Source organism: Actinophytocola sp. (assembly GCF_035634895.1).
GTDB lineage: Bacteria > Actinomycetota > Actinomycetes > Mycobacteriales > Pseudonocardiaceae > Actinophytocola.
In genome coordinates this window covers 1-88,979 of the sequence record NZ_DASQCC010000230.1, presented here as the reverse complement: position 1 = coordinate 88,979, position 88,979 = coordinate 1, and the positions used below count along the sequence as shown (strand labels likewise).

At 72.1% G+C, this 88,979-nt stretch carries 66 protein-coding genes and 2 pseudogenes; 47 read left to right on the top strand and 21 right to left on the bottom strand.

Annotation, left to right across the window (positions count from 1 at the left end):
• The 5 genes and pseudogenes from VET29_RS35950 to VET29_RS35930 all read left to right on the top strand — a co-directional run.
• On the top strand, positions 1 to 1,429 hold a 1,429-nt coding region (locus VET29_RS35950), incomplete at its 5' end, for a type I polyketide synthase (protein ID WP_324929255.1).
• Between the two features lie 13 nt (positions 1,430 to 1,442).
• Positions 1,443 to 5,711, top strand: a pseudogene (locus tag VET29_RS35945) (type I polyketide synthase); the annotation flags it as partial.
• The gene (locus VET29_RS35940) at positions 5,708 to 6,922 is read left to right on the top strand and encodes a cytochrome P450 (protein WP_324929251.1); all 1,215 of its coding nucleotides are present in this window, start codon (positions 5,708 to 5,710) and stop codon (positions 6,920 to 6,922) included. The pseudogene VET29_RS35945 and the gene VET29_RS35940, both read left to right, overlap by 4 nt.
• 35 nt (positions 6,923 to 6,957) lie before the next feature.
• Positions 6,958 to 7,320: a nuclear transport factor 2 family protein gene (locus VET29_RS35935; RefSeq protein WP_324929249.1), complete on the top strand. Its 363-nt coding sequence runs from the start codon at positions 6,958 to 6,960 to the stop codon at positions 7,318 to 7,320.
• A 98-nt stretch (positions 7,321 to 7,418) separates the two neighbouring features.
• Positions 7,419 to 7,928, top strand: a complete 510-nt coding sequence (locus tag VET29_RS35930; protein WP_324929247.1) for a pyridoxamine 5'-phosphate oxidase family protein — start codon at positions 7,419 to 7,421, stop codon at positions 7,926 to 7,928.
• Positions 7,929 to 8,092: 164 nt separating this feature from the next.
• On the opposite strand, the gene VET29_RS35925 is transcribed toward VET29_RS35930, so the two are convergent.
• A complete protein-coding gene (locus tag VET29_RS35925; protein WP_324929245.1) occupies positions 8,093 to 9,469 on the bottom strand; it encodes a cytochrome P450 in 1,377 nt (458 codons plus the stop codon).
• Positions 9,470 to 9,714: 245 nt separating this feature from the next.
• Between VET29_RS35925 and VET29_RS35920 the strand changes: the two genes are divergently transcribed.
• The 3 genes and pseudogenes from VET29_RS35920 to VET29_RS35915 all read left to right on the top strand — a co-directional run bounded on the left by VET29_RS35920 (position 9,715) and on the right by VET29_RS35915 (position 13,675).
• Entirely contained in the window at positions 9,715 to 10,920 is a 1,206-nt protein-coding gene (locus tag VET29_RS35920) for an acyltransferase (protein WP_324929243.1), read from the top strand.
• Positions 10,921 to 11,023: 103 nt separating this feature from the next.
• Positions 11,024 to 11,362: pseudogene (locus VET29_RS44235) on the top strand (AAA family ATPase); the annotation flags it as partial.
• Positions 11,363 to 11,389: 27 nt separating this feature from the next.
• The gene (locus VET29_RS35915; protein WP_324929240.1) at positions 11,390 to 13,675 is read left to right on the top strand and encodes a helix-turn-helix transcriptional regulator; all 2,286 of its coding nucleotides are present in this window, start codon (positions 11,390 to 11,392) and stop codon (positions 13,673 to 13,675) included.
• Between the two features lie 7 nt (positions 13,676 to 13,682).
• Here VET29_RS35915 and VET29_RS35910 read toward each other — a convergent pair whose 3' ends face one another.
• The 3 genes from VET29_RS35910 to VET29_RS35900 all read right to left on the bottom strand — a co-directional run bounded on the left by VET29_RS35910 (position 13,683) and on the right by VET29_RS35900 (position 18,575).
• Positions 13,683 to 15,992 carry an ATP-binding protein gene (locus tag VET29_RS35910; RefSeq protein WP_324929238.1) on the bottom strand — a complete coding sequence of 770 codons (2,310 nt, stop codon included), beginning with the start codon at positions 15,990 to 15,992 and terminating at the stop codon, positions 13,683 to 13,685.
• 192 nt (positions 15,993 to 16,184) lie between these two features.
• The gene (locus VET29_RS35905; protein ID WP_324929236.1) at positions 16,185 to 17,852 is read right to left on the bottom strand and encodes a LuxR C-terminal-related transcriptional regulator; all 1,668 of its coding nucleotides are present in this window, start codon (positions 17,850 to 17,852) and stop codon (positions 16,185 to 16,187) included.
• 102 nt (positions 17,853 to 17,954) lie between these two features.
• The gene (locus VET29_RS35900; protein WP_324929234.1) at positions 17,955 to 18,575 is read right to left on the bottom strand and encodes a helix-turn-helix domain-containing protein; all 621 of its coding nucleotides are present in this window, start codon (positions 18,573 to 18,575) and stop codon (positions 17,955 to 17,957) included.
• A gap of 180 nt (positions 18,576 to 18,755) precedes the next feature.
• Here VET29_RS35900 and VET29_RS35895 point away from each other — a divergent pair, with 180 nt between their 5' ends.
• Positions 18,756 to 20,222, top strand: coding sequence for an MFS transporter (locus tag VET29_RS35895; RefSeq protein ID WP_324929232.1), 1,467 nt, complete (start codon positions 18,756 to 18,758; stop codon positions 20,220 to 20,222).
• A gap of 33 nt (positions 20,223 to 20,255) precedes the next feature.
• Here VET29_RS35895 and VET29_RS35890 read toward each other — a convergent pair whose 3' ends face one another.
• The gene (locus VET29_RS35890; protein WP_324929230.1) at positions 20,256 to 20,723 is read right to left on the bottom strand and encodes a hypothetical protein; all 468 of its coding nucleotides are present in this window, start codon (positions 20,721 to 20,723) and stop codon (positions 20,256 to 20,258) included.
• A 1-nt stretch (position 20,724) separates the two neighbouring features.
• Complete coding sequence (locus VET29_RS35885) at positions 20,725 to 21,123, bottom strand: effector-associated constant component EACC1 (protein ID WP_324929228.1); 399 nt, start codon at positions 21,121 to 21,123, stop codon at positions 20,725 to 20,727.
• Between the two features lie 125 nt (positions 21,124 to 21,248).
• Here VET29_RS35885 and VET29_RS35880 point away from each other — a divergent pair, with 125 nt between their 5' ends.
• Together VET29_RS35880 and VET29_RS35875 are read left to right on the top strand one after the other, a co-directional pair.
• A complete protein-coding gene (locus VET29_RS35880; protein ID WP_324929227.1) occupies positions 21,249 to 21,968 on the top strand; it encodes a DinB family protein in 720 nt (239 codons plus the stop codon).
• A gap of 359 nt (positions 21,969 to 22,327) precedes the next feature.
• Positions 22,328 to 25,576, top strand: a complete 3,249-nt coding sequence (locus VET29_RS35875; RefSeq protein ID WP_324929225.1) for a tetratricopeptide repeat protein — start codon at positions 22,328 to 22,330, stop codon at positions 25,574 to 25,576.
• Between the two features lie 240 nt (positions 25,577 to 25,816).
• Here VET29_RS35875 and VET29_RS35870 read toward each other — a convergent pair whose 3' ends face one another.
• Genes VET29_RS35870 through VET29_RS35860 form a run of 3 tightly spaced genes read right to left on the bottom strand, consistent with a single transcriptional unit; the run spans position 25,817 to position 29,032 of the window.
• Positions 25,817 to 26,458, bottom strand: a complete 642-nt coding sequence (locus VET29_RS35870; protein ID WP_324929223.1) for a hypothetical protein — start codon at positions 26,456 to 26,458, stop codon at positions 25,817 to 25,819.
• On the bottom strand, positions 26,442 to 27,548 hold the full coding sequence (locus VET29_RS35865; RefSeq protein ID WP_324929221.1) for an LCP family protein: 1,107 nt from the start codon (positions 27,546 to 27,548) through the stop codon (positions 26,442 to 26,444). Before VET29_RS35865 ends, VET29_RS35870 begins: the two co-directional genes overlap by 17 nt.
• Entirely contained in the window at positions 27,545 to 29,032 is a 1,488-nt protein-coding gene (locus VET29_RS35860) for a polysaccharide biosynthesis tyrosine autokinase (RefSeq protein WP_324929219.1), read from the bottom strand. Before VET29_RS35860 ends, VET29_RS35865 begins: the two co-directional genes overlap by 4 nt.
• Positions 29,033 to 29,479: 447 nt before the next feature.
• Between VET29_RS35860 and VET29_RS35855 the strand changes: the two genes are divergently transcribed.
• From VET29_RS35855 to VET29_RS35815, 9 genes are all read left to right on the top strand, one after another.
• Positions 29,480 to 31,309 (top strand): nucleoside-diphosphate sugar epimerase/dehydratase, encoded by a 1,830-nt coding sequence (locus tag VET29_RS35855; protein ID WP_324929217.1) that lies wholly within the window; start codon positions 29,480 to 29,482, stop codon positions 31,307 to 31,309.
• Positions 31,306 to 32,262: an NAD-dependent epimerase/dehydratase family protein gene (locus tag VET29_RS35850; protein WP_324929215.1), complete on the top strand. Its 957-nt coding sequence runs from the start codon at positions 31,306 to 31,308 to the stop codon at positions 32,260 to 32,262. Before VET29_RS35855 ends, VET29_RS35850 begins: the two co-directional genes overlap by 4 nt.
• The gene (locus VET29_RS35845; RefSeq protein WP_324929213.1) at positions 32,259 to 33,527 is read left to right on the top strand and encodes a nucleotide sugar dehydrogenase; all 1,269 of its coding nucleotides are present in this window, start codon (positions 32,259 to 32,261) and stop codon (positions 33,525 to 33,527) included. The genes VET29_RS35850 and VET29_RS35845 overlap by 4 nt, the downstream gene beginning before the upstream one ends.
• A complete protein-coding gene (locus tag VET29_RS35840) occupies positions 33,524 to 35,866 on the top strand; it encodes a glycosyltransferase (protein ID WP_324929211.1) in 2,343 nt (780 codons plus the stop codon). The genes VET29_RS35845 and VET29_RS35840 overlap by 4 nt, the downstream gene beginning before the upstream one ends.
• A complete protein-coding gene (locus VET29_RS35835) occupies positions 35,833 to 37,095 on the top strand; it encodes a lipopolysaccharide biosynthesis protein (protein ID WP_324929209.1) in 1,263 nt (420 codons plus the stop codon). The genes VET29_RS35840 and VET29_RS35835 overlap by 34 nt, the downstream gene beginning before the upstream one ends.
• On the top strand, positions 37,092 to 38,294 hold the full coding sequence (locus tag VET29_RS35830; RefSeq protein ID WP_324929207.1) for a DegT/DnrJ/EryC1/StrS aminotransferase family protein: 1,203 nt from the start codon (positions 37,092 to 37,094) through the stop codon (positions 38,292 to 38,294). Before VET29_RS35835 ends, VET29_RS35830 begins: the two co-directional genes overlap by 4 nt.
• Entirely contained in the window at positions 38,291 to 38,917 is a 627-nt protein-coding gene (locus VET29_RS35825; RefSeq protein ID WP_324929205.1) for a sugar transferase, read from the top strand. The genes VET29_RS35830 and VET29_RS35825 overlap by 4 nt, the downstream gene beginning before the upstream one ends.
• Entirely contained in the window at positions 38,907 to 39,518 is a 612-nt protein-coding gene (locus VET29_RS35820) for a NeuD/PglB/VioB family sugar acetyltransferase (protein WP_324929203.1), read from the top strand. The genes VET29_RS35825 and VET29_RS35820 overlap by 11 nt, the downstream gene beginning before the upstream one ends.
• 271 nt (positions 39,519 to 39,789) lie before the next feature.
• The gene (locus tag VET29_RS35815; RefSeq protein ID WP_324929201.1) at positions 39,790 to 40,167 is read left to right on the top strand and encodes a response regulator; all 378 of its coding nucleotides are present in this window, start codon (positions 39,790 to 39,792) and stop codon (positions 40,165 to 40,167) included.
• Between the two features lie 229 nt (positions 40,168 to 40,396).
• Here VET29_RS35815 and VET29_RS35810 read toward each other — a convergent pair whose 3' ends face one another.
• Both VET29_RS35810 and VET29_RS35805 read right to left on the bottom strand, forming a co-directional pair.
• Positions 40,397 to 40,705, bottom strand: a complete 309-nt coding sequence (locus tag VET29_RS35810) for a hypothetical protein (RefSeq protein WP_324929199.1) — start codon at positions 40,703 to 40,705, stop codon at positions 40,397 to 40,399.
• Positions 40,706 to 40,870: 165 nt separating this feature from the next.
• Positions 40,871 to 43,462 carry a LuxR C-terminal-related transcriptional regulator gene (locus VET29_RS35805; RefSeq protein WP_324929197.1) on the bottom strand — a complete coding sequence of 864 codons (2,592 nt, stop codon included), beginning with the start codon at positions 43,460 to 43,462 and terminating at the stop codon, positions 40,871 to 40,873.
• Between the two features lie 514 nt (positions 43,463 to 43,976).
• Here VET29_RS35805 and VET29_RS35800 point away from each other — a divergent pair.
• From VET29_RS35800 to VET29_RS35765, 8 genes are all read left to right on the top strand, one after another.
• Complete coding sequence (locus tag VET29_RS35800; RefSeq protein ID WP_324929195.1) at positions 43,977 to 44,210, top strand: hypothetical protein; 234 nt, start codon at positions 43,977 to 43,979, stop codon at positions 44,208 to 44,210.
• Positions 44,211 to 44,390: 180 nt separating this feature from the next.
• Positions 44,391 to 45,029, top strand: a complete 639-nt coding sequence (locus VET29_RS35795) for a hypothetical protein (protein WP_324929193.1) — start codon at positions 44,391 to 44,393, stop codon at positions 45,027 to 45,029.
• A gap of 175 nt (positions 45,030 to 45,204) precedes the next feature.
• Positions 45,205 to 46,164: an NAD-dependent epimerase/dehydratase family protein gene (locus VET29_RS35790; RefSeq protein ID WP_324929191.1), complete on the top strand. Its 960-nt coding sequence runs from the start codon at positions 45,205 to 45,207 to the stop codon at positions 46,162 to 46,164.
• Positions 46,161 to 47,426, top strand: coding sequence for a nucleotide sugar dehydrogenase (locus VET29_RS35785; protein ID WP_324929189.1), 1,266 nt, complete (start codon positions 46,161 to 46,163; stop codon positions 47,424 to 47,426). Before VET29_RS35790 ends, VET29_RS35785 begins: the two co-directional genes overlap by 4 nt.
• 175 nt (positions 47,427 to 47,601) lie before the next feature.
• The gene (locus tag VET29_RS35780) at positions 47,602 to 48,279 is read left to right on the top strand and encodes a GAF and ANTAR domain-containing protein (protein WP_324929187.1); all 678 of its coding nucleotides are present in this window, start codon (positions 47,602 to 47,604) and stop codon (positions 48,277 to 48,279) included.
• Entirely contained in the window at positions 48,276 to 48,977 is a 702-nt protein-coding gene (locus VET29_RS35775; RefSeq protein WP_324929185.1) for a sigma-70 family RNA polymerase sigma factor, read from the top strand. Before VET29_RS35780 ends, VET29_RS35775 begins: the two co-directional genes overlap by 4 nt.
• A 16-nt stretch (positions 48,978 to 48,993) precedes the next feature.
• Complete coding sequence (locus tag VET29_RS35770) at positions 48,994 to 49,425, top strand: hypothetical protein (protein ID WP_324929183.1); 432 nt, start codon at positions 48,994 to 48,996, stop codon at positions 49,423 to 49,425.
• Positions 49,426 to 49,604: 179 nt separating this feature from the next.
• On the top strand, positions 49,605 to 52,133 hold the full coding sequence (locus VET29_RS35765) for a LuxR C-terminal-related transcriptional regulator (RefSeq protein ID WP_324929181.1): 2,529 nt from the start codon (positions 49,605 to 49,607) through the stop codon (positions 52,131 to 52,133).
• Between the two features lie 109 nt (positions 52,134 to 52,242).
• Here VET29_RS35765 and VET29_RS35760 read toward each other — a convergent pair whose 3' ends face one another.
• The gene (locus VET29_RS35760) at positions 52,243 to 53,349 is read right to left on the bottom strand and encodes a carbohydrate-binding protein (protein ID WP_324929179.1); all 1,107 of its coding nucleotides are present in this window, start codon (positions 53,347 to 53,349) and stop codon (positions 52,243 to 52,245) included.
• A gap of 488 nt (positions 53,350 to 53,837) precedes the next feature.
• On the opposite strand from VET29_RS35760, the gene VET29_RS35755 reads away from it, so the two are divergent.
• The 3 genes from VET29_RS35755 to cydD are packed head-to-tail and all read left to right on the top strand — an operon-like array spanning position 53,838 to position 59,727.
• Positions 53,838 to 55,226 (top strand): cytochrome ubiquinol oxidase subunit I, encoded by a 1,389-nt coding sequence (locus VET29_RS35755; protein ID WP_324929178.1) that lies wholly within the window; start codon positions 53,838 to 53,840, stop codon positions 55,224 to 55,226.
• A 14-nt stretch (positions 55,227 to 55,240) separates the two neighbouring features.
• A complete protein-coding gene (gene cydB / locus VET29_RS35750; RefSeq protein WP_324929176.1) occupies positions 55,241 to 56,263 on the top strand; it encodes a cytochrome d ubiquinol oxidase subunit II in 1,023 nt (340 codons plus the stop codon).
• A complete protein-coding gene (cydD, locus tag VET29_RS35745) occupies positions 56,260 to 59,727 on the top strand; it encodes a thiol reductant ABC exporter subunit CydD (RefSeq protein ID WP_324929175.1) in 3,468 nt (1,155 codons plus the stop codon). Before cydB ends, cydD begins: the two co-directional genes overlap by 4 nt.
• Positions 59,728 to 59,897: 170 nt before the next feature.
• Here cydD and VET29_RS35740 read toward each other — a convergent pair whose 3' ends face one another.
• From VET29_RS35740 to VET29_RS35725, 4 genes are all read right to left on the bottom strand, one after another.
• Positions 59,898 to 60,953, bottom strand: coding sequence for an acetate/propionate family kinase (locus tag VET29_RS35740; protein ID WP_324929173.1), 1,056 nt, complete (start codon positions 60,951 to 60,953; stop codon positions 59,898 to 59,900).
• Complete coding sequence (locus tag VET29_RS35735) at positions 60,953 to 63,304, bottom strand: phosphoketolase family protein (RefSeq protein WP_324929257.1); 2,352 nt, start codon at positions 63,302 to 63,304, stop codon at positions 60,953 to 60,955. Before VET29_RS35735 ends, VET29_RS35740 begins: the two co-directional genes overlap by 1 nt.
• Before the next feature lie 217 nt (positions 63,305 to 63,521).
• Positions 63,522 to 64,712, bottom strand: a complete 1,191-nt coding sequence (locus tag VET29_RS35730; RefSeq protein WP_324929171.1) for a PQQ-dependent sugar dehydrogenase — start codon at positions 64,710 to 64,712, stop codon at positions 63,522 to 63,524.
• A gap of 99 nt (positions 64,713 to 64,811) precedes the next feature.
• Entirely contained in the window at positions 64,812 to 65,180 is a 369-nt protein-coding gene (locus VET29_RS35725) for a Na-translocating system protein MpsC family protein (RefSeq protein ID WP_324929169.1), read from the bottom strand.
• 331 nt (positions 65,181 to 65,511) lie between these two features.
• On the opposite strand from VET29_RS35725, the gene VET29_RS35720 reads away from it, so the two are divergent.
• Positions 65,512 to 65,997 (top strand): cysteine dioxygenase family protein, encoded by a 486-nt coding sequence (locus tag VET29_RS35720; RefSeq protein WP_324929167.1) that lies wholly within the window; start codon positions 65,512 to 65,514, stop codon positions 65,995 to 65,997.
• Positions 65,994 to 66,398: a rhodanese-like domain-containing protein gene (locus tag VET29_RS35715; protein WP_324929165.1), complete on the top strand. Its 405-nt coding sequence runs from the start codon at positions 65,994 to 65,996 to the stop codon at positions 66,396 to 66,398. The genes VET29_RS35720 and VET29_RS35715 overlap by 4 nt, the downstream gene beginning before the upstream one ends.
• A gap of 31 nt (positions 66,399 to 66,429) precedes the next feature.
• Here the strand turns inward: VET29_RS35715 and VET29_RS35710 are convergent, their stop codons facing one another.
• The 5 genes from VET29_RS35710 to VET29_RS35690 form a co-directional block, all read right to left on the bottom strand.
• Entirely contained in the window at positions 66,430 to 67,635 is a 1,206-nt protein-coding gene (locus tag VET29_RS35710; protein ID WP_324929163.1) for an FAD-dependent monooxygenase, read from the bottom strand.
• Positions 67,632 to 67,799 carry a hypothetical protein gene (locus tag VET29_RS35705; protein ID WP_324929161.1) on the bottom strand — a complete coding sequence of 56 codons (168 nt, stop codon included), beginning with the start codon at positions 67,797 to 67,799 and terminating at the stop codon, positions 67,632 to 67,634. Before VET29_RS35705 ends, VET29_RS35710 begins: the two co-directional genes overlap by 4 nt.
• Before the next feature lie 67 nt (positions 67,800 to 67,866).
• Entirely contained in the window at positions 67,867 to 69,924 is a 2,058-nt protein-coding gene (locus VET29_RS35700) for an alpha-galactosidase (RefSeq protein ID WP_324929159.1), read from the bottom strand.
• A 4-nt stretch (positions 69,925 to 69,928) separates the two neighbouring features.
• Positions 69,929 to 71,911: a hypothetical protein gene (locus tag VET29_RS35695; protein WP_324929147.1), complete on the bottom strand. Its 1,983-nt coding sequence runs from the start codon at positions 71,909 to 71,911 to the stop codon at positions 69,929 to 69,931.
• Between the two features lie 64 nt (positions 71,912 to 71,975).
• A complete protein-coding gene (locus tag VET29_RS35690) occupies positions 71,976 to 73,325 on the bottom strand; it encodes an aspartate aminotransferase family protein (RefSeq protein ID WP_324929146.1) in 1,350 nt (449 codons plus the stop codon).
• 119 nt (positions 73,326 to 73,444) lie between these two features.
• On the opposite strand from VET29_RS35690, the gene VET29_RS35685 reads away from it, so the two are divergent.
• From VET29_RS35685 to VET29_RS35620, 14 genes are all read left to right on the top strand, one after another.
• Positions 73,445 to 74,461, top strand: coding sequence for a Gfo/Idh/MocA family oxidoreductase (locus tag VET29_RS35685; protein WP_324929144.1), 1,017 nt, complete (start codon positions 73,445 to 73,447; stop codon positions 74,459 to 74,461).
• On the top strand, positions 74,458 to 75,336 hold the full coding sequence (locus tag VET29_RS35680) for a Gfo/Idh/MocA family oxidoreductase (RefSeq protein WP_324929142.1): 879 nt from the start codon (positions 74,458 to 74,460) through the stop codon (positions 75,334 to 75,336). The genes VET29_RS35685 and VET29_RS35680 overlap by 4 nt, the downstream gene beginning before the upstream one ends.
• On the top strand, positions 75,336 to 76,199 hold the full coding sequence (locus VET29_RS35675; RefSeq protein ID WP_324929140.1) for a fumarylacetoacetate hydrolase family protein: 864 nt from the start codon (positions 75,336 to 75,338) through the stop codon (positions 76,197 to 76,199). The genes VET29_RS35680 and VET29_RS35675 overlap by 1 nt, the downstream gene beginning before the upstream one ends.
• A 29-nt stretch (positions 76,200 to 76,228) precedes the next feature.
• Positions 76,229 to 77,815: an ABC transporter substrate-binding protein gene (locus tag VET29_RS35670; protein WP_324929138.1), complete on the top strand. Its 1,587-nt coding sequence runs from the start codon at positions 76,229 to 76,231 to the stop codon at positions 77,813 to 77,815.
• A gap of 64 nt (positions 77,816 to 77,879) precedes the next feature.
• Positions 77,880 to 78,839 carry an ABC transporter permease gene (locus VET29_RS35665; protein ID WP_324929136.1) on the top strand — a complete coding sequence of 320 codons (960 nt, stop codon included), beginning with the start codon at positions 77,880 to 77,882 and terminating at the stop codon, positions 78,837 to 78,839.
• The gene (locus VET29_RS35660; protein ID WP_324929134.1) at positions 78,836 to 79,738 is read left to right on the top strand and encodes an ABC transporter permease; all 903 of its coding nucleotides are present in this window, start codon (positions 78,836 to 78,838) and stop codon (positions 79,736 to 79,738) included. The genes VET29_RS35665 and VET29_RS35660 overlap by 4 nt, the downstream gene beginning before the upstream one ends.
• Positions 79,735 to 80,718, top strand: coding sequence for an ABC transporter ATP-binding protein (locus VET29_RS35655; protein WP_324929132.1), 984 nt, complete (start codon positions 79,735 to 79,737; stop codon positions 80,716 to 80,718). The genes VET29_RS35660 and VET29_RS35655 overlap by 4 nt, the downstream gene beginning before the upstream one ends.
• Positions 80,715 to 81,704 (top strand): oligopeptide/dipeptide ABC transporter ATP-binding protein, encoded by a 990-nt coding sequence (locus VET29_RS35650; RefSeq protein ID WP_324929130.1) that lies wholly within the window; start codon positions 80,715 to 80,717, stop codon positions 81,702 to 81,704. The genes VET29_RS35655 and VET29_RS35650 overlap by 4 nt, the downstream gene beginning before the upstream one ends.
• A complete protein-coding gene (locus tag VET29_RS35645) occupies positions 81,704 to 82,555 on the top strand; it encodes an IclR family transcriptional regulator (protein ID WP_324929129.1) in 852 nt (283 codons plus the stop codon). The genes VET29_RS35650 and VET29_RS35645 overlap by 1 nt, the downstream gene beginning before the upstream one ends.
• A 19-nt stretch (positions 82,556 to 82,574) precedes the next feature.
• Complete coding sequence (locus VET29_RS35640) at positions 82,575 to 84,131, top strand: D-aminoacylase (RefSeq protein WP_324929127.1); 1,557 nt, start codon at positions 82,575 to 82,577, stop codon at positions 84,129 to 84,131.
• Entirely contained in the window at positions 84,125 to 84,961 is an 837-nt protein-coding gene (locus VET29_RS35635) for an amidohydrolase family protein (RefSeq protein ID WP_324929125.1), read from the top strand. Before VET29_RS35640 ends, VET29_RS35635 begins: the two co-directional genes overlap by 7 nt.
• Positions 84,961 to 86,040, top strand: coding sequence for an alanine racemase (locus VET29_RS35630; protein ID WP_324929123.1), 1,080 nt, complete (start codon positions 84,961 to 84,963; stop codon positions 86,038 to 86,040). Before VET29_RS35635 ends, VET29_RS35630 begins: the two co-directional genes overlap by 1 nt.
• A 126-nt stretch (positions 86,041 to 86,166) precedes the next feature.
• Positions 86,167 to 87,114 carry a metalloregulator ArsR/SmtB family transcription factor gene (locus VET29_RS35625; RefSeq protein WP_324929121.1) on the top strand — a complete coding sequence of 316 codons (948 nt, stop codon included), beginning with the start codon at positions 86,167 to 86,169 and terminating at the stop codon, positions 87,112 to 87,114.
• A gap of 88 nt (positions 87,115 to 87,202) precedes the next feature.
• The coding region (locus tag VET29_RS35620; RefSeq protein ID WP_324929119.1) for a carbohydrate binding domain-containing protein at positions 87,203 to 88,979 on the top strand (1,777 nt) is incomplete at its 3' end.

Genomic DNA, 88,979 nt, shown 5'->3' with positions numbered 1-88,979 from the left:
CCGCGAGGGCCAGGTGTTCGCCCGGCGCCTGCGTCCCGCGCCCGTCGAGGCGGCGGCCGGCGACTGGACGCCGGCCGGCACCGTGCTGATCACGGGTGGGTCGGGCGCGCTCGGCACGCGGATGGCGCGCTGGGTGGTCGGCCGCGGCGCCGGGCACGTGGTGCTGGCGAGCCGGACCGGCGCCGCCGCACCGGGAGCCGCCGCGCTGGTCGCGGAGCTCACCGGCGCGGGAGCGCGGGTCACGGTGGCGGCGTGCGACATCGCCGACCGCGAGGCGCTCGCCGCGCTCCTCGCCGAGCTGGCCGGCGCCGGGGACCCCGTGCGCGCGGTCGTGCACACCGCCGGGGTGGTCGACTTCGCCGCGCTGGCCGAGCTCACCGACGCATCCCTCGCCGCCACCGCCGCCGCGAAGGTCACCGGCGCCCGGAACCTGCACGAGCTGCTCGGCGACACCGTGGACGCCTTCGTGCTGTTCTCGTCGGTCGCCGGCACGTGGGGGAGTGGCGGCCAGGCCGCGTACTCCGCGGCCAACGCCTACCTCGACGCGCTCGCCGAGCACCGCCGCGGCACGGGCATGGCCGCCCTGTCGGTCGCGTGGGGCTCCTGGGACGGCGGCGGCATGGTCGACGAGGAACGAGGCCGCGTGCTGGCCAGGACCGGGTTGCCCGCCATGGCGCCCGATGTCGCCGTCGCCGCACTGGAACGGGCACTCGGCGGCGCGGACCCGACGCTGGTGGTGGCCGACGTCGACTGGGCGCGGTTCTTCCCGGCGTTCACCCTGCGCCGGCCGAGCCCGCTGCTGCGCGACCTCCCCGCCGTGCGGGCACTGGGCGAGAACGGGGAGGACACCACGGAGCGGGATGCGGACGACGCCGCCGGCTGGTCGCGCGAGCTGGCCGCGCTGCCGGGCCCGGCCCGGGCGGCCGAGGTCCTGCGGCGGGTGCGGACCGAGGTGGCCGTGGTGCTCGGCCACGCGTCCGCCGACGCCGTGGCACCCGACCGCGCGTTCCGCGAGACCGGCTTCGACTCGCTCACCGCGGTCGAGCTGCGCAACCGCCTTCGCCGGGCCACCGGGCTGCCGCTGCCGGCGACGATCGTGTTCGACGAGCCGACGCCTCGCGCGCTGGCCGCGTACCTGCTCGCCGCGCTGGACGGCGACGGCGCGGCGCCGGTCGAGGCCGCACTGTCCGAACTGGACCGGCTGGAGCCCGTCCTGCTGTCCGCGGGCGGCGGCGCCCCGGACCGGGAGCGGCTCGTGACCCGGATGCGGTCACTGCTGGCCAGGCTGTCGCCGGACACCGAGGACACCGACGACACCGACGACACCGACGACGCGGCGGAGCTGGACCACGCGTCCGACGACGAGCTGTTCGCCTTCATCAACACCGAACTCGGCAGGTCGAGCGAAGGGATGCCTGGTGGCCACTGACGAGACCGGCGCCGAGGCCGCCAGGCTGCGCGACTACCTCAAGTGGGTCACCACCGACCTGGTCGCGGCCCGCAGACAGGTGCGCGAGCTGGAGTCCCGGCAGGCGGAGCCGATCGCGATCGTCGGCATGGCCTGCCGCTACCCGGGTGGCGCCGACACCCCGGAGCGGCTGTGGGACCTCGTCGCGGCTGGCCGGGACGTGATCGGCGAGTTCCCCACCGACCGCGGCTGGAACCTCGCGGCCCTGCGGGGCGACCCCGACCGGTGGGGCACGGTCTCCACGCGGCAGGGCGGCTTCGTCGACGGCGTCGCCGAGTTCGACGCGGCCTTCTTCGGCATCTCGCCACGCGAGGCGCTGGCCCTCGACCCGCAGCAGCGGCTGCTGCTGGAGACGTCGTGGGAGGCGTTCGAGCGGGCCGGCATCGATCCGGAGTCGTTGCGTGGCAGCCGAACCGGCGTGTACGTCGGGTCGAGCATGCAGGACTACGGCACCCTGCTGACCGCGGGACCGGTCGGCCTGGAGGGCTACCTGCTCACCGCGAACGTCGGCAGCGTCGTGTCCGGCCGGCTCTCCTACACCTTCGGGTTCGCCGGGCCCACGCTCACCGTCGACACGGCGTGCTCCTCGTCGCTGGTGGCACTGCATCTCGCCGCGGCGGCGCTGCGGGCGGGCGAGTGCACGCTGGCGCTGGCCGGGGGCGCCACCGTGATGGCCACACCGGGGATGCTGCAGGTGTTCAGCCGCCAGCGCGGGCTGTCGCCGGACGGGCGCTGCCGGTCGTTCTCGGCCGACGCCGACGGCACCGGCTTCGCCGACGGGGTCGGCGTCCTGGTGCTGGAGCGCCTCGCCGACGCGCGGCGACAGGGACATCCGGTGCTGGCGGTCGTGCGTGGCTCCGCCGTCGGCTCCGACGGCGCCTCCAACGGGTTGACCGCACCCAGCGGCCCCGCCCAGCGCCGGGTCATCCGCGACGCCCTGGCCGCCGCTGGACTGGCCGCGAGCGACGTCGACGCCGTCGAGGCACATGGCACCGGCACCCGGCTCGGCGACCCGATCGAGGCGCAGGCACTGCTCGCGACCTACGGCCAGGACCGTGCCGAACCGCTGTGGCTCGGTTCGGTGAAGTCGAACATCGGGCACACCCAGGCCGCCGCGGGCGTCGCCGGAGTGATCAAGGTGGTGCAGGCGCTGCGGCACAGGCTGCTCCCGAGGACGCTCCACGCGGACGAGCCCACCCCGCAGGTCGACTGGTCGGCAGGCGACGTGCGGCTGCTGTCGAACGAGCGGCCCTGGCCGCCCGGGGACGTGCCGCGGCGGGCGGGCGTCTCGTCGTTCGGCGCCAGCGGGACGAACGCACACGTGATCCTGGAGGAGGCCCCCGCCGCCCCAGCGGAGCCCGCCGCGAACGGCGTGCCACCCACCGCCCAGGCCTGGGTGCTGTCGGCCAGGTCGTCCGCCGCACTGCGCGCGCAGGCCGTCCGGCTCGGCGAACGGGTCCGGGCGGACCCCACGCTGCGGGCGGGCGACGTCGGCTGGTCGCTCGCCAGGACCAGGTCGGCCCTGCCCCACCGCGCGGTGGTCCTCGGCGCCGACCGCGACGAGCTGTTGGCCGCGCTCGATGCCGTGGCCGAGGAGCGACCGACCCCGCACGTCGTCACCGGCGTGGTCGCACCCGGCGCGCTCGGCGCCCTGTTCAGCGGTCAGGGCGCGCAGCGACCCGGGATGGGCCGGGAGCTGCACGGTGCCCATCCCGTGTTCGCCGAGGCGTTCGACGAGGTCTGTGCCGCGTTCGACCCGCTGCTGCCGGCACCGCTGCGCGAGGTGGTGTTCGGCGGGTCCGCCGAGCGGCTGGACCGCACCGGCTGGGCGCAGCCGGCGCTGTTCGCCGTGGAGGTGGCGCTGTACCGGCTGCTGGCGCACTGGGGCGTGGCACCGGACTTCGTCGCGGGACACTCACTGGGCGAGCTGACCGCGGCGCATGTCGCGGGCGTGTGGTCGCTGCCGGACGCGGCGCGCGTGGTGGCCGCCAGGGCACTGCTGATGCAGGACCTCCCCGCGGGCGGCGCGATGGTGGCGATCCGCGCGACGGAGTCCGAAGTGGACGAGCTGCTGGCGGTGGCGGACGGGGCGGCCCTGGCCGCGATCAACGGACCCGAGTCCGTCGTGGTCTCCGGCGAGACCGGCGACGTGCTGGCGATCGCCGAGCACTTCCGGGACCGGGGCCGCAGGGTCAGGCGGCTCGCCGTGAGCCACGCCTTCCACTCCCCGCTGGTGGCCCCGGCCCTCGCCGGCTTCCGCGCTGTGCTCGCGGACGTTGCCGCGGCCGAGCCGTCGATCCCGTTGGTGTCCAACGTGACCGGCCGGCTGGTGACCGCGCGGGAGATGGCGGACCCGGACTACTGGGTCCGCCACGCCCGCCGGCCGGTCCGCTTCCACGACGGGATCCGCACCCTGGCGGAACTGGGCGTGACGACGTTCGTCGAACTGGGCCCGGACGGCGTGCTCACGCCGCTGGTGCGGGACTGCGTCGCCGGCGACACCGCGGTCTTCTCCGTGCTGCGCCGCGACCGGCCGGAGCACACGGCATTCCTGGCCGGCCTCGCCCGGCTGAACACCCGAGGCGCCACGGTGGACTGGCGCCCGGCGTTCGCCGGCGCACACCGTGTCGACCTGCCGACCTACCCCTTCCAGCGCCGCCGGTACTGGCTGGACGTCCCGGCGCCACCCGTGAGCACCACACGCGCCCGCACCGACTCCCGGCCCAGCCCCGGCGAGGAGGTGTTGGCCGGCCGTGGCGGGGAGGAGTTCGCAGGCCTCGGCGAGGGGGTGTTGGACGGGCTCGGCGAGGCGTCCGTGCCCGCACTGCGCAGGGCGCTGGCAGGCCGCCCGCCCGAGGATCGCGAGACGATCCTCCTCGACGGCGTGCGCGGCGAGGTCGCCGCTGTCCTTGGATACGAGGACATCGAGCCGGACCACGCCTTCACCGAGCTGGGTTTCGACTCGCTGACCCTGGTGGAACTGGCCGACCGCCTCGCCGCGGCCACCGGTCTGGCGCTGCCCGCCACGCTGGTGCTCGACCATCCGACCCCGCGCGTCCTGGCCAAGTTCCTCCTGACGGAACTACCCGACACGGAAACCGCAGCCGCATCCGCCAGCCTCACCGGCGTTCTCGCCGGACCCGCCGGCCCTGCCGCTGCTTCCACCGACCCGGGCGGCGCGTCCGCTGCGCCTACCGCCGTATCGGGTGCGCCTGCCGCCAGATCTGTTGGATCCGCCGGCCCTGCCGCCACATCCGCCGCACCTGCCACCGGAACGGTCAGATCCGGCGGCCGTGCCGGCGTGGCCGCCGGCCGTGCCGGCGTGGCGAACGGATCTGCCGCCGGCCCCGCGGCCTCCACCACGTCCGCATCGGATCCCAGTCCCGCGCCGGACAGCAGGCCCACGCCGGATGCCAGGCCAATATCACCCGTCCCTGGACGAACCACCCACCTGCTCCCCGTCTTCCGCGAAGCCTGTGCGAGCGGTCAGGTGCGTGAGGGCTTCGCCGTGCTGGCCGCGGCAGCGCGGCTACGCAGCGGCGCCGAACCCGCCCCGACAAACAAGATGGTGTTCGCCCGTGGCCCCCGGCAACCGGCGCTGCTCTGCCTTCCGTCGGTGGTGGCGCCGTCGAACGCCTTCCAGTTCGCCCGCTTCGCCGCCGCCTTCCGGGACGAGCGGTCGCTGTCGGTACTCCCGTACCCGGGCTTCGCCGCGGATGAGCGGTTGCCGGCCACGAGAGACGAGATCGTCGCCGAGCGGGTGGCCGCCGTGCGGCGGGCCGCGGCGGGTGCGCCGTTCGTCCTTGCCGGCTACTCCTCCGGTGGCTGGATCGCGAACGCGGTAGCCGCGGCGCTCGACACCGACGGCACGCCCGCCGCCGGTGTCGTCCTGCTCGACTCGCACCTGCCCGACAGCCCGGGGCTCGCCGGCATCCAGTCGACGCTGCTCGGCCGGATCTACGGCGCCCACGAGCTGGTCGCCGAGGTGACCGACGCCGAGCTGACCGCGATGGCCCGCTACCTGGAGCTGTTCGAGGACTGGCGGCCGGCGCCGGTCGGCGTGCCGACGCTGCTGGTCGCCGCGACGCGGTCGGTCACCGGTGACGGCGCCGCGCCGGCTGTCGACTGGCCGCACGACCACACCACCGGCGTGCTTGACGCCGACCACCTTTCCCTGATCGAGGACATGGCCAGACCGGCGGCCGAGCTGGTCCGGAACTGGCTGCGTGAGGAGATGCCGTGACCGGAACGACCACACCGGACCTGCTGAGCCCGGAGTTCACACAGGACCCCTATCCGGTGTACCGGGACCTGCGCGAAAGCGGCCCGGCACACCGGACGATCGTCAAGACGCTGACCGTCGAGCTGCACGCGTGGGTGATCACCGGCTATGACCAGGCCCGCGCGCTGCTGGCCGACCAGCGCCTGTCCAAGGACGCGAGCGGACTGCCCGGGATCGTAGAGCGGCACAAGGTCCGGCAGGAACCGGTGGCGCTGGCGAACTTCGCGAGCATGCTGTTCAGCGACCCGCCCGACCACACGCGGCTGCGCCGGATCATCGGCCGGGCGTTCACCATGCGCCGGGTCCAGCAGCTGCGGCCGTGGATCGAGCAGGCGACCGCACGCCTGCTCGACCGGATCGAGACCGGCGCGGTGACCGACGCGGTCGACGCCGTCGCCCTGCCGCTGCCGATCTCCGTGATCGGCGCGCTGCTCGGTGTCCCACCCGAACGGCACGACGACTTCCGCGGCTGGAACGCGACCTTCACCAGCGTCGACGCCACGATGGCCGACAAGCAGCGCGCGCACGTCGCGGCCACCGCCTACCTGAAGGGTCTCATCGAGCACAAGCGCGCCGAGCCGGCCGACGACATGGTGAGCGCGCTCGCCCACCCGTCCGGTGACGAGCCCGCGCTCGACGACACCGAGCTGCTGTCCACGATCTTCCTGGTCATGAACGCCGGGTACGAGACGACGGCCAGCATGATCGGCAACGCCATCCACGCGCTGGTCGACGACCCCGGGCTGCGCCACGAGCTCCGCGCGGCGCCGGAGCGGCTCCCGCGTGCCGTCGAGGAGTTCCTGCGGCACGAGAGCCCGCTCAACCTCGCGACGGTGCGGTACACGCTCGAACCGGTGCCGGTCGGCGACGTGGTGATCCCGGCCGGCGAGATCGTGTTCGTCTCCCTCGCCGCGGCCAACCGGGACGGCGGCCGGTTCGCCGAACCGGACCGGCTCGACGTCGGGCGCGCCGAGAACTCGCACCTCTCGTTCGGGCATGGCATCCACCACTGCGTCGGCGCGCCGCTCGCGCGGTTGGAAGGCGAGATCGCGTTGCGGGGCCTGCTCGAACGGTTCGCGCACTGGGAGCTGGCGGTGTCCAAATCGGACCTGCGGTGGCGGAACAGCCTGCAGTTCCGGTCACTGGAGCGCCTGCCGGTGCGGTTCACCTGAAGTTTGTCCGAATACCGGAGGAATGGAGACAGTAGATGGGCAAGAGCGTGGTGCACGACTTCTTCGAGCTGGGCGCCAAGGAGGACATCGACGGGGCGTGGGACTGCTTCGCCGACGACGGCGTCTGGATCGCGGCGGAGGGCACCGGCCCCGGTACGACCTACACCAAGCCGGAGATCCGCGACCTGTTGGTCAAGATGAACGACCTCGGCAAGGAGGTGCGTGCCCAGGGCATGGACGGCAGGTTCGAGGAGCCCGTGTTCCTCGTGAACGACACCCAGGCCGTGGTGGAGTGGTCGCTGCGCAAGGACGACGGCACCGTCATCGACCGCGGCATCGACCTCTTCACCTTGCGGGACGGCAAGATCACCTGCAAGGACGTCTTCCGCAAGGCGTGACCGGAGTTTCTTAGGGGTTGCCGCACACCGGGCAGCCGATAGCGTCCTCGGTGAGGGCAAGCGCAGAAATTGCCGACACAGCAAGGGAAAGCGAATTCATGACGACTTCTGAGGCGGTGCAGACGCCGACCGTCGAGCCCGCGTTCATCTTCGGCTTCACCGCGCCAGGGCCGCTTCTGGACTGGGCGTGGGCGAACGAGCGGCTGACCGCGGCCCGCAACTTCTGGCTGGCGACCCCCGGGGCCGGCGGCATGCCGCACTGCCGGCCGATGTGGGGCTTCTGGCGGGAGAACGGGCTCTGGTTCTCCACGGTGAACCGGATGGTCGACCATCTCAAGAACGACGGCCGGCTCGTGGTGCACACCGAGAGCGCGGACGAGACCGTCATCATCGAAGGGCGTGTCGAGCAGCTGTTCGGCAAGGAGAACCTGCAGGTCATCTCCGACGGGTACGCGGAGAAGTACGGCCACCAGACGAACGCGACCGACGAAGGGGTCTTCACCCCGGAGGGTTACGGCGGACCGGGGTTCCGGCTCCAGCCGGAACGGGTCCTCGGCTGGGTCGCACCGCAGTTCAACACCGCCACCCGGTGGGTCTTCTCCTCCTGAACCCGGCCTGGAAGAACCGCTGGCGCGGCAGGTTCACCGCCGCGCCAGCGGTTCTTTCGTGTGACGGCGCCCTGCTTGCCGCCACGTACAAGGGTCCCCACAAAAGGAAGGTCCTCGCCGGGTGGGGGAGGGCCCGGCGAGGACCTGACGTGGACGAGAGGGGATCAGCTCGTCACACGCGTTCGGGGTGCGGCGACCACGGTGACCGAGGCGGGTCCCAGGGTCATCAGGGTCAGTGGCCGCAACGGCGTGCTCTCCTCGGTGAGCGCCAACTCCCACCGCTGGGCGATCGTGCCGAGCGCGATGCACGCCTCCATGATCGCGAACCCGTCACCGATGCACTTGTGGACGCCGGCGCCGAAGGGGATGACCGCGGTGCGCGGGATGTTCGGCTGCCTCGTCCGGCGGTCCGGGTCGAACCGCGCCGGCTCGTCGAACACGCGGCTGTCCCGCTGCAGCGCGTACGGGCTCACCCCGAACTGCGTGCCGGCCGGGAAATCGTGACCGCCGATGCGCACCTGCTCGATGGCCTCCCGGGTCATCGTCCACAGTGGAGGATAGAGGCGCAGCGTCTCGTCCAGCACCGACCGGGTGTAGGTCAGCTCCCGCACGTCGACCTCGCAGGCGGGCCGGTCACCGACCACGGAGTCGATCTCCGCGTGGAATTTCTCACGGACCTCCGGGTGCGCGGCGAGCAGGCCGAGTGCCCAGGCGATGGTGTTGGCGGTGGTGTCGATCCCCGCCGCCAGGAACGTGATCACCTGGTCGTGCAGCTCCTCGTCGGTGAAGCTGGTCCCGGTCTCCGGGTCCTTCGCCGACATGAGCAGCCCCAGCACGTCGGAGCGCTCCTCGTTCCCGCGCTGGGCGGCGATGATCTTGTCGACGGCGCGGTGGAAACGTTCCACGTACTCGCGGTACCGGCGGTTGGCCTTCGTGGGGAGCTTCGCCATCGCGGCGATCGGCGCGGTCATCTGCCGGTACATGCCGCCGATCAGCCCGTCGAGCGCCGCCGCGGCCTCGGACACGATCTCGAGGGACTCGGTGTCCTCGGTGTCCGCGGAGAAGAAGCAGCGCAACGTGACCCGGGTGGTCAGGTCGTGCACGGCCTGGAGGATGTCGATCCGTTGCCCCGGCTGCCAACCGCCGACGAGGGCGTCCACCTCCGCCTGCATCGCCGCGCCGTAGGTGTGGATGTGGTTGTTGTGGAAGGCGGGTTGGGTCAACCTGCGCTGGCGCCGGTGCTCTGCCCCACGGGCCGTGGCGAGGCCGTTGCCCATGATCGTGCGGGACCGCTCGAAGAACGGACCGCCCCTGCGGAACTCCTTCGCGCGTTCCACGAGGAGATGATGCGCGTAGTCGTGCCGGGTGAGCATGTGGACCGGTGACGGTCCGAACTTCACCACGACGATGTCTCCGTGGTCGCTCAGGGAACCGAGGAAGCCGAGCGGGTCGCTCCGCAGCTGGCGGGAGTGACCCAGCAACGGGACGGCACCGGGTGCCACTGCAAGTCGCCAGGTGCTGTCCGCGGCGGTCGTCGTCATGTCGCTCGTCGTCTCCTCTGTTCGAAGGGGGACCAGGGGCCGGTCGCCGTCAGCTCGCACGATGTCCGCCGATGCGGGTTGCTGTCATGACACCAGCAGCCGCCGGAAAAGGAAATACCGGGAACTTAGGGGTGGAGTATCGGCGACGGCGTTCCGTGCAGGGGATTCTTAGGGGCGGTCCGCCGTGTTTGCGCACATTATCGTCGGGCCTCGACGTTTTTCACGCAAATCTCGGAGGAACGCCGATGACCGACACCAAACCCGACACCAAACCCGTCAACACCCCCGCGGCCGCTGCCACCGGTGGTACCAACCCGGGAGGGCACCTGCGCTCGCTGACGAGCCTCCGCTTCCTCGCGGCGTTCCTCGTCTTCGGCACCCACGCCGGCCTGGAGTCCCTGTTCTCCGACCAGGGCGTCGGCACCGCGGTCAACGAGTTCTTCGGCCCCGGCGGCCGGTACGGCGTCTCGTTCTTCTTCGTGCTGAGCGGTTTCGTGCTGACCTGGACGGCCCGTCCCGGCCAGACGGCGCGCCGGTTCTGGCGGGCCCGCGCGGCGAAGATCTATCCGGTGCACCTGGTCACCGCGCTCGTCGCGGCGGTGCTGCTGGTCACCGTGGCCAAGGCCGCGCTCGACCCGACGGTCGTCGCCACGAACCTGTTGCTGCTGCACGGCTGGGTGCCCCGGGTCGACATCATGGTCAGCCTGAACACGCCGTCCTGGTCGTTGTCCTGTGAGGCGTTCTTCTACCTGCTGTTCCCCGTGCTGCTGTTCGCGGCCCGGCGCATCCGGCCGAGCCTGCTGTGGTTGGCCGCCCTCGCGTCGATGGCGGTCGTGGCGGTCACCCCGCTGCTCAGCGAGATCCTCGTGCCGACGGAGCCGCGGCTGCCCGGCTACGGGGTGTCGCTCGAACAGACCTGGTTCCTCAAGTGGTTCCCGCCCTCGCACCTGTTCGAGTTCGTCACCGGCATCCTGGTCGCGCGGATCATCATGTCCGGCAAGTGGATCCGCTTCGGGTTCGCGCCCGCCGTCGTGCTCGCGGCCGTCGGCTACGCGCTCATCACGATGCTGCCGTTCAGCTACACCTTCGGCGCCGTCACGGTCCTGCCGACCGCGTTGCTGATCGGCGCCGCCGCGCACGCGGACATCACGGGCGCGTCCACCTGGGGCCTGCGTGCCCGGGTGCCGGTCTGGCTCGGGCAGATCTCGTTCGCGTTCTACATGGTGCACTGGCTCGTGCTCTCCTTCGGACACCGGTGGGTCGGCCCGGGACCGTGGGGCGTGCCCGGCGCGCTCGGCCTGATCGCGGCGGGGCTGGCCGTCTCCATCGTGCTGTCGTGGGCGCTGCACGCCGCGGTGGAGCGGCCCTTCGTCCGGGCGTTCGGCCGTTCCAAGCGCGCCGCGCCGCACCTGGAATCGGAGGCGAACTGGTCGCACAAGAACTGTGAGTGACCTTTCAGGTAATGGTCCAAAACAGACGATCGACGCGATACGCGGCATTTCCTGGCCGTAACTCTGCACGCGTTACGGCGCGAGACGTCTCAAAAGGGGGGTAGTGACTTACTGCCCGTTCGGGCAACGATGGCGTTACGGGTTGCCGTGCGACGCAGCCGGCTTCCGACCCGGAACCCGCGGCCGACCAGCTGTCCGCAGAACGGACGGCTACCACGTCGTGCGCGGGATATCCGTTCGCGATCGAACCCGAGGGCGAGGAACTGCTGTGGGGCTACTGGAGCGAGAAGCCGAACGCGCGTTGATGGATTCGTTGCTCGAGGAACTCGTGAACGGACGGGGCGGTGTCGTCGTCGTGTCCGGTCCAGCCGGATCGGGACGAACCGCCCTTTTGTCCGCATTTGCCGAAATGGCCTGTGTGGCCGGTGTTCTGGTTGTCGCGAGAGGATTCTCGCCGTTCGAGTCCGGGGTGGACATCGACTTACTCGGGCGGGTCGACGACAAACCGGTCCTGGTGTGCGTCGATGACGTGCACCAGGCCGACGACGAATCGACGACCCGCCTGATGAGGCTCGCCTCGACGGCCCGATCGATGCCGATCCTGCTGGTGCTGGGCATGCGGCCCGGGGTGCGGCAGACCGAGCTGGCGGCCATGTCCTACCTGCGTGACCGGGTCCAGGCACACCGGATCGAGCTGTGCGGCCTGTCCCTGGCGGCCGTGCGCGAGCTGGCCGCAGAGCAGGGCTTCGACGTCGACGAGCACACCGCCCGCCGGATGTCCGATGTGGCCGCGGGGAACCTCACCCTGCTGAAGGCGATCATCGCCGACTTCGGCCGCGGGGTGCGGGAGGTCTCCCCGTCCGACCGGCTCGCCCGCATGGTCGGCCCGGTCTACCGACGCACCGTGCTGGAGTGCCTGCACCGGCTCTCGCCACCGGGTCGCGCGGTCGCCAGGACGATCGCCGTTCTGCGCGAGTTCGCCACCCCGCGGGCGATCGCCGAGGTCGTCGAGCTGCCGGTGCCGGTCGTCGACGGCGCCGTCGGCGAGCTGTGGGCGGCTGGCGTACTGGCGAACGGCCGGTTCCGCCACCACGCGGTCGAGTCCGCCGTGCTCGACGCGCTGCCCATCCAGGAGTCCGCGGCGCTGCACCGGCGGGCCGCGGCGGCCATGCGGGAGATGGGCGTGTCCGCTGTGGAGGTGGCCAGGCGGCTGATCGTCGCCGACCAGGCCGACGAGTCGTGGACGGCGTACCTGGTGGACGAGGTGGTGGTCCAGGCGCTCGCGATGGACGACCGTGCACTCGCGACGGACGCGCTGCGGCTCGCGTTGCGGGCGGCCACCGACGACCGGGCCAGGGCCGACATCCTGGTGCGGTTCGCCGTCGGGTACGAGGCGACCGACTCGGACCTGTGCTGTCAGTACTTCCACGAGGCGACCGTGCTCGTGCCGGAGGCCCAGCTGTGGCCGCGGTTCTCGAGTGTGCTGAGTGGACAGATGGTCCGCCGGGGCCGCGGCCGCGAGGCGCTGAGCAGGCTGGCGGCGGCCGGTGCCGCCGCGCCGCCGGCCGACCAGCTCCGCATGGCTGCGGACCGCCTGCTCGTCTGCGGTGACTATCCCGCACTGCTCGACGCCGCGGGCCCGGCGCGGCTCGCGACCGTGCCGGACGGCGCGGGCGACCAGGCCGCCCGCTACGAGGCGGCCCGGTTCCTGGTCTCCGTTCTGTCCACACCGGAACCCGACGCGGACGACGTCCACGCGGCGGAGGACGCCTTCTACGGTTGCACGTTCGCCGAGCACACGGCGGCGACGTCGCTGGCCGCGCTCACCGGACTGCTGTACGCCCGCGAGTTCGAGCTGGTCCGCTCGCTGGCCACCGAGCTGGCCAGAGGGGCGCGGCGGCGGTGCGCACCGGTGTGGCAGGCCAGGTTCCTCGCGTTGCGTGCGGAGGCCATGGTCCGCGGCGGCGGCTACGCGGAGGCCGTCGCGGACGCCGAACAGGCCCTGTCGCTGCTGCCGCAGCCCGCCTGGGGCGTGTGGATCGGCGGACCGGTGTCCAGCCTGGTGCTGGCGGCGACGATGACGGACGACCAGGCGCCGTCGCACCACCACCTCGCCGGCACCGTGCCCGCCGCCATGTACGAGACCCGGTACGGCGCGCACTACCTGTACGGCCGAGGGCACCTGCATCTCCGCGAAGGCCGCGCGCACGCGGCCTTCGCGGACTTCGCCAGCTGCGGGCGGCTGCTCGCCGGCTGGAACATCGACCACGAGCACGTCCTGCCGTGGCGGCTGGCGGCGGCCGGCGCGTTGCTCGCCATCGGCGACCAGGACGAGGCCGTGGACCTGATCGACGAGCGCGTCCGGCGGGCGCGCCGCGTACCGTTGCCGGGCAGCCGGGGCGTCACCTGCGTCGACGAGCACCGGACGCCCCGCGAGCGGGTGTTCGACGCGCTCGCGGGCGCGGCGGGAGACGGCGGGCTGGTCGAGGCGATCCGCCGCGTGCTGGCCACCGACGGCGAACCGGCGCAGCAGAGCGCGGCGCGGTACCGGATCGAGGACCGGTACTCCCGCTACCTCGACAAGCTGACCGCCTCCGAGCAGCAGGTGGCCATCCTGGCCGCGAGGGGCCGCAGCAACCGCGTCATCGCGCGGACCCTGTCGGTCACCGTCAGCACCGTGGAGCAGCACCTGACCCGGACGTACCGCAAGCTGGACGTCACCGGCCGCCAGGAGCTGCGGGCACGGCTCGGCTGAGAGCCGGCTACCGCAGGGTGGTCCGGGCCCAGGCCGCCACCTGGGCCCGGCTCTGCAGGCGTAGCGCGGCCCGCAGCGCCGCCAGCTGCGCGGCCACCGTCCTGGCGGACACGCCGACCCGGTTCGCGATCTGGCTGTTCGTCAGGCCCTGGGCGACCAGCACGGCGATCACGCGCTGCCGCGTGGAAAGCTCGGCCGTGGCGAACTGGTGCTCCCCGAGCCCGGTGCCGGACACACCGAGCGCGTACGCGCGGGCCGCGGCGGGGGACAGGTTCTCGGCGGCCGCCCGCACGAGGCTGACCTCGCCGGCGTCCACCCACTCCGCGGGGAGGTCCGTCGTCCGGCCCGCGGCACCGAGACCCGCCAGCCCGCTGCGGCCCAGCAACGCGCGCGCGGCCTCGGTGAGCCGCACCGCGCGACCGCGGTCGCCACGCATCGTCTCGACCACCGCGAGCTTGTTCAACGGCTCCGGCAGCAGGGCGGGCTCGGCGGGACAGATGCGCAGGGCCTCCAGCGTGTGCCCGCGTGCCACCGCCGGCAGCCCGCGGGCGAGCGCGACGTCCGCCGCGGTGCACAACGCCCGTACCTGGGTCCACTCGTCCGCGCCGCGGGCGGCCCGCAGCGCCGCGTCGGCGGCCGCCTCCGCCAGGTCGAGCTCGGCCGCCGCGAGCCGGCTGGTGGCCAGGCGCTCCAGGCAGCGGCTGACCCCGGCGGACGGGTCCGCCCCCTCGGCGACGGCCAGCGCGGCCTCCACGTTCGCGGTCGCCCCCGCGTGGTCGCCCACCTCGCGGCGGCACGCGGCCAGCTCCAGCAACGCCCTCGGGAGGATGGCGGCCGTGCTGGCCCGGCGGGCCTCCGCGACGGCCAGCTCGGCCAGCTCGACGGCCTCGGCGCCGCGCCCGGCGGCCCGGCGGGCGACGGCGACCTCGGCCAGCAGCAACGCCCGGTCCACGCTCTCGGCCGGCGCCATCCGCAACGCGTGCCGCACCAGGTGCTCGGTCCGGTGGACCAGCGCCTTGCCGCGACGGCCACGCATGAGGCCCCAGACCAGCAGCACGATCCGCGGGTCGTCGTGCTTCGCCGTGCACTCGGCCGCCTGCTCCAGGTACGGATCCAGCTCCGGCAGCCGCAGCAGCAGCGCGCCGGGCGTGGCGACCGAGTGCCGCATCCGGCCCAGCTGCCCGTGGAGCCAGGCGATGAGGCGCCGCTGCGTGGCCTGCCGCTCGCTCGCCTCGTCCAGCCGTTGCGCGGCGTACCGGCGGACGCAGCGCAGCAGCCGGAACGCGCCCGCGCCCCGCTCGTCCTCCTCGGTGGCGACGAGCGACTTGGCGAGCAGGCCGGACAGCACGTCGGCCAGCCCGGACTCCGGGTGGTCCGCGTCGCAGCACACGGCGGCCGCGAGGTCGAGGCGGAACCTGCCGGACAGCACCGAAAGCCGCCGGAACACGACGCGCTCGTCCGTGCTGAGCGTGGCGTGGCTCGTGTCGAACGCCGCGAAGATGCTGCTGTGCCGTGCCGTCGCGGTCCTGTTGCCGACCGTGAGCACGTTCTCCTGGCGGCGCAGGCGGTCCAGCAGGTCGGTGACGGTGAACATGCCGATCCGCCGCGCCGCGAACTCCAACGCCAGTGGCAGCCCGTCCAGCTCGGCACACAGGCCGGCGACGGCGGGCGCGGTCACCTCGCCGAGGGTGAAGTCCGGGTTGGACGCCGAAGCCCGTTCCACGAAGAGCTGGACCGCGTCCGCGCGCAGGACCGTCGAGGGATCGGCCTCGGCGCCCGTCGCGTCGGGCAGCGGAAGCGGGCCGACGTCGATCACGACCTCGCTCGGGATGCGCAGGATCTCCCGGCTCGTCGTGAGGATGCGCAGGCGGGGGCACCCGGCGGCGAGTGTCTGTACCAGCAGCGCGCACCCGTCCAGCAGGCTCTCGGCGTTGTCGAGCACCAGCAGGCCGTCCCGGTCCCGCAGCTCGGCGGCGAGGTCCGCCGCCGAGGACGCCGGCACGCCGAGGAGCTCGGCGGTGGTGGCGGCGACCTCGTCGTCCGAGCGGACCCTGTCCAGGTCGAGCCAGCCCAGCACGGTGTCGTCGGCGAGCAGCAGCTCGGCGAACCGCGCGGCGAGCCGGCTCTTCCCGGTGCCGGGCGCCCCGGTGAGCGTGACCACCTGGGTCTCCCGGTGGGCACGGAGCCAGCCCAGCTCCTCACGCCGGCCGACGAACCGGTCGAGGTAGGCCGGGAAACCGGCCGGCGCCGCGGCCGGGTGCGCGGGTTGGAGGGCGGCGCCGCGCGGATCGCCGCGACCGCCCCCGCGTGCCGCCATCCGGCTTCGGTACGCCCGCTGGCGGCAGGCGTTCGAGCAGTACTGCTGCTTGGTTCCCGCGCGCTGGCGCCCAGCCCTGATCGGGATCCGGGAACCGCAGATCACACAGTTCAGCGGCGACATCGCCTCGTGCTACCCCTATCACCCTGACCCGCCGAGCCGTGCGCCCGGCCGCGGTCCGTAAGCCTCCGGCTAGTGCGGTCGTGACGTCGTGACGAGGTCGGTCTGCGGGGGGTCGCTCGTCCGGTCGTCCTGGTGTTCCGTGGCGGCCACCCACGCGGCCAGCTGGGTGCGGGAGCGGATCATCAGCTTGGTGTAGATGTGCTTGATGTGTGAGGAAACCGTGCTGCCCGCGATGCGCAGATGCTCGGCGACCTCACGGTTCGCCATGCCCGCGGCCACGAGCCGGGCGATCTCGAACTCCCGGCGCGTCAGCTCCGAGGACCCCGGCTCGGCCAGCATGTCGCTCTCGCCGAGCAGGTAGGACAGCAGCTGCGGGCGGGTGAGCGACTCCGCCGTCCTGCGTACCCGTTTGGCCTCACCGTCGGGTAACAGCTGTGCCGCGGCGCGCTCGGCGCCCACGAGCCGCCCATGCCACCAGCCGGGCGTCCGGGCCGACGCCGGCGCGGTGGCCCGCATCAGCGCGGCGGCGGTGAGCAGCGCGAGGCAGCGCCTGGCCTGGTCGGTGTGCAGCGCCACCAGCGCCAGTGCCTCGACGACGTAGGGCAGGCTCGGGTCGTTCTCCCGGAAGACGGCGACCGCGTCGCGCAGCCCCTGCTCGGCGGCGGCCACCTGCCCGGCGTTGAGCTCCGCGAGGCTGCGCACGAACAGGTAACTGCCGAGCTGGTGCGGGTTGGCCTGTTCCGGGAACGTCACCGGGGTGGCCGCGACCGCCGCCGCTGCCTCGTCCCCTCGGCCCTGGCCCATCAGGAACCACGCGTAGATGTGCAGGCACAGCGCCAGGCCGAACTCGTCGTCGAGCCTGCTCGTGGTGCTGATCGCCTCCTCGTAGTGCCGGTTCGCGGCCTCGGCGTCGCCCACGAGGGAGCACGCGGTGGCGAGCGTGTTGAGCGCCCGGGTCAGCGCCCACTGGTTGCCGCCGGCCCGCGCGCTCGCGACCGCCTCACCGAGCAGCCGGATGGCCTGCTCCGGCGCGAAGTCCAGTTCGGACAGCCAGACCGTCCACGTGAGCAGGTCGCTGCGGTAGGCGGACGCCGGGTCGCGGTCGAGCGCGCGCCGGATCAGGGCCTGGCCCTTCTCCGGCTCGCCGTTGTGCAGGTAGAAGTACGCCAGCAGCACGGCGAGCAGGTCATGCCGGTCGTCGTCGCCGGCCGACCAGGTCCGGTCGACGGCGACGGCGAGGTAGGAGACCCGCTCGTGCAGCCACTGGCTCTCCGCGTGCGAGAGCATGTACATCTGGGTGAGCACACGTACCCGCTGCCACAGCCAGTCCACGAGCCGGTCGTAGCAGGCCCGCACCTCGCCCGCGTCGGTCAGCAGCGCCATGGCGTAGCGCGACGCCGCGGTGCGCAGCCGGAAGCGGTGCTGCTCGGAGTCGCTGTCCGCGCGCTGCACCAGCGAGCTCGACTCGAGCCGCATGAGCACCTCGAAGACGATCTCCGGTGCGACACCGGCGCCGGTCACGACGGCCGCGGCCTCCGCGTCGAAGTCGGCGGGCAGCACCGCGAGCGCGCGGAACACGGCCCGCTCACGGGCCGCCAGCGCCTGGTAGGCCCGCGTCAGCGGCGCCCTGGCGTCGTCGGGCGCCTGCCGCCTGCCCGACGGACCGGGTGGCGTCTGCGCGGACGACTCCCGCGCGAAAACCCCTGGTGTTTGCGCATGCAATATGACTACCCCCAACTCACTCACTGTCTCGATCTCGCCCTTGACATGCCCGCCGCGGACGTCCCTTTCCGCGTGGGGCGCCTACTTCCCTGTGTGTTGCTGGATCCCCTTCGGCCCTCAACCGCCGGGTCGATCACCCGGCCCGGCCGGGCTTCGTCTGCGCAGTCCGGAGACGAGCAGGTCGAGCAGCCGTGCGGCGTGTGCCACGCCCTGCTCGGAGTGCCCGGCCACCAGAGCGATGGTGTGGGCGAAGGCCATCAGGTCGCTGACGGCGAGATCCTCTCGGAAGGAGCCCTCGTCCTGTGCCCGGCGCAGCAGCGGCGCGGCGGCCCGCTCCAGCGCCTCGCGGCAGGCGGCGAACAACGCCGACGCGTCGTCCTGCCTGCCGGCTGTCAGTGCCTGCGCCAGCCCCCGCTGCATCGTGAGCTCGATCAGCTTGCCCAGCCAGGTCGTGAGCGCCACGTCCGCCGACGGCCCGTTGAGGAGCCGTTCGGCCTCGGCGCACTGTTCCTCGACACGTCCCCAGAACACGGCCGTCATCAGTGCGTTCCGCGTGGGGAAGTGCCGGTACAGGGTGCCGGAGCCGACACCCGCGTTGCGGGCTATCTCGTCGAAGGACACGTCAGTGCCCTGCTCGGCGAACAACGCGTCGGCCGTCGCGACGAGACGGTCGAAGTTGCGGCGAGCGTCCGCCCTCGTGGGACGGACGATCCGCACTGGCGGTGCCGGTTTCTGCACGTCGTCATTCCTCCTGCTTGCGAAACGGAGAGTAGTCCCCGTATTCTCCTCCGCGAGACGGGGAGCTGTCTCCGTTTCTCTGGGTCCACGCTTACCAGGTCGGGCGGCGGCGCTCAACCGTGTTAGGCCCATTCAAAACGATGAGCAATGCGAGCGGGGCTCGCTGAAGGGGGCGACACGATGTCCGGCAGTTCGGGTACGTCCGCACCGGCCGCCAGCGCCGAGGCGGCGACCGCGTCCCGAGGGGCGATCCTCACCACGATCCTGGCTGTTCAGCTGCTGAACACCATCGACATCACGGTCATGAACATGGCGCTGCCGCAGATCCGGCAGAGCCTCGACATGTCGCCGACCGCCCTGTCCTGGGTGATCAACTCCTACGCGCTCGCGTACGGCGGGCTGTTGCTGCTCGGCGGTCGCACGGGGGACATCCTCGGACACCGGCGAGCGCTGATGATCGGCGTCTCGGTCTTCACGCTCGCGTCGCTGCTCGGCGGGCTCGCGCAGGCGCCGTGGTGGCTGCTGACCGCCCGGACGCTGCAGGGCATGGGCGCCGCCCTCGCCGCGCCGACGACGATGGCACTGATCGTCCGCATCTTCACGGACGCGACCGAACGCACGAAGGCGCTCGGGATCTCGGTCATGGCGTCCGGCATCGGCTCGGCGGGCGGCCTGCTGCTCGGCGGCCTGCTCACCGACGCGGGTTCGTGGCGGTGGGTGCTGTTCATCAACGTGCCCGTCGGCGTCGCGATCCTGCTCGTCGCCCCGCGCGTGATCCCGCCGTCGGCCAAGCTCGGCGGCCGGTTCGACCTCGGCGGCGCGCTGTCGGCGTCCCTGGGCATGACGGCGCTGGTCTACGGGTTCGTGCGCGCGGCCGAGTCCGGCTGGACCGACCCGATGACGGTCGTCGCGTTCGCCGTCGGCGTGCTCCTGCTGGCCTCGCTCGTGCTGATCGAGTCGAAGCACGCACAGCCGATCGTGCGGCTGGGCCTGTTCGCCGACCGGAACCGCAGCGGCGGGTTCGCGGTGTTCGTGTGCTCGGGTGCCGCCATGTTCGGCATGTACTTCTTCTTCACCCAGTACGTGCAGGACGTGCTGGGCATGAGCCCGCTGGTGGCCGGCCTCGCGTTCCTGCCCATGGCGCTGCCCATGATCGTCGTTCCCCGCACGCTGACGCCGAAGCTCGTGAACATGATCGGCGCGAAACCGACCATGCTGATCGGTCTCGCCGCCGTCGCCACCTCGATGCTGTGGCTGTCCCGCCTGTCGCCCACCTCGACCTACTTCGAGGTGGTCTTCGGCCCGATGGCCATCGCGGGTGCCGGCGTCGGCCTGCTGAACGCCCCACTGGCGGCGACCATCCTGGCGGCCGTGGCCCCGAAGGACGCGGGCGGCGCCTCCGGCCTGCTGCAGACGGTGGGCATGATCGGCGGCTCGACGGGCACCGCCATCCTGGTGACGATCTTCGGCACGACCGTCCGCGACGACCCCCGGTCCGCCACACTGGGCCCGACCTCCAACGAGGTCCTCTCCCACGGCATCGCCGCCGCCTGCCTGGGCGGCCTCACCTTCGCGATCGTCGGGTTCCTGATCGTGCTGGTCGTGCTGCGCCCCGCCCCCCGCAAGCGGGCCGAGGCCACGAGCTGACCCACCCCGGCGGGGCCGACGGGCTCGTCGGCGTCACCAGCGGTGACGCCGGTCGACGACGAAGTCCTTGAGCCCGACCCGAAGCAGCCGGTACTTGACGTCGGCCTCCCCGCCGTCGGTCGTGGCCCTGACCCAGGCCGCGACCGCGGCGATGGCCGGGTCGTGGCCCTGCGCCCGGAGCGCCGCGACGAGCTCCGTGACCTCCTTGCGGCCCGCGCCGGCCAGCGCCCTGCGCAGCAGGACCCGGACGGCACGGGACTGCCCGGCGTCGCACAGGGACGCGAGGTACGCCGCGATGTCGTGCACGCGTCGCGCCGACGCGGCCGTCTCGCCGAGCAGGGCGTCGGCATAGTGTTCGAGCCCCGCCTCGCTCAGTCCCTTGACGACCCCGACGTTGCTCTCCACCGAGGGCAACCCCTCGAGCGTCTCGTAGTCCGACACGCCGACGAGCACGGCGCGAGAGGTGCCGCGGTCGGGCAGGCCCGCGCGTGGCGCGTTCACGTCAGCTCGCGTCCTTCTCCTCGTCCTCGGGCCGGTTGAGTTGGTCGAGGGCTTTCCGCAGCTCGTCGGTCAACGGGCCGGTGACGGTGAAAGTCAGCGTGGGGGGATTCTTCCGCGCCTTGCGCCAGTTCGCATACGTTATCGCCAGGCTCGCCAACCCGGTCGCGTTGGAAACCGTCATGCAGATGGTTTCCAACGCCCCCATGTGCCCGGCGCCGCTCACGCCGACCCGGATGATGGTGGCCGACTGGACGACCACGCGCGGCCGTGGCCGGACCATTGACGAACGGACTGATCGCGTCCAGTGTGTGCCGATCTCGATGATGTTGCCGCCGTAGGCGAGCCGGTCGACGATGGCCCGCGCCCAAGCGCGGGTCGGTGAAGGTCTTGGTCCATCCATCTTGAGAAGGATTCGTTGGAGGCGATCGCGACGCTGGTGCGTTCTTCGCGCTCGGTCAGGACCTGGACGAGGCCACATCAAGCCGTGAGGCTGGCTTGTCGGTGCTCGGATCTAGGCTGCGGAGCATGACGCGGTATGTAGAGGAGGATCTGCACGGTGCGGAGTTCCGCGAGTGCGATCTGACCGGGGCACGCTTGATCGGCGTCGTCATGCAGGATGCCGTGATCGACGGGCTGATCACCAACCTCGTGGTCAACGGTGTCGAGGTCAGCGGGTACGTCGAGGCAGAGCTCGACCGGCGGCATCCGGTGCGGGTGCTGATCCGCTCCGCGGACCCTGCCGATCTGCGCGAGGCGTCGCGTCAGCTGCATGCCGGCTGGGCCGCCACGATCGAGCGAATCCGTCGTAGGCCCGGCGTCGAGCGCCGCAGCGTGAATGATGAGTGGTCGGCGGTGCAGACGATGCGCCACCTGGTCTTCGTCCACGACTCGTGGTTTCGCCGCTGCTGCCTGGGCTCCACGGAGCTGTTCACGCCGATGGGCATCGGGCCGACTGTCGAGCCCTACCGTGATGCGCACGGGCTTGACCTCGCGCTCGATCCGGCCCTCGAGGAGATCGTGAGCGTGCGTGAGGCACAGGCTGCCGAGCTCGAGGCCTGGCTCGACGAGGTCACCGCCGCGCAGCTCGCAGCGCGAGCGCCGGTGCCCGACGACGACGTCTGGCCGCCCTACGCCCGGGGCCGCTCGGTGCGGCAGTGCCTCGGCACGGTGCTCAACGAGACCTTCGCCCACCACGGCTTCTGCGTCCGCGACCTCGACCTGATCCAGGCACAGGACGCTGAGTAGGGCTTACATCAAGCCGATCTTGCTGAGATCACCTCAATGAATGAAGCTGAAAGAAGCTGAATGAAGCCGGGAGCCACCCGGTCTGTGGGCGGCTCCCGGCGACCCCCGGCCGCGCCCGGATGGTCCGACCGCCCTCGGCACAGGCGCCCGGAGCACTGGGGGAGGCAGCCGCCGTGCTCCCCTCGCGGCGAGTGCCCTTGCGCTCTCTCACCGTAGTGACCGGGGATGGACGGCGGTCTGTACTCCGCCGCGTGTTCGGGTTCGGCGCGCCGACCTGCGGTGATGGCCGTGTGGTGGATCTGACGGTGGCCTACGGGCGGCATTTTCGAGAAGCTGGACGGGCATGTCGGGAGGTGCCGGTGGACGAGAGGCTGCGAGAACGCCGACTACTCGTCGGGTTGACCCAGGCGCAGCTGGCCGAACGAGCCGGTGTCAGCCTGCGGGCGGTGCGCAACGCCGAGCGCGGCCACGTGCGCAGTTCGCGAGCCGAGACCACCCGCCGCCTGCTGGCGGTGCTCGCCGTGGCGGACCCGGTCGGCGCACTGCGCATCGGGGTGCTCGGCCCGCTGGTGGTCCACCAGGCGGGCGAGCCGGTCGAGCTGGGCGCCGACAAGCAGCGGCGGCTGCTGGCGCTGCTCGCCCTGCGGCCGAACCGGCCGGTGCGGCGGGAGGAGATCGTCGACGCGCTGTGGGGCGACGACCCGCCGTCCTCGTGCCTGGGGCTGCTGCACACCTACGTCGCGCGGCTGCGCAAGGCGCTCGAGCCACGTCGCGTGCGCCAGGAGCCGGCCCGGGTGGTCATCACGGTCGACGGGGGATACCTGCTGTCGGTCGACGAGGAGCAGCTGGACCTGCTGCGGTTCGACGCCGCGGTGCGGCGGGCGGAACAGGCGGCGAGCGCGGGGGATCCCGCCGCCGCGGAACAGCACTGGCTCGACGCGCTCGGCGCCTGGCGCGGTCCCGTGCTGGCCGGGCTGGACGGCTTCTCCCACGACCCGATGTGCCACGCGCTCACCGCACGCCGCTCGGCCGCGGTCCTCTCCTACGCCGAGGCCGCCGGCGCGCGGGGGCACCACGACGACGCCGTCACGCAGCTGCGGGCGCTGGTCGCCGCCGAACCGCTGCACGAGATCGCGCACGCCCGGCTGATGCTCGCGCTCGCTGGGTCCGGCCGGCAGGCCGCGGCGCTGGAGGTGTTCGACGACATCCGGCGCAGGCTGTCCGACGAGCTGGGCATCGATCCGGGAGCCGAGCTCTCGGCGGCACACGAACGGGTGCTGCGGCCGGACACGCCCGACCTCCGGCACCGCCCGGCGCAGCTGCCCGCCGACGTCAGCGGGTTCACCGGCCGTGCCCCGCAGCTGGCATCGCTCGGCCACCTGCTGCCGGACGACGGCACGGACGTGCGGATCGCGGTGGTCACGGGCACGGCCGGGGTGGGCAAGACCGCCCTCGCGGTGCACTGGGCACATCGATGGCGCGACAGGTTCCCGGACGGTCAGCTCTACCTCGACCTGCGTGGCTACGGTCCGGAGCGCCGGGTCGAACCAGGCGACGCGCTCGCCGGTTTCCTGCGCGCGCTGGGCGTCGCAAGGGCGGAGATCCCGGCCGAGGAGGACCAGCGCGCGGCACGGTTCCGCACCGAGCTGGACGACCGGCAGCTGTTGCTGGTACTGGACAACGCCGGCTCGGTCGAGCAGGTCCGGCCGCTGCTGCCGGGTTCCGCGGGCTGCTCGGTGCTGGTGACCAGCCGAGCGACACTGCCCGCGCTGATCGCCCGGCACGGCGCGCACCGGGTCCTGCTGGACCTGCTGACGCAGGGGGAGTCGATGGACCTGCTGCGCACCCTGCTCGGCGCGCGTGTCGCCGCCGAGCGGGTGGCGGCCGAGGCGCTCGTCGAGTACTGCGTGCGGCTGCCGCTCGCGCTGCGGCTGGCCGTCGAGCTGGCGCTGGCGCGGCCGGACGTGTCGCTGGCGGAGCTGGCCACGGAGCTGGCCGACGAACGCCGCCGGCTGGACCTGCTCGACGGCGGCGGCGACCCGCACACCGAGGTCCGCGCGGTGTTCTCGTGGTCCTACCGGCACCTGCCGGTCGATGCCGCCCGGATGTTCCGGTTGTGGGGCCTGCACCCCGGCCGCACCCTGTCCGTCGACGCGGCCGCCGCGCTCGCCGCGGTCGAGCTGGCCGAGGCGCGGCGGCTGATCGACGTGCTCGTCCGCGCGCACGTCGCCGAGGAGCTCCGGCCCGGCCGGTACCAGCTGCACGACCTGCTGCGGGTCTACGCCGCCGAGCTGGCCGGTGCGGACCGCGCCGCGCTGACCCGGTTGTTCGACCACTACGTCGCGGCGGCCGCGCTGGCGATGGACCTCCATGTCCCGCAGGAGCGGCATCTGCGGCCGGCCCCGCCGCCGTCGCGGTTCCCGGACTGGCGGCCGGCCAACCCGCAGGAGTGGCTGGAGACCGAACGCCACAACCTGCTCGCCGTCGCCTCGCACGCCACGCGCAACGGCTGGCCGGAGCACATCCGGCTGCTGTCCGGGATTCTGTGGAAGTACCTGGACCTCGGCGGCTACCACGAGGACGCGCTGATGCTGCACACGCACGCGTCGGCGTTCGCCGATCCCGGGGACAAGACGAACCCGCTGACGCTCATCGGGCTCGGGTACTGGCGGGTCGGGCGGTCCCGGGAGGCGTTGAGCTACCTGGAGGAAGCACTCGACGGGGCGCGCGAGAGCGGCAACCGCAACACCGAGAGCTACGTGCTCAACGCCCTCGGCCTGGTGTGCCGGGCGCTCGGCCGGTTCGCCGACGCGCTGTCCTACCTGGAACAGGCACTGGAGCTGGCCAGGGAGACCGGCGACCGCAACAGCGAGGGGCTGGTGCTGGTGGTGCTGGGCACGGCCTGCCGCGGCATGGGCCGGTACGCCGACGCCGTGCGCTACCTGGAACTCGCGCTGGTGACCGCGCGCGAGACCGGCGACCGCACCAGCGAGGGCTATGTCCGGGTCAACCTCGGTGACGTGTTGTCGGCGCGGGGAATGCACGAGGCGGCGGTGTCCTCCGTGGAGGAAGGACTGGCGTTGTTCGCCGAGACCGGCACACGGGCCAGCGAGGGCTACGCGCTGGGCATCCTCGGCGGCGCGCTCCGCTCGCTGGGCCGGTACGACGAGGCGCTGGCGCGGCTGGCGCAGGCGTTGGCGGTGTCCCGCGAGACCGGCGGGCGCACCAACGAGGGCGTCGCGCTGAAGCATCTCGGCGACGTCCACCGGGAGCTGGGCCGGTACGACGAGGCCTCGCGCGAGCTGACCGAGGCACTGATGATCGCGCGGGAGTGCGCCGATCGTGGGGTGGAGTCGCGCGTGCTGGCGTCGCTGGGTTCACTGGCCCGCGCACGCGGGAGAACGACCGAGGCGGCCGGCTTCTTCCGCGACGCACTGGACATCGCGATCGAGACCAACTGCATCGGCGACCAGGCTTGCGCTCACCGAGGGCTGGGCGAGGCCACCGGCGAGCACGAACACTGGCAGCGCGCGCTGGCGCTGTACGCGGAGATGGGCGTGCCGGAGGCGGACGAGGTGCGCGCGCGGCTCAACCGGGTCCGGGTCTGACCACCGAGCACGAGCGACCCTGCCACGGAAGGCGAACGGACTCGGTGCGGCATCAGGGTTCCGCGGCCGGTGTCACTCCAGGCCGTCGCCTTTTCCGGATCTCCCCGTTGTGCCCGACCGGGACGGCACCGCCCAGGTACATCCAGGCGAACTCGGTCATGCCAGGGTCGGACACGGAGTTGGCCATAAGCTCGACCGCCCCGCCAGTGGATGCGGAGCCACTGCGGTCCGGCCCGCCCGTCAGCTCCCCCTTCGGGTGGCCCCGGGTGGGGCGAACCCCGGCTGCACCCTGCGGCGGCAGGTGAGCAACCCGGCCAGGATATCCGTGACCAGTGCACTGATCATCCTCGCGCAGCCGCGGTGGAACTGCGGGGATCGGCCGTAGGGGTCGGGGATCCCGTCGGCTTCGGTGGGGACCGGGGGGCTCACGCCTCGGGCGGCCGCGGCGGCCTCGACCATGGTGTGCATGCCCGGCACCGGCCCGTGCGGGTCGACGACCGACAGCAGGCGGTGGAACTCCGTCAGGCAGAACGTTCTGCGTAACCCCTTTGGGTACATTCTGGCCACGTGTGCGCGGTGGGTGCGTTCGGCGGTGAGGACGAGGTCGGCGCCGACCAGCATGCCCGTCTCGACCTGGCGGGCGGTGTGTGTCGCGATGATCGGGCCGGGGACGTCCCACCTGGCCAGCTCCGCGCCGGTGTGCGGGTCGACGCCGTGGCCGCGCAGTGCGTGACAACCGGCGCTGCCCACGGTGATGCGCGTGGCGTCGGGTGGGAGGAGCAGGTCGTCGAGCAGTCGGCGGGTGAGCAGTTCGGCGAAGGGCGAGCGGCAGACGTTGCCCGTGCAGACGAACAGGATGTGGAACTCACCGGGGACTTCCACCTAGGGTGTCGCCCCCGTTCAGTGCCAGATAGCCGTGGACCGTGTCGTGTTCGACCGCGTCCCACAGCAGGGGCGCCCGCACCTTGTCGAGGTAGACGACCGACTGGTCGCCCTCGTAGCCGGTGCCCGTCACCGGCGCGGTCATGAACGTGACGTCACTCGGCCGCAGCGAACGCATGTTGGCCGCGAGCGACAGGAGGTCGTCGTCGCTGAGCGTGTCGTCGACGCCGACGAACCTCGTGACGGCGCTCAGCAGCTGGTACAGCTGGGCCGGGTCACCGAGCAGGCCGCTGGACACCGTCTTGTCCATCAGCGCCCGCAACGCACTCTGCTGGCGCTGCACCCGGTCGAGGTCGCCGCGCGGGAGTCCCTTGCGCTGGCGGACGTACGCGAGCGCGCGCCTGCCGTCGAGATGGTTGATCCCGGGGGTGAACACCACCGGGCCGAAGGTCGTGCGTGCCGCGACGGTGACGTCGATGCCGTCGACGGCGTCCACAATGGCCCGGAAGCCGGCGAAGTCGATCGTGGCGAAGTGGTCGACCCGGACACCGGTGAGTCGCTCGATGGTCTGGACCAGCAGGGTCGGGCCGCCGTACGCGTAGGCGGCGTTGATCTTGGTCGTTCCGTGCCCCGGGACGGGAACCCAGCTGTCCCGGGGGATCGACACCACGGTCGCTTCGGGGTGGGTCGTGTTGAGCCGCACGAGCATGATCGCGTCGCTGCGCTGTGCTCCCGGCTGGAACAGCCGGTCCTCGCCGCTGGTTCCGGTGGTCGGCTCGCCGGCGAGCGAGTCGCTCCCGGCGAGCAGGAACGTGGTGCCCTGACTGGCCTGCCCCGCCGGCCTGGCCGGCCGCTGGTCGGGGTCCAGCGAGGCGAACACCGAGGGAATGCGCTCGATGTTGCCCATGAGCCGGTCGCTGAGCACGTAGAGCCCGCCGACGGCGACCAGCACGAGGGAGCACAGCATCCCGGCGGTGATGGCGAGCGCCCGCCGCCACAGGCGCCGTCGTGACGGGGCGGGGGCGGCGTCGGCCAGTTCGTCCATCAGGCCGTCCGGCGCCGCGCCCTCTTCCTGTTCTGGCGGAGTCATCGCTCGTTCCTCTTCCTGGCGGGCGTGGCTCCCGCGGCCACGCCGACATGCGGTCGCTCGGTCCGCGCCACACCGCCGTCGGAGTACCGGCGCAGCGGCAACCGCCACCAGGGCAGGGAGTCGCGTGGCCGGGGCGGGGTCGACACGTAGGAGTAGTGGTAGTAGTCGGTGTCGCGCTTGCCGGTGGACTTCGGCGTCATCGTGAGCACCGCGCCGAGCACGTTCGCGGACACCGCCGAGAGCGCCGCCATCGCGGCCTTCACCTGCGACCTGGTGGTCCTGCCGTGCCGGACGACCACCAGTGCTCCGTCGTAGCGACCGGCGAGCAGCGCCGCGTCGGTGACCGGCAGCAGCGGCGGCGTGTCGATCAGGACGAAGTCGAACGACTGCGAGAGCTCGTCGAGCACCTTCGCCATGTGCTGGGTGGTCAGCAGCTCGCTGGGGTTGGGCGGCACGGGTCCGCTCGTCAGTACGGCGACGCCCTCCCTGCCCCACGACTGCAGCACGTCGTCGAGCCGGGCCTCGCCGATCAGCACGCTGGTGAGGCCTGCCGCGCCCTCCAGCCCCAGCAGCTCCGCGATCTGCGGCCTGCGCAGGTCCGCGTCCACGACGGCCACCCGGTTGCCCGACTGCGCGAGCGCGATGGCCAGGTTGCACGTCGTGGTCGTCTTGCCCTCCGACGGCAGTGGGCTCGAGACCACCACCACCCGCGGCGGGTGATCGACGTCGACGAACTGGAGGTTGGTCCGGATGTGCCGGTAGGACTCCGCACGTGGGGTGCCGGCCGGTTCGTGCACGATCAGCGGGCGGGTCGCCACGTCCGGCGAGTAGGCGACCGTGCCGAGTGACGGTGCGCCGATGAGGTCCTCCATGGCCCGGGCCGACTTCACGGTGTTGTCCGTCGCGTTGCGGGCGATGGCGCCGAGCAGGCCGGCGACGACGCCGAGCAACGCGCCGAGGACCAGGTTGACGACCGGCCGGGGCGCCACCGGGGAGTCCGGCAGGCCGGCGGGTTCGACGATCCGGACCACGACGTTCGGCGGGGTGCCGTCGGCCGGTTGTTCGAGCTCGGCGACCAGCGCCGGGAAGACCTTCCCCACCGCGTCGGCCAGCCTGCGTGCCCTGGCCGGCGACGGGTCGGTGGCGGTCGCGGTCAGCAGAACCGTGTCCGGCTTGGTGGAGGCGGTGATCGCGTCGGGCGCCACGGTCATGCCGGTGCGGCCGGCCACCTCCTCCCGCAACCGGCCGCTCATCAGCAGCTCCACATAGGACTTCACCTTCTGCTGCGACATGAGGCTGCCCTGGTACGCCCCACTCGCGTCGCCCTGCTGCTCCTGGGCCGACACGAACATCACCACGGTCGAGGCGTAGCTGGGCGTCGTGCTCCACGTGATCACCGCGGCGACCCAGACCCCGAGCAGCATCCCGACGCATACCACCCGCCAGCGTTCCCGCAGCACCCGAAGAAATTCTGACAGCGACACCTGGTCCTCCTGTTTCGACGTTGCCATGATTCGGATCGGGGCGGACGGCCGCAACATCGGCACCGCTGGGAAAATACACCGGAACAAGCTATGTCCAGGGGGAGAAACGTTCTGCCCGCTCGGATTCCGCAGGAAACGGCGTCGCGGGCGGCGTAGTCGGCGCGACGACATGTCACCCGAACGAGTCGCGAGCTCGTCGGCGGGTCGCCGTGCACCGATGGGTGAACGCCTGTCCAGATGCGCGGCTCGGTTCGGCGAGTCGCATGTGGACGAATACCGGTCCGCTTATATTGCTGTCGTGTCGATATGGCTGAATGTGTTGATCTTGACGTCGTGTCGCTCTGACGGGTGTCATCCCATTGCGTTCAGCAAACCGGCTTGCGTCGTTCGCCATCCCCGTCAAGATGTGTCTGTCCGCCATTTGATTCGCACGGAGGTGCTTACGAAGTGTCGCGAAAGGACGTTTCGACTCCTGCCAGAGGCCGGCGCCGGCGAGCACTGGTCCTGGCCGCTCTCGACAGCGCCGCCTGGCTGGCGATGGTCCCGGTGGCCGCGTGGCTGAGGTTCGACATGGACGTCACACAGCTGTTCGCGGCGGGGCTCGCGAAGAGTCTGGCGATCGTCCTGCTGGGACAGTTGACTCTCGGCACGGCATGCCGGCTCTACCAGGGCCGGTACGCGGTCGGCAGCATCGAGGAGTCGGTGCGGCTGGCCGCGGTGGTGCTGGCCACCGGCGGGATGTTCCTGGTCGTCGACTTCGTGAGCCCGTTCCTGCCGCGTTCGGTGCCGGTCACCGCGGCGCTGAGCACCCTGGTGCTGTGCCTGGTGGTGCGCGCGGAACTGTGCCGGCGGCGGCAGCGGCGCAGTAGACCGGACTCCGACGCCCGGCGGGTCGTGGTCGTCGGCGCGGGCGTCAGAGGCGAACGGCTCGTGCGGGGGATGCTGAGCGACCCCGCCAGCGGCTACCTCCCCGTCGCCATGGTCGACGACAACCCGGACAAACGCGGGACGCGGCTCTGCGGGATCCCCGTCCGCGGCACGCGTCGCGAGCTGGCCACGCTGATCGCCGGCACCCGCGCGGACGCCGTGATGATCGCGGTGCACGACGCCGGCGACGGCCTGCTCCGGGACGTCTCCCGGGTGGCCGTCGCGCAGGGCGTCGGCGTCTTACTCGCGCCCCCGCTCAGCGACCTGTTCCAGCCGAGGATGGCGGTCGACCGGGTTTCCCTGCTCGATCCGGCGGACCTGCTCGGCCGGCGTCAGGTCGACATGGACCTGACGCTCGTCGGCGACTCACTGGCCGGCCGACGGGTGCTCGTGACCGGGGCGGGCGGTTCGATCGGGTCGGAGCTGTGCAGACAGGTGCTGCGCCTCGGCACCGCCGCGCTGTTCATGCTCGACCGCGACGAGTCCGCACTGCACGCGGTGCGACTGTCCACCCACGGCAGCGCGCTGCTCGACTCCCCGGACCTGATACTCGCCGACATCCGCGACCCCGAGGCGGTGCGTGCCGCGGTGGCCGGCTGCCGCCCCGACGTGGTGTTCCACGCCGCCGCCCTCAAGCACGTGCCGATGCTCGAGCGGTTCCCCCTCGAGGCGTGGCAGACCAACGTGCTCGGCACGCTCAACGTGCTCGACGCCGCGACGGCCGCCGGTGTCGAGACGTTCGTCAACATCTCCACCGACAAGGCCGCCAACCCCCTCAGCGTGCTCGGCCGGTCCAAGCGCATCGGCGAGCGGCTCGTCGCGCACGCCGGCGGCCAGGCGGGTGGCCGGTACCTGTCGGTGCGGTTCGGCAACGTCCTCGGCAGCCGCGGTTCGATGTTGGTCACCTTCGCCGAGCAACTCGCCCGCGGCGGTCCACTCACCCTCACCGATCCCGAGGCGACGCGGTACTTCATGACCATCCCGGAGGCCGCCCGGCTCGTGCTGCACGCCGCGGCGATCGGCAGGCCGGGCGAGGCGCTCGTGCTCGACATGGGCGCCCCCGTGTGCGTCGCGGACATCGCGAGCCAGCTCATGCACCTGGCCGGCCGCACCGCCCCGGTCGTCTACACCGGACTGCGGCCGGGGGAGAAGCTCCACGAGGAGCTGTTCGGCGAGGGCGAGTGGGGCGACCGCCCGCTGCACCCGGACATCTCCCACGTCGCCGTGCCACCGATGGATCCCGCGTGGCTCGCCGAGCTCGCCATGCGGGAAGGAGAGGTGGCGGCCATGGTGGCGGCCACCCGCGAGCAGGGGCTGGCGCCGGCCCCGGAACTGGGGAAGACCACATGAGGATCACCGTGACGGGTGGGGCTGGTTTCGTCGGCGCGAACCTGTGCCGGTTGCTGACCGGCCGCGGCCACGACGTGGTCGTGCTCGACGACCTCAGCACGAGTCTGCTGTCCAACATGGACGATCTGGAGGTGGAGCTGCGGGTGGGCTCGGTGCTCGACCCCGCCGCGCTCGGCGCCGCCTGCCGGGACGCGGACTCGATCGTGCACCTCGCCGCCGTGCCCTCGGTGACCCGTTCGCTGGAGAACCCCCGCCGCAGCCACGACACGAACGTCACCGGCACGCTGTGCGTGCTCGAGGCGGCCCGGCGTACCGGCGCCCATCTCGTCGTCGCGTCCTCGAGCTCGGTCTACGGCGCCAACCCGGTCCTGCCCCGCGCGGAGGACCTCGTCTGCATGCCGGGGAGCCCGTACGCGGCCGGCAAGCTCGCCGCCGAGTCCTACGCGCTCGCGTACGGCACCTCCTTCGGGCTGGGGTGCCTCGCGCTGCGGTTGTTCAACGTGTTCGGCCCGTTGCAGCGCTCCGACCACGCCTACGCGGCCGTGGTTCCCAAGTTCATCCGCGCCGCGCTGTTCGGCGAGCCGCTGCGGGTGCAGGGCGACGGCGAGCAGAGCCGGGACTTCACCTACGTCGACACCGCGGTGGAGATCCTGGCCGACAGCGTGGAACGGCGGATCACGAGCGAGCGTCCGGTGAACCTCGCGTTCGGCACCGCCACCTCCGTCAACGAGCTCGTGGCGCTGCTGGGTGAGCTGCTCGGCCGGACGCTGCCCGTCGTCACCGACCCGCCGCGACCGGGGGACGTGCGCCACTCACGCGCGCGGTGTGACTCGCTGCGCGCGCTGTTTCCCGCGATCGAACCGGTGCCGCTGGAGGTCGGGCTGCGGCGCACGATCGACTGGATGTCCGCGCTCGGCGAACCCGCGTTCACCGGCACCGGACGACCGGCATGAGCGCGTCGGCGGAGCGGATCGCGGTCATCGGACAGGGTTTCGTCGGGCTGCCCATCGCCATGCGTGCCGTGCGCAACGGCTTCTCGGTGGTCGGTGTCGACCTCGACGAGTGCCGGGCGGACGCGCTCGCGGCCGGCGAGTCCTATGTGGCGGACGTGGCCGACGCGGAGCTGGCCGCCGCGCTCGCGACCGGTCGTTACCGGCCGACGGCGAGCTACGCGGACGTGGCCGGGTTCGACGCGGCGATCATCACCGTGCCGACCCCGCTGGCCGAATGCCGCCCGGACCTGTCCCACATCGAGGCCGCGGGTCGGGCGCTCGCGTGCCACATCCGGCCCGGCACGACAGTCGTGCTGGAGTCGACGACCTACCCCGGCACGACCGAGGAGCTGCTCGTCCCGTTGCTGGAGGAGGGCAGCGGCCTGCGGGCCGGTCCCGACTTCGCCGTCGGGTACAGCCCGGAGCGGATCGACCCCGGCAACCCGGAGTGGAGCTTCGCGAACACGCCCAAGCTCGTCTCGGCCATCGACGAGCCGTCGCTGTCGGCCGTGCGGGCGCTCTACGACCGGCTGGTGGAGACCACCGTCGTGGTGGCGAGCCCCAAGGAGGCCGAGCTCGCCAAGCTGCTGGAGAACACCTACCGGCACGTGAACATCGCACTGGTCAACGAGATCGCCATGTTCGCGAAGGACCTCGGCGTGGACGTGTGGGCCGCCATCGACGCCGCGTCCACGAAACCGTTCGGCTACCAGCGGTTCACGCCGGGGCCGGGAGTGGGCGGGCACTGCCTGCCGATCGACCCGACCTACCTCTCCTGGCAGGTCCGCCGCCAGCTGCACCGCAGCTTCCGGTTCGTCGAGCTGGCCAACGACGTCAACGACCACATGCCGGAGTACGTCGTGCACCGGCTCGCCGCGCTGCTCAACCGGCGGCGGAAGTGCGTCGCGGGCAGCCGCGTCCTCGTGCTGGGCCTGGCCTACAAGCCCAACACGGGCGACGTCCGCGAGTCGCCGGCGCGCCGGGTCGTCGAGCTGCTGCTCGAGCTGGGCGCGGTCGTCGACGTCGTCGACCCACATGTCCAACCGCACCAGTGCCCGCCGGGGGTGAAGATCGTCGAGCTCACCGAGGACGGGGTGCGGCTGGCGGACGCGGTGGTGCTGCTCACCGACCACGCCGCCCTCGACTACGGTCTGGTCGAGCGGACCGCGGACCTGGTACTCGACACGCGGCACCGGCTGGTGGCCGGGCACGTGGAGTACCTGTGAGCGTCCGCCGGGCACGGGTGGTGCTCGTGCTGAAGTCGAGTCGCTGCGCGCCGTGGGTCGTGCCGCAGGTCGACGCGCTTCGCGCGCGTGGGCACGAGATCGTCGCCCTGCTTCCACCCGGCGACGGACCGGTCCGCGCGGCACTGCGCCAGCGCGGCGTGGCGGTCGTGGACAGTGCGACGGACTTCGCGCTGCGCCCCGGTCCGTCCACTGTGGCCGGTCTCGTGCGGATGCGCGGCCAGTTGCGGGCACTGGCCCCGGACGTGCTGGTCTACCACCTCTACGCCGCCGCGCTGGCGACGCGGCTCGCCACGCTGGGGCTGCGGGTGCCGCGGGTGCACATGGTCCCCGGTCCGCTGTACCTGGACTCGCCGCTGATCCGCGCCGCGGAGCGGGCCCTGGCGCGGCTCGACACGGTCACGATCGGCGGCAGCGAGTACACCGCGGCCCGGTACCGGGCGCTCGGCCGGCCCGTCGCGCGTACCCCGGCGATCCCGTACGGGGTGGACACCGGCCGGTTCCACCCGGCCACCGACCTGGGCCGGCAGGAGGTCCGCGCCGCGCTCGGCGTCGAGCATGACGCCTTCCTCGCGATCATGGTCGCGTACGTCTACGCGCCCAAGCGCCTCGTCCACCGCGGGCGCGGCATCAAGGGCCACGCCGACCTGCTGTCCGCGTGGCGCCGGTTCGCCGCCGAGCACCCCGCCGGCAGGCTCCTGATCGTCGGCGGCGGTTTCGACGAGGCGGGGGAGCGGCACCGCCGCGACCTCGCCGAGCTGTACGAGGCCGAGCGGCACGGGGTGATCTGGCTGGACACCGTCTCGGACGTGCGGCCGTACTACGCCGCCGCCGACGTGAGCGTCTCACCGTCCCTCTCGGACAACCACGGGGCCGCGCTAGAGGCGGGCGCGATGGGTGTGCCGAGCATCGTCAGCGACGCCGGCGCGCTGCCCGAGACCGTCGGTCCCGGCTGCGGCTGGGTCTTCCCGGCGGGCGACCACGACGCGCTGGCGGCGGCGCTGGCCCAGGCGCATGCCGCGCACCCGGCGGGCGGGCTGGCCGCCCGCGGCGCACGGGCCAGGGAGTGGGTGGCCGACCGGTTCGACGCGGACCGGGCCGCCGGGGCGGTCGCCGACGTCGTGGAGTCGACCCTGCCCACCCGGTCCGCGACGGCGACGCCGGTCATCACGCTGTGCACCGAGGCCCGGTTCGGCCGCGACGGCACCGGCCGCTGGGCGGCCGCCGACGCCGTGCTCGGCGCGGCCGCCTGGTCGCGTTACCTCGCCGACGGGGCCCGGTTGCGGATCGTCGCGCGCGCCGACACCCGGCTGGGCGCCGGGACCCACCCACTGCCCGACGGGGTCGAGGTCGTGGCCCTGCCGTCCTACGCCGGCCTCGCGGGTCTGGTGCGGGCGCTGCCCAGGCTGGTCGTGGCGGTGGGCCGGGCCGTGGCACGGGCCGACGTACTGGTCGTGCGCGTGCCCGGCGCGGTGGGGACCCTCGCCGCGCTGGCCGCGGCCGTGCTGCGGCGCCGGTACGCGGCCGAGGTCGTCGGCGACCCGTACGACGTGCTCGCCGCCGATGTGCTCGGCGCTGCCGGACGGTCGGGCGCGGGCACGGCCCGGACGGTGATGCGCCGGGTCGTGCGGGGCGCCGCGGCGGTGCAGTACGTCACCGAGCGGGTCCTGCAGGAGGTGTACCCGCCCGCCGCAGGCGTGCCGGTGGTGGCCGTGTCCAACGTCCGGCTCCCGGCGTCGGCGATCGTGGCGAGCCCGCGGACGAGCCAGCCCGTCTCGCCGCGGGTGCTGACCGTCGGCAGCCAGGCGCAGCGGTACAAGGGCCACGACGTGCTGTTGCGGGCACTGCGCGTGCTTGCCGACGACGGGCTGCCGGTGTGCGCGGTGATCGTCGGTGGCGGCAGGTGGCACGGCGAGCTGGCGGCGCTGGTCGACTCGCTGGGCCTTGCCGACCGGGTCGTGCTGACCGGAGCCGTCCACGACCGGGACCGGCTCACCGCGCTGTTCGACTCGGCGTCGGTGTTCGCGATGCCGTCCAGGACCGAGGGCCTGCCCCGTGCCCTGCTGGAGGCGATGGCCCGCGCGCTGCCGGCCGTCGGCTCCGCCGTGGGCGGGATCCCGGAGCTGCTGGACCCCCGGTGCCTGGTGCCCGTCGACGACCACCGGGCACTGGCCGCCGCGCTGTCCGGCCTGCTGCTCGACAACGCGGCGTGGGCCGAGCAGTCCGCGCGGAACCTGGAGACGGCCCGGCGTTACGAGCTGTGGCGGCTCGAGGAGCGGTTCCACAAGTGGCTGCTGGAGCTCCCGAGGACACGCCGGTGAGCGCGCTCGCCAGTCCGAGCCGTGCCGACGTCTCCCTGCTCGCCTCGGCCGGACTGCTCCAGGTGGGGGCGAACGCCGCGGCGGCCGTCGTGGCGACGATCGTGCTCGGCCCGGCCGGGCGGGGCGAGATGGTCCTCGGCACCACCATCGGCAGCGTGTGCGCGCTGCTCGGCGGCCTGGGCACCGGCCAGGCACTGCGCTCGGCCCTGCCGGTCGCCGGGCCGCCCGACCGCGAGCGGGTGCTGCGCTCGTACGCCTGGTGCACGGCGGGGGGCGCCGCGGTCGCGGCCGGGCTCGCCGCCGGCGGGTGTGCGGTGTCCTCGTCGCTGACCGGTCTTTCGCTGTCGTCGGTGGGGTTCCTGGTCGCCGTCGCGGCGGCCACCGCGGTGCAGGTGGTCGCGGCGCAGGCGAGCGAGGCCTGGTACGCCGACGGCCTGTTCCGGCCCGGCGGGCTGTGGTCGGCGGCCTGTGCCGCGGGCGGGCTCGTCACCGTGACGGTCGCCGCGGTGGCCGGCGGCGCCGGCGCCGCCGGGCTGCTGGCGGCGCAGGCGGCCGGGACGGCGGTGGTCTGCCTGGTCCAGCTGCACGGCCTCGGCAGGATCGGACTGCTCGGCGCCGGCCGGCCCGAGGGCGCCGCGGTCCGGCTGCTGGTCGGCCGCGGCGCCCCGGCGCTGGGGCTGACCCTCGGCCTGGCCGTCGCGTTGCGGTCCGACCGCTACGTGCTCGGCGCGGTCGCCGGCCCCGCCGCCGTCGGCGTGTACTCGGTCGCGGCGACGCTCTCGGAGGTGTCCAGGGTGGTGCCGCAGGCCGTCGGCCAGTTCTTCGTCCGGCACGTCGCACTCGGCGGCAGCGGGCGCCTCAACGTCTGGGTGTCGCGGGCGGCGTTGTTCTCCGCGCTCGGCGGCGTCGTGGTCGCCACCGCGGGCTGGGTGCTGGTCGTGCCGGTCTTCGGGATGCCGTTCGCGCACGCGCGCGAGCTGCTGCTGGTGCTCGTGGTCGCGGAGACCTGCCTCGCGCCGTACGTCGTGGCCAGCCGCGGTCTGGTCGGCGGCGGCCGGACGCGCGTGGCCGGCGCGTTCGGGCTCGCGGCCGGCGTGGCGTCGGTCGGCTGCTACGTGCTGGGCGTCAAGCTCGGCGGCAGCATGGGGCTCGCGGTGAGCTGCGTGGCGCTGTACTGCGGACTGTCCGCGGTCGCGGTCGCGCTGTTCCGCGGCCGGGAGCCGCGATGACCAGGCTCGCGATCGACGGCGGCCGCCCGGTGCGCTCGACACCGCTGCCCGGCTGGCCCGCCTACGGTCCGGAGGACATCGAGGCGGCGGGCCAGGTGCTGGCCTCCGGACGGGTGAACTACTGGACCGGTGTGCACGGCCGGGCGTTCGAGGACGAGCTCGCGGCGGCGGTGGGCACCCGGTACGCCGTGGCGGTCGCCAACGGCACGGTCGCCCTGGAGCTGGCGCTCCACGCGGTCGGGACCGGCCCCGGCGACGAGGTGATCGTGCCGGCCGCCACCTTCGTGGCCACCGCCAGCGCGGTCGTGGCCTGCGGCGCGCGCCCGGTCGTCGTGGACGTCGACGCGGACACGATGACCATGACCGCGCGGACCGCGGCCCCGGCGATCACCGGCCGCACGGCCGCGATCGTGGTCGTCCACCTCGCCGGGCACCCCGCCGACCTCGAACCGCTGCGGGCACTGGCCGACGATCACCACCTCCCGCTGGTCGAGGACTGCGCCCAGGCGCACGGCGCGAGCTACCGGGGCCGGCCGGTCGGCGGGCTCGGCGACATCGGCGCGTGGTCGTTCTGCCAGGACAAGATCATCTCCACCGCGGGCGAGGGCGGTGCCGTGACCACCTCGGACCCCGAGCTGTGGCGACGGTGCTGGGAACGCAAGGACCACGGCAAGAGCTGGGCCGCGGTGCACGAGCCGCCCGGACCCGGGTTTCACTGGGTCCACCACGACTTCGGGACGAACGGGCGGATGACGGAGATCCAGGCCGCGGTCGGGCGCAACCAGCTCCGCAAGCTCTCGGCCTGGACCAAGCAGCGCACCGCGAACGCGGCCGTGCTCATCGACACGATGCGTGCCGAGCCCGCGGTGCACGTCCCCGAGCCCGCGGAAGGGGCCGGACACGCCTACTACCGCTTCTACGCCAGGGTGCGCCCGCGGCGGCTCGCCCGCGGTTGGGACCGCGACCGGCTGGTGGCCGCCGTCGCGGCGGAAGGGATTCCCGCCCGGCAGGGCGGGTGCATGGAGGTCTACCGGGAGCGCGCCTTCCGCCGGTTCCCCGACGCGCCAAGGATCCTGCCCATCGCCGCGGAGCTCGGCAGGACCTGTTTCTCCCTGCCCGTGCACCCCACGCTCGAACCGTCCGACGTGGACGACATGGCGGCCGCGGTGGTGAAGGTGCTCCGGGAGGCGACGGCATGACCGCACCCCGCGACGGCCGCGCACGGCGGGTGTGCGACGTCGTCGTGTCCGCGTTCGCCATGGTGGTGGTGTCGCCGCTGGCGCTGGTGATCATGCTGGCGATCCTCGTGACCATGGGCGGTCCCGTGCTGTTCCGTCAGCGCCGCTCCGGCCGGCACGGCCGGGAGTTCGTGATCCTCAAGTTCCGCACCCTGCGCTCGCCCGACCATCCTGGCGAGCCCGACCGGAGCCGGCGGACCGGTGTCGGCGCCGTGCTGCGCTGGACGAGCCTCGACGAGCTACCGCAACTGGTCAACATCCTGAAGGGCGACATGAGCATCATCGGTCCCCGTCCCACGCTGCCGGAACAGGTCCGGTACTACTCCGCGCGCCAGCGCGGGCGCCTCGCCGTGCGGCCGGGCCTCACCGGCTGGGCGCAGGTGTGCGGCCGCAACGCGCTGAGCTGGCCGGAACGCATCGAGCTCGACCTGTGGTACATCGAGCGGCGCGGGTGGCGCCTCGACCTGCGGATCGTGTTGCGCACCATAGGGATACTGCTGCGGCCGCGCGGCGTGGTCGGCGACGGCGGCGTCAACCCCGGCTTCGGCCCGGACCAGGAAGGACACCCGCGACATGTCGCCTGACGGCGCCCCCCTGTACATCGTCGGCGCGGGCGGCGCCGGCCGCGAGGCACACGACATCGCGACGGCGTCGGGGCGGGACGTCATCGCCTTCCTCGACGACTTCCGCGCGGGGGACAAGGTGCGTGAACGCATGGTGCTGCCGCCCGCCGAGGCGTTGCCCGGCACGGCGTACGTGGTGGCGATCGCGGAGGCGCGGGTCCGCGAGCGGCTCGCCGGCATCCTGGACCGGGCGGGCCTGGCGGCCACGACCCTCGTGCACCCGACCACGGTCATCAGCCCGGCGACCACGCCGGGCCCGGGATTCCTGGCCCACGCCAACGTCCTGGTGTCGGGAGAGGTGACCACCGGCGAGCACTGCCAGGTGCACTACAACGCGACGATCGGTCACGACTGCGTGCTCGGGGACCGCGTGACCGTGCTGCCGGGCGCGAACGTCTCCGGCTCGGTCGTGCTCGGCAGCGGCGTGCTCGTCGGCGCCGGCGCGGTGATCCTCCAGGGCCGGACTGTCGGGGCCGGTGCGGTCGTCGGCGCGGGCGCGGTGGTGACCAGGGACGTGGCGCCCGGCGCGGTGGTCGTCGGTTCGCCGGCACGGTCTCGGTGAGCACGGCCGTCGTCGCCCCGGCGCGGTGCGCGGTCTTCAACTACCCCAGGTGATTCCTGGTCGGTGCCGTGCCACGTACCGGGTGATTTCCCTGGTTTCTCCGGTCATCGACCGGTCGGGTTGGTAGCGTGGTCGCTGTCCGGCCCAGTCCCAGCCATTCCATGGACGTGGATGACCCGAGGGCCGGTCCTCATCGGATGCCACGGCGCGTTCGTCGATGCCGTGCCAGCCCGCGACCGGCACCGAGAACCGACTCTAGGTGAGGAATCCCATGACAGATGGGAAGAAGCTGCTCGTAGTCGACGACGACCCGGACGTGCTCGAGATCCTGCGCCTCTCGTTGGACGGGTTCGACGGCTGGTCGGTGTGCACGGTGACGGGCTGTGCGGATGTCGTGCGGCAGCTCGACACGCACACCCACGACGCCGTACTGCTCGACATCTGGATGTCCGACACGGACGAACGCGCCGTCCTCTCCGACATACGCGCCCGTCAGACGGACGTGCCGGTCATCGTCCTCACAGAGGATCCCGATCCGGCCCTCACCGACCGGCTGCGTGCGCAGGGCGCCAGCGCGGTGCTGCACAAGCCGTTCGACCCACTGAGCATCGGCGCCGACATCGCGTCCGTACTGGGTTGGTGGACCTGAGTTCCTTCCTCGGTACAGCCGCCCAGCGGCGCCCTGAGCGGGACGGAGAACAGCGCGCGCGACGGGTTGAGTCCGGAATCTCCTGGTTGCCGGAACGGCCTTGTACGCGCCGTTCCGGGGCCACGTGCACAGTCCTGGCGCGTGTGCGCCGGAGCTTTCCCGCGATGGGCCTGGAGTATCCGGTGGGGACTCGGGGATCGGTCAGGCACTCAGCCGGTCAGCCGGCCGGTCAGGCGATGTCGGCGACCGGTGGGTCGAGGAGCAGGAACAGACGCGAGCACTGGCAGTCGCCGTCCACCCGCGACCGCGCTCCGGTGCCGAGCTGTTCATCGTGACGACACTGGCGTTCCGACCACGTATCGGCCTGATGCTCGAAGGCCTCGGCCGCCGACAGCACCGCGGCCGTGAGCCACCACGGAAGCGTGGTGTCAGCGCCCAACGCGCGCCATGCCATCGCGACCGCCCGGGACGTGTCCGCGATGTTCGCGGCACTCGCGTCCTCGTAGGTCCGGTAGGCGTCCTCCCAGTTGACTGCCAACTGTGCGATCTCCACCCTTATGGTTCCTTTCCCGAATTCATCGCGCGCAGTGCGCGTCCCCGACAACTCGCAGCAGGGCACCCCAGGGATCTTTCGTGAGGGGGCGAACCAGTGTCTTCATCCTGGGCGGGTGAGTGCTCGCCCTGAACCGGTGACGGTCGACGATCAGAGGAGCCCGCGCCCGCGGGCGGTCGCGACGGCCTCGCGGCGCGACCGCACACCGAGCTTGTGGTAGATGTGTCGCAAATGTGTCTTCACAGTGTTGACCGACACGTAGCGCGAAGCGGCGATCTCCTCGACGGTCGCGAGCGAGGGAAGTTCGCGCAGCAGCTCGACCTCTCGTGGGGTCAGAGCGACGATGTCCTTGTCACTGGCGGAGAACGCGTCGCGCAGACTGGCGACGAAGTCGTTCAACCTGCCCATCCGGCCCGCCTGTGCGACCGCCAGCTCGCGGATCTCGTCGCCTCCGTCGACGAAGGAACGCAGTGCCCGCCGGGGTTCGGCGATCTCCACGGCCGCGGTGAACTCCCGCTCCGCCCGGGCGTGGTCGTCGGCCCGCAGCGCGAGGGTCGCGGACAGCAGGTGGGCGTCGATGAGCGTGGTGACCACCACGGACCGGACGGTCTTGCGGTTCACACGGTCGAGTAGCGCGCGCGCCGCGCCGACCTGGCCGTGATGCACGTGCATGCGCGCCTGCATGAGCAGTACGTCGCCGGACTGGCCCAGCCAGGCCGCCGCTCGCCGCGGAGTCTCCGCCGCCCAGTCCGCACGCCCGAGCCGCAGGGCCATGCGCTGTTCGATGGCGGCCTCGTAGGCGATGAGCGACGGTTGGACCGGGTCGGCGGTCACGAGTCCGTTCCAGTGGGCACGCAGGCGCACCATGGCGGCGTACGGGTCCGTGCCCCGTTCGTACTCGATGAACTCCTTGAGGGACAACACGATCGTCTCGACGATCCGGTCACCCGTCTGGTCCACGGCGGCCAGGGCCAGGTCCATCGCGGGCAGCGCGCGCTCCCAGTCCATGGACTGGTACGCGGCCCAGACCTCGCAGGCGTAGGCGAAACAGCACGCGGACCGGAGCGACCTGTCCTTGGCGAACTCGATTGCCCGTTCGGCGGTCTCCCGCATCTGTGGGAAGTCTCCCTCGGCCGACGCGATCCCGCCGAGATAGCTGAGGCTGTGCAGCACGGCGTAGTCGTAGTCCTGCTTGGTCGCGGTGGCGAGCGTCCGTTCGAGATCATCCCGGGCGGCCGCGTAGTCGCCGAGCCAGAAGGAGATGGTGCCCCGGTTCAGCAGCGCGAGCGTGGGCAGCCACTGGCCGCCGGCCGCCGGCACCAGCGCGTCGAGGGCGTTCTTCTCGGCCACGACACGGTCGATCTTACGTGTCCAGTGGGTCCTGACGATCGTCTCCAGGGCCGCCGTGCGGGAGTTCTTGTTGTGGGACAACGCCTCCGCGAGCCCGGCGAGCCGCAGCTCCGCGCCGGTGCGGTCGCCGGTCATGATCTCCGCCAGTGCCACGATGAGCCCGATCTCCGGTCGTGCGAGCGACTCCGGTGGCAGGCGGCCCGCGACGTCGCGGATCAGGCTCATCTTGCCGCGGAGCAACAGTTCCGGTCCGTACAGGGCGAGGATGCCGGCGGACAGGTCGGTGTCGCCGCTCGCCCTGGCGTGTTCGGCCGCCGAGACGAGCTGACCCTTGCCGATGAACCAGCGGGCCGCGCGTTCGTGCCGTTGCTCCAGCAGCTTGGGGAACCGCCAGCGTTGCCACGCCAGCAGGTGCGCCCGGACGAAGCGATGCTGGCGATAGGTGTGGCCGCCGTCGTGCCGGATCAGGAAGCCGGTTCGCGCGAGGTCGGCGAGCAGCGCCGGTGCGTCCTTCAGACCGCTGAGCGCGGTGGCGAGTCCCGCGTCGAACTCGTCCGGGACGCAGGTGCACAGCAGGAGGTGGAGCTGTTTCGCCGTGAGGTCGTCGAGCACCTCGATGGTCACGTAGTCGGTGACCGCGCGGTCGACGCCGAGCCGGTTCCCCAGCTCCGCGACGGTACCCGACGAGTTCGAGAGAATGATCGCCGCGAGGCGGATGCCAGCGGGCCAGCCCTCGGTGAGATTCATCAGCCTGGCCGTCTGCCCCGCGTCGAGGCACAGTCCGTGTCTTCGGAGGAACGGCGTCGTCTCGGCCGCGGTCAGGGTGAGGTCGTCAGCCTCGACACGGATGTGCGACAGGTCGGCGAGCCGGTCGGCCAGCCGGTCGGCCAGCTCGGTCGGACGTGTGCAGACGACCACCCGAAGGCGCTCGGGTATCCGGGCCAGCAGCTCCTCCAGCACGCGAAGCGACTCCGCCGAACGCAGCCGTTCCACGGAGTCCAGCACCAGCCACGTCCGTCTCGGGCGGTCCGCCGTCAGCTCGGCGATCTTCTCGGTCAGCCGGCGGGCGGCCGGGCCCTGCTCGGCCGCGGTCTCCTCACCGCCCAGGGCATCCGCCACCGCGGCGAGGATGTGGTCGCTCAGCACGTCGCCGTCGTCGTCGGCGCGGTCGATGCTCACCCACGCCACCGGTTCGCCATGAGCCGGCCGGCACCGCATCCAGTTCGCGACCAGTGTCGTCTTCCCGTAGCCCGCCGGCGCGCGGAAGACGGCCGCGGCCGCTGCTCGGTCGCGGAGCTTCGTGAGTGCCGCGATGCCCCCGCGTGTGGCGATGAGATCGCGCGACGCCACCGGGACGACGAGCTTCGGGCTCCACAAGGTTGGGCATCCCACAGACGTACCCCTTAAACGCATCGCGCGACGCGTTGGTGAATGCATACAGAATTGGTCGTCGACTTAGCTAGGTGGGATCCGAACTTCTACCCGAACAGGTGACTTCGATTAGGCGAGCGTAATTTTGATGGAACCACACTGGGTATACGCGGCAGACGTCGATCGTCTTGGTCATACCGTGGTCGGCGCTTCCCGCCGAAAGCCGGATCACCCACAGTGGATGAAGCGGACGAGCCGACCGCTCCGGGACAATCACCGCGTGGAGCCAAGTGGTGATCCGGTGGGCATGTCCCGCCCGATCCACCTGTGACGCCGGCGGTGGTCATCACCCAGACACCGGTCGCCGGTCGTCGTGACCCGAGTTCGCACGGCACCCCGGAAGGAGTGCCTTCCTGCCCGCGAGCTCCTTCGTCTCCGCCGCGGCCTGGCCCGGTCCCCACCGCCAGGTTCACCGCGCAACCGGTGCGCGCCCGTGTTCGGCGACGACGCGACCGGTGATACGAAGGGATGAGTCATGGCGTTGGTCTTCGAGTACGTCTGGGTGGGTGCGTTCGGCGTGCTCGTCCTGTGCCCGTTGGTGTTGTTGGCGGGATGTGCGCTGCAGCGGGCCACTCGGCGGATCAACACGGTGCTCGCGCAGAGATTGGTCACCCGGACGCGCGGCAGCCAGTCGGCGGACGACAGTCCCGCCGTGGGTGAACAGCTCGACGCTTGTGAGCTACACAACGTGGTGCCCGAGCATGGTTAACCCCCCATTCCGGTGATCAGGAGAGGTTCGATGATCATTCACTGGCGGATTGTGTAGTCTGTCAGCATTCCGGCCCGGTCCCAGCCAGTTGTGGATGTGGACGTCGAGGTCCTGGCCGGAGGTAGTACTTATGTCACTGTGTGGTTTTCCTCGTGCGGTGCGGAAGATCCGGTGAGTCAGATGAGTTCCCGTTTCCGGATCCTGTTCGTCTGCTCCGACAACATCTGCCGGTCGCCACTGGCCGAGATTCTCACGAGAAGAGGCCTCATCGACCGTCTCGGTCCCGGCGCGGCGAGCTTCACGGTGGCCAGCGCGGGCACCATCGCCGTGCCGGGCACGCTCATAGACATCCGCACGCGCCATCTGCTGGGCCAATACCAGCTGGAGAACGCCGTGTCCGCGTTTCGGGCCACGGCACTGGAGCGCGGCGTCGTCGCCGACGCGGACCTGGTGTTGACCGCGGAGCAGAGCCACCGCGCCGTAGCGATCGAGATGTACCCACAGGCGCTCGGGAAGACGTTCTGCCTGCTCGAGTTCACCCATCTGCTGGCGCCGCCCATCGCCGCCCCACTGCCGGTGAACCTGGTGCAGCGGGCCCGGACGGCGGTGCTGGTGGCCAGGCGCAGGCGTGGCACCGGGCCGTTCAGCCTCTCCGGCGCACACGACATCCCGGAGCCCACCGGGCGGCCGGCGCCCATGTACCGGCAGACCATCGACGTCGTCGGCAGGGCCGTCGAGGACCTGGTCGACCTGCTCGCCGGCACGCGTGTCACCCGATCCCGAGAGTCTCTGGTGGTCGGCCGGCAGACCGGCCGCTGACCACACGCCACCTTCGCGCCGCCTCCTGGACCACGACGCAGGCGAGAACGCCACGTCGACCGCGCGCGCAACGCGCGCAGTACTCGAGGAGAGCGCCAGCGATGACAGCGATTCACCCCGCGCCGAGCCAACCCGCGACGGGAAGGACGCGGATCCTCGTGACCGGTGGTGCCGAGTGAAGGTCCTGGTCACCGGCGGCGCGGGGTTCATCGGCACCAACCTGTGCCGCGCACTCGTCCGTGACCACTACGTGGTCGTTCTCGACGACCTGAGCACGGGCCGGGTCGACAACCTCTCGGGGGTCGACGTCGACCTGATGTTCGGCTCGGTGCTCGACCGCCACGACGTCCGGGCCGCGGCCAGGGGCGTCGGCGCGATCGTCCACCTCGCCGCGGTGCCGCCCGTTCCGTGCTCGGTCGAGGACCCGTTCGTCAGCCACAACGTGAACGCCACGGGCGCACTCGTCGTGCTCGAGGTGGCCAGGGAGGCCGGCGCCCACGTCGTGCTCGCCTCGTCCGGCTCGGTGTACGGCGACATCGGCGACAGCGGCGACACCCGGGCCGAGAGCGGCGCGTGCCGTCCCGCCAGCCCGCACGGCGTGAGCAAGCTCGCCGCCGAGTCCTACGCGAGCGCCTACGCCTCCTCCTTCGGGCTCGACACGATCTCGTTCCGCCTGTTCAACGTCTTCGGCCCGCGGCAGGTCCCGGACGCCCCCAACGCCGCGGTCGTGCCGGCCTTCGCGGTCGCCGCGCTGCGGGGCGAGGCGCTCGTCGTGCATGGCGACGGGGAACAGTCTCGGGACTTCACGTTCGTCGACTCGGTCGTCGACGTGCTCGTCGACGCGGTCGGGTCCCGGCGGGTCAGCCCGTACCCCGTCGACCTCGCGTTCGGTACCGGAACGACCGTCAACGCGCTCGCACGCCTGGTGGGCGAGCTGGTCGGCCGGGACCTCGACGTCCGGCGCGTCGCGCCGCGCCCGGGTGACATCCGGCATTCGCGGGCCTGCCCGGAGGGGTTGCGCGAACTGTTTCCCGCCGCACGCCCGGTCCCGCTGCGGACCGGGCTGTCCAGGACGCTCGCATGGTTGTCGAACCACGCGGAGGAGTTCGGCATTCCGACGGAAGCGCGGCTGTGACCGCGCCCGAGCGGCTGGTCGTCGTCGGGCAGGGCCACGTCGGCCTGCCGATCGCGATGAGCGCGGTCGACGCCGGCTTCTCGGTGGTGGGCCTGGACACCGACGCGGCCCGCATCTGGGCGCTGCAGGACGGGCAGTCCCATGTGGAGGAGGTGTGTGCGGACCGGTTGCGGCGTGCGCTCTCGAGTGGCCGCTACCTGCCCACCGGGCACTACGTCGACGCCGACCGGTTCGACCACGCGATCATCACGGTGCCGACGCCGTTCACCGGCGGGCTGACGGACCTGTCCCACGTGACGGAGGCGGTGTGCGGCCTCGCGCTGCACCTGCGTCCCGGTGCGACCGTGGTGCTGGAGTCGACCACCTATCCCGGCACCACGGAGGAGCTGGTCGCGCCGCTGCTCGAGGTGGGCAGCGGCCTCGTCGCCGGTCGCGACTTCTCGGTGGGGTACAGCCCGGCACGCGCCGAACCGGGCAACCGGCACTGGCGGTTCGAGAACACACCCAAGGTGGTCTCCGGCACGGACGAGTCGTCGCTGTCCGCCGTGCGGGCACTGTACGACCGGCTCGTCGAGACCACCGTGCCGGTCGCCGGGACCAGGGAGGCCGAGCTGGCCAAGCTGATCGAGGACGCCTTCCGGCACGTGAACATCGCGCTGATCAACGAGATGGCGATGTTCGCCCGGGAGCTGGGGGTGGACGTCTGGCAGGCGGTCGAGGCCGCCGCGACGAAGCCGTTCAGCTTCTGCCGGTTCACGCCCGGCCCCGGTCCTGGCGGGGAGTGCCTGCCGGTTGGCGCCCGGTACCTGTCCGCCCGCCTGGGCCGCGACCCCAACCGCGACAGCCGTCTGGTCACGCTGGCGAACGACATCAACGACCACATGCCGGACTACGTGGTGCACCGGTTGGCGACCGCGCTGAACAGGAACCGGAAATCGTTGGGGGACAGTGTGGTCCTGCTCCTCGGGTTGTCGTGCGCCGCGGACACCGGTGATGTCCGGGAGTCCGCCGCGATGCGCGTCGTGGAGCTGCTCAACGGGCACGGCGCGGTGACGTGGGCGGTCGACGCCCACGTCGAGCCGCACCGCTGCCCACCGTCGGTCAAGCTCGTCGAGCTCGCGGAGTCCGTGCTGCGGGAGGCGGACGCGGTCGTGCTCCTGACCGATCACGACGACCTCGACTACGATCTGGTCGAGCGGCATGCCAGGTTGTTGCTGGACACCCGACACCGAGTCTGCGGACCTCGGGTGGAGTACCTGTGACGGGCACCGGCGCGGCCAGGCACCCATCCGTTGCCGGCGGCATCGGTGCTGGCTCACCGGACGGACACCGTCACCACTGCTCGGTACCTCACCCGCAGCAGGCGATTGGAGTCATTTCGGCCTGAACACTTCGCTGCCTGCCGTGATAGTGGGACCAGAGGAGGGATGACCAAGAGTGACAACGAACATCGCGCGCCGGGAGGACGAAATCGTCGCCGCCGTCAGCGATCTGTCGAACATGGATCGCGGCCCGGTCGGTGAGGCGCGGTACATGGACAGGCTCGCGCGCCGTTCGGTCGCGTTGTCCTCCGCCGAGGCGGCCGCGGTCATGCTCGTCGGTGAGGACGGCAAGCCGGTCAGGGTCGCCGCGACCAGCGAGGCCGCCCAGCTGCCACTCGACGTGTCGGACAACGACCTCCGGCTGGCCGCGAACGACGCGGGTTTCCCTGCCATGCGGATAATTCCGCTGCGACAGGGCGTCGAGACGCTCGGTGCGCTCGTCCTCTTCGGCCGTCGGCCCGAGCGGTTCGCGGACGACCTCGTCATCCCGCGGGCGATCGCCGCGCTGGCCGCTAACGTGCTGGTGGAGCATCGCGCCCTCCTCGGTGCCGAACGGCTCGCTCGCCAGCTGCAGACGGCGCTGCGCTCGCGGATCATGATCGAGCAGGCGAAGGGCATCCTCGCCGAGCGGCACGGGCTCGCCCTGGGTAGCGCGTTCGAGATGATGCGCCGGTTCGCCCGGCACGACCGGATCCGGCTCGACCACGTCGCCAAGGCGATCATCGAGAACTCGCCGATGGTCGCCGAGATCGCCATGCCGTTCCAGACCGGGCCGAGGGAGCGGAGTGGATGACCGCGCCTGCCTCGGCGACGGCCGAGCTGATAAGCGAGCACATTCCTCTGGTGCACCAACACGTTCAGGAACTGCCGGACGCCAGCTCGCAGTCCGTGGAATGGGACGAGCTGGTGTCCACCGGTCTTCTCGCCCTCGTGTGCGCGGCCCGCGCGTTCGACCCGACGGGGCGTGAGCCGTTCGACCAGTACGCCTCGGCCCGGATACGCGGTGCCCTGATGAACGAGGTGCGAGCCGTGGAGGGGCCCAGCCGGACCGCTCGCCGGCGCCTCAACCTCATGCGTACCGGCCACACGGAGCTGGTCGCCGCGCTGGGCCGCCCCCCGACCATGATCGAGCTCGGGTTGTTCGTCGGCCTCTCGCCGAAGCAGATGGCCACCGCGGTCCAGATCGCGCGCTGCGGCAACCCGGTCCACCTGCAGGACATCGGCCTGGACACGGTGGCGAACCTGCTGCCCGACAGCGAACCCGGCCCGGAGGAACACGTGCTGCGGCGCGAGTTCGCCGACAAGCTGTGGGACGGGATCAACGCACTGCCCCGATCCATGCGGACCGTCGTGGTCGAGTACTTCGTGTGCGAGCGGCCCATGGCGCGTATCGCGGTCGACCTCGGGGTCACCCCCTCCCGTATCTCCCAGCTGCGTGGCCAGGCCGTCGACCGGCTTCGCAGACGGCTCGCGCTGCTGGTGGAGTCCTGAAGGAAAAGGTTGGACAGTGCTCGAACATCGCGCCCCCTCCGTGGTTGACGCCATCCGCGCGGCCCTGGCGGAACTGGCCATGACCGGCAACGGTGACGCGATGGCGAACCAACTGGCGTACCTGTCGAGGATGCTCCGGCGTTATCCACCCGCGGTACCCAGCCATCTCGCGCAGACCTACCGGTGGCTCATCGCCAAGATCGACGTACTGCACGAGCTGATCGTGGTCCGCTCGTCGCCGCGGTTGGTCCGGCTGGTCAACGAGCTGGCGCGGGAGCTGCTCCTCGGCCTCGACGGTGCGCCGCGGCACGCGCTGCGCCACGTCGACCCGGACGGCGGTAATGTGGGGGAACCCTTGGCATGGCCCCAACCGACCTGGCCGGTGCGGATGCCGTCACCGGAGTCCCCACGGTTGCGAGCCGGTGCCGAGCACTGGCGTCCGGCATGAGACGTCACCGTCTCCGGGGTACTGCCTCCACCCGGGGACGGTGACCCCGCACGAGCCATGGCCGGCGAGCGTGTACTCACCCGAAACGTGTGAGCCGTCGCCAGATCCCGTCCTCCCGGCGAATGTGTCGGTAAACTCCCAGTTCAACATGTCGAAATCAGCCCCTTCGCCACCTCGCCGTGATTGACGAGCCGATATCCAGCCGTGCCATCGAACGGCTGCCGACGTTGCCGGACGACGAGATACTCGTGACCGTGGTGTCCGCGCCTGCCGGTTTCGGCAAGACGACCACGGTCGCGGAATGGGCGCGGCGACGGCGGGCGGCAGAGGTGTGGCCGACCGTGGCCTGGCTCAGTCTCGAGCCCGCCGACGACGACCCCGCGGTGCTTCGGCGGGAGATGGACGCGGCGGTTCGCCGCGTCGCGGGGAGTGATCCCGCGGCCGGCCCGCGGCACGGCGGCCGCGTGACCACGGTCGAGGACCTGGCGGGCGACGGCCAGCCGGTCTGGCTGGTGCTCGACAACCTCGACCACCTTCGCAGACCGGAGACGCTCGGCGCGCTAGAGCAGTTGGTCACCTGGCAGCCTCGCGGTCTGCGGCTGGTCCTGTGCACCCGCGCCGAGCGGGTACTCGGCCTGCACCGCCTGCGGGTCAGCGGTCTGCTCCGGGAGATCGGGGCGGCCGACCTCGCCCTCACCAAGGACGAGACCGCGCAGCTCGCCCTCGCGCTCGGCGTGACGGCCACCAGGGACCAGATGGACACGCTGTTCCGCCTGACCGAAGGATGGCCGGTGGCGGTGCGGATGGCGGCGACGGCGATCAGCGACGTCCGTGACCCCGACACGGTGCTGGCGAACGTCCCGGGCGCGCTCCGCACGGTTGGTGACTACCTCGAGAACGAGGTGCTCGACGTGCTGACCGCCGAGCAGCGGCAGCTGCTGCGCTGCACCAGCGTGGCGGAGCGGTTCGACGCCGACCTGGCGGGCAGGCTGACGGACAACGCCAACGCTCCCGAACTGCTCGCCGAACTGGCACGCAGCGACCTGCTGGTGATCCGCGCCGAAGGACTGAGCTACCGCCAGCATCCGTTTGTGCGCGCACACCTGCTGAACGTGATGCGCCAGGTACCGCAGAAGCTCCACAGGCTCCACCGGATCACCGCCCGGTGGTCGGCCGAGGGCGACAACGACCTCGCCGCGGCGGCCTGGCACGCCGTCCGCAGCAGGAACCTCGGGCTCATCACCCGCATGGTCGTCAGGTACGGACCGGAACTGGTGCTGCGGGGTGAGCTCGCGATCGTGCGGGAGCTCATCGAGGCGCTGCCCGCCGAACCGGCTGGCACTCCCGAGGTCAGGCTTGTCGGCGTCCTCGCGGAGCTGGTGGGCGGCGACTGCGTCGCGGGTAGGAGACAGCTGCCCGGACTCGCCGACGCGGTCGCGGGCGGAACGCAGGCCGTGCGTGATCTGGAGACCGTCGCGCGGACGTTCCTGCAGGGGTTCAGCCCGGCGTCGGTGTACGAGCTGAACCGGCTCCGGGCGCGGATCGCCGCCATGTCCGGTTGGGCGCTGCCTTCGCTGACGTTGCTCAACAGCGGCACGGCGTCCTTCTGGCTCGGTCTGCCCGACGCGGAGCGTTACCTCCGGCAGGCGGAGAGCATTGCCGTCAAGAGCCGGCACCGCGTCGCGCTCGTGCACTGCTGGAGCTATCTCGGCGGGGTGGCGTTCTTCCGCGGCGACCTGCCGACCGCCCAGCGGCTCGCCAGGGACGCGATCGAACAGGCCGAGAAGCTGCCGGACGTGCACGGCCGTGCGTTCGGGTACTGCCTCGCGGGTTGGGTGGCCTACCACCTCGTGGACCACGTGGAGGCGAGGCGGTGCGTGTCGCGCGCGTTGGCCGCCTTCCCGAAGGCCGGCTACCCGGCCGCGGAACTGTGGACGATGGCGCTGGCGGCGGCGGTCGACGTCGACACGGGTGGCGACGTGGCCGCCGCACTGGACCGGCTGCGTGGCCACCGCAAGCGGTTGAGCCACGGCAACGGCCTGCCGCCGGTGGTGGTGGCGCACGAGGCACTGCTGGAACACGACCTGGCGTTGCGTGTCGGTCGCCTCGGCTGGGCGGCGGAGATCTTCCGCGTGGCCGTCGCGTCGCTCGGCACCGTGGGGGAGAGCCTGTTGTTGCGGGTGCACGACCGTCTCCAGCACGACCAGGTTCGCGTCGCCCAGCCGCTGCTGGAGCAGATCACCAACCAGGCCGTGCGGTCCTACTTCGCCACGACGATCATCGAGGCGTGGTTGCTCAGTGCCGTGCTCGCGGCACGGGCCGGTGACCAGGAGCAGGCCGCGACACAGCTGCGTGCCGCCGCGGAGATCGCGGAACCGGGCCGGACGGTCCGGCCGTTCCGCAACGGCGGCGTGGAGCTGCGGCGGCTGATCCTGGCCCAGGTGGGCAGGTCGGGACGGTTGGACGGCTTTCTCGAGGAGCTGCTCACGCTCGTCGCCCAGCCGCCGGGCGGCACGCTGGAACTGACGGAGCGGGAGGTGGAGCTCCTCCGCGAGCTGCCCACCCTCGCCACCGTCGAGGAGATCGCGGTCCAGCTGTCCGTGTCGCCGAACACGGTGAAGACCCACCTACGCCACCTCTACCGCAAGCTCGACGTCAGGTCCCGCCGCGCCGCCGTCGCGGCGGGACGGCAGTACGGGCTGATCTGACTGATCCGACCGGCCGGGCCGGCGTCCCGCGACGGGACCGCTTCCCGGTACACGCGGCGTCGCGGGGAGGTCCGAAGGCGACACTCCCCGCGACGTCCCTACGGGGCGGTCAGAGTGCGTTCTGACCGGAGGCCAGCAGGTTGATCCAGCCACCGAGGGATGCCCAGCCGGACCAGCCGTTGTTGGGCCTGGTCTGCCAGATGTGCCAGAGGGCCTGGTTGCTGCCGCGGGCGAAGACCTCCAGCCGGCCGTCCGCGTTCCGGTTGACGTTCAGCCGGTCGATCCAGCCGCCCAGCGACGCCCAGCCCGACCAGCCGTTGTTGGGCCTGGTCTGCCAGATGTGCCACAGCGCCTGGTTGCTGCCGCGGGCGAACACCTCGAGCCGGCCGTCCTGGTTGCTGCCGACGTCGACCAGGTCGATCCAGCCGCCCAGCGATGCCCAGTTCGACCAGCCGTTGTTGGGCCTGGTCTGCCAGATGTGCCAGAGGGCCTGGTTGCTGCCGCGGGCGAACACCTCCAGGCGGCCGTCCTGGTTGCTGCCGACCGCGACGCGGTCGATCCAGCCGCCGAGGGATGCCCAGTTCGACCAGCCGTTGTTGGGCCTGGTCTGCCAGATGTGCCACAGGGCACGGTCCCTGCCGCGGGCGAAGACCTCCAGCCGGCCGTCCTGGTTGCTGCCGACGTCGATCAGGTCGACCCAGCCGCCCAGCGACGCCCAGTTCGACCAGCCGCCGTTGGGCCTGGTCTGCCAGATGTGCCAGAGGGCGCCGTCCGTGCCGCGCGCGAAGACCTCCAGCCGGCCGTCCTGGTTGCTGCCGACGTCGAGGCGGTCGATCCGGCCGCCCAGCGACGCCCAGTTCGACCAGCCGCCGTTGGGCCTGGTCTGCCAGATGTGCCAGAGGGCGCCGTCCGTGCCGCGCGCGAACGCCTCCAGGCGGCCGTCCTCGTTGCGACCGACCGCGAGCAGGTCGATCCGGCCGCCCAGGGACGCCCAGCCGGACCAGCCGTTGTTGGGTCTGGTCTGCCAGATGTGCCACAGCGCGCTGTCGCTGCCGGTGACGAACGCCTCCAGCCTGCCGGGGGGCGGAGCCGCTCCCGGCGCCGTCGTTTCGGCGGTCGCCGAGTTGGTCGTCGTGAGGATCGCTGCGAACAGGGTGAACACTAACGTCGCGGCGAGTATTCGAAGCCGCCTGCGGACACAGCTGAATGCCGTCATTTCTCCAGCCTCGATTCTTTACTGCTGACAAACTCGTAAAGCCGATAGTCTGCAAATGTCTCCGCCGGCGAAACCGTGCTGGCGGACCATCATGCGTCCCGCGCTACGAGTTTTTCCCGCTGTTCATGGATTTGTGAAACGCATCCCATGCTTGCCGGCCGCGGTGTTTGCGCGCAATCCCCGTACCGGGTCGTGAATCGCTAACCGAGTGAGCGATATATGCACGTTGTTTCGCAGTTGTTTCCCTGGATGTAAAACCGCGATCTGGGTGAGATTGGGACCGCGATAGTTCGATCGGGTGAACCCCGCCGTGGGGCTCGCGCGGCTCGTGTCGGCGAACCGGGTCCGATCAGGCCGGGTGGCCGACCGGCCCTTGTCCGGAAGGACCTTGGTCCCTGTCCGCGCGGCCGTTTCGGCACTGACCGGGCAAGATCGCGCGGCCGCATGCTGGCAACCGACAACGGACACATCTGTACCGGGGAGACCGGATGGACGGCTTGGACATCGCGCGGTGGCAGTTCGGCATCACCACCGTGTATCACTTCATCTTCGTGCCGTTGACGATCGGCCTGTCGTTCCTGGTCGCCGGTATGCAGACCGCGTGGGTGCGGACCGGGAACGAGCGGTACCGGCGGATGACGAGGTTCTGGGGCAAGCTGTTCCTCATCAACTTCGCGATGGGCGTGGTCACCGGGATCGTCCAGGAGTTCCAGTTCGGCATGAACTGGAGTGACTACAGCCGGTTCGTGGGGGACATCTTCGGCGCGCCGCTCGCGATCGAGGGGTTGCTGGCGTTCTTCCTTGAGTCCACGTTCCTCGGGCTGTGGATCTTCGGCTGGGACCGGCTGCCGAAGAGGGTGCATCTGGCCACGATCTGGCTCGCCGCGATCGGCACGCTGCTGTCCGCGTACTTCATCCTCGCGGCGAACTCGTGGATGCAGCACCCGGTCGGCTACCGGGTCAACGGCACCACCGGCCGCGCGGAGCTCACCGACTTCGGTGCCGTGCTGACCAACTCGACCGCGGTCGGCGCGTTCTTCCACACGATCACCGCGTGTTTCGTCATCGCCGGGATCTTCGTGGTCGGGATCAGCGCGTGGCAGCTGCGCCGCGGCACCGCCGACGAGGTGTTCCGTCCCTCGCTGAGGACGGCGCTGGTCACGGTGCTCGTCGCGAGCGTCGGCGTGGTGGTCAGCGGCGACCTGCAGGCGCGGCTGATGACCGAGCAGCAGCCGATGAAGATGGCGGCCGCGGAGGCGTTGTGGGACACGGTGAGCCCGGCCTCGTTCTCGTTGTTCACCATCGGCACGCTCGACGGGTCGAAGGAGGTGTGGAGCCTGCGGGTGCCCGGTGTGCTGTCGTTCATGGCGACCGGTCACTTCGACGGCACGGTCGAGGGCATCAACGACATCCAGGCCGCCGAGGAGAAGGCGTACGGCCCGGGGGACTACCGGCCGAACATCCCGGTCACCTACTGGACGTTCCGGCTGATGATCGGGTTCGGCCTGCTGATGGGCCTGCTGTCACTGGCCGGGTTGTGGGTACTGCGCCGAAGGACCATGCCCCGCTGGTTCGCCGTCGCCGCGGTCGCCTCGCTCGCGCTGCCGGTGCTGGCCAACAGCATGGGGTGGATCTTCACCGAGATGGGACGCCAGCCCTGGGCGGTGTTCGGGCTGATGACCACGGCCGACGGCGTGTCGCCCACGGTCTCCGCCGCCACGGTGCTGACCTCGCTGATCGTGTTCACCGTCCTCTACGGCGTGCTCGCGGTGATCGACGGCCTGCTGATGTACCGGTACGCCAAGGCAGGGCCCCCCGACCCGGCACCGGAGTCCGATGCGGACGCGCAAGAGCCCGCCCCCGTGTTCGCGTACTGACCCAGGAGATCTCGATGGCACTCACCGACATCTGGTTCCTGCTGATCGCCGTGCTCTGGACGGGTTACCTCGTGCTGGAGGGCTTCGACTTCGGCGTCGGCATGCTGCTGCGCGTCCTGTCCCGCGACAACACCGACCGCCGCGTCATGATCAACACCATCGGCCCGGTCTGGGACGGCAACGAGGTGTGGCTGCTCGTCGCCGGCGGCGCGACGTTCGCCGCGTTCCCGCTCTGGTACGCCAGCCTGTTCTCCGGCTTCTACCTGGCACTGCTGGTGATCCTCGTCGCGCTCATCGTGCGCGGCGTCGCGTTCGAGTTCCGCGGCAAGATCGACAGCGACCGCTGGCGGCGCGGCTGGGACATCGCGATCATGACCGGCTCCGCGGTGCCCGCACTCCTGTGGGGCGTCGCGTTCGCCAACATCGTCCAGGGCGTGCCGCTCGACGCCGACCACAACTACACCGGCACCTTCCTCACCCTGCTCAACCCGTACGCGCTGCTCGGCGGCCTGACGACCCTGTCGGTGTTCGCCTTCCACGGCGCGGTGTTCGTCGCGCTGAAGACCGAGGGCGAGGTCCGCGCGCGCGCCAAGGCACTCGCCATGCCACTCGGCGGCGCGGCGATCGTGCTGGGCGCGACCTTCCTGGTGTGGACCCAGCTCGCCCACGGCGCCGGCTGGACCTGGGCACCGGTCGCGGTCGCCGCCATCGCCCTGGTCGCCGCGGTCGCCGCCGCCCGGCTCGGCCGTGAGGGCTGGGCGTTCGCCGGCACCGTGCTGACGATCGTGGCCACGGTGATCGTGCTGTTCGGGTCGCTGTACCCGGACGTGCTGCCCGCCAGCAACGACGCCGCGAACAGCCTGACCACGACCAACGCGTCCTCGACGCCGTACACCCTGGAGATCATGACCTGGGTCGCGGTGATCTTCACCCCGGTCGTGCTGGCCTACCAGGCATGGACCTACTGGGTGTTCCGCAAGCGCGTGAGCCGGGCGCACATCCCGGCGGCACAAGGGCTGCCGGCGGGCCGGTCGTGAGGCCGCTCGACCCCCGGCTGCTCCGGCACGCGGCCGCGGCCCGCCCGTTCGTCCTCGGGTGCGCGCTGCTCGGCCTGGTGACCGCGGGACTCGTGGTGGCACAGGCGGACCTGCTCGCGGGAGTCATCACCGACGCGTTCCTCGGCGGCGCGGGCGCCACCGCGCTGACCGTCCCCCTCGGACTGGTCGCCGCCGTCGTGCTGGCCCGCGCCGCGGTGGCGTGGCTCGCCGAGTCCGCCGCACACCGCGCGTCCGCCACCGTGCTCGGCCAGCTCCGCGCGGCCGTGGTCGACAAGGCGCTCGCGCTCGGCCACGGCCGCCGGGCCGACCGCTCCCCGGCCGAGCTGGCCACCCTCGCCACCCGCGGTGTCGACCGGCTCGAAGGCTACTTCGCCCGCTACCTGCCGCAGCTGCTGATCGCGGCCATCGTGCCGGCGGTGATCGCGCTCCGGATCCTGCTCGCCGACTGGGTCGCCGCGCTCGCCGTCGGGCTCACCATCCCGCTGATCCCCCTGTTCATGATCCTCATCGGCCGCTACACCGAGCGCGGCGTGCGGCGGCAGTGGCGGACGCTTTCCGTGCTGGGCAACCACTTCGTCGACCTCGTCGCCGGCCTGGCGGTGCTCACCGCGTTCGGCCGGGCCAAGGCGCAGCGCCGCACCCTCGCCGAGATCACCCGCACCTACCGGCGGCAGTCCATGCGCACCCTGCGGGTCGCGTTCCTGTCCGCGCTCGTGCTCGAAGTGCTCGCCACCCTGTCCGTGGCGGTGGTCGCGGTGTCCGTCGGGCTGCGGCTCGTCGCCGGCGACCTCGACCTGCACACCGCGCTCGTCGTGCTGGTCCTCGCACCCGAGGTGTACCTGCCGCTGCGCGCGGTCGGCGCCCGCTTTCACGACAGCGCGGAGGGCGTGGCCGCCGCCGAGGAGATCGTGGCGCTGCTGGCCGAGCCCGGCAAGGCCACCGGCACCCGGACTCCCGCACCCGACCCGTCCCGCGTGCCACTGCGGGTGCGCGAGGTCACCGTGGCCGGCCGGTCCGGCCCCGTGCTCGACAGGTTCTCCATGACCGTGGCGCCCGGCGAGGTCGTCGGGGTGACCGGGCCGAGCGGCGCCGGCAAGTCGACGCTGCTCGACCTGCTGCTCGGCTGGTACCCGCCGGACGGCGGGCACGTGTACGTGGACGGCGTCGACCTCGCCGACCTCGACCGGGACGCCTGGCAGGCCCGCGTCGCCTGGGTGCCGCAACGGCCGAGGCTCGTGACCGGCACGGTCGCCGACAACATCCGCCTCGGCGCGCCGACGGCGTCCGACGGGGAGGTCGCCGCCGCCGCGGAGGCGGTGGCGCTGGACGTGCCGCTGTCCACCTCGGTCGGTGAGCTGGGTGCCGGCCTGTCGACGGGGCAGCGCCGCCGGGTCGCGCTGGCCCGCGCGGTCCTGCTCGACCGCCCGCTGCTGGTCCTCGACGAACCCACCGAGGGCGTCGACGCCGAGACCGAGCGGGCGATCCTCGACCGGCTGCCGGCCCTGCTCACCGGCCGCACCGTGGTCCTCGTGACACACCGGGACCGGCTGCTGGACCTGTGTGACCGAGTCGTGCGGCTGGCCGCCGCCCCGATGCCGGCACCGGCCGCACCGGCCGGCCGGGTGGTCTCCGCCCGGACCACCCGGCCGGTGCCGGCCGCCGCCCCCGTCGCCGAGGACACGGCGACCGACCGCGTGCCCGACCGCGTGCCCGGCGGCGCGACCGACCGCACGACCATCCGCGTGCCCGGCGGCGTGTGGCGGTGGTTGCGCACGGCCGTACGTCCACATCGGACCCGGCTGGCGCTGGCGTGCCTGGCGGGTGCCGCGGCACTCGGCAGCGGCGTCGCGCTCACCGCGACGTCGGCGTGGCTCATCTCGGCCGCCGCACTGCACCCGCCGGTGCTGACGCTGATGGTCGCGATCGTCGCCGTCCGCGCGTTCGGCCTCGCGAAGGGCGTGCTCCGGTACGCCGAACGGCTGCTCTCGCACGACGTCGCGCTGCGCGCACTCGCCGACCTGCGGGTGCGGGTGTGGACCACGCTGGTCCGCCTCGGCCCGGCGGTCACCGCCCGCCACCGCCGCGGCGACCTCCTCGACCGCCTGGTGTCCGATGTGGACAACCAGCAGGACGTCCTCGTCCGCGGCGTCGTCCCCGCCGTGTCGGCGATCCTCGTCGCCGCCGGGACCGCCGTGGGCATCGGATTCCTGCTGCCGTCCGCCGGGCTGGCCGTCGCGACCGGGCTGGCGCTGGCCGGCGTGCTGGCGCCACTGGTGTCGCTCACCGCGGCACGCAGGTCCGAGCGGCGGACGACGGCCCTGCGGGCGGGTGTCACGGCCGGCACGGTCGAGCTGCTCACCGCCGCGCCGGACCTGCTGGCGTTCGGCGCGGCCAACCCACGGCACGCGCTCCTGCGCGCGGCGGACGACGAGCTGACCGGCGCACGCCGCCGCGGCGCGCTGGCCCGCGGCGCCGGCTTCGCGATCAGCACGCTGTCGCTGGGCCTCACGACCGTTGCGTGCCTCGTCCTGGGCGTCGCGGCGCTGCGGTCCGGCGTCCTGCGGGGGCCCGAGCTGGCCGTGCTGGCACTGACCCCGCTGGCGGCGGCCGAGCTGGTCGCCGGCCTCCCGGAGGCCGCGACCCGGCTCCTCGGCGCGACCCACAGCGCACGCCGGCTGTCCGAGCTGGACACGATGCCGACCCCGACCACCGAACCAGCCGTGCCGGCGACGCTGCCGGCCGCGACCAGCCTGACCGCCACCGGCGTGTCGGTCCGCTGGCCGGCCGCGGACCACGACGCGGTGACCGGCGCACACGTGCACCTCGGCGAGCGTCGGGCGGCACTGCTCACCGGCCCGTCCGGCGCCGGCAAGAGCACGCTGCTGGCCGCCGTCATGCGTGACCTGGACCCGTCCGCCGGCCGCATCACGATCGACGGCACGGACACCCGCACCGTCACCGCCGACGACGTCCACGCCCGGATCGCCTGGTGCGGCCCGGAAACCCACCTCTTCGACAGCTCACTGCGCCAGAACCTGTCGCTGGCCCGGCCGTCCGCGACCGACGAGGACCTGACCGAGGCACTGCGCACCGCCAACCTGGGCTCCTGGCTGGCGGCTCTGCCCGACGGCCTGGACACCGCGCTCGGCGCACACGGCACCGACGTCTCGGGTGGTGAACGGCAGCGCCTCGGCGTCGCCCGCGCCCTGCTCGCCGACCGCCCCCTGCTCCTGCTGGACGAGCCGACCGCCCACCTCGACCACGCCACGGCGACCGCCCTCGCCGCGGACCTCCGCGAGGTGGCCGCCGGCCGGACCGCGTTGATCGTCACCCACCGCCCCGACGAGTTCCCCGGCCTGCCGGCCTACACGATGCCCCGGGTTGACCGGGCGCCGCGCAACGACGGCGCGCGGGTCGTGGCGGTCGCACCCGAACCGCGCTAGACATCCCGCGCCGGGATTCTGGTTCGGCGGGCCGGCGGCGTTGCCAGGGCGAACCGTTGCCTTGCCAGCGGACCTGGATCCACCGAGCAACCCACCGCATCCCGGCGCAGGCCACCAGCCGCGGGATGCGGTGGATCGTGCACTCGGGCTCAGGACAGGAAGACCGCGGGTCAGGAGAGGACCGACCGGACCTGCCGGGCGATCTCGACGTCCTCGCGGGCCGGTATGACCAACGTGCGGACGGCGGCGCCGTCGGCGGAGATCTCGGTCTCGCCGGCGTTGTTGGCCCGCGCGGACACCTGGACGCCGAGGAACGCGAGTCCGTCCGTGGCCGCCGCGCGCACCGCGGGTTGGTGCTCGCCGACGCCACCGGTGAAGACGAGCACGTCGAGGCCGTTCATGGCGGCGGCCATGGCGGCGATCTCGCGCCGCAGCCGGTGCAGGTACACGGCGAGCGCGAGGTCGCCGGCCTCGATGTCCCGCAGGTCGCCGCTCCCGCCGGTGAGGCCGGCGAGGCCGCTGCGGTGCTCCAGCACGTCGGACAGCTCGCCGGCGTCGACTCCGCCGTGGTGCAGCAGCCACAGGACCAGCCCGGGGTCGACGTCTCCGGACCGGGTGGCCATCACCAGGCCGGCGAGTGGCGTGAACCCCATGGTGGTGTCGACCGACCGCATGCCCTCGACGGCGGCGAGCGAGGCGCCCGAGCCGAGGTGGCAGCTGACGATCCGCCGCCCCGGCCCGACCAGCTCGGCCACCCGCCGCGCGACGTGGGCGTGGGACAGGCCGTGGAAGCCGTACCTGCGCAGGTCCCACTGCTGGTTCCAGTCCCGCGGCAGGGCGTAGGTCGCCGCGGCGGCCGGCAGGTCGTGGTGGAAGGCGGTGTCGAAACACGCCACCGCCGGCAGGCCCGGTGCGACGGCGCGCACGGCGTCGACACCGGCGACCCCGCGTGGTTGGTGCAGGGGCGCCAGCTCCGCCAGGCCGGCGATCGCGTCCCGTACCTCGTCGTCGATCCGGACCGGGCCGGTGAAGCGGGCGCCGCCGTGGACGATCCGGTGGCCGACCGCGTCCACCCCGGGGAGCCGGTCGACGAACGTCCCGATGTCGTCGGTCTCGTCGTCGCCGGACCACCGGTCGAGGGTGATCGCGTCGACGACCTCGTCGGTCTCATTGAGCAACGCCAACTTGAGGCTGGACGAGCCGGCGTTGACGACGAGGACACGCATCAGAACGGCCAGCTCCAGTCGCGGACCTCGGGCAGGTCCTCGCCGTGGGTGCGGGTCCAGGTGTGGTGGCGGGCCCGGGTGTCCTGCATCCGCTGGCGCAGCAGCGCGGTGCGCGTGCCGAGGCCGGGGACGCGGTCGAGCACGTCGATGACGAGCCGGTACCGGTCCATGTCGTTGATGACCAGCATGTCGAACGGGGTGGTCGTGGTGCCTTCCTCCTTGTAGCCGCGCACATGGATGTTGTGGTGGTTGGCCCGGCGGTAGGTGAGGCGGTGGATCAGCCACGGGTAGCCGTGGTAGGCGAAGAGCACCGGCTTGTCCGTGGTGAACAGGGCGTCGAACTCCGCGTCCGGCATGCCGTGCGGGTGTTCGGTGTCCGGCTGCAGGCGCATCAGGTCGACCACGTTGACCACCCGCACCTTCAGCTCGGGCAGCTGCTCGCGCAGGATCGCCGTGGCGGCCATGACCTCCAGCGTGGGTGCGTCCCCGGCGCAGGCGAGCACGACGTCCGGTTCGGTGCCGTCCTCGTTGCCGGCCCAGTCCCAGATGCCGGCGCCGCGTGTGGCGTGCAGGACGGCTTCGTCCATGGGCAGCCAGTCGGGGGTGTCGTTCTTGCCGGCGACGACGACGTTGACGTAGTCGCGGCTGCGCAGGCAGTGGTCGGCGACCGAGAGCAGGGTGTTGGTGTCCGGCGGCAGGTAGACCCGGGTGACCTCGGCCTTCTTGTTCATGACATGGTCGATGAAGCCGGGGTCCTGGTGGGAGAAGCCGTTGTGGTCCTGCCGCCACACGTGCGAGGTCAGCAGGTAGTTCAGCGACGCCACCGGTAGCCGCCACGGCAGCCGCTTGCTGGTCTTGAGCCATTTGGCGTGCTGGTTGAACATCGAGTCGATGATGTGGATGAACGCCTCGTAGCAGGAGAACAGGCCGTGGCGGCCGGTGAGCAGGTAGCCCTCCAGCCAGCCCTGGCACAGGTGCTCCGAGAGCACCTCGACCACCCGGCCCTCGGGTCCGAGGTGCTCGTCGACCGGCAGGATCTCGCCCTGCCACTGCTTGTCGGTGACCTCGTAGACCGCGTCGAGCCGGTTGGACGCCGTCTCGTCCGGGCCGAAGATTCGGAAGTTGGTGGGGTTGTCCCGGACCACGTCGCGGAGGAACCGGCCGAGGACGCGGGTCGGTTCGGACGTGCTGTCGCCGTGCCGGTCGACCGGGGCCGCGTAGTCGCGGAAGTCGGGCAGCTCCAGCGGGCGCAGCAGCAGGCCGCCGTTGGCGTGCGGGTTGGCACCCATCCTCGCGTCGTTCTCCGGCACCTGGTCCAGCAGTTCGGGCACGGGCCGGCCCTGGGCGTCGAACAGTTCTTCCGGGCGGTAGGAACGCAGCCACTGTTCGAGGAGCGCGAGGTGCTCGGGGACGTCCCGTACCCCGGACAGCGGCACCTGGTGCGCACGCCACGTGCCGGTCACCGCAACCCCGTCGACCTCGGCCGGACCGGTCCAGCCCTTGGGGGAGCGGAGCACGATCATCGGCCAGCGCGGCCGTTCGACCTCACCCGCGCGGGCGCGCCGCCGGATGGCGGCGATCTCGTCGAACACGGTGTCGAGCGTGGCGGCCATGTCGTTGTGCATATGCTCCGGGTCCGACCCCGTGACGTAGTGGGGGGTGTAGCCGTAGCCGCGCAGCAGCGCGTCGAGCTCGTCCTGGGGGATGCGGGCCAGCACGGTCGGGTTGGCGATCTTGTAGCCGTTGAGGTGCAGGATCGGCAGGACCACGCCGTCCCTGGCGGGGTTGGCGAACTTGTTGGCGTGCCAGCTGGTCGCGAGCGGCCCGGTCTCCGCCTCGCCATCCCCGACCACGCACGCGACCACCAGGTCCGGGTTGTCGAACGCCGCGCCGTAGGCGTGGGCGAGGGAGTAACCCAGCTCGCCGCCCTCGTGGATCGAGCCGGGGATCTCCGGTGCGACGTGGCTGGGCACGCCGCCGGGGAAGGAGAACTGGCGGAACAGCTCCCGCATGCCCTTCTCGTCGCGGGGCACACCCGGGTTCGCGTCGGTGTAGCTGCCTTCGAGCCAGGTGTTGGCGAGCATCGCCGTGCCGCCGTGACCGGGGCCGATCACGTACATCATGTCCAGGTCGCGGGCCCGGATCACCCGGTTCAGGTGAGCGTAGAGGAAGTTCAGGCCGGGCGTCGTTCCCCAGTGGCCGAGCAGCCGCGGTTTGATGTGCTCACGCCGCAGCGGCTCCCGCAGCAGTGGGTTGTCCAGCAGGTAGATCTGGCCGACGGACAGGTAGTTCGCCGCCCGCCAGTACGCGTCCAGCACCCGCAGCTCGTCCTGGTCCAGCGGCGCGGTCATGGTCTCGGTCACCGGTCTTCTCCCTGGTTCGGGTCTGCTCGCGGCTGCGCCGGCCACCGTCGTCGGTGGCCGGCGGAACCGGACGGGTCTGCTGGGAGCCTGCCTCCCCTTTTCTTCTCGGGGTCAGTCTTGCCGGGTGCGTGGGCGTGCTCTGGAGTCCAAGGTCCTTGGTCTCGTCAGCCTTGGTCCCTCTCCGGGGTGCCCACGCACGGGTCGGTTACGCCGCGACGCGGTCGAAGCCGACGCGGAACAGCTGGCCGGTGCGGTCGGTGACCGCGTACAGCTCGCCGGACCGGTCGGCCACGAACGACGTGACCTGCGGTGGGAACTGGCCGATCGAGCCGGTTTCGTGCTCGCCGTGGCGGCCCTCGCGGACGGCCCACGCGGTGCCCGAGCAGTAGTCGGTGGCCACGTAGGTGCCGTAGGCGAGCCGGGCGTACCGCTTCCCGCGGTAGACGTGGCCGCCGATCACGGCGCAGCCCTCGACGCCGGTCTGGTAGTGGAACACCGGCGCGGTGTAGTGGGCGCCTTCGTCGCAGCGCTCGGCCTTGAACACCGCGGGGCCCTCCATGCAGGACCAGCCGAAGTTGACCCCGCCGCGGCTGTTGCCGACGTGGTTGACCTCCTCGAACGCGCCCTGGCCGACGTCGGCCAGCCACAGCGAGCCGTCCGTGTCGAAGGAGAACCGCCACGGGTTGCGCAGGCCGTAGGCCCAGATCTCCGGCCGTGCGCCCGGCGTGTGCACGAACGGGTTCCCGCGTGGCACGCAGTAGGGCAGGTCGCCGCAGCGGTGGTTCACGTCCAGGCGGAGGACCTTGCCGAGGAGCGTGCCCAGGTTCTGCGCGTTGGCGTTCGGGTCGCCGGCGCTGCCGCCGTCACCGAGGCTCCAGTACAGGTAGCCGTCCCTGCCGAACGCGAGCTGCCCGCCGTTGTGGTTGGAGAACTGCGCGTGGTCCTGGGTGAGCAGGACCTGTTCTCCCGCCGGGTCACCGAGCGGGACGCGCGACAGCGTCAGCGCCCCGTCCGGCAGGCGGGAGTAGGCGACGAACACGTCTCCGGTACGCCGGAAGTCGGGTGCCGGCACGATGCCGAGCAGCCCGCGCTCGTTCGCGACGCTGTTCACCCGGTCGCTGATGTCCAGCACCGGGTCGGCGGCGAGGCCGGTCCTCGGGTGGAAGACCCGGACCGTGCCGCGCTTCTCGGCGATCAGCACCCGGCCGCTGCGGTCGGTGGCGGCGACCATGGCGACCGGCCGCGTCAGTCCCGCCGCGACCTCGGTGGTGACCACCGTCAGCCGGTCCAAGGGCACACCATGCCCATGGCGGGAGTCGGCCGTGGCCGGCGAGATCGTGGCGGGCAGCAGGGCGGCCGTCGCGAGCACGAGACCAGTCCGTCTGAGTCCGAACATTCATCACTCCTCAACACGGGGATTCCGGCGCGGAGTCATACGCGCACGGAGAGTCATAGGTTCAGGCGAAGCGGAACCAACCGGATGAACCCGGCGCCGTCAGGTCTGCTCCTCCGGGATGGCCTCGGAGAAGACGAACACCCGGATCGCGGTGCCCGTGGTCGGATGGACCTGGGCGAGGTAGGCGCTCGCCGGGCTGCCGACGATGCCCTCGACCGCCTCGAGGAAGTCGGCCCGGGTGGCCTCGTGCAGGGCCTCGTGGTGGCGGATCACCGCCTCGCGGTGGCCGCGCTCGCCGAGTACCGCGTCGGCCACGGTGAGGCTGTCGATGGAGAGGACGATCAGGCTGACCGGCTCGTCGTCGGAGACCGACACCTGCACGCTGCGTGGCCCCCGGCCGTAGAAGGTCCGCTCCAGGCTCGTGATCTTCTCGGCGATCGCGCTGCGCTGTGCTCTCGTGATCCGCACGCGCGTCCCCTCCGTCCGGTCGCCAGAGCCGACCGGAGCATTGTGTTCCGGTTCGGCCGCCGGATATCCTGCGAAGCGGGCACATCGCTCACCCACCGGGAAACCATAGTGGCTGATCGGGTCGTGCCGCAGTGCGCGCGCCGAAAGTGGGCGTGTCGCGCGGCGGAACGACTCGAGCGAGATATCACTCGTGGTGGCCTTGAGCGAAGGTCGATGCCGACCGGCGGGCGAGGACACCACGGTGCCAAGCGAAAGGGCTTGTCTCGTGGATCTGCGTTCTCATTTCCGCGCGCCTTCCGACTCGTCCGGCTATTCGCCGGAAGAACTGCGCGTGATCGTTCGGGAAATCGCCGCGACACCATCGGAATGGTCGGACTCCGTGCGGTTCGACCTGTACGAGCGTGTCTTCTCCCGGCTGTACCTCGACGCGGCGGTCGAGGTGTGGCTCATCTGTTGGGACATCGGGCAGGACACGCTGCTGCACGACCACGGCGGCAGCGTCGGCGCGTTCTCCGTGGCGCGCGGGTCGCTGCTCGAGGACCACGGCGCGGTGCACCGGACCGGGCTGTCCACGCGCCGGCACACCGCCGGTGACGCGGTCGGCTTCGGCGCCGGCTACCTGCACAACCTGGTGAACGTGGGCACCGAGCCGATGGTGTCCGTGCACGCGTACTCACCCCCGCTGCGCGCGATGAACTTCTACTGCTGGCTGCCGACCGGGATGCACCACCTGCGGGAGATCCCGTGCGACATGCCGGAGCCGGACGTCACCGCGTTGGAGGCCGCGGCGGTCGTGCTGCGGGAGGCCGTCTCGTGACCGACCAGGTTTCCGTGTTGCTCCACCACGCACGGGCCCGCATCACCCGCCACTCACCGCACGAGGCCGCCGACGCGATGCGGCGCGGCGCGCTCCTGGTGGACCTGCGGCCGACCGAGTACCGGTGGCGGTTCGGCGAGGTGCCCGGCGCGATTGCGGTGTCCCGGCACGTGCTGGAGTGGCGGCTCGACGTGACCAGCGAGCACCGGCTCAAGGAGCTCCGGGCGGGCGACCGCGACCAGGAGATCGTCCTGATGTGCAACGAGGGGTACACGTCGAGCCTGGCGGCCTACCAGGTCATGAGCCAGCTCGGCCTGACCCGGGTCGCCGACGTGACCGGCGGGTTCACCGCGTGGCGAGCCGCCGGGCTGCCGACAGTGTCCCGCCTCTCGGCGGGGTGAGCGCCGCCGGCGTGCCCTTCGGCCGACGGGGTCACCCCTGGTCGAGGGGCCGCGTCGTGGCGTCGTGGTCGTACACCCAGTCGTAGCGTTCCTTCACGCGCTGCTCCGACCACTGCCGCGTGACGTAGCGGTCGGCCTCGTCCGGGTCGGCGAGCGACTGGTCGTGGAAGCGGGACTTGTTGCCCGAGGAGGCGAGCACCACCCGCGAGGTGCGGTCGACGCGCGCGTCCTGGTAGCGGCGCAGCGCCTGCTCCGGATCGTCCGGCCAGGCCGACAGGCAGCGCGCCAGCGTGGCGGCGTCCTCGAGCGCCATGTTGGCGCCCTGGGCCATGAACGGCAACATCGGGTGGGCGGCGTCGCCCAGGAGCGTGGCCGCGCCGAAGGACCATCGCCGGATCGGCGCCCGGTCGAACAGGGCCCACCGGTACGGGGTCGTCGCGTTGCCGATGATCTGGTGGATGTCCTCGTGCCAGCCGGGAAAGTCGGCCAGGCACTCCTCGACGGTGCCCGGCTCGGTCCAGGACTCCACCGCCCAGTCGTCCCGTTCGACGATCCCGACGAAGTTCAGCAGTCCGGGCCGGATGAGGTAGTGGACGACATGGCCGCCGGGGCCGACCCAGTTCACGGCCACCGGCTCGGCGACGTGCGGGTCGAGCCTGGCGGTCGGCACCACACACCGCCAGGCCACACAGCCGGTGAAGCTCGGGTGGTCGTCGCCGACGAGCTGCCGGCGGATCACCGAATGGATGCCGTCGGCCCCGACCAGCACCTCGCCGGCGACCGGCGGGGCACCCTCCCGCTCCACCCGGATCCCGGCACCGTCGGTCGTGAAGCCGGTGACGGGCGTGCCGGTCTCGATCGCCCCGGGGTCGTTCGCCCGCACCCCGGCCAGCAGGGCGGCGTGGAGGTCGGCCCGGTGCAGCGTGTAGTAGGGCGCGCCGTAGCGGGGGACCGCCACGGTGGCCAGGTCGAACAGCGGCCACCGCCGGCCGGAGTCCCAGATGCGCAGTTCCTTGCCGGCCGCCTCGATCCGCGACCCGGCCAGGGCGCCGTCCAGGCCCAACGCCCGGACCACACGCGATCCGTTGGGCGACAGCTGGACCCCGGCGCCGATCTCCCCGAGCGTGCGTGCCCGCTCGATCACCCGCACCTCGAACCCGGCCTGTTGGAGTGCGAGCGCCGCCGCCAGCCCGCCGATCCCGGCACCGACGACCACCACCCGCGGCAACGCGCTCACCACGCCACCGCCCCGGCCCTCGTCCCGCCGTGGATCACGAACGGAGTCACCGTCTCCACCATCACCGGCTTCCGCGTGCCTGGCTGCCCGAAGGCCCGTTCCCTGGCGGGTGCGGTGATGCGGCGCCGACAGCTGGGTAGCTGGACGAGGTCACCTTCGAGCACCTGCCACACGTTAGCCTCCTGGCACGCCACGGAACGCCCCGGACCCGCGACGCGGCCGGGTGTTGGGTCATCCGGGGTGCGGCCGGCCGCCGTCGTGGCGGGTCAACACGATCAGCGCGCTGGCGTAGTCGCCGGTCAGGGCCGGGCGCAGGCCGTGGCCGGTCAGGTATGCGCCGGTGTAGGACTTGTTCGCCTCGTCCTCGTAGCGGGACTCCGGGGGAAGGCCGCGGAGGCGGATCGGGGGAGCCGGGTGGCTCTGGCGCACGGTGTGGGCGAAGACGAACACGGCCACCTGGCTGCCGTCCTCGGACACGTGACACACCGCGGTGCGGTCGGGGTCGGTGCGCAGGCGATACCGCCGTCCCAACTGGACCGTCTCGCGGATCTCCTTGTATCTCGCCACGTGCTCGCCGACCTCGGCCAGGTCGGCCGGGGGCCAGTCGGGTAGCCGGCCGCCGATGCCCAGGACACCGGTCATCGCCACGTGGCAGCGGAACGCCAGCGGCACCGGGCGTCCGGTCAGGTAGCCGGGCGAGTCCGTCACCCAGCAGGACATCGTCTGTGGACTGTGGACGAACGCGTACCCGTCCTGGATGGACAGGCGTTCGTACGCGTCGGTGTTGTCGCTCGGCCAGGCCAGCTCGAAGCGGGACAGCGTCGCCAGGTCGGCCCGGCCGCCGCCGGACGCGCACGTCTCCAGCCACAGGTCCGGGTGTGCCGCGCGGAGGCGGTCGACCACCGCGCGGAAGCCGGCCTCGTGCCGGAGGGCGGCCGCGGCGGGCGCGTCCGTGAGTGAGCGGTTGAGGTCCCATTTCAGGTAGTCGACGTGGCGGGCCACCGCGTGCAGTGTCTCGAATGCCCACTCCCGCACCGACGGGTTGCCGAAGTCCAGGCCGTAGCTGTGCCGCAGCGCGGTCGGTTCGCGGTCGGGCCACCGGTACACCCACTCGGGATGGTCGCGGTACAGGGCGGTGCCGGGGTTGACCGACTCCGGCTCCACCCACAGCCCGAACCGCATGCCGAGCGCGTGCACCTCCTCTGCCAGCGCGACCACCCCACCCGGCAGCTTGGCCGGGTCGGCGCGCCAGTCGCCGAGGCCGCCGTGGTCGTCGTCGCGGTCGGTGAACCAGCCGTCGTCGACGACGAACAGCTCCACGCCGAGGTCGCGTGCCTGCCTGGCGAGGGCGACCTGGTCGTCGTGGCCGACGGCGAAGAACGTGGACTCCCACGAGTTGTAGAGCACGGGCCGGACCGCCCGCGGGCGGGGGAGCACGTGGCCGCGCTCGTAGTCGTGCCAGCGGTGGGTGAGACCGGCACGTCCGGCCGAGGAGTACACCCCGACGGTGTCGGGGAGGCTGAGCCGGGCACCCGGGGCGAGGTGCCGGACCGCGTCGCCCGCGCCGGCGGTCAGATGCACGTGCCCGTCCCCGGACCGTTCGGCCGCGATCCGCCACGAACCGCCGTGGGCCACCGCGACGCTCCACAGCTCGCCGTGTCCCTCGCCCGCGTCGTCGTCGATCGCCAGCCACGGCTGGAAGGCGTGGCCGGGGATGCCGCGCCGCGACTCCAGCACGAGCCTGCCGGGACCCAGCGGGACGCGCCGCACGTTGGTCTCCGCCGCGTAACCGCCGCCGAGGGTCGTCGCGTGGTAGCCGACCTGCCACGGTACCGGCCAGGTCGCCGAGGCCGTGCGAACGAGGGTGACCGGTTCGTCGCCCGTGTTGTGCAGCTCGAGTCCGCGAACCAGCGCCGGACCGCGGACCTCGTACCGCAGTGTGAGGGCCAGGGCGCCGTCGGCCAGCCGGATCGTGAGCCGCTCGCCGTCCACCTCGGACTCGACGAACCGTGGGTCGAGCGGTGCCTCGGCCAGTGCGAGGGCGCACTCGTCGAACCGGGCACCGCCCGCGGTCACCAGCTCCTCGGTGTGGGCACGCGGTCGCGACCACGTGTTGGAGCCGATGCGTGCCGTGCCCGCGTCGTCGAGCGACCGCGCCAGGTCGCCCGGGTCGAGCGGCGCGCCCCAGTGCAGGTGCCGGGGCGGGCCGTCCGGTGCGACGGCGAGCGCGTAGCCGAACCCGTCGCCGGTGAGCAGGTACGCGCCGGACGACCCGTCCCCGTGGATCACCGGGTCACCGCACCCAGTAGGAGTAGAGGTCCGCCCCCGCCAGCGCGAAGCGGAACCTGACCTGCCTGCCGGCCAGCGTGGACAGCCGCACGTGGCCGGTCCACCGCACGTCCGCGCCGTACTGGTCGCCGGTGACCGGTCTCGACGTGAACCCCGGGATCACCTGGCCGGTCGCCGCGTCGAGGACCTCGACCGCCAGTGCGCCTCCCCGGTGCACGACGGTGTTCACGGTCAGAGTGGATCCCTTGAACACCAACGGTTTCGTGACGACGAAGCCGGGGTCGCCGCTGTGCGGGCGGGAGGCGTTGGTCAGCGACACGAACCCGTCGCGCCGCCAGGTCGCCATGCCGCTCTGGCCGAGGTAGCCCACGTGGTCGGGGTCGGTCAGGTCCGGGCCGCCGTGGTCGGCGTTGAACGCGCCGTAGTACATGGTGACCGTGCGGTCGGTGACCAGCGCGTTGGACGCGGTGTACAGGGCGCCGTCGTCCCACGCGCCCGGCTGACCGGGCGTCAGCACCGGATCGCGCACCGGGCGGCTCCAGTTGACGAGGTCACGCGAGGACGCGACCTCCGGCAGGACCGGGCCGGCGCCCGCGCCGGACTGCGACCCCACGGTGTAGTTCGTGATCAGGAACACCCAGGGCAGGCCGATGTTCGTGCTCTCGTAGGGCAGCACCGGCATGCCGTAGATCTGGCCCTCCAGTCCGCCGAGTGCCTGTGCCGCACCGGTGTCGGCGTGGTCGCCGCTGACCGCGAGCACCGGCGCGCTCCAGCTCAGGAAGTCCCTGCTGGTGGACAGGAACGCGGACCGGTTGTAGATGCCGGGCGTGCCGGAGGTGAACATCCGCTTCTTGATCGTCGCGATGTACTGCTGGGTGCGCGGGTCCCACGTCACGTTGGACACGTCGCCGTCCAGCAGCACCGGCCGGTCGCTGCCGGCGGTCCAGGTGTAGCCGTCCGGGGAGAAGTAGACGTAGTACCCGAGGGTGTCGTTGACGAGGCCGGAGTGGAACTGCATCAACGCGTACCGGCGGTCCGGTGCGGCGCCCGGGTTGTACGCGATGGTGCCGCCGCCGGCGATGACCAGGTTCGTCCTCGATGCCGGGATGTCCTTGTAGCCCACGTTTCCGCGCCCGAGCGGCTTGGTCCAGTGCACGCCGTCGCGGCTCTCCGCGTAGCAGAGGTAGTAGCCGGGGGAGACGTCGTTGTTGCAGTCGTACCACATCCGGTACACGTCGCCGATCCGGAAGACCGAGCCGTAGACGTAGGCCGACGACTCCCACGGCTTGTCCGGCGAGATGACCGGGTCGGGCAGCTTCTCCGCCGGGTGGACGACCCGGCCGACGTCCTTCGTGGACTCGATGCGGTAGTCGTCGAGGAACAGCTCCCGCGCGGTGCCCAGGTTCGGGTCGTAGGGCGCGGGCGCCTTCCGGAGCGTGACCTGGTCCCAGTAGTACTGGCCGACCTGGTCGGGAGTGGCCCCGATGCGCACGGACACGGTGGCGGTGCCGGCCGGCGCGACACCGGTGACGGTGACCGTCTGCCAGTCCAGGTTCGCCGCGGGGCTCACCGCCCGGGTGTCCAGCACCGTGTTCTCGAAGCTCGTGAACACGAGCGACACCGTCGGCGGGTTGCCACCGCGTCCTTTCAGCCGGCCCGTCAGCGTGAACTCGTTGCCCGGCGCGGCGACGACGCGCTGGCTGGTGACGGTCACGTTGCCACCGGCCGTGTTCGTGGTCTGCAGCGAGCCAAGGCCCGCGGTGCGGTAGGCGGACAGGTTGACGATCGTGGCCCCGGCGGCGTTGCCGTCCACGGCCCACGCGACGGGATGGCCCGACCGGTCGCCGAGGTCGAAGCCGCCGTTCGGCAGCAGTCCGGTGGTGGTGTCCACGGTGGCCGGTGGCGTCTGGCCGGACGCCGACGCGGGCACGACGGCGGTCGCGGCAATGACGATCAGCGTTGCCAGCATGGGTTTGCGTAGTCTCATCGGCCCTCCAACAGGGACGGCGGGGATGTCGCCAGCCTGTATGGAACGCCGTTTCATGTCAATGCTACCCGGGATTTCCTCGATGCGGCTGGTGTCCCGGTGAGATGGTGCCCGCCTTTCGTAGCTCGCCCAGCACGTCGCGGGCCGCCTCCAGGGTGCGCTCGACGTCCTCCGCGGTGTGCGCGCCGGAGATGTGGTTGCGCTTCAACGCCATCGGCAGCATGAGGAAGCCGCGGTCGGTCATGCCGCGGTGGAACGCGACGTAGGCCTCGTCGTTGTTGCGCATGAGGTCCCGGTAGCCCAGCGCGGGCGGCTTCGCGAAGTACAGGACGAACACGCCGCCGAACCCGGCGACGGTCGCGTCGATGTTCAGCTCGGTCACGATCTCGGCCAGCCCGGTGCGCATCCGCTCGCCGAGTGCGAACGTGCGCTCGTAGAAGTCCGGGTGTTCCTGCAGGTAGCCGATGGTGGCGAGCGCGGCGGCGCAGCCGATCGGGTTGCCGTTGAACGTGCCGGCCAGCAGGACGTCACCCGTCTGCCCGTTGAAGTGTTCCATCAGGTCGCGGCGGCCCGCCACGCCGCCGGACGGGAACCCGTTGCCCAGCCCCTTGCCGAACGTCGTGAGGTCGGGGGTGACGCCGATGACCTGCTGGTAGCCGCCAAGCGAGTGCCGCAGGCCGGTGATCACCTCGTCGAAGATCAGCAGCGCGTCGTTGACCTCGGTGAGCTTGCGCAGCCCGGAGACGAACTCGCTCGTCGGCACCAGCGCGCCGACGTTGTGGGGGATGGGCTCCATGATCACCGCGGCGACCCGGTCCGGGAACCGGTCGAACAGCGCGGTGACCGAGTCGAGGTCGTTGAACTCCGCGATCAGCGTCGAGTCGACGGCCTGGGCCAGGATGCCGCCGGACAGCGGGTCGCGGCCGTACGCCCGGTCCGGCGCGGAGATCACGTTGCGGGCCACCGCGTCGGACCAGCCGTGGAAGCCGCCCTGGAACTTCACCACGAGATCGCGGCCGGTCACCGCGCGGGCCAGCCGGATCGCCTGTGCGACCGCCTCCGAGCCGCTCATCGTGGCGATCATCGACTCGGCCGACGGGATGATCTCGACCACCCGCTGTGCCAGCGCCACCTCGGCCTCGGTCACGCCGAGACCGACGAGGTCGACCCCGCCGAGCGTGGCCCGCACCGCGTCGTTGACCACGGGTTCGTTGTGGCCCAACAGGATCGCGCCGAACGCGGCGTGGTAGTCGAGGTAGCGGTTGCCGTCGGCGTCGACGACGTGGGCACCGTCCGCCGCGGTGAAGGCGTACGGGGCCCCGATGTAGCGGGTCGACGAGTTGACGCCACCGGGGATCACGCGTGCCGCGGCGTCCGCGATCGCCTGGCCGCGCGGATGTGCAGAGCTTGGCATACCGGCGACGCTAGATGAGCGCCGAACGACATGGCAAGGTGTTCCATGTTTTCCCCCGCGCACGTGCGGCACCCTGTTGCTTCTTGACATGACCGCCGGCCGAACTCAGGATGTCCGACATGGAACAACGTTCCGTGCCGAGCAGGATCGGCACACTGCTCGTCGGTGCCGGGTTCATCGCCGAGGTGCACGCCGCCGCCGTCACCGCGAGCGACCGCGCGCACCTGGTCGGGATCGTCGACACCGACCCCGGCCGCGCCGCGGCCTTCTCCCGGTCGCACGGCGCGATCCCGCACACCGACGACCTGGCCGAGGCGCTCGCCTGGCCGGACGTCGACGCCGTCGTGGCCTGCACGCCCAACCACACCCACCTCGGTGTCGGCGCCGCCGTCGCGGCCGCCGGCAAGCACCTGCTCGTCGAGAAACCGCTCGCCACGACGGTCGCCGACGCACAGGCCCTCGCCGCCGCGTTCGCCGCGGCGGGCCGGGTGCTCATGGCGGCGCACTCACATCGCCACCACGGCTACGGCCGCACCGTCAAGGACGCCATCGACGCGGGCGTGATCGGCAGCCCCGCCCACGTCCGGCTGTCCATCCTGGGCGGCTGGATCTGGACCGGCTGGGACGCGTGGGCCGCCGACCCGGTCGCGTCCGGCGGTCACGCGCTGCACAACGGTGTGCACGTTCTCGACCTCGCCACCTGGTGGCTGTCCGCCGACCCCGTCCGCGTGTACGCCCGCGGCCGGCACCAGACCGCCGCCGAGCTCCGCATCAACGACTACCTGGAGATGGTCGTCGAGTACGCGGGCGGCGAGGTCGCGGTGCTGGAGATGAGCAGGGCGCACCGGCCCGGCTCGTTCGGCCTGCGTGACCTGCGGGTGGTCGGGTCCGCCGGGATGATCAGCGAGGACTGGGCCGACGAGGCCGCGTTCCTGTTCACCGAGGGCGGCACCGGCCTCGTGGCGGCGGCTGGTGTCGACGGGTTCGGCGCCCAGTTCGAGTCCTGGTTGGACACGATCGGCGGCGCGCCACCCGCCATGCCGGTGAGCGACGCGGTCCGCGCGGTCGAGCTGGCGGTGGCCGTCGAGGAGTCGGTCTCGACCGGGCGCCCGGTCGAGCTGGGGGTCGCCGCGTGATCACGGTCTACCTGGAGGGCGCCGCCGGGATCGGCACCCAGGACCACCAGAACGCCATGTACCGCCCGGCCTTCGAGGCGCACCCGGACTTCCAGATCGTCGACGACCTCGCCAAGGCCGAGGTGGTGAGCGTCGCCGTGCCGCTCGACGAGCGGGCCGAGGCCATCGGCAGGCTGGTCCGCGCCGGCAAGCACGTGCTCGCCGACAAGCCGATGGCCGCGACCGTCGAGGACTGCGAGAACATCGCCCGCCTGGCCCGCGAGCACGGGGTGCTGGTCGTGCCGGCACACCACCAGCGCCTCGGCGCCGCACTGCGGTCCGCGACCGCGGCGGTACGGGGTGGCCGGGTCGGCCTGCCGTGGAACGTCCAGTGCGACTTCCTCGTCGCGGGCGGAGACCCGGCGCCCACCGGCGAGCTGGTGAACCTCGCGCTCTACCCGATCGACGCCGTGCACGCCCTGCTGGGGCTGGCGGTCCGCCGCGTGCACGCGGTCGGCGGCGCCGACCTCGTCACGCTGCTGCTCGACCACGACCACGGCGCCACCAGCACGATCCTCTGTGGACGGGTCGCGGGGCTCGCCGACGTCCGCCCGGCCGGGCTCGCCGTGCACCGCTACCGGATCAGCGGCTCACACGGCGTGCTGGCCGTCGACGCCACCAAACCGGGCGTCCTGGTGCGCACGGTCGGCGGCACGACCAGCGCGTGGACCGGACCGAACACGGTGGCCGCGCTGCTCGACGTGCTGTCCGCCGGCGTGCGCACCGGTCGCGCCGAACTCGGGGTGGCGGACGCGATCCACGCGCAGCGTGTGGTCGAGGCGGCCGCCAGGTCGCTGAACTCCGGACAGCCGATCACCTTGGGAGAGGCCGACTGATGCGTCTCGTCACCTACCGCCGCGCGGGGGCCGTGCGGCACGGCAGGCTCACCACCGGCGATCGGGTGGTGGAGCTGGGCGACGGCGACCTCGCCGGCCTGCTGGACGCCGTGTTCCCCCTGACCGAGGACGCCCTGCCGGCCGCGGCGGGGGAGTACGATCTCGCCGCGGTGGAGCTGCTGGCGCCCGTCCTGCGGCCCGGTAAACTCCTGGCCGCCGCCGCGAACTACCAGGACCACGTCACCGAGTCCGGTGCGCCGCCGCTCGACAAGTCCCGCATCTCACCCCGGCTGTTCCTCAAGCCACCCACCTCGATCGTCGGCCCCGGTGCGGAGATCCCGCTGCCCGGCGTCAGCAGGGAGGTGGACTGGGAGGCGGAGCTGGCCGTGGTCATCGGCAGGCGTGCCCGTGACGTCCCGGTCGAGGCGGCCCTCGGCGTGGTCGCCGGCTACCTGACCTCCAACGACGTGTCCGCCCGGTCGATCGACCTCGGCTACGAGCGGGACACCGACGACCGGCAGGTCTGGTTCTTCGACTGGCTCGCCGGCAAGTGGTGCGACGGGTTCGCGCCGCTCGGGCCGTGGCTGGTCTCGGCCGACGAGGTGCCCGACCCGCAGGCACTGTCCGTCGAGCTGGCCGTCAACGGCGTCACCAAACAAAACGGGTCCACAAAGGACATGATCTTCACGGTCGCCGAGCTGGTCGCCCACGCCTCCCGGCTGATGACCCTCGAACCAGGTGACGTCATCCAGACCGGCACCCCCTCCGGTGTCGGCGCCGCCACCGGCGAGTACCTGGCCACCGGCGACGAGCTGACCGTCGTCGTCGGCGGGCTCGGCACCCTGCGCAACACCGTCGCCTAGGCTCCCTTCCCCACCAGAGAGGCATTCCCATGCGTCGAAAGTTCGTCGCCGCGCTGGCGATCGCCGCGCTCGCCGTCGCGGGCTGTGCGGGGCCGCGGCCCAGCAGCGGCGGCTCCGGCTCCTCCCTGAACGTCTACCTGTACCAGGAACCCGCCGGCCTGTTCGGTCCGCTCGCCCCGAGCAGCGGCCCGGACAACCAGGTGATGTCGTTCCTGTACGAGGGACTCCTCGGTGTCGACCCCGACTACAGGCTCCAGCCGAGGCTGGCCGAGAGCTACGAGGTGTCCTCGGACGCCACCACGTTCACCTTCAAGCTCCGCAAGGGTCTCAGGTGGAGCGACGGCAAGCCGTTCACCTCGAAGGACGTGCTGTACACCTACAAGCTGCTCGCCGACCCCAAGTCGGGCAGCGCCACGGCGGGGCTCTACACCGCGGTCGCCGGCGTCGCGGACTTCGTGGCGGGCAGGGCGACCGACATCGCCGGCTTCGAGGCGCCGGACGACGACACGTTCGTCATCAGGGCCACGTCGCCGAACTTCGGTCTCGTCTCGCAGATCGGCATCGCCTACATCCTGCCGGCGCACGTCCTGTCCGGCACGCCGTCCGCCGACATCGCGAAGAACGACTTCTTCCACGAGCCGAAGGTGACCATCGGGCCGTACAGGTTCGTCGAGTACCGGGCGAACCAGTACGTGCACGTGACCGCGAACCCGAACTACCGCAGCCCGGCCAAGATCAAGGACGTGTACCTCAAGCCGATGACCTCCGACGCCGCCACCGCGCAGCTGGGCAACGGCGGCATCGACATCGCGTCCTACTCGCCGACCGACATCGACACCGTCGCCGGGTTCGACGGAGTGTCCACACAGGAGAAGGTGGGCGCCGGGTTCGTGCGCATCGCGCTGAACCAGGCCAAGGACTACTTCGCCGACGTGCGGGTGCGGCAGGCCTTCCTGTACGCCATCGACCGCGAGCAGATCGTGAAGACCGTACTGGCCGGCAAGGCCGACGTCCGGCTCTCGGACTTCGCCAAGGACAACGAGCCGAGCGGGCTCGACGAGTACTCCTACGACCCGGCCAAGGCCAGGCAGCTGCTCGCCCAGGCCGGGTGGGACCCCAACCGCGCCATCAACCTGCAGTGGGTGCAGGGCCAGCGTGACCGCGACGCGACGTCGACGATCGTGCAGAACCAGCTCGCCGCCGTCGGGGTGAAGGTGAACCTGGTCAACGTCCAGGCCGCGCAGATCTCCAAGAGCTACCAGGACAAGTCGTACGACATGACGCTCTACGGCGGCGGCAACTACGCGATCGACTCGTCGAGCGTCATCTACATCACCGCCTGCGCGCAGCGGTTCCCCGCGGGTGGCAACATCAACCAGTTCTGCGACCCGACGCTGGACGACCTGATGAGCCGCGCCAACGCGACCGTCGACGACAAGGAGCGCAAGTCGCTCTACGACCAGGCCGCCAAGGAGGAGAACAAGCAGGCGGACCTGATGTGGCTGTACTCGCCCAACGGGTTGTGGGGCGTGCGCGACAAGGTCAAGGGCTTCAGGGCGCCCGGCTCCCAGGACTCCGGGTTCTACGACCCGGCGAGCTGGAGCATCGCGGGTTGAACCACGAGGGTGGCGGGCACGGTGCCCGCCACCCGTCCACCCCGAGTGAGCGAAGGGAGGCGAGATGGGCGCATACCTGGTGCGGCGGCTGGCGACCAACGTGCTGGTGTTCTTCCTGATCACCGTCGCGATCTTCTGGCTGGTGCACAAGGCGCCCGGCGATCCGATCGCGATGCGGATCCCGGCCGACCAGCTCAACTCCGGCAGCGCCGAGTACATCGCGGAGCAGCGGCACGCGCTCGGCCTGGACCGGCCGGTGTTCGTGCAGTACTGGTTCTGGCTGACGAGTGCCCTCCAGGGCGACCTCGGCTACTCCCTGCTCAACGGGCGTCCCGTCACCGAGCTGCTCGGGGAGCGGATCGGCCCGACCGTGGAGCTGATGCTCATCGGCCTGGTGATCTCGCTGCTCGTCGCGTTCCCGCTCGGCATCCTGGCCGCGCGGCGGAGGAACTCGGTCTGGGACTACGGCACCGCGGTGGTGAGCCTCGGGTCGGTGTCCATCCCGGTGTTCTTCATCGGCCTGCTCGCGATCTACGTGTGCACGCTGCGGTTCCAGTGGCTGCCGTCGGCCGGTATCGCCGACCCGGCCAACCCCGGCCTCCTCGACTCGATCCGGCATCTGGTGCTGCCCGCGGTGGTGCTCGGCATCGCCAACACCGGGACCTACCTGCGCTACATCCGTGGCAGCATGATCACCGAGCTGGGTGCGGACTACGTGCGCACGGCCGAGGCCAAGGGCGCCTCGCCGCGCCGGGTCGTGTACCGGCACGCGCTGCGCAACTCGCTGATCCCGGTGCTGACCGTGATCGCGTCCAACATGGGGCAGCTGCTCGCGGGCGCGGTCGTCATCGAGCAGGTGTTCGCGTGGCCCGGCATGGGCCAGCTCGCGGTCAGCTCGGTCCGGCAGCAGGACTACTCGGTGATCATCGGTTTCGCGTTGTTGGTCGCGATCCTGGTGCTGCTGTTCAACCTCCTGGCCGACGTCCTCTACACCGTCGTGGACCCGAGGGTGAGGCTGCGATGACCGACATCCCCGCCGGCCTGCCGGCCGAGCCCACAGCGTCGTCCACCGTGGGTGCGCGGACGCCGTGGCGGACCGGGTTGCGTAGGTTCCGCCGGCATCCGCTCGCGCCGGCCAGCGTGGTGTTCCTGCTGCTGGTGATCGTCGGCGCCGTGTTCGCCGGGGTGATCTCCGGGCATGATCCCAATGCGATCGACCTGGTGCACGCGCGTGCGGCGCCGTCCGGCGCGCACTGGCTCGGCACCGACCCGACCGGCCGTGACGTGTTCTCCCGGCTCCTGCACGCCGCCCGGGTCTCCCTCGGTGTCGGGCTCTCCGCCGCGGCGCTCGCGGTCGTGCTGGGCGCGGTGCTCGGCAGCCTCGCCGGTCTGCTCGGCCGCTGGGTGGACACGGCGGTGATGCGGCTGGCCGACATCTTCATGTCGTTCCCGAGCCTGGTCGTCATCGTGGTTGTGGCCGGCGTGCTCGGGCCCAGCGTGCCGACCCTGGTCATCGCGATCGGGGCGTTCCAGTGGCCGACGTGCGGCCGGATCGTCCGCGGCGTGACGCTGTCGCTGCGTGAGCACGAGTACCTGCTCGCCGCGCGGGCCGCGGGCGCCGGGCAGGGCTGGCTCATGGCCCGGCACGTCATTCCGGCCGCGCTGCCGCCGATCTGCGTGGCCGCCACGTTCGCCACCGCGCAGGCGGTCGGGATGGAGGCCACGTTCTCGTTCCTCGGCCTCGGCATCCAGCCACCGACGGCCAGCTGGGGGAACATGCTCACCGACGCGCAGAGCCTGACCGTGATCGCGAGCCAGCCCTGGCTGTGGCTCTCGCCGGGCATCGCGGTCGCCCTCACCGTCCTGGCCGTCAACTTCATCGGCGACGGCCTCCGCGACGCCGTGGATCCGAGGCAGGCATGACCGAGCCACTTCTGCGGATCGACGCCCTGACGGTGGACTTCCCGACCGACGACGGGGTGGTGCACGCGGTCGACGGAGTCTCGTTCGACGTGTTCCCCGGTGAGATCGTCGCCGTGGTGGGGGAGTCGGGGTCCGGCAAGAGCGTCACAGCCATGTCCGTGCTGCGGCTGCTGCGGGAGCCACCGGCGCGGGTGAGCGCCGGCGCGCTGACCTTCCGCGACCGCGACCTGCGGGCCATGTCGCGTGCCGAGCTGCGGAAGGTCCGTGGCGGGCCGGTCGGCATGATCTTCCAGGACCCGATGACCGCGCTGAACCCGGTGATGACCATCGGCGACCAGATCGCCGAGGCCGTGCTCCTGCACCAGTCCACCCGCGACCGGAAGGCCGCGCGCCGCCGCGCCGTCGAGCTGCTGCGGCTCGTGGGCGTGCCGGACGCCGAACAGCGGGCCAGGCAGTACCCGCACGAGTTCTCCGGCGGCATGCGGCAGCGCGCGATGATCGCGATGGCCATCGCCAACGACCCGGACCTGATCATCGCCGACGAGCCGACCACCGCTCTCGACGTGACGATCCAGGCACAGGTGCTGGAGCTGGTCCGCAAGGCACAGCGCGAGTCCGGCGCCGCGACCGTCCTGATCACCCACGACCTGGGCGTGGTCGCCGAGCTGGCCGACCGGGTGGTGGTCATGTACGCGGGCCGGGTGGCCGAGACCGCCACGGTCGAGGACCTGTTCGCGTCGCCGAGGCACCCCTACACGGTGGGGCTGCTGAAGAGCCTGCCCAGAGTGGACACCGCGACGGACGAGCTGTACGCCATCCCCGGCAACCCGCCGAACATGATCGCCCCGCCGGCCGGGTGCCCGTTCCACCCACGCTGCCCGCTGGCGCGGGACCGCTGCGTGACGGACCGCCCCGAACTACGCGAGGTGGGGGACGGCCGCCAGAGTGCCTGTCACTACGCCGAGGAGGTGGGCCCGTGACTCTTCTCAGGGTCGAGGGCCTGTCCAAGCACTTCCCCATCCGCAGGGGAGTCCTGCGCCGCACGGTCGGCCACCTCCGGGCCGTCGACGGCGTGGACCTCGAACTGGACGCCGGCGAGACGCTGTCGCTGGTGGGGGAGTCGGGCTGCGGGAAGTCCACCACCGGCCGGCTGCTCGTCCGGCTGATGGAGCCGACCGCGGGCCGCATCGAGTTCGACGGGGACGACCTGTCCACCCTGTCCCAGAAGCAGTTGCGCCCGCGGCGGCGGGACATCCAGATCATGTTCCAGGACCCCTACGCCTCGCTGAGCCCGCGGATGACCGTCCACGACATCATCGCCGAACCACTCCGCGTGCAGGGGCGCTACCGGGACGGCGGTTCCGACCGTGTCACGGAGCTGCTCGACATGGTCGGCCTGCGCCCCGAGCACGCACGCCGCTACGCACACGAGTTCTCCGGCGGGCAGCGCCAGCGCGTCGGGCTCGCCAGGGCGCTCGCACTGGACCCGAAGCTGATCGTGCTGGACGAGCCGGTCAGCGCGCTGGACGTCAGCGTCCAGGCACAGGTGATCAACCAGCTCCGCGCACTGCAGCAGCGGCTCGGCCTCGCGTACCTGTTCATCTCCCACAACCTGTCGGTGGTCCGGCACATCTCCCACCGCGTCGCCGTGATGTACCTCGGCGGCATCGTGGAGACCGGCACGCGGGCGGACATCTTCACGCGCCCGACCCACCCGTACACGCAGGCCCTGCTCTCCGCGATCCCAGTGCCCGACCCGGTGGGCAGGGCGGGCCGGGAGCGGATCACCCTGACCGGTGACGTGCCGAGCCCGAGCAACCCGCCGAGCGGGTGTCGCTTCCGGACGCGGTGCTGGAAGGCGCAGGATGTCTGCGCGCAGGAGGCGCCCGCGCTCGCCGACCGGCTCGGCGTCGGGCACCCGAGTGCGTGCCACTTCCCCGAAGTCACTCCACCTAGGAGCGTGTGATGGCCCGTACGACCCGACAGGTGTCGGTCGACGACTCGAAACCCGCGTCGGCGAACTACCACGCCAACGCGCTCGCCCGTGGCCTCGCGCTGCTCGAGATGCTGGCCGCGGCGTCGGAACCGTTGACACTCAGCGACTTCAGCGACGCCACGGCGTTGCCCAAGAGCACCCTCGTGCGCCTGCTGGCCGTGCTGACCGAGATGGAGTACATCGTCCGCATCGACGAGCGGCCGTCCTACCGGCTCGGCCACAAGGTGCACCGGCTCGCCAGCTCGTACGTGTCCACACTGGATCTCACGGTCGTGGCGCAGGAGTACCTCAGGCCGGTCGCCGCCGGCACCGGGCAGACCGCGAACCTCGGCGTGCTCGACGGCGACCAGGTGCTGCACATCGGCGTCGCGGAGCCGGACCGGCCGCTGCGGTTCACCACCGCGCTCGGCTCCCGCGACCACACGTACTGCACCGGGCTGGGCAAGGTCCTGCTGTCCGGCCTGACCGAGGAGCAGGTGGCGCGCACCGTGCCGGCCGAGCCGTTCGCGGCGTTCACCGAGCACACCATCACGTCCATCGAGGACCTGTACCGCGACCTGCGCAGGACCACCCGCCGCGGCTACGCGCTCGACGACAACGAGCGCAGCAGCGGCCTGCGGTGCGTCGCGGTGCCGGTACGGGTCGGCGGGGACTGCCTGGCCGCGCTGTCGGTGTCCGGGCCGGCCGGCGAGTTCGGCACCACCAAGCAGCACGAGTACGTCGCGGCACTGGCCGAGGTGGTCGAGAAGATGGCGGTCGACCCGGACTTCACGACGGCGTTGCGGATCGTGCACCGGTCGCTGCGGTCGGCCGGCGCGTGACCCGGGGAACCGTTCGACCATGACGACACGGAGCCGCGATCCAGGTCTCGCGTTGACCGGGGGGCTGGTCGTCGACGGCACCGGCACGCCCGGCCGGTACGCCTCGGTCCTGGTGCGGGACGGCCGGATCGCGGCCGTCGGCGACGCCGTGCCCCCGGACGTCCCGCACGTCGACGTGTCCGGCCGGGTCGTCTGCCCCGGGTTCGTCGACATCCACACCCACTCCGACCTGACGCTGCTGTCCGACCCGCGTGCGCTCAGCAAGGTGCGCCAGGGCGTCACCACCGAGGTGGTCGGCAACTGCGGGCTCGGCGTCGCGGCGCCGGCGGAGCACGACCTGCGCGCGGCCGTCGGCTACCTCGACCTGGACCCGTCCGTGGCCTGGACGTGGTCGGACCTGGCGGGCTACCTCGACGCGGTCGCCGCGGCCGGGCCGGGCGTGAACGTGGCGGCGCTGGCCGGTCACCTGCCGCTGCACGCGCGGGTGTGCGGGTTCGGCGACACCCCCGCCACCGCGGCCGAGCTGGACACGATGCGCGGGCTGCTGCGTGACGCGTTGGACGCGGGCGCGGTCGGGCTGTCGACCGGCCTGGTCTACGCGCCGCTGCCGTTCGTGGCCGACGACGAGCTGGTCGCGCTGGCCGAGGTCACGGCGGCGGCCGGCAAGGTCTTCGCGTGGCACGTGCGCAGCTACGACGACGGCTTGGTCGACTCGGTCACCCAGGCGGTCTCGGTCGCCCGCCGGACGGGGTGCCGCACGCAGATCTCGCACCTCGCCGCGGTGGGCAGGCGAAACTGGGGCGCGGTGCGGCACGCGCTCGACCTGGTCGACGCGGCCAACGCGGACGGCTGCTCGGTCGGCGTCGACATCTACCCGTACCTGCACGGCAACGCGCCACTGGCCCAGCTCCTGCCGGCCTGGGCACAGGAGGGCGGCGCCGACGCGTGGCCGTCCCGCCTCCTCGACCAGGACGTGCGTGCGCGCATCCGTGCCGAGTGGCGGACGCGTCCCACCACCTGGGACGAGATCACCATCAGCTGGACGGCCAGGCCGGTGCCCGCGCTGGGCCGCACCGTCGCGGAGCTGGGTGGCGACGAGGCCGCTCTCGATCTGCTCGCCTCGCTCGGCGCCGGCGTGATGATGACCGCCGGCGGCCGCAGCGACGACGACCTGCGGACGGTCCTCGCGCATCCGAGCGCCGTCGTCGCCTCGGACGGGCAGGCGCTCGACCCGGACGGCGTCACCGGCGCCGGCGTGCCGCACCCACGCAGCTACGGCTGCTTCCCCCGCTACCTGACCCGGTACGCCGCGGACCTGCCCGACGCCATCCGCCGCTGCACGTCCGCGCCCGCCGCGCGGGTCGGGCTCACCGACCGCGGCGTCCTGTCCGCCGGCGCGCCGGCGGACGTCGTCGTGTTCGACCCGGCCCGGCTCGCCGACACGGCGACGTTCACCGCCCCGCACTCCTTCGCCGCCGGCATCGACCTGGTCCTCGTGAACGGCGCGGTCGCCGTCGACGGCGGCGGGCACACCGGCACGCGGGCCGGCCGAGTACTCCGAGGAGCCGCATGCTGATCGACGTGCACACCCACTGTCACCTCAGCGCGCACTGGGGCTGCGAGTGGCACCGGAACTGGCGGCCGGTCTACGGCACGGACTACCCGGACAACACGCCGGCGCAGTACGACGAGGCGATGGCGGCGGCCGGCGTCGACCTCGCGTTCGTGTTCGGCATGCGGGCGACCCGCGCCGGGGTGATCACCCCGAACGAGTTCGTCGAGAGGTTCTGCGCCGAGACGGCCACGAACACGGTCGGTTTCATGGCGCTGGACCTGTCCGACGCCGACGTGCTGGACCAGCTCGCCGACGGCATCGCCCGCGGCCTCGGCGGGATCAAGCTGTACCCGGTGCTCGCGCACTTCGACCCGCGCGACCCCGCCCACGACCCGTTCTTCCGCGCCGCCACCGAGGCGGGCCTGATCGTGCTGTGGCACATGGGCGCCACCCCCAGCCCCGAGGGCCGCCTGGACCTGTCCGAGCCGCTGCTGGTCGACGACGTGGCGCGGCGGCACCCGGGCCTGCGGCAGATCATCGCGCACCTCGGGCATCCGTGGCAGCGCGAGACGATCGTCGTGCTCCGCAAGAACCGCAACGTGTTCGGCGACGTGTCGGCCGCGTGGGCCCGCCCGCTCGACGGGTTCCTCGCGCTGGTGCGTGCCCAGGAGTGGGACGTCGTGCCGAAGCTGCTGTTCGGCTCCGACTATCCGATGTGGACACCGGCCGAGGCGGTGACCGGGCTGCGGGAGCTGGCCACCATGCGGCCGTCCGGCTACCCCGCGGTCCGGCCCGAGACCGTCGAGTGGCTGGTGGACGGCGACCCACGCGCGGCATTGGGGCTGGCCTGATGGACCTGCGCGAGCTGGCCACCCCGGCACTGCTGGTCGACGTCGACCGCCTGGACGCCAACGTCGCGGCCATGGCGGCGTCGTTCGCCGGCTCCGGGGTGGCGTTGCGGCCACACGTGAAGACGTCCAAGTGCTGGGAGGTCGTCCGCAGGCAGCTCGCCGCGGGTGCCGCCGGGGTGACCTGCTCGACCCCCGCCGAGGTGGCGTGGCTGAGTGGCCGAGGCGTGCGGAACCTGTTGTGGGCCAACGTTCCGGTTGGTCCCGGCCGGGTGGCGCTCGCCGTCGCGACCCCGGGGCTGACGGTCACGCTCGACTCGGTCGAGGCGGCGCGCCCGCTGTCCGCCGCGGCGGCCGCGGCCGGGGTGACGGTCCCGTTCCTGCTGGAGGTGAACACCGGGCACGCGCGGCTGGGCGTGGAACCGGAGCGGGCCGCCGGGACGGCCGCGGAGCTCGCCGCCCTGCCCGGGTTGCGGCTGCGTGGCGTGCTGACCCACGAGGGCCACCTCGCGGCGTCCCCGGACCGGCCGGCGCTGGAGAAGGCGGGCACCGCGGCGGGGGAGCGGCTCGTGGCCGTCGCCGCCGCGCTGCGGGCCGCGGGCCACACCGTCGACGTCGTGTCGGTCGGGTCGACGCCCGGCGCCACGTCGGCGCCGTTCGTCGCGGGCGTCACCGAGGCCCGGCCAGGGACGTACGTGTACTACGACGCCAACCAGGTGCGGCTGGGCAGCACCACCATCGACCGGTGCGCGCTGACCGTGCTCGCGCGGGTCGTCTCGGTCCAGCGCGACGGGCGGGCGATCATCGACGCCGGCGTCAAGGCGATGAGCTCCGACGCGGTCGCCGCGGCGGGCTCCGTCGGCGTCGTCGTCGGCCCCGGCGGCGAGCCGTTGCCCGACGTCACCTTCGCCGAGGCCAACGAGGAACACGGATTCCTGTGCCACGACGGCGGGTTCGCGGTCGGCGACGTCGTCCGCGTGGTGCCGAACCACGCCTGTGGCACCACGAACATGTGGAGCCACGCCCATGCCGTGCGCGGCACGACGGTGCTCGACGAGTGGCCGATCTCCGCGCGCTATTGACATGGAACGCCGTTTCACGTGTGCTCGACCCATGCGTGTTCCGAACGCCCGCCGGTTGGTCCAGGCCGCCGGCCGTGGCGGCACCCTCGCGCGGGCCACCCGTCCCTGACCAGCCGTGGGGGTGCCGTGCTGAGGATCGTCTTCACGCCCGACGACCTGGCGAGAACCAGGCTGAGCGCCGCCCCGCTGCCGATGTGGGAGCTGGTGCTGAGCCTGCACCGCCTGCGAAGACGCGACGGCGGGCCCTTCTTCGCGGACTGGTGGCGGTCGGTTCCGGTCGAGGTGCCGGCGGGCACGCGGCTGCTCACCGACCTGGTGCCGGCGGCCGGCTACTACGCCGACTTCCTCACCCCGAACGGCACGTCCCTGGCCGCGGGGCTGGCGACGCTGACGAGCACGCCGAAACGGCGGCTGCGCACGGACCTGGCGGTGCTCGCCGCCGAGCGGCCGCCGCCGTCCTGGACCGCGGGCCTCGCCGACGGCCGGCCGGACGTGCTGCGCCTGCTCGGTGACGCCGCCGGCCGGTACTTCGCGGCCTGCCTGGCGCCTTACTGGCCGCGAGTGCGGACGGCCGTGGCGCGGCAACGCGAGCTCCAGGCGTCGCTGCTCGCGAGCGGGGGAGTGGAGCGCCTGCTGCGGGAGCTGCACCCGACCGCGCGGTGGGCGTACCCGGTGCTGGAGCTGGCCTATCCGGTGGCCCGTGAGCTGCGGCTGGACGGCCGCGGCCTGCTGCTGGTGCCGTCGTTCTTCTGCTGGGGAGCACCGACGACGTTCCGCGACGACACGTTGGCCCCGACGCTCGTCTACCCGATCCGGCGTGCCCTGCCGGTCTCGGCTAACGCGCGCCGACCACTGTCCGACCTGGTCGGCCCGACCAGGTCGCGGGTGCTGGCGGCGATCCGGGAGAGCCCGTGCAACACCAAGGACCTGGCCACGCGGATCGGGGCCACGCCGCCGACCGCGAGCCGGCAGGTGTCGGTGCTGCGGTCGGCCGGGTTGGTCAGCAGCTGCCGCGCCGGCCAGTCGGTGCTCCACTCGCTCACGCCACAGGGGCGCGCGCTGCTGGCCGAATGAGGCAACTATTTCGCCTGGGGGGCAATGGCTTCCGGCGTCCGGCCCGCCGGCCCTAACGTCATGCCGCACTCGTGAGTGAGGAGTGGACATGGGACGATCTCGTTTGCTCGGATCCGCGCTGGCCGGTGGTCTGGTGGCCGGTGTCCTCATCTCGCCGGCCGAGCCCTCCGTCCGGCCCCTGGCCGACTGGACCGCTGCCCGGCTCGTGGCCAACGCCGGCTTCGAGGCCTCCGCGTCGGCCGTGAGCCAGTGGGACGTCACGGGATCCGGTGGCACCGCGATGGTCACCGCCGGCCCGGTGCACGGCGGGTCGGCGGCGTTGAAGGTCACCGACACCTCCGCCGGCACCGGCGGCAGCGTGTCGGTCCGCAGCCGGCCCGTCGCGGTCGTCCCGGGTGAGACGCTCACCGCGCACGCCTTCGCGCAACGTGTCGACCAAACTGCCGGGTCCCTGTACCTGGAGTACTGGCGCCCCGACGGCTCCCGCATCGACGGGGCCGTGGTGGCCACCGACGTCACCGGCGCGACCGGCTGGCAGGCCCTCACCGTCGGCGCGGTCGCGCCGGACGACGCCACGACCGCGACGGTTCTCGTCTACAGCAAGGAGTCCGCGCTCGGCACCACCGTGTGGGACGACGTCACGCTCGACTCGGCGCCGCCGCCGGCACGCAAGGTGCCCAACAGCTCGTTCGAGGACCTGCACGACTCGCCGCTGCCCTCGCCGTGGAGCGTCACCGGCAGCGCGCAGCTCGTCTCGTCCCCGGTCCACACCGGCGACCGCGCGCTGCGCATGGTGGACGGCAGCGGCACTACCGGCGTGACGGCACTGAGCAAGGCGATTCCCGTGACGGGCGGCGAGACGCTCACCGCGACCGCCTGGTACCAGCTCACCAGCGGGCTCACCGGCTCGCTGTACCTGGAGTACCGCAAGGCCGACGGGTCCTCCTCGGACCCGTACAAGGCGCACGTGGACGTCACGGCCGGCTCCGGTTGGCGGCGGCTGACCGTGTCGAAGACGGCGCCGTCGGACGCGACCTCGGTGACGCTGCGGCTCTACAGCGAGAACGCGGACACCGGCACCACGGTGTGGGACGACGTGACCCTTCGATCCAGTGTGGACAGTCGGTACGCCGAGGCGGTCGGCACCGGGAGCGTGCTGTTCATCGGCGACCAACGCGTGGAGTCCTATACCGGCATGACCCGCGTGGTCGTCCGGGGCACGCCCAAAGGCGACACGTCGCTCACCGACGGCGCGACCGGGGTGGTGCTGGGCGGCGGGACGTGGGACGCCAACCCGCGGTTCGGCGGCGCCGTACTGAGGGAAACCGACGGCACGTACCGGATGTGGTACAACAGCGCCGCCGGGACGGGCCTCGCGACCAGCGCCGACGGTGTGCACTGGACGCGGTTCGGCACCGGCCCGGTCTCCGCGCACGGACCGGGCGGGATCGCGGAGAACCCCCGGTACGACCCGGGAAACGCGTCGAGCATGCGGTACTACACGCTCTACCCGAAGAACGGGCTGTACTCGGCGATGGCCTCGCGTGACGGCGTCACCTGGACCGATCTCAACGGTGGCAACACCGTCCTGCCCGGGTTCGACGTCGTGAACGTCGGCTGGGACCCGACGAACGGCGGCCGCTTCGTGGCGCTGAGCAAGCAGTACCCGACCGGCTCGCCCTACGGCGCACGGACCGTGTACACGTCGTTCAGCACGGACTTCGTGCACTGGACCGCGCCGCGGTTCGCGCTGGCGTCGGACGCCCTCGACCACGAGAAGGTGGCCGCCCGGTACCCGTCCCGCGCGGGCGCGTCGTCGGAGATCTACGGCATGGCCGGCATGCGCTACGGCGAGCAGTTCATCG

Excerpts from the sequence above, each read along its gene's own strand:
- VET29_RS35935 (WP_324929249.1), top strand. The coding sequence starts at position 6,958 with ATGGGCAAGAGCGTGGTGCACGACTTCTTCGAGCTGGGCGCCAAGGAG.
- VET29_RS35930 (WP_324929247.1), top strand. The coding sequence starts at position 7,419 with ATGACGACTTCTGAGGCGGTGCAGACGCCGACCGTCGAGCCCGCGTTC.
- VET29_RS35925 (WP_324929245.1), bottom strand. The coding sequence starts at position 9,469 with ATGACGACGACCGCCGCGGACAGCACCTGGCGACTTGCAGTGGCACCC.
- VET29_RS35920 (WP_324929243.1), top strand. The coding sequence starts at position 9,715 with ATGACCGACACCAAACCCGACACCAAACCCGTCAACACCCCCGCGGCC.
- VET29_RS35910 (WP_324929238.1), bottom strand. The coding sequence starts at position 15,992 with ATGGCGGCACGCGGGGGCGGTCGCGGCGATCCGCGCGGCGCCGCCCTC.
- VET29_RS35895 (WP_324929232.1), top strand. The coding sequence starts at position 18,756 with ATGTCCGGCAGTTCGGGTACGTCCGCACCGGCCGCCAGCGCCGAGGCG.
- VET29_RS35885 (WP_324929228.1), bottom strand. The coding sequence starts at position 21,123 with ATGGATGGACCAAGACCTTCACCGACCCGCGCTTGGGCGCGGGCCATC.
- VET29_RS35880 (WP_324929227.1), top strand. The coding sequence starts at position 21,249 with ATGACGCGGTATGTAGAGGAGGATCTGCACGGTGCGGAGTTCCGCGAG.
- VET29_RS35865 (WP_324929221.1), bottom strand. The coding sequence starts at position 27,548 with ATGACTCCGCCAGAACAGGAAGAGGGCGCGGCGCCGGACGGCCTGATG.
- VET29_RS35850 (WP_324929215.1), top strand. The coding sequence starts at position 31,306 with ATGAGGATCACCGTGACGGGTGGGGCTGGTTTCGTCGGCGCGAACCTG.
- VET29_RS35845 (WP_324929213.1), top strand. The coding sequence starts at position 32,259 with ATGAGCGCGTCGGCGGAGCGGATCGCGGTCATCGGACAGGGTTTCGTC.
- VET29_RS35830 (WP_324929207.1), top strand. The coding sequence starts at position 37,092 with ATGACCAGGCTCGCGATCGACGGCGGCCGCCCGGTGCGCTCGACACCG.
- VET29_RS35825 (WP_324929205.1), top strand. The coding sequence starts at position 38,291 with ATGACCGCACCCCGCGACGGCCGCGCACGGCGGGTGTGCGACGTCGTC.
- VET29_RS35820 (WP_324929203.1), top strand. The coding sequence starts at position 38,907 with ATGTCGCCTGACGGCGCCCCCCTGTACATCGTCGGCGCGGGCGGCGCC.
- VET29_RS35815 (WP_324929201.1), top strand. The coding sequence starts at position 39,790 with ATGACAGATGGGAAGAAGCTGCTCGTAGTCGACGACGACCCGGACGTG.
- VET29_RS35800 (WP_324929195.1), top strand. The coding sequence starts at position 43,977 with ATGGCGTTGGTCTTCGAGTACGTCTGGGTGGGTGCGTTCGGCGTGCTC.
- VET29_RS35795 (WP_324929193.1), top strand. The coding sequence starts at position 44,391 with ATGAGTTCCCGTTTCCGGATCCTGTTCGTCTGCTCCGACAACATCTGC.
- VET29_RS35775 (WP_324929185.1), top strand. The coding sequence starts at position 48,276 with ATGACCGCGCCTGCCTCGGCGACGGCCGAGCTGATAAGCGAGCACATT.
- VET29_RS35760 (WP_324929179.1), bottom strand. The coding sequence starts at position 53,349 with ATGACGGCATTCAGCTGTGTCCGCAGGCGGCTTCGAATACTCGCCGCG.
- VET29_RS35755 (WP_324929178.1), top strand. The coding sequence starts at position 53,838 with ATGGACGGCTTGGACATCGCGCGGTGGCAGTTCGGCATCACCACCGTG.
- cydB (WP_324929176.1), top strand. The coding sequence starts at position 55,241 with ATGGCACTCACCGACATCTGGTTCCTGCTGATCGCCGTGCTCTGGACG.
- VET29_RS35740 (WP_324929173.1), bottom strand. The coding sequence starts at position 60,953 with ATGCGTGTCCTCGTCGTCAACGCCGGCTCGTCCAGCCTCAAGTTGGCG.
- VET29_RS35735 (WP_324929257.1), bottom strand. The coding sequence starts at position 63,304 with ATGACCGCGCCGCTGGACCAGGACGAGCTGCGGGTGCTGGACGCGTAC.
- VET29_RS35730 (WP_324929171.1), bottom strand. The coding sequence starts at position 64,712 with ATGTTCGGACTCAGACGGACTGGTCTCGTGCTCGCGACGGCCGCCCTG.
- VET29_RS35695 (WP_324929147.1), bottom strand. The coding sequence starts at position 71,911 with ATGAGACTACGCAAACCCATGCTGGCAACGCTGATCGTCATTGCCGCG.
- VET29_RS35690 (WP_324929146.1), bottom strand. The coding sequence starts at position 73,325 with ATGCCAAGCTCTGCACATCCGCGCGGCCAGGCGATCGCGGACGCCGCG.
- VET29_RS35685 (WP_324929144.1), top strand. The coding sequence starts at position 73,445 with ATGGAACAACGTTCCGTGCCGAGCAGGATCGGCACACTGCTCGTCGGT.
- VET29_RS35675 (WP_324929140.1), top strand. The coding sequence starts at position 75,336 with ATGCGTCTCGTCACCTACCGCCGCGCGGGGGCCGTGCGGCACGGCAGG.
- VET29_RS35670 (WP_324929138.1), top strand. The coding sequence starts at position 76,229 with ATGCGTCGAAAGTTCGTCGCCGCGCTGGCGATCGCCGCGCTCGCCGTC.
- VET29_RS35665 (WP_324929136.1), top strand. The coding sequence starts at position 77,880 with ATGGGCGCATACCTGGTGCGGCGGCTGGCGACCAACGTGCTGGTGTTC.
- VET29_RS35660 (WP_324929134.1), top strand. The coding sequence starts at position 78,836 with ATGACCGACATCCCCGCCGGCCTGCCGGCCGAGCCCACAGCGTCGTCC.
- VET29_RS35655 (WP_324929132.1), top strand. The coding sequence starts at position 79,735 with ATGACCGAGCCACTTCTGCGGATCGACGCCCTGACGGTGGACTTCCCG.
- VET29_RS35645 (WP_324929129.1), top strand. The coding sequence starts at position 81,704 with ATGGCCCGTACGACCCGACAGGTGTCGGTCGACGACTCGAAACCCGCG.
- VET29_RS35640 (WP_324929127.1), top strand. The coding sequence starts at position 82,575 with ATGACGACACGGAGCCGCGATCCAGGTCTCGCGTTGACCGGGGGGCTG.
- VET29_RS35635 (WP_324929125.1), top strand. The coding sequence starts at position 84,125 with ATGCTGATCGACGTGCACACCCACTGTCACCTCAGCGCGCACTGGGGC.
- VET29_RS35630 (WP_324929123.1), top strand. The coding sequence starts at position 84,961 with ATGGACCTGCGCGAGCTGGCCACCCCGGCACTGCTGGTCGACGTCGAC.